We start from the raw sequence: 115,343 nt of genomic DNA, 5'->3' as shown, positions 1-115,343 counted from the left end.
CGGTCGAGAGACGCTGCGGAAGATACCTGTGACCACGTGTTCGAGCCCTTGATCGGACAGCCGCGACAACGCGTAGGCGTACTCCGGGTCGTCGGCGTAGGCGTCGTGCACCACGATATCGGACTCCGCGACGCTGTCGGCCCGGGCCACCGCGAGCCCGAAACCCCGTCGTATCACCGCGAATTCGCCCTCGGTGCCGAATCGGATCGGCTCGCCGTGCCGCAGCGGGACGAGATGGTCGGCGGCGTTGTCCCGGCGCAGCGCGTCGAACGAGCCGTCGTTGAAGATCGGGCAGTCCTGCAGGATCTCCACGAACGACGTGCCCCGGTGGTCGGCGGCGGCGCGCAGCACCTCGGTGAGTCCCGCACGATCGGAGTCGAGCGCGCGGGCGGCGAAGGTCGCTTCCGCGCCCAGCGCCACCGACAGGGTGTTGAACGGGTGGTCCACCGAGCCCATCGGGGTCGACTTGGTGATCTTGCCCTGTTCCGAGGTCGGCGAGTACTGGCCCTTCGTCAAGCCGTAGATCCGGTTGTTGAACAGCAGGATCGTCATGTTCACGTTGCGGCGCAGCGCGTGGATGAGGTGGTTGCCTCCGATGGACAGCGCGTCGCCGTCACCGGTCACCACCCAGACCGACAGATCGGGCCTGCTGACCGCCAATCCGGTCGCGATCGCGGGCGCGCGACCGTGGATGGAATGGATGCCGTAGGCCTCCAAGTAATACGGGAAGCGGCTGGAGCAGCCGATCCCGGACACGAACATCATGTTCTCCCGGCGCAATCCGAGTTCCGCCAGGAAGCCGCGCACCGTCGCCAGGATCACGTAGTCGCCGCAGCCGGGGCACCAGCGCACTTCCTGATCGGAGGTGAAGTCCTTCACCTTCTGCGGTCCGTCCGCGGACGGCACTCCGGATACACCGGTGAGTCCCAGATCGGTGCCGACCAGTGAGGTTTCCACGATGGTCATGCGATACCCCCAGACATCCGATATGTGGCTGCCTCGCCTGCGCTGGGCTGTGGACGGCCTTCGTCCGGCAGTGTTCTATAGGTGGCCCGCGCCCGTGCGGCGAAGACCTTGTTCTGTTCCAGCTCCTCGATCGACCCGTCCAGCGCCGCGTCGATGACCCCGACCAGCTCCTGGGCGGAGAACGCGGTGCCCGCGATCTTCGTCCACGGTCGCACGTCGACCAGGTACTTCGCCCGCAGCAGCGTGGCGAGCTGGCCGCCGTTCATCTCGGGCGCGACCACGACGCGATAACGGCGCAGTACGTCACCGAGGTTGGCGGGCAACGGATTCAGATGCCGTAGATGCGCCTGAGCGACCGGCACACCGCGCCGCCGCGCGCGACGGCACGCCTCGCCGATCGGGCCGTAGGAACTGCCCCAGCCGATCAGCAACAGCTCGGCGGTGCCGTCCGGATCGTCCACCACGAGATCGGGCACCTCGATGCCGTCGATCTTGGCTTGACGCAGGCGAACCATGAGTTCGTGATTGGCCGGGTCGTAGGAGATGTTGCCGCTGCCGTCCGCCTTCTCGAGGCCACCGATGCGGTGGGCGCGGCCCTTCGTGCCAGGGACGGCGAGCGGCCGGGCGAGCGTGTCGGGATCGCGTGCGTACGGCTGGAACGGGTCGGTGTCGTCGCCTTCCGGTTCGAACGCCGGGTCGATCGGCTCCAGCTCCGTCACCTGCGGGATGGACCACGGTTCGGAGCCGTTCGCGATCGCACCATCGGACAGCAGCAGCACCGGAGTGCGGTAGGTGAGGGCGATTCGCGCGGCTTCCACCGCGGTGGCGAAGCAGTCGGCGGGGGAGCGCGGCGCGAGCACCGCCACCGGTGATTCGCCGTTGCGTCCGTAGAGCGCCTGCAACAGATCGGCCTGTTCGGTCTTGGTCGGCAGTCCGGTCGACGGTCCGCCGCGCTGCACATCGATCACCACCAGCGGCAGCTCCGTCATCACTGCCAGGCCGATGGTCTCGCTCTTGAGCGCCAGCCCGGGGCCGGATGTGCTGGTGACGCCGAGCGCACCGCCGATCCCGGCGCCGAGCGCCGCGCCGATCCCGGCGATCTCGTCCTCGGCCTGGAAGGTGGTGACGCCGAAATTCTTGTGCTTGCTCAGCTCGTGCAGGATGTCCGAGGCCGGAGTGATGGGATAGGTGCCGAGGAAGACGGGCAGCCCGGCGAGCTGACCGGCGGTGATCAGGCCATAGGCGAGCGCGGTGTTGCCGGTGATCTGGCGGTAGGTGCCCGGCGGGAGTTCGGCGGGCGCGATCTCGTAGGTGGTGGCGAAGCTCTCGGTGGTCTCGCCGTAGTTCCAGCCCGCCCGGAACGCCAGGATGTTGGCCTCGGCGATATCGGGCTTGGTCGCGAACTTCTCCCGCATGAACTGCTCGGTGCCGCCGATCGGGCGCCCGTACATCCAGGACAGCAGGCCGAGGGCGAACATGTTCTTCGCGCGCTGGGCGTCCTTCTTGCCGACTCCGGTCGATTCGGTGGCGCGGAGGGTGAGCGAGGTCATCGGGACGCGGTGGACCACGAAGTCCGACAGTGTCTCGTCGGCCAGCGGATCGGCGGCGTAACCCACCTTGGCGAGGGTCCGCTTGGTGAACTCGTCGGTGTTGACGATGACGGTGGCGCCGCGCGGGAGATCCTCCAGATTCGCCTTGAGCGCGGCCGGGTTCATCGCGACCAGCACGTCGGGCTGGTCACCCGCGGTGAGAATGTCGTAGTCGGCGATCTGGATCTGGAAGGACGAGACGCCGGGCAGCGTGCCCTGGGGCGCGCGGATCTCGGCGGGGAAGTTGGGCTGGGTGGCCAGGTCGTTGCCGAAGGCGGCGGCCTCGTGGGTGAAGCGATCGCCGGTCAGCTGCATTCCGTCGCCGGAGTCCCCGGCGAACCGAATGACGACCTTTTCCAATTTAGCTGTGCCGACATCGTTTTGGTGTGAAACCATATGCCTGCTTCACTTCCTCGTCGCTGAGAGGTGCCATCGCCAAACTACTCCGTCGAACGCGGTGCGCGCCCGTGAAGCGCGCGGACCGGCGAGATTCGGCGGTGCGGGCGTCAGGCGAACAATGCCAGCTGCGCGTCGCTCGCGTGCGCGGTTTCGGCTCGTGTCTCGGGTTCGGGCCGTCCGCGCGCCGTCAAACCGTGCTCCGCCAGCAGCGGAGCGACCCGCGCGCGCAGCCACGCGGAATACTCCGGCGTGACGTAGGCGCCGCGCCGATACAGCTGGCGGTACCGGCGCAGCAGCGCCGGATGGTGCTCGGCCAGCCAGGACAGGAACCAGCCCCTGGTACTGCCGCGCAGGTGCATGGGGAACGCGACCGCCGATTGAGCCCCGGCCTCGGCGATCGCGCCGAAGACCGCGTCGAGGTGGGCGCGTCCGTCGGTGAGGCAGGGGATGACCGGTGCGACCAGCACGTTGACGGCGAAGCCCGCGTCGGCGAGCGCGCGAACCAGGTCCAGGCGGGCTCGTGGTGACGGTGTGCCCGGCTCCAGGCTGTGGTGCAGATCCTCGTCCAGTATCGCGATGGACATCGCGATACTCACGGGCACCTCGCGGGCGGCCGAGGTGAGCAACGGCAGGTCCCGTCGCAGCAGGGTGCCTTTGGTGAGGATGGAGAAAGGGGTGCCGGATTCGGTCAGCGCGCGAATGATGCCGGGCATCAGGCGATAGCGTCCCTCGGCGCGCTGATAGGGATCGGTGTTGGTGCCCAGCGCGACCGGCTCGCGGCGCCAGGACCGCCTGCCGAGTTCCTTGCGCAGCACCGCGGCGACATTCGTCTTCACCACGATCTGCGAATCGAAGTCCCGGCCCGCGTCCAGATCCAGATATTCGTGCGTGCCGCGCGCGAAACAGTAGCGGCAGGCGTGCGAACAACCCCGCATGGGATTGACGGTCCATCGGAACGGCACGTTCGCGCCCTCGGGCACCCGGTTCAGGGCGCTCTTGCACAACACCTCGTGGAATGTGATGCCCTCGAACTCCGGCGTCCGTACGGTGCGCACCAGACCGGCCCGGGACAGCCCGGGCAAGGCGCCGTCCTCGGCGTCCAGGGTCTGGCTTTGCCACCGCACCCTCTCAGTCGAACATGTGTTCTAGCAGCTGTCAAGCGATCTGCTTGGTGCCGGGCGGTGTCAGCGCGGCCGGGTCGGCGAAGAAGGTGACCAGGTCTCGCACCGTGTCGTCGAGCGGGCGCGGCCGGTAGCCGAGCTCGCGCTCGGCCTTACCGTGGTCGACCACCGGCGCGGAGATCAGCGCGCCCAGCGCCGCCTTGGAGACGATGTCGGAGTTGAACAGCTTGCCGATCGGCGCGAGCACCGGGATGACGCCGGACACGAGCTTGGGGGAGATGGCGAACCTCGGGCCGCGCTTGCCGCCATGGGTCGCGGCGACGCGGCACAGTTCGAGCATCGAGATCATCGATCCGCCGAGCAGGTAGTTCTCGCCCGTGCGGCCTTTCTCGCCCGCCAGTACCAGGCCCGCGGCGACGTCGCGCACGTCCACCAGGTCGAATCCGCCGCCGATCATGGCGGGCACGCGCCCGAGGGCCGCGTCCTTGAGCGTCCGGTTGATGCGCGAGAGCGGCTTGCTGTGGTCCAGTGGGCCGAAGACGCCGGTGGGATTGCACAGCACCGCGTCGAGTCCCTGGTCGATCACCTTGCGCAGCGCCACCTCGCCCGCCCATTTCGAGCGGTCGTAGACCGGCAGCGCCGGGTCGGTCGACCGCGGCGCGTTCTCATCGATCCGGCCGCCGCAGCTGTACTGGTCGAACGCGTGGATCGAGCTGGCGTGCACCATCCGGCGCGCGCCGACCGCCAGCGCCGCCTCGGCGACCACGCGCACGCCCTCGGTGTTCACCCGCCAGGCGAGATCGTTCTTCTCGGCCAGGGTGATCACCGCGACCAGGTGGTAGACCACCTCGGCGCCGTCCAGCGCGGCGCGCATCGACGCCGGGTCGAGCACGTCGCCACGCAGCCAGGTGACGCCGGGTGCCGCCGGCTCGGCGGGAACGGCCCGATCGATGGCCGTGACCTGGTGACCGCGCTCGGTGAGGAGGCGGAGCAGATTCGTGCCAAGGTAGCCGGCTGCGCCGGTCACTGCGACCTTCATGGGACAGAGAATATAGAACTTGTTCTAATTTGCAACACGTTCCAATTCTGCCGGGTTTGCCCGGTGTGCGGCGCGTTCGGGCTCGAAACATGCCGGTCCGGTCCGCTATATTGAGCGCAACCGTAGCGGCCCTTGCCGATTCGGCAGGGAGCAGGCGGATCACCACAACTGCATGACGCTGATCTGTACGACGATTTGGGGGGCATCTCGATGAGTGATCTCTCGGTAGAGACCGAAGCGGTCCGGGCGTTCGCCGCCACGAACGCCGGTATCGCCGGTGATCTCGCGGGGGCGGGCAATTTCGACGCGGTGAAGAACGTTTCGGCGCTCGTCCCGGTGTTCGGCTTGATCGGGGCCGATTACCTGGCGATGTTCGCCGCGGCGCAAGTGTTGCAGGCCAAGGACATCAACGATCTGTCCGCCAAGTACGCCAAGCTCTCGGACTCGGCGTTCAGCGCGGCCGCGGCCTACGACGCGGTCGATTGGTCCAACGCGGGCGCGCTCGGGTCGATCGCGGGCCAGATCGGGGGCGCGGTATGAGACCGCTGGACAGCGGCGTCATCGCGCCGGAAGATCACGCCGTCGCGCACGCGGCCGAACAGAACGTCGCCATCGGCCAGCAGACCGTGCTGGACGCATTGCAGCAGACACCGGCACAGGCGGTGCTCGACCTGCCGCTGCCGCAGTTGCCCGAAGATCTGCCGCCCATCGAGCCGCCCGCATTCGTGCTGTCCCGCAAGATCTCCGAGGATCAGCAGTCGGCCGCCACCGTGCCCGCCGGTCTGCCCGGACTGGGTGGTACACCGAGCGCCGAGGACGGGCACGGGATCGCGCACGATACGTCCGCGCTGCTCGGGGACACGAACGCCGCGGTCGGCCAGATCGGTGCGCCCGCGGTCGAAGCCGCGCTCGATCAGGCGAACGGCGTGCTGAACGGTGCGCTCGCCGCCGCGCCGAGCGCGATCAGCGGCGCGGTGAACCAGGCGGCGGCCGCGGCCGGATCGCTACCTGCCTTGCCCGCCGATCCGGTGGCCGCCCTGCTCCAGGGTGTCGCGGTGCCCGCGCTGCCCGGCGTCGACGTCTTGATGAAGCCGATCCTGGACCTGCTGAGCAGCTTCGGCACCGGCGTCATCGGCGCGTTCGATCCGACCGCGATCCTCAGCCAGTCCTCCAAGGTCATCGAGATGGCCATGCAGGTCGGCAAGGGCAGCATGAGCACGGTCGAGCAGCTGTGGCAGAGCCAGGCCGCGCGCAACGCACAGGCCACGAGCCAGCAGGCGAACGTGCAGGGACAGGAGACCAGCCAGCGAGGCATCGACATCTCCGAGCTCACGCAGCGTGCTGCCACGGTGGTGCAGCAGGGCAACGCGCAACTGCTCGGCATCGCGTCGTCGTTCGCCACCCAGGCGACCGCGCTCGCGCCGGTGATCCTCACTCCGCCCGCCCAGGCGACGCTGATGGCCTCGGCCACCGAACACCTCGGTCAAGCCGTCGGCGTGGTCAACGCCACCCGCGGCGACCTGGCCGGTAAGACCGCCGAGCTCAGCGGCATGGTGCAGCAGCTGGTCGCGCCGGGCGGCGGGCCCGCGCCGCAGGAGGTCGCGCAGGCGCTGGCGGAGAACGTCGGTCAGCCGATCCTGGAGCAGGCGCAGTCGACCGCGTCGGACACCGCGACCAAGGCGGCAGGCCTTGATTCCGCCACGCCGTCGACATCGACGCCCTCGACCACGCCGTCGTCGGTGCACAGCACCTCGCACAGCCCGACCACCAGCCACGGCACGCCGAGCAGCCTGCTCGGCAGCAGCCCCGGCCGTCCCGGGAGCCCGAGCGTGTCGTCGGTGCCCAAAGTCACCGGCCTGCCCGGCGCCACGGTCGCACCGATCCGGCCGGTCGCCGGCGTCCCGGGCACTTCGCTCGGTACCGGCACGCCCGCGAGCACCACACCGGCCGGATCGAGCAGCTTCATGGGCGGCCCCGGCGCCGCGGCGGGGCAGCGCGGCAACGACGAGGAACACTCGCGGACGGTGCAGCCCTACCTGAGCCCCATCGGCAACGACGACCTCACCGGCCCGCTGGGCGAGTCGACGCCGGACGTCATCGGTGCGACGCATTCGGACGAGATCATCAGCTCGGACTACGAGCAGGACCAGTTCTGACGGACACCGGGTAGGCGACGCGCCGCACCCGGCCCGAGCGGATCAGCGCCGGGCCGGGTGACGTGCAGAGTCTCAGTTGTCCTGTGTGAACGAGTCGATCAGTTTCCGGTAGAGGTCGGCGAAGCGTTTACGCGCGGCCTGCTGCTCGGCGCCGAGCCCCTCGGTGGTGTCCGGCGAGTACACCACCAGATGCACGTCGTCCGACGGCGACTGCGGCATGAAGTCGATGATCCGGCTGCTCTGGTCGGTGGCTTTCGGCACGCCGAGGTCCACCGTGGCGAGCGCTTTGGTCTCCGCCAGCGCCGCGTTCAACACATCGGGCGGGATATGGCCGTCGATCCGCTTCGGCGGGGTCTCGGGACGGCGCTCGGCGGCCACCGCATCGGGGCTGCTCACCGCACGGCCGTCGGCGAAGATCTCCAGCTGCGGGCGCAGATCCGTCCGGGCCTGCCAACCGTCCGGAATGGTGGTCAGCGTGAACAGCGCCAGCGGCGCGGCGATCGGCGGTAGCGCACTGGGTCGATCCAGTGCCGGGTCGGCCGTGGCGGCGCCCGAGCCCACCGCGACGATCAGCGTCACAACCAGCAGAACGGCTTTCGTTACTCGCATCGATCCCATCTTCCGGTGCTGTCCGTGTCCGTCTGCGGCACAGACGAACTGCGGTAGATCATGACAGCGCGCCGACCCCTGGCGGGAGTCGGCGCGCTGTATCGATCGGATCCGGCGCTACCGCAGGCCGGACGGGTTGTTCAGGTCCGGAGCCGAGTACGTGTCGCAAGCCCTCACCTGACCGGTCTTGTAGCCGGTGAGGAACCACTTCTGCCGCTGCTCGGACGAACCGTGCGTCCACGCTTCGGGATTCACCCGGCCCTGGGCGGCACGCTGGATGCGGTCGTCGCCTACCGCGGCGGCCGCCGACAGCGCGTCGTTGACATCCTTGTCCGACAACGGTTTCAGGAACGGCTGGTTGCTGCCGGGCGCGGGCTGCTTGTCCGCGAAATGCGCCCAGATGCCCGCGTAGCAGTCGGCCTGCAATTCGGTGCGCACCGCGTCGGAGTCCGCGCCGCGTGGATCGCGCTGGGCGCGGCCGATGTCACCGAGCAGGTTCTGGATGTGATGGCCGATCTCGTGCGCCACGACGTATTCCTGCGCCAGCGGGCCGCCGCTGGAACCGAATCGATCCACCAGTTCCTGGAAGAAACTGGTGTCGAAGTACGCGGTCCGGTCGGCCGGGCAGTAGAACGGTCCCACCGCGCTGGTGGCGTTGCCGCATCCGGTCGAGGTGGCTCCGGAGAAGAGCACGACCTTCGGCTGCTGGTAGCGCTTTCCGGCCTGCTTCGGCAGTTCGGCCGACCACACCGCGTCCAGGCTCTGCGCGGTGAGCGCCACCCGGCAGTCGACGTATTTGTTGGCATCCGCCCCGGTCTTGCAATGGCTCGGCGTGCCGGCCGTGCCCGGCTGCGTCTGGCTCTGGTCCTGCGAGCCGGTGAAGTTGCCGAGGATGGATCCGGGGTCGCCGCCCAGTAGCAGCGCCAGCACCAGCACTATGAGCCCGCCCGCGCCGCCGCCGAGCGCGAGCTTGCCGCCCATGCCGGGACCGCCGGACGAAACCCGGTCGGGGTCGATCTGCATGCCCTCGTTGAAGGTCATCGTCGTCGCTTTCTCGCTCGTCCCCGGGGTCACCCAACCCTCGGTCGTCGGCGACCCCGGTTCACACTCCCTCGAATACAGCTTGGCACGGGCGCGTCGATATCGGTTTCCACTCACCGAATGTGTCTCACTACGATGGACTCGCACTTGGTCACACCGCGCCGGTGCCAGAGTCGTCGAAAGGAACCCCGTGCTGCGCACCCACTTGGCTGGTTCGCTGCGAAGCGAGCATGCCGGTCAGACCGTCACTCTCACCGGCTGGGTGGCGCGCCGGCGTGACCACGGTGGGGTGATCTTCATCGATCTGCGCGACGCGTCCGGTGTGGCCCAAGCCGTTTTCCGCGAGGGCGAACCCGCCGAGCAGGCACATCGGCTGCGTGCGGAGTACTGCGTGCGCGTCACCGGCACCGTGGAACCGCGGCCGAGCGGCAACGAGAACCCGGAACTGCCGACCGGCGCCATCGAGGTGAACGTCACCGAGCTCGAGGTGCTGAACGAGAGCGCCCCGCTGCCCTTCCAGCTGGACGAGCAGCCGGGTGAGGAAGCGCGCCTGAAGCACCGCTACCTCGATCTGCGCCGCGAGGGCCCAGCACACGCCATCCGGCTGCGGTCCAAAGTCAACGCGGCCGCCCGCGAGGTGCTCGGCCGCCACGAGTTCGTCGAGGTGGAGACCCCGACGCTGACCCGGTCGACGCCAGAGGGCGCGCGCGACTTCGTGGTGCCAGCCCGCCTGCAGCCGGGCAACTTCTATGCCCTTCCGCAGAGCCCGCAGCTGTTCAAGCAGCTGCTCATGGTCGGCGGCATCGAACGCTACTTCCAGATCGCACGGTGCTACCGCGACGAGGACTTCCGCGCCGATCGTCAGCCGGAGTTCACCCAGCTCGACATCGAGATGAGCTTCGTGCGCCAGGAGGACGTGATCCTGCTGGCCGAGGAGATCCTGGTCGCGCTGTGGAAGCTGGTCGGCTACGAGATCCAGACCCCGATCCCGCACATGACCTACGCCGAGGCCATGCGCCGGTTCGGTAGCGACAAGCCCGACCTGCGTTTCGGCGTGGAGATCACCGAGTGCACCGACTACTTCAAGGACACCCCGTTCCGGGTGTTCCAGGCGCCTTATGTCGGCGCGGTGGTCATGCCGGGCGGTGCGAGCCAGCCGCGACGCCAGCTCGACGCCTGGCAGGAATGGGCCAAGCAGCGCGGCGCCAAGGGTCTGGCGTACGTGCTGGTGAACGAGGACGGCACACTGGGCGGCCCGGTCGCGAAGAACCTCACCGAGGCCGAGCGCGACGGTTTGGCCAAGCACGTCGGCGCGGTTCCGGGTGACTGCGTGTTCTTCGCCGCGGGCGCAGCGAAGGCGCAGCGCGCGCTGCTCGGCGCGGCGCGGGTGGAGATCGCCCGCAAGGTCGGTCTCATCGATGCGGACGCCTGGTCGTTCGTGTGGATCGTGGACGCGCCGCTGTTCGAGCCGACCGTCGAGGCGACCGCTAGCGGTGACGTGGCGGTGGGCCACTCCGCCTGGACCGCGGTGCACCACGCCTTCACCTCGCCGAAGCCGGAGTCGCTGGACACCTTCGACACCGACCCGGGCTCGGCGCTGGCCTACGCCTACGACATCGTCTGCAACGGCAACGAGATCGGCGGCGGCTCGATTCGTATCCACCGTCGTGACGTGCAGGAACGGGTCTTCGACGTGATGGGCATCAGCCCGGAGGAGGCGCAGGAGCAGTTCGGCTTCCTGCTGGACGCCTTCGCCTTCGGCGCGCCGCCGCACGGCGGCATCGCCTTCGGCTGGGACCGGGTCACCGCACTGCTGGCGGGGGAGGACTCGATCCGCGAGGTCATCGCGTTCCCGAAGACCGGCGGCGGTGTCGACCCGCTGACCGACGCGCCCGCGCCGATCAGCGAGCTGCAGCGCAAAGAGGCGGGTCTGGACGTCAAGCCGGAGCAGAAGAAGGGCGAGCGCGCCGAGACCGCCTCGTAGCGGGCGCTCGCGCGAACGGTACCTTCTGGGCAGTTACGCCTGCCCGACCGCGAGGAAACCCGTTGCTGCACTTGCGCCTGATCAGCCCGCCGGATCTCACCGACGAGGTGCTCGCGGTACTCGCCGCCGATCCCGGGGTCACGCACGTGACCCTGGCCCGCGGTGCCGCGCTGGAGCCGAAGGGCGATCTCGTCCAGGCGGACGTGGCTCGTGAGGCCGCCAACGACGTGCTCGACGACTTGACCGCGCTGGGCGTCTGCCGGTCCGGCGGGATGACGCTCACGCCGGTCGAGACGGTCCTGTCGGAGGCGGGCGAGCGCGCGGTACACGAGGCGCCCGGTGATCCGAGCGACGCGGTGGTGTGGGAGGAACTGCTCGCGCAGACGCATGAGGAGTCGAGCCTCAACGCGACTTTTCTCGCGTTCCTGACGATCGCCTGCCTGCTCGCGGCCGTGGGCGTCGCGACCGATTCGCCGGTGACGATCGTCGGCGCGATGGTCGTCGGCCCGGAGTTCGGTCCGCTCGCCGCTTTCGCGGTCGCGTTGGTGCGCAGGGACTTCGGCCTCGCCCGCCGCTCGGCCCTCGCGCTCGCGGTGGGGTTTCCGGTGGCGATGGTGGTCACGTTGGTGGCCACGGTGGTGTGGGAACAGGTCGGCTGGATCACCATGGACGGGGTGAGCGGCGTCGAGCAGGTCGACTTCATCTATCAGGTGGGCCCGTTCTCCCTGGTCGTCGCGCTATTGGCGGGCGCGGCCGGCATGCTCTCGCTCGTGACGGCGAAGTCGGCCGCGCTGGTCGGCGTGTTCATCTCGGTGACCACCGTGCCCGCGGCCGGATTCGCCGTGATCGCGGCGACCTTGGGGGAGTGGCGGGTGGCGTTCCTGTCCGCTGGCCAGCTGGCGGTGAACATGGCGGGCATCATCGTGGCCGGGATCATCGTGCTCCAGCTCCGGCCGCGCGCGGGCAGCGAGGCCGGTCCGGTGGAGCGGTTGAAGCGCTGGATCGGCATGCGCGCACCGGCCGAGAAGTGAGCGGGCCTCACGCCGCGGCGACGGTGCCTCCGGTGAGCACTCGGTAGGCATAGGTCACCGCGATCACGGAGACCGGGCCCGCGATCAGCAGGCCGAGACCGCACAGCAGCGTGCCCAGGAACGTGATCACCAGCACGGCCAGCGCGAGCAGCAGCACCTGCACGGCGTTGGCGACCACCAGCGTGAAACTGGACTTCAGCGCCTCGAATGGACCCTGGTCCTGATCGACGACGAAGTGCAACGAGAACATGCACAGCCATCCGGCGATCAGTCCGGGAAGCAAGCAGAGCGCCGCGCCGAGGAAGGTCAGCGTGAATGCCAGCAACGCGGTGAGCAACACGTTGCCCGCGTTCACGAATCGAAAGTATGCGCCGAAAGGCGGTGGGGTGCCGTCGGTTTCGTACAGTGCGCCGCGCACCATCGCCGCCTGCAGCAGCCACACGCCTGCCATGACCGCCAAGAAGATCAGCAGCAGCGGCAGCATCGACGTCGGGTCGGTGAGCTGAACGACGACCACGAACGCCAAGTAGATGACGAGGCCCACCGCGGTCACCCCGAACCACGGCCCCGGATTGGCCCAGAGTCGCGCCCAGCCGTAACTGAGCGCCCGGCCCACGTCCAGTCTGCCGGGACCGGTGGAGACCTGCTGGTAGCCGTAGATCGGCTCCTGCGCGGGCGCGGGGCCGGACGGCGCCCAGCCCGGCCCGGTGCCTTGCGGTCCGTAGCTGGGGTGCCCAGCGCCCACAGGCGGCGGCGGCTCCAGCGGTTCGTTTCCGTAGTGCGCCGCGCCGGGGCCTTCGAACTGCGGATATCCGGCCGGACCCGCCATCTCGTGGCGGGCGTGGCCGGTCCCGGGGCCGGGAGCCTGCGGATTCGGGCTCTCGTGCTGCCCGGGCCTGGCCGCGAAGCGTTCGTCATCGTTCGGCAAGGGAGCGCCGCCACCTGATTGTTTGGGTGCGGAGGGCGGGATCTCGGTCATGCGTAGACCTTTCCACTCAACTGGTTTGCGGTGTGGCGCAGGGCAGTTGACGATGAGAAAACCCGACGGGTGCGGAGGTGTCAAGCGACCTGCGGCCGCCGTCCGGCCATGCCGGAGACACGCCGAGCGACGCGGAAAGGTTGTGTAACCGCTCGCTAGAAGTGACCCCATGCGAGTACTTTGAGAGGCGATGACCGCACTATTGGCCGAACGCGCCGCCGAAGTCGTGTCCGCAGCGCAACAGTTGCTCACAAAGCGAATGGGTGCTCCGGTAAAGCTGAGCGATCCGATCGAACTCAGCGGTAGTGGTAGGACGACGGTCCTACGCGTGCGTGTAGCGGAGAACGCCTTTTCATTGCCGCGAACCCTGATCATCAAGCAGGTCCGCGGCGCGGCGCAGGATCGCCGGACCGGCGGCTTGGCGCCCGGGGTGGCCAGCGTCGATTCCGCGTTCCTCCGCGAGACGGTGTCCTATCAGTTCACCACCGCGTTGAGCCGGGAGCACCGGCCGGGCGCGTACCTGGTCGCGCACAGCCTTCCCGACCGTCTGCTGATCCTCAGTGACCTGGGTGAGAACTCCCTGCTCACCGCCGTGCTCCGCTCCGGGGCCGAGCCTGCGGGCCGCAACGCCCTGATGGCGTTCGCTCAGGCGCTGGGCCGGATGCATGCCGCCACCGTCGGGCGCGAGGCGGACTTCGTCGCGCTGCTGCGCCGAGTGGACGTGGTGCACCGGGTGGACGGCATCGCCCAGCAGGCCGAGTCGGCGATCGCCGAGGTGCCCGGTCTGCTCCAGCGCGAACTGGGTATCGAGGTGCCGGGCGAGATCGCCGAGCGCATCGTGCGCGGCAACCGGCTGTACTCCGCGGGCCGTTTCCGCGCGTTCAGCCCGTCGGACCTCTGCCCGGACAATGTGATCTTGAACGAGGAGGGTGCTCGCTTCCTCGACTACGAGTGGGGCGGGTTCCGCGACGCCACCTTGGACATCGCCTACGCGCTGGTGTCCTTCCCCGGCTGCCTGTGCGATGTCGAGCTCTCGCGTGAGCGCGCGCGGCAGATGGTCGAGGCCTGGCGCGCGGAGGTCGTGGGCGTGTGGCCCGCGCTGGCCGATGACGACCAGCTGGCCGAACGCATCCTGGAAGCTCGGCTGATCTGGGTCTGGCTGTCCACTTACTGGTTCCTGCCCGCCGATCACACCCGTATCGCGGCTGCCAGGGAGCACGGGCTGTCGGTGCCGCGCTCGGCGGCGCTGATCAACCGCTGGGCCGCGCTCGCCGAAGACGCGCGGTGCACGGGTGACGACATCGTGGGAGATTTCGCCGAGGACGTATCGGCGATGCTGGAAGAACGCTGGGGCGAGTAGGCCGCGCACCCGGGGGCTGCTGCCTCCGGAGACGGCGCGCGGCCGCCCCGCGCTAGCCGAGCGGGACCTGCCGCGGCTCGATCCGTCCCCCGCTGCGCACCGCGAACGAAGCGCCGTAGCGTACATCGGAATTCGGGTCCGCCACATCCAGCAGGTAGTACCAGTCCATCTGCGCGTGGTCGGGGGTGATCTCCAGCACGCCGTAGCCGTGCGAGTCCAACTCCACATAACGCAGATGGCGGTTGACCGTCTTGATCGCTTCGGCGATCGGAGCGGAATTCGTGTGGACCATGTCGCCGATGCTGGTCGAGGTCACCGACGGCACCACGAACTCGGCGCCCGCCGTCACGCCGCCCGGGTAGCTCGCCACGTCCACGGGGAGATCGGCGGCCCACGAGGAGTGGATGTCCCCGGTCAGGAACAGCACGTCGGAAATTTGCTGATCGATGATGGCGCGGAACAGCCTGGTGCGGTCGGCGGTGTAGCCGTCCCACTGGTCGCCGTTCAGCGACGGACCGGACTGCGGGACGCCCATGGTGCTGGTGATCGCCGCCGTGGTGGCGGGCTCGAGCGGCGGGAAGACCAGCGGGGCGATCATGACCGAGTTGCCGACCAGCTTCCACCGCACCGGCGCGGAGGCCAACCCCGCGGTCAGCCATTCCATCTGCGCCTTGCCGGTGATGGTGCGCGCCGGGTCGTCGGCCTCGCGCCAGTTCGCGCCCGGCTTCGCCTCCTGGTCGCGGTAGCTGCGCAGATCGAGCATGGTGAGCTCGGCCAGGGTGCCGAAGCGCAGCCTGCGGTAGATCCGCACGTCGGCGCCGGAGCCGGACGCCCGGACCGGCATCCACTCCAGATAGGCCTGCGCGGAGGCGGCGCGCCGGTCGGCCCAGCTGCCCTCGGTGGCGGGATCGTGATTGTTCGCGCCGCCGGACCAGGAGTTGTCCGCGGATTCGTGGTCGTCCCAGGTGCAGATGAACGGCAAGGTGGCGTGCAGGCCGAGCAGATCCGGGTCGGTCTTGTACTGGGCGTGGCGGATGCGGTAGTCCGTCAAGCTGACGGTCTCGTTGGCCGGATCGTGCGGGCGTACGGCGCCGTTGCGGCCTCCGTACTTGCCGCGGCCGTACTCGTAGATGTAGTCGCCCAAGTGCACGATCGCGTCCAGGTCGGTGCGGGCGGTCAGGTGACGGTAGGCGCCGAAGTAGCCTGCCTCCCAGTTCGAGCACGACACCACGCCGAACCGAAGGCGATCCGGTGTGTCCGCCGTGGCGGGCGCGGTCTTGGTGCGGCCCACCGGAGAGGTCTGGCCCAGGGCGGTGAATCGATAGAAGTACTCGACACCGGGAGCCAGGCCGGAAACGTCGACCTTGACCGTATGGTCGGAGTCAGCCGAGGTCGTCACGGTGCCGGACGCGGCGACCGAGGCGAACCGCTCGTCCGCCGCGATCTCCCACCGCACGGTCGCCGGGTCGCCCAGGCCCGAGCCGGGCGTCGCGTCGTCGGAGACGGTCACGCGGGTCCAGACGATCACGCCGTCGGCAAGCGGGTCCCCCGAGGCCACGCCGTGCCGGAACACCGGTGTCGCGGCTTCCGCGTCACCGCCGCCCAGCACCGCGGTGGCGGTGGCGGCGGCCGCGCTGCCCTTGAAAAGAGTGCGCCGAGCGAAGCGCGCGGTGGACGAGGGATCTGAAACGGATACGTTTTCAGGCACGGGTACCGATCCCATCCGAAGTACCGGCGACACGCAACTCCGTCTGTCGCCGCGCCGGTCGAGACCGCGCGGCCGCACCGGAGACGCATCCGGGAACGGCATGTCGTGCTGTCGGTGCGCCTCGGTAACGTTCTTGTCGTGAGCGATGGTTTGTTCGACGTGCCCGGAGCCGCGGTGCCTCCGGAGCATTCGATCGACACCGTGGTGCGCCGGGACGCGGGTGCGCCGCTGGCCGTGCGCATGCGCCCGGCCACGCTGGAGGAAGTGGTCGGACAGCAACATCTGCTCGGTCCCGGTTCGCCGCTGCGCAGGCTGATCGAGGGTTCGGGCGCCGCGTCGGTATTGCTGTACGGCCCGCCCGGCACCGGCAAGACCACGCTCGCCTCGCTCCTGTCCCAGGCCACCGGCCGCCGGTTCGAAGCGTTGTCGGCGCTCTCGGCCGGGGTCAAAGAGGTGCGCGCGGTCATCGATGTGGCGCGGCGCAGGTTGGCTACGGGCGAGCAGACCGTGCTGTTCATCGACGAGGTTCACCGCTTCTCCAAGACCCAGCAGGACGCCCTGCTCGCCGCGGTGGAGAACCGCATCGTCCTGCTCGTCGGCGCGACGACCGAGAACCCGTCGTTCTCGGTGGTGTCGCCGCTGCTGTCGCGCTCACTGGTGCTGCAACTGCGGTCGCTCACGGAAACCGACATCCGCGAGGTGCTCGCCCGCGCGATCACCGATCCACGCGGGCTCGACGGCGCGTATACGGTGACCGAGGCCGCGCTCGACCACATCGTCCGGATCGCGGGCGGTGACGCCCGCCGCGCGTTGACCGCTCTGGAAGCGTCGGCGGAGTCCTCGCTCGACGGCACCGTCGACGTGGACCTGGTCGAAGCCAGCGTGGACAAGGCCGCCGTCCGGTACGACCGCGCCGGCGACCAGCACTACGACGTGATCAGCGCGTTCATCAAGTCCATCCGCGGTTCGGACGTCGACGCCGCGCTGCACTACCTGGCGCGCATGCTGAGCGCGGGGGAGGACCCGCGCTTCATCGCCCGGCGGCTGATGATCCACGCGAGCGAGGACATCGGCATGGCCGACCCGATGGCGTTGCAGACGGCGACCGCCGCCGCGCAGGTCGTGCAGCTGGTCGGTCTGCCAGAAGGACGCCTCGCGCTCGCCCAAGCCACCATCCACCTGGCCACGGCCCCGAAGTCCGGCGCCGTCGTGGCCGCGATCGGCGCCGCCATGGCCGACGTCGCGGCGGGCAAGGCGGGCCCGGTTCCGCCCCACCTGCGCGACGGTCACTACCCCGGCGCGGCGGCGCTCGGCAACGCGCAGGGCTACAAGTACCCGCACGACGACAAGGACGGCGTGCTCGGCCAGCAGTACCCGCCCGACGAGCTGGTCGGCGTCGACTACTACCACCCCACCGACCACGGCCACGAACGCGAGATCGGCCCCAGGGTCGACAAGCTGCGCCGCATCGTCCGAAGCTGACCGCCGCCGGGACGCACCAGGCTCCCGAGTCGATGAATATTCGCGTGCGCGGCACCGGTAGGCTGGGTATTCGTGCAGACCCACGAGATTCGACGGCGTTTCCTGGACCATTTCCTCCGTGCCGGCCATACCGAGGTGCCGAGTGCCTCGCTGATCCTGGCCGACCCGAACCTGCTGTTCGTCAACGCGGGCATGGTCCAGTTCAAGCCGTACTTCCTGGGTCAGGAGGCGCCGCCCTACCCGCGGGCGACCAGCGTGCAGAAATGCGTGCGAACCGGCGATATCGAAGAGGTCGGCGTCACCACGCGGCACAACACCTTCTTCCAGATGGCGGGCAACTTCTCCTTCGGTGATTACTTCAAGGAGGGGGCGATCACCCTCGCCTGGGAGCTGATCTCCAAGCCGCAGGACGACGGCGGTTACGGGTTCGATCCCGAGCGGATCTGGGTGACCGTGTACCAGGACGACCCGGAGGCCGCCGAGATCTGGAAGCGGGTCGCGGGGATCCCCGAGGAGCGCATCCAGTTCCGCGACGGCAAGGACAACTACTGGGACATGGGCGTGCCCGGCCCCGGCGGACCCTGCTCGGAGATCTACTACGACCGCGGCCCCGAGTACGGCCGCGACGGCGGGCCGGTCGCCGACGAGGACCGCTACCTCGAGATCTGGAACCTCGTGTTCATGCAGGACATCCGCGGTGAGTTGAGCCCCAAACTCGGGCACTCGCCGGTCGGGTCGCTGCCGAAGAAGAACATCGACACCGGCATGGGGGTCGAGCGCATCGCGCTGCTGCTGCAGGGCGTGGACAACGTCTACGAGACCGACCTGCTGCGCCCGATCATCGACAAGGCCGAGGAACTGACCGGACGCTCCTACGGCGTCCAGCACGAGGACGACGTCCGCTTCCGCGTGATCGCCGACCATGCTCGCACCGCCGCCATGCTGATCGCCGACGGCGTGAACCCGGGCAACGACGGCCGCGGGTACGTGCTGCGCCGCCTGCTGCGCCGCATCGTGCGCTCGGCCCGCCTGCTCGGCGCCGAGAAGCCGGTGATGAGCGAGTTCATGAAGGTCGTCAGCGACCTGATGGCCCCGTCCTACCCGGAGCTGGCCACCGACTTCCGCCGCATCGAGACCGTCGCGGTCGGCGAGGAGACGGCGTTCCTGAAGACGCTGAACACGGGCTCCACCCTGTTCGACAACACCGCCGCCGCGGTGAAGGCCCACGGCGGCAGCACGATCGCCGGGTCCGACGCGTTCACCCTGCACGACACCTACGGCTTCCCGATCGATCTGACGCTGGAGATGGCCGCGGAGGCCGGGCTGTCGGTCGACGAAGAGGGCTTCCGCTCGCTCATGTCCGAGCAGCGTCAGCGGGCCAAGGAGGACGCGCAGGCGCGCAAGCACGCCCACGCCGACCTCACGATCTACAAGGAACTGGTCGACCGCGGCGCCACCGAGTTCACCGGCTTCGACGAGCTCACCTCCGAGGCCACCGTGCTCGCCCTGATCGCCGACGGCGTGCGGGTGCCGACGGCGACCGTGGGGCAGGACGTCGAGGTCATCCTGGACCGCAGCCCGCTCTACGCCGAGGCGGGCGGCCAGATCGCCGACCGCGGCTCCATCACCGCCTCGTCGGGATTGAAGCTGCGCGTGAACGACGTGCAGAAGATCGCCAAGAAGCTGTGGGTGCACAAGACCACGGTGGAGCACGGCCAGATCACCGAGGGCGACGTCGTGCTGGCGCAGGCCGACCCGTCCTGGCGGCGGGGTGCCACGCAGGGCCATTCCGGTACGCACATGGTGCATGCCGCCCTCCGGCAGGTGCTCGGCCCGAACGCCGTGCAGGCCGGTTCGCTGAACAAGCCGGGCTACCTGCGTTTCGACTTCAACTGGCAGGGCCAGCTGTCCGAGCAGCAGAAAGCCGACATCGAGGCCGTCTCCAACGACGCGGTCGGCGCCGACTTCCCGGTGAACACCTTCGTCACCGATCTGCCGAAGGCCAAGCAGATGGGCGCGCTGGCCTTGTTCGGCGAGAACTACGGCAACGAAGTGCGCGTGGTGGAGATCGGCGGCCCGTTCTCGATGGAGCTGTGCGGTGGCACGCACGTACAGCATTCCTCGCAGATCGGCCCGATCACGGTGCTCGGCGAGTCGTCGGTCGGCTCCGGCGTGCGTCGCGTGGAGGCGTTCGTCGGCTTGGATTCCTACGCGTACCTGGCCAAGGAGCGCGCGCTGCTGGCCGGTGTCGCCTCCGCGCTCAAGGTGCCCTCCGACGAGGTGCCCGCTCGCGTCGAGCAGCTGGTGGAGCGGCTCAAGGTGGCCGAGAAGGAGCTCGAGCGCACGAAGATGGCCGCCGTGCTGTCCTCGGCGGGCGAGTTCGTCGAGAAGGCCGAGCGGATCGGCCGGCTGCTGCTGGTCGCCGTGGCCGCGCCGGAGGGCGTGTCCGCGGGCGATCTGCGCACGCTGGCCACCGACATCCGCGGCCGGTTCGGCAGCGAGCCCGCCGTGGTGGTACTGCTCGGCAACGCCGACGGCAAGGTGCCGTTCGTGGTCGCGGTGAACAAGCCCGCTCAGGAGCTCGGCATCAAGGCGGGCGATCTGGTCGGTAGCTTCGGCCCGAGTATCGCGGGACGAGGCGGCGGCAAGCCGGAGATGGCGCAGGGCGCGGGCTCGGACCCGTCCGGCATTCCGGCCGGCCTGACCGCGGTCCGCGCGCGGGTGGCCGAACTCGCCGGGTGATGGGCGGCCCAGCGGAACCGGAGCGGTCGGCGCCCCGCGGCGCCGACCGGCCGCATCCGGCCACCGACCCCGGTCGGGGCAGGCGGATCGGGGTCGACGTCGGCAGTGTCCGGATCGGGGTCGCCGCGAGCGATCCCGACGGCATCCTCGCCACCCCGGTGGAGACCGTGCCGCGCGCGAAACCGTCCCGGCGATCGGCTGCCGCACCCGATATCGAAAGAATTGCCGAAATTGTGCGGGAGTACGAGGCAGTCGAGGTAATCGTCGGATTGCCGCGAACATTACGCGGGGAGAAAGGCACTGCGGCTACGCTGGCCAGCGCATTCGCTGAGCGATTGCGGGCTGCTGTCGGGCCGGTGCCGGTCCGGCTTTCCGACGAACGTTTGACTACGGTGTCAGCTGCACGTGCATTGCGGGACAGTGGAGTTCGCGCGCGTGGCCAGCGGCAGATGATCGATCAGGCGGCGGCCGTGTCGATCCTGCAAGGATGGTTGGACGAACGGAGTGCGGTGTTGAGGTCGGTGGAAGCGGGACGTCCTGCGTCGTCCGGGGACGATGCATGACGGATCGGTGGGCGCGGGCCGAGGAACTGTTCCGACAGCGCGAAGCTGATCGGCGTTACCGGAGAGACGACCGGGCCTGGGGCGAGTACGACGGCGACCGGTACGACGACTACGACGACGACACGACCGTCATCCCCCGCTACGTCGACGACGAGGAAGAGCCGGAGCCCGCGCCGCCGCCACCGGCCCCACGGCGTGGCGGACAGCGCCCCAGGACGACGCGTGTCGAGGAGCCGCGCCGCTCGAAGCGCGCGGAGTCGAAACGTGCCCGGCCCGAGCGCTCCGGCCGCTCGCAGCGCGGCAAGCGATCCAGGGTCGCCTCTCGCAAAGCCGCCGAGCGCAAGAAGCGCCGCCGCAACCTATGGTTCGTCGCGGGTGTCTTCATCCTTCTCTTCGCCGGCGCCGTGATCTTCGCCGGGATGAAGCTGGTCGCCAGTATGGCTCCGCCGAAAGACTTCGCGGGACCAGGGGGACCGCTGGTGGTGGTGCAGGTGCATCCGGGCGACACCTCCCAGCAGATCGCGTCGACGATGGTCGAGCGCGGCGTCGTGGCGAGCTCGGGCGCGTTCTTCCAAGCGGCCGTGCGCAATTCGAACATGAACACGGTGCAGCCCGGCTTCTACGCGATCCCCAGCCAGAGCCCCGCCGCCGAGGCGGTGTCGGCGCTGGTGAGCAAGTCCTCGCGGGTCGGCAATCTGGTCGTCTCCGAGGGACGGCTGCTGCACGACCAACACGACATGAGCACCGGCGGGCGGTACGACGGCATCTACCGCAAGATCGCGGAGGCCAGCTGCATCGGCACGGGCACCAATCAGAAGTGCGTGAGCTACGAACAGCTCGATGCCGCGGGCGCGAGCCTGGACCTGGCCGCGCTCGGAGTGCCGGCATGGGCGATCCAGGGTGTCAAGGACTGCCCGGACCGGACACGGCAGCTGGAGGGCCTGATCGCCGCGGGCACATGGGATTTCGATCCGAGCGGGACGCCTGCGGAGATCCTGCGGCAATTGGTGACCGCGAGTGCCAAGAGCTATGAGTCCACCGGACTGCTGCAGTCCGGCGCCGACACGAAACTGACGCCGTACCAGACGCTGGTCGCCGCCTCGCTGGTGGAACGCGAGGCGAAGCCCCAGGACATGGGCAAGGTGGCACGGGTGATCGTGAACCGGCTGCGGGTCGATCAGATGCTGCAGTTCGACTCGACGGTGAACTACACCCTGGATCGCACCGAGGTGGCGACCACCGACGCCGACCGCGCCCAGGAAACCGCCTGGAACACCTATGCGATGCGTGGCCTGCCCAAGACTCCGATCGCCGCGCCGTCGTTGAACGCTCTGCGTGCCATGGAGAATCCGGAGCAGGGGCCGTGGCTGTACTTCGTCACCGTCGACAAGCAGGGCACCACCCTGTTCACCGACGACTATCAGGAGCATCTGCGCCTGATCGCACGGGCGCAGCGCAGCGGCATCCTCGACAGTTCCAAGGACAGCGGTGGCCGGTAATCGCAAGGCGGCGGTGCTCGGGACGCCGATCGCGCACTCGCGATCGCCACAGCTGCACTTGGCCGCGTACCGCGCGCTCGGATTGGATTGGAGCTACGAGCGCATCGAATGCTCGGCGGAGCAGCTGCCCGGGCTGGTCGACGGGCTCGGGCCGGAATGGGTCGGGCTTTCGGTGACCATGCCCGGCAAGGAAGCGGCACTGGCCTACGCCGATGAGCGCACCGACCGGGCCGTGTTGGTCGGATCGGCCAACACCTTGGTCCGCCGCGACGCGGGCTGGCTGGCCGACTGCACCGACGTGGACGGTGTGCTCGGAGCGCTCCGCGGCGGTGGTGTCACCGACCTGACCGAGGGCGTGGTGCTGGGGGCGGGCGGCACCGCGCGGCCCGCCCTGCTGGCGTTGTCGGAGCTGGGCGCGAAGTCGGTGACCGTGGTCGCCCGGGACGCCGGGCGGGCGCGCGGCGCGCTGGAACTCGCCGAGCGGCTGGGGATGATCGCGTCGCTGGCCGGTTTCGATGCCGGGGCGCTGCGTACGATCTGCGCGGCCGCGGGAGCCGTGGTGAGCACCATTCCCGCCACGGCGGCGGCGGTGGTCGCCCCCGCGGTAGCCGAGGCGCCGGTGGTGCTCGACGCGATCTACAACCCCTGGCCCACCCCGCTGGCCGAGGCGGTGGCCCGGTCCGGGCACACGGTGGTCAGTGGTCTGCAGATGCTGCTGAACCAGGCGTATGGGCAGGTCGAGCTGTTCACCGGGCAGGCAGCGCCGCGCGCGGAGATGGCGGCGGCGCTGGACGAGGGGCGTCGATAGCCTTCTCACCAGCGGTGCGTCTCTGCTCTTTCCGCTGTCGTGATCGCCGGTTATGCTGTCCTCCAACGCGTTTCAACGGGAGGGGTAGCGTTGTGTTGATTCGACTCGGAGTCACCGTCGCGATGGGGATCGCGGCATCCGCGTTCGTCTTCGCCGGACAGTCGGCGGCGAAAGCCGATGGCTGCGCATCGGCGCAGCCGACTTGGGGGTTCCAGTGCGTGGCCGCGGCGTCGAACGTCGCGCTGGCGAACTGCATGAAAGAGGCGCCGCTGTGGCACAAAGACGGGAAGTGCATTCAGCGGAACGACGGTAGCGGTAGGTACGACCTCTGGATTCCATCCAACTGAGACACGCAGGGCCGTAGTCGCTGCCGAGAAACACGGCTATGGTGTTTCGCATGAATGCTTGGTTGTTGCGGGCCGTCGTGCTCGGCGCGCTGGTGGTGGCGTTGCGTGCCGGGCTCGGGTTCGCGATGGTGTACTGGCCGACACACGGGGCACTGATGCGCATCCTGTGCCTGGTCGTGCTGGTCGCGGCCATCGCGGCCTGGGGTGTGCTGGACGGTCGCAGGGACCGCGTCGAGAGCGGGGACGCCGAACGCGGCGCCGATCTGACCATGATGTGGCTGAAGGCCGCCGTTGTGGGTGGTGTCGGCAGCGGCCTGGCGTCCTGGATCCTGGACTGGGCTCCCCGGTTCGATCTCGGTGACAACGGCCTGCTGTTCGAACTCACGGCGGGCGCGGCGTTCATCATCCTGCTGATCTTCGTGCCCGCGCTGATCGGTGTCGGCGTCGGCCGGATGCTGGCCGAGCGGCAGAACGGCAAGGGGCGCTCCACCCCGCCGTCGCTGTACTCCGCCGCGGGCAGCGCGATCTGATTCCACGAGAAAACGGCGCGCCCGCAGCGGGCGCGCCGTTTTCGTCTCTCGCGGCCGCCGCGGGCTAGAGCAGCACCGCGCCGCCGCTCGGACTGTCCTCCCGCGCGATCGCCGAGTAAGCGGCGGCCAGCAGGGCGGGATCGGGTCCTTCCAAGCGTCCGGGTTTGGCCAGGCCGTCGAGCACGACGAAGCGCAGCACGCCGGAGCGGGTCTTCTTGTCCGTCTGCATGGCGTCCAGCAGCTGAGGCAGCGCGTCGGCGTCGTAGCTGGTCGGCAGGCCGACGGCGGACAGGATCGCGCGATGACGGTCGGCGGTGGCGTCATCGAGACGACCCGCGAGACGACCGAGCTCGGCGGCGAACACCAGTCCGACGGAGACCGCGGCGCCGTGCCGCCACCGGTAACGCTCCCGCCGTTCGATCGCGTGCCCCAGGGTGTGACCGTAGTTCAGGATCTCGCGGAGGCTGGATTCCTTCAGATCGGCGGCGACGACGTCGGCTTTCACCTGGATCGCGCGACGGATCAGCTCTGGCAGCACCTCGCCGGACGGGTCGAGGGCGGCCTCCGGGTCGCGCTCCACCAGCTCCAGGATCACCGGGTCGGCGATGAAACCGGCTTTGATGATCTCCGCCATGCCCGCGACGATCTCGTTGCGCGGCACCGTCTCCAGGGTGGCCAGGTCGACCAGCACGGCGGCCGGCTCGTGGAAGCAGCCGACGAGATTCTTGCCCGCCTCGGTGTTGATGCCGGTCTTGCCGCCGACCGCCGCATCGACCATCGCCAGCAGCGTGGTCGGCACGTGCACGATCCGCACCCCGCGCATCCAGGTGGCGGCGACGAAACCGGCCAGATCGGTCGCCGCGCCGCCGCCGAGGCTGACCACGACGTCGTTGCGGGTCAGGCCGATACGCCCCAGCACCTCCCAGCAGAAGCCGGCGACCGCGAGTTCCTTGCCCGCCTCGGCGTCCGGGATCTCGATCCGGTGCGCGTCGATACCGGTGTCGGCCAGCGCCTTTCGCACCACTTCGGCGGTCTCGGTGAGCGGCGGCTGATGGAAGACGGCCACGGTGCGCACACCTTTGGTCGCGCTGTGGACGGACTCGACGAGTTCGCCGAGCAACCCGCGGCCGATGATCACCTGGTACGGGTCGGCGGTCCGGACTTCGAGACGACTCGGCTCTGTCACGTGGCTTGCTCCGATTCTGTTGTTGCTGTTGTCGACTGCTGCCGCGCCCGGGAGCGGGCGCGGCGTGCGCGGGCGCGCCGGGATCGGCTGCCCGCCGCCGTCTCCCCGTTGCCCGCCCCGCCCTCGGCGTCGGGTTCGCTCGTGACGCTCCTGCGGCTGCGCCGGGAGCGCACCGTGGCGGTAACCGCCGCTTCCGCCGCGGCGCCGGTCGCGGTGTCGGTGGTCTCGGACTGATCGGCGGTCTTGCGCCGCGCCGCCGCTCTTGCTCTCGCACGTCGGCGGGCCCGGGATCGGCTGCTGCCCTGCGGGATTCCGCTCGGCGGTGGCCGGAGATCCGTTTCGGCCGGTTCGACCGGCTCCATACCGAGCTTGGTCATGATCATCCGCACCACGCGGCCGGGACTGCGGCCGTCGGTACGAACCCGGACGGTCGCCACTTCCCGGTACAGCGGCCGACGGGTACGCATCAGTTCCCGGTACTTCGCGCCGGGGTCGGCGCCGTTGAGCAGCGGCCGCTGCGTGCTCGCGCCGGTGCGCCGAAGACCCTCCGCGATACTGATCTCCAGGTAGACGACGGTGCGGCCGCGCAGGAGTGCCCTGGTGTGCTCGGACAGCACGGCACCGCCGCCGAGCGAGACCACACCGCGTTCGGCGAGGACGGCGCGGCGCACCACCCGCTCCTCGATCCTGCGGAATTCGGGCTCACCGTCTTCGGCGAATATCTCCGGGATCGTGCGACCGGTCTCCCGCTCGATGCCGGCATCGGTGTCGTACAGCTCGACGCCGAGTTCCCTGGCGAGCTTGCGGCCGATCGTGGATTTCCCCGCCCCCGGCGGTCCGACCAGCACCACGCGCGGGGCGCGCGGATCGGTCTGCACGATCATTGCGACCGACTGTCCGCGGGCACGTGCGGGCGAGTGCTGATGCGCTTGACGTAGCTGGTGATGTTCTCGACGGTCTCGGTGAGCGAGTCGCCGCCGAACTTCTCCAGCGCGGCCTGCGCGACGACCAGCGCCACCATGGATTCGGCGACCACGCCCGCGGCGGGCACGGCGCAGACGTCCGAGCGCTGATGGATGGCGACGGCCTCGTCGCCGGTGGTCATGTCGACGGTGGACAGCGCGCGCGGCACCGTGGAGATCGGCTTCATGGCCGCGCGCACGCGCAGCGCCTCGCCGTTGGTCATGCCGCCTTCCAGTCCGCCGGCGCGGTTGGTGGAACGCAGCACGCCGTCGGGGCCGGGGCGCATCTCGTCGTGCGCCTGGCTGCCGCGGCGGCGCGCGGTCTCGAAACCGTCGCCGACCTCGACGCCCTTGATGGCCTGGATGCCCATCAGCGCGGCGGCGAGCCGCGCGTCCAGCCGGTTCTCGCCGCTGGTGAACGAGCCGAGGCCGACCGGAAGTCCCGCCACGACCACCTCGACAACGCCACCGAGGGTGTCGCCGTCCTTCTTGGCGGCCTCGATCTCCGCGATCATCGCGGCTTCGGCGTCCTTGTCGAAGGCACGCACCGGGCTCTCGTCCACCGCGGCGAGATCGGCGGCGCTCGGCACGAGGCCGGAAGTGTTCTGCGCCGCGCCGATCGACACGACGTGCGAGACGACCTCCGCGCCGAACGCCTGGCGCAGGAAATTGCGCGCGACGGTGCCCGCCGCGACGCGCGCGGCGGTCTCCCTGGCGCTGGCGCGCTCGAGCACGTTACGGGCGTCGTCGAAGTTGTACTTGAGCATGCCGGAGTAGTCGGCGTGCCCGGGCCTGGGCCTGGTCAAGGGTGCGTTGCGGGCCAGGTCGGCGAGTTCGGCCGGATCGACCGGATCGGCGGACATCACCGTGGTCCACTTCGGCCACTCGGAGTTGGCCACCTCGATGGCCACCGGGCCGCCCATGGTGCGCCCGTGCCGCACGCCGCCGATGACGGTGACCTTGTCGGCCTCGAACTTCATCCGGGCGCCGCGACCGTAGCCGAGCCTGCGACGGGCCAGCTGCGCGGAGATCTCGTCCGACGTGACCTCGACGCCTGCCACCATCCCCTCCAGGAGGGCGACGAGAGCGGGACCATGGGATTCTCCGGCAGTTATCCAACGCAGCACATTGTTCATCTTCCCATGTCGACGCCGGTGCTCCGGAACGTGGCCCGCCGTGACGAACCGCACGCCGGGGAGCCCGGGTACCGCGGGCCGAGGCGCTCAGCGGGCTATGACAATGGGGCGGTCCACCGAGCGGAGGAGCGCGTCACCGACCGAGCCGAACAGCAGTCGCCGCAAAGTTCCTCGGCCGCGGTTGCCCACCACCAGCAGCTGTCCGTCGCGGGAGCGTTCGAGCAACCCTCGCTCCGGACGGTCGCGGACGACCTCGCGCCGGATGGTCAGCTCCGGGTACTGCTCCTGCCAGCCGGCCAAGCTGGTCGCGAGCAACGCCTCTTCGGTCCGGCGCAGGGCGGCCCAGTCGGTGCCGATCGCGGCCAGCGGCTCGACCTCACCCCAGGTGTGCACGGCCACCAGTTCGACCCCGCGGAGCGACGCCTCGGTCGCGGCGACCCCGATGGCGGCCTGCTCGGCGGTGGAGCCGTCCACGCCGACGATCACCGGGTTGGTGGTCGCCCGGTCCCACAGCGGCGTCTCGGCGGGCACCACCGCCACGGGGCATTCGGCGTCCCTGGAGACGGCGGTGCTGACCGAGCCGAGGAGGACACGTTGGACGCGGCCGATCCCGCGGGTGCCGACCACGAGCATCGCCGCGCTCCGGGAGCGTTCGATGAGGGCGGTGGCGATGTGCGCCGTGCGGATCTCGGTGCCGATGGTGATGTCGCGCACGGTGTGCGCGGCCGCCACGGCGGCGTCCGCCGCGCGCTCGATCGCCTCGTCCGCCTCGCGCACCCGCAGCAGCGCCGCCGGACGCGGGGGATCGTCGTCGTCGGAGCCGAGCGAGGACTCCACGACGAGCGAGATGTGCAGCGGAGCGTCGTGCAGCGCGGCGGTCTGCGCCGCCCAGCGGACCGCGACGATCGATTGCTCCGAACCGTCGGTTCCCACGACGATCGGTCCCCGCGACGGATGCCTCGGATTCACTGGGCGGCTCCTTCTCGACGCTGCTTCCGCGGTACTGGCGCACTCGAGGGGCGACTTCTCCAAGGCGCCGCATCTCGAGCGCTGACGTGGCGGCGGGTCGGAAAGTCGTTGCCCGCGATTGATGCTACCGATGAATTGCTATTGATTTGCTGGCTTTGTGTGGCGTCCAGCGCGGTCCGGCGGCATTCTGGTGGCGTCGGGCGGAGCGGACTCAGGTCGAGTCGAAGACCGGCGACAGTAGGGCCAGCAATGTCGCCAGGCACATCGCAGGGCCGTGCGGCACGGTGAGCGCGCTGTCGCCCGGGTCGGCGGGGCGGGAGCCGAATGCGCGTCGGCAGACCAGTGCTCCGAGCGCGACGCATGCGGTGAGCGCCGGTGCTCCGAGTGCCGCCCAAACCCACGGACGGGCGCCGCCAAGGGCGGTCGCCCCGCCCAGCATCACCGCGAGCTTGACGTCGCCCGCGCCCAGCGCGGCGGGCGCGGCGAGGTGCACCAGCAGGTACGGCGCCGAAAGCAACAGCGCGCCCAGCAGAGCGGCGGTGAAATGCTTTGTGTGCAGGGCATATCCGAGCACGACCAGCGCTCCGGAGCCGGTCAGCCGGTTCGGGAGGCGTCCTTCACGCAGGTCGAACGTCGTCAGTGCCGCGCACCAGACGGTGAGCGCGGCGCACGCGAGTGGAGTCATGGCTCCACCTTCGCCCGGTTCCGGCGCGGGTCATCCGCTCCGGCCCGGAATGTGCACAACCGGTTCGGGTGTGAACAGGCTATGGGTCAGTAGTCCTCCGACTGTCGAGAAATGCTGGGCCGCAATGTTTTCGGGCGAAAATCGATGATTCGACAGCCGCGGACGGCCATGCCGATCACGCGTTGGCTGTCGGTGTGCGGTGTGTCGGCGGTAGTTTTGAGACATGTGTGCTGATCACCAGGGTCATGTGCCGGATTACGCGGCGCGGCGTGGCGCGCTGCGCAGCCTGCTGGTGGAGAACGGGGTGGACGCCCTGCTGGTCACCGATCTGGTAAATATCAGATATCTGACCGGGTTCACCGGCTCCAACGCGGCGTTGCTGGTGCATTCCTGGGACACGCGCACCGCCGAGGACCGGACCGTGATCGGCACCGACGGCCGGTATCGGACCCAGGTCGCCGAGCAGGTTCCCGATCTGCGGGCCGAGATCGCGCGCGCCGCCGCCCGGCGGATCGTGCAGCTGGCCGGTGAGTGGCAGGTCGGCCGGGTGGGTTTCGAAAGCCATGTGGTCACCGTCGACCAGCATCGCGGTTTCCTCGAACAGCGCACCGGCCTGGAGTTCGTCGCCTCGCCCGGGCTGGTGGAGCAGTTGCGCATGGTCAAGGACGCCTACGAAGTGGATCAGTTGCGGGCGGCCTGCGCGGCGGGCGATGCCGGTCTGGCCGCGCTGCTGGAGCGGGGCGGACTGCGTCCGGGCCGCACCGAGCGTCAGGTGGCCAGGGAACTGGAATGGGCCATGTTCGAACACGGCGCCGAAGCGGTTTCGTTCGAGACCATCGTGGCGACCGGCGTGAACTCGGCTGTCCCCCATCACCGCCCGACCGACGCCGTGCTGGCCGCGGGTGATTTCGTCAAACTGGACTTCGGCGCGGTGGTGGGCGGTTACCACTCCGACATGACCCGCACCTTCGTGCTCGGCGCGCCGACCGACTGGCAGCGCGAGGTGTACGCGCTGGTCGCCGAGGCGCAGCGGGCCGGGCGGGAGGCACTGCGCCCGGGGGTCCCGGTATCCGACGTGGACGCCGCGTCGCGGGCGGTGATCGAGGCGGCAGGGCACGGCAAGTTGTTCGTGCACGGCCTCGGCCACGGGGTCGGTCTGCAGATCCACGAAGCGCCCGGAATCGCGAAAACCGGAACCGGTACACTTCTGACTGGCGTGGCGGTGACCGTCGAACCAGGTGTGTACTTTCCCGGCCGCGGCGGGGTCCGGATCGAGGACACGCTCGTGGTGCGCGAAGGGGGCCCGGAGCTGCTCACCCACACCAGCAAAGACCTGACCGTCGTCGACTGACGCCGGTCTGCCCGAGACCAAGCGGTAGAACGAGGAGATCCGAAGACAGTGGCGGACACCAGCGACTTCAAGAACGGCCTTGTGCTGAAGATCGACGGTCAGCTCCAGCAGATCACCGAATTCCAGCACGTCAAGCCGGGCAAGGGCCCCGCGTTCGTGCGGACCAAGCTGAAGAACGTCGTGTCCGGCAAGGTGGTCGACAAGACCTTCAACGCCGGTGTGAAGGTGGAGACCGCGAACGTCGACCGCCGCGACATGACGTACCTGTACCACGACGGCACCGACTACGTCTTCATGGACGGCGAGACCTTCGACCAGATCTCGATCGCCGAGGAGACCATCGGCGACGGCGCCCGCTTCCTGCTGGAGAACATGACCGTGCAGGTCGCCACGCACGAGGGCGCGCCGCTGTACGTCGAGCTCCCGGTCTCGATCGAACTCGTGGTCCAGCACACCGACATCGGCCTGCAGGGTGACCGCTCCACCGGCGGCACGAAGCCCGCCACCCTGGAGACCGGCGCCGAGGTACAGGTCCCGCTGTTCATCAACACCGGCGACAAGCTGCGCATCGACTCGCGCGACGGCAGCTACCTCGGCCGGGTCAACGCCTGAGCCGCGGGCCGGCCGATCCCGGAATGATGTGACCGTGGCTGACCAGCCCGTGGACAAGAAGTCCACGTACAAGAAGCTCGGCGCGCGGCACAAGGCCCGCCGCCGTGCGGTCGACCTGCTGTTCGAGGCGGAGGCCAGGGACGTCGACGCCGCCGACCTGCTCGACGAGCGCGCCGAGCTCGCCGCCCGCGACCAGTCGGTCGCGCCGGTGCACGCCTACACCCGGACATTGGTCGAGGGTGTGGCCGACGATCTCGACCGGGTGGACGGAACGATCGAGTCGTACTTGCAGGACTGGACCTTGTCGCGGCTCCCGGCCGTGGATCGCGCGATCCTGCGCATCGCGGTCTGGGAGCTGTTCCACGCGAGCGACGTGCCTCCGGTCGTCGCCGTGGACGAGGCGGTGGAGCTGGCCAAGGAGCTGTCCACCGACGACTCCCCGTCCTTCCTGAACGGCGTGCTGGGGCAGGTCGTCCTGGTGGCGCCGCAGGTGCGCGCCGCCGCTGCCGCGACGAGGGCCCCCCGCCCGGAGTCCGAGGCGTGAACAAGTACCTCGTCCTGGCGATGCGCACACCGCGCTTCGATAACGCCGTGATCGAGCCGCACCGGCAGTTCCTGCAGTCGCTGCAGGAACTGGGGCAATTGCAGGAGAGCGGCCGCTTCACCGACGGCACCGGGGGCGCGTACATCATCTACGCCGAAAGCCTCGACGCCGCAAGGGAAATCGTGTTCACCGATCCGGTGCACACCACCGGGTCCTCGGAACTCACGATCTACGAGTGGGAAGTCACGGCGCCGAGCTGACTTCGACTGCGCGTCGGAGCCTGCGCGGGCTTCCCGGCTCGGTTCGCGTTCCTGCGCGGCGGCGTGAGGCGGGGCAACGCGACGTCCGTGCAACTCCTACCGGAGACCGCGCATGGCTCCCGCTGGTGGGTGTACGGATGCCCAGCGGGAGCACCGGAACTCGGGTTCCGCGCGCGGAGACCGAACCCGGACGTGCGCCTCGATCCGGCCTCGACAGTATCCTCGTACCTCGACCGCACTCGAGGTCAAGCGAGGCGCTGACTGGCGGGTGTCTCGGCGGCTAACTCGTCATCAGCAGCGCTGTGACCGCGCCTGCGGTGGCGACCGTCGCGAGCGCGGCACCGGTCAGGACGAAACGTCGCATGGGTACCCGTACGCCGTGCATGCGGCAGAACTCCAGGCACAGCAGTGTGGCGAGCGAGCCCCACGGCGTGACGATCGGGCCGACATTGGTGCCGATCAGCAACGCGAGGAGTTGATCGCTGTTCTGCGCGGGGATCACCGCCTCGCCCGCGGTGTAGGCGGGCAAATTGTTCGCGACATTGGACAGACCCGCACCCGCCGCGGCGGCTCGGAAAGCGCCGGACGCACCCGAGTCGGTGCCGATCAGAGCATGCATCGAGTCGCCGAGGCCGAATCGGCTCAGGGTGGGCACCACCAGGAACAATCCGACCACGAACACGAGCAGCTGCCACGGGATGAGCGAAAGCCGCAACGCGCCGCGATCGAACACGGCGAACGCCGCCAACGCGATGAGCGCCGCGACCGTCGCCGCGACGCCGATCCGGTCGCCGACGACGGGGATCGCGACGATGAACAACAGACAGGCCCCGGCTGTCGTGTAGAACAACGAGCGCTCCCGGAAGTTCACGGGCCGGATCGGCTCGGGCGGCACGTAGCGGTCGGTTTCCCGGCGTCCGCGCCGCCAATACCACACCCACAGGCACACCGTCGTCGCGGTGATCGAGACCATCTGCGGCGCCAGCATTCTGCTCGCGAATCCGGTCGCGGTCAGTGCCACCCGGTCGGCGGCGAGCAAATTCGTGAGATTGGAGACCGGTAGCAGCAGGCTCGCGGTGTTCGCCAGCCACAGGGTGGTCATGGCCAGCGGCAGTGGCGGGATCCGAGCGGGCGCGGCGAGTGCCAGCATGACCGGGGCGATGAGCACGGCTGTGGTGTCGAGGTTCAGCAGCACCGTGGTCGCGGAGGCGAACAGCACGCAGAGGCCGAACAGCGCCGGGTAATGGCCGCGACCGAGGATCGCGAGGCGATGGGCGATGGCGTCGAAGACCTTCGCCTGCCGGGTGAGCTCGGCCAGCACGATCACGCTTGCGAGAAACAGCAGTAACGGGCCGATGCGGCGCATGTTCGCGGCGGCCTCGTCGCGGGGCAGGAGCCCGGTGAGCACGCACAGCAGGCCGGCCGCGAGCAGGGCGAGCCGGACCCGGTCCAGGACGCTGAGCCGCCGCTCGGAGGTGGTCGCGGGCGGGTTCCGTGTGGAGGAATCGACCAGTTCGGGCACGAGTGCCATCATGGCAGCCCTTCGTTCGCGTTCCTTCCCGGCCGAGACGGGCCACGGCAGTCCTCGCTTACCCATTGAACGTACCGTTATTCGATGGTACGTTATGCGGGTCACACAGGTCGGACGTCGGTTCCGGCACAACCGGTCCCATTTTTCGGGTGGAAAACGTTGTGTCCGACGCAATCTCGGTGTTCGTCCGCCGTCGAGCCAAGGATGTATTGCCCATGAGCCTCGTCATCGGACTGGTATTTCTGTTCATCCTGGTCGGAGGCAGCCTACGGTCGGCCGAAGCCGGCTGTCAGAACACGTTGATGAACCACATGAAGAACATGTGGCTCTGCGCGGTGATTTCGTATGCCGTTGCGCTGACCGGCTTTTCGATCTTCCTGGCGCTCTCGTCGAAGACGCCGTGGCCGACGCTCGACGACGTTCGGAACATGCCGTGGTGGGCGCCGTTCGGCGGCCTGCTGGGCGGCGCGGCGGTGATGGGGATGATCGCGGTCGCCCGGCATGTCGGCGTGGCGACCTTCAGCGCGCTGGTGATCGTCGGCGAGATGGTGGTCGCCGTGATCATGGATCACTTCGGACTCATGGGATTCGAAGAACGATCCGCCAGCGTTCCGCGTCTGGTGGCCTGCGGGCTGATCACGCTCGCGATCTACCTGATGGCCGATGAGCCCGCGGGCGACGAGCCCAGGGTCAGCGTCACCTGACAGCAGTACGCCCACCGCTGCCGGTTTCAGCCATCCCACTTTTCGCACCCTCCCGAGGATTCTCGATGACGGTTCAGACCGCCGAAAAACCCCGTGCCGCGCTGCCCCGCGTCACGATGGCACTCATCTTCGCGTTCATCCTGGTCGGCGGCGCGCTGCGCTCCGTGGAAGCGGGTTGCCAGAACTCGCTGAAGCTCGCATTGAAGAACGTCTGGCTGTGTGGCGTGATCTCCTACGCCGTCGCATTCACCGGCTTCGCGATCTTCCTCACAGTGGCGCTGCTGGTTTCCAGGAACCGGCCGTGGCCGACGAAGGCCGACATCCGGAGTATGCCCCGCTGGGCGCCCTTCGGTGGCCTGCTCGGCGGGGCCGCGATCCTGGCGATGATCTCCGTGGCCTCCGATGTGGGCGCGGGTACGTTCAACGCCCTCATCATCGCGGGACAGATGTTCGGTGCGCTCACGATCGACCACTTCGGGCTGATGGGATTCCCGCGGCGCACGGTGAGCTCGAAACGCGTCGTCGCCTGCGTCATGATCATCGCCGGGATCTATCTCATGGCGACCTACTGAACATCCGTGCGGACCTGGTCGACAGCGGCGTTCTGAGAGACAGATAGGGTAGCTATCGCAACGTTGCCTCGCTGAGGGAAGTGGGAGACATGGCCGCGAACGAGCTGACCGTGACGGACATCCGTACCGCACAGGAGGCGTGGGCGCTGTTCGACCGACTCCCCGCGGCGCGGGTCGAGGACGTCACGACCGGGCGCTGGCGAGGCGAAGAACTGGACACCGGTCATCCGATGGACGGTGTGCTGGTGGCTTCGGGCTGGTACGGCAAGCAGTTCGACGGCCCCGACAGCGTGCATCCGCTGTTGTTCACCTCGGGCGGCGCGGTGTTCGCCGTCGATCCGCGCCGCGTCCCGGTCGCGTTGGCCGGGCGGGTACCGCTGCCCGGTGTGCGGGCCCTGCGCAAGTTGCTGCCGGTCCTGCGTCCCGCGCTGCGCACGCGCAAGCACACCGCGCGTCTGCGTGAGGTCGAATACCGCGGTGTGACAAGTGCCGCGATGGTCTACGACCACCTGCCGATCATCGATCATTTCCGGCGCGCCGACGAGCACACCCTGCTCGGCGTGATGGATTTGCGTGGTATGGCCGAACCGTATTTCTTCGTGCTGCATCGGGATATCGGCTGAGCCGGTCGGCCGTCGCCGATCCGGGTCCGGCGCCGCGCCCGCCACACTAGGATTTGCGCGAACAGGCGACACCTTGCGGCGATGTGGTGACCGAGGGAGACACAGTCGATGGAGCGCACGACCTGCCTGGTGGTTGGTGGGGGACCGGCCGGAATGATCCTCGGGCTGCTGCTCGCCAGGGCCGGGGTCGAGGTCACGGTGCTGGAGAAGCACAAGGACTTCCTCCGTGACTTCCGCGGCGACACCGTGCATCCCACCACCCTCGATCTGCTCGACGAACTGGGTCTCGGCGCGGAGTTCGCGAAACTGCCCGCGCGCAAGGTGGATCGAGTGCAACTGCCGATCTCGGGCGGCCTGCAGACGCTCGCCACGCTGACGCATCTGCCGGGCAGGCACAAGTACATCGCCATGGTGCCGCAGTGGGATCTGCTGGATCTGCTCGCGCGTGCCGCGGCCGACGAACCCACCTTCCGGCTGCGGCTGAACACCGAGGCCACCGACCTGGTTTGGATCGACGGCCGGGTAGGTGGCGTCGCCTACCGGACCGTCGACGGCGCCACCGGCGCGATCGAAGCCGATCTCACGGTGGCCTGCGACGGCCGCGGCTCACTGCTGCGGTCGGCCGCGGGACTGCCGATCCGCACGTGGTCGACACCCATGGACGTCTGGTGGTTCCGCCTGCCGCGCACCGAGATCGATCCCGCGGGCGCGCTGCCGATCGTCAGCGCCCGGCGGGTGGCGGTGCTGCTCGATCGCGGCGACTACTGGCAGTGCGCGACGTTGATCGCCAAGGGCGCCGACGAATCCGCCCGCCGCGGGCCGGTGCGGGACGTCATGCGGAGTCTGGCCGAGGCCGCTCCCTGGCTCTACGACCGGATCGACGCCTTGACCAGCTGGGACGAGGTGAAGTTGCTGGAGGTGAAACTCGATCGGCTGACCAAGTGGTACACCAACGGCCTGTTGTGTCTGGGCGACGCCGCCCATGCCATGTCCCCGGCCGGCGGCGTCGGCATCAACCTGGCCGTGCAGGACGCCGTAGCCGCGGCCAGGATCCTTGCTCCGCCGCTGCTCTCGGGGACGCTCGGCACCAGGGAGTTGGCGAAGGTGCAGCGACGGCGCCGATTCCCGACCGTGGTGACACAGGGAATGCAGCGACTCCTGCACACCGTCGCGGTTGCGCCCGCCCTCGACGGACGAGTCGACATCGCGAGTTCCCCGCGCGCACCGCTGCCGGTCCGCATTCTGCGGCGCATCCCCGTGATTCGCAGCGTGCCGACCTTCTTGATCGCTCGCGGTGTCTTGCCCGAGCACGCCCCGCACTTCGCGCGGCGGTAGCGCTCAGGCCGGCACGTCGGGGGAGGACGTAGGCGCGGTGGCGATCCAACCCGCGACGACCGCCAGACCCGTCGGGCGGTGCACGGCGAGGAAACCGAAGGGCCGGTCGAAGACCACCGAGACGACAGGCGCGTAGTCGTGCCGCAGGACGGCCGCTGCCGCGCGCAACGCGAAGGCCGTCACGGCGGCCGCCTCGAAACCTTCGTGGCCGAACCGGGCGAGCACTTCCTGCGCTCCCTGGCCGACGCACAGTGGGTCCGGGGAGATCGCCGGGAAGTGGCCGTGAGTGCAGTCGGTCGCGGCGGTCAGGCCGAACAAGCCCGGCGCGGTGAGCAGATCGTGGGTGGAGCGGACCTCGAAAGGCGGTAGCTGGACGCGCAGTCGGCCAGTGTTGGGTACCACCGGCTCGGTACGCACGTTCAGGCCCGGTCCCTTCGTGCCGACCGGCAGGTCGGAGCGGATCGGCACACTGCCCGACAGCGCGGCCAGGCCCGTTTCGAGCACGGCGCCGGGTGCCCCGGTGCCGAGCAGAAGGTGGACGTCGAGGTCTGCGACGCCTTCGACGACCACGCGGGTGACCGGTTCCGATGCGTCCAGGATCGCGGCGTTCGACAGGTCGCGGCTCGTGCGGGACAACCCGGGTCCGCGATGTCCCCGCCACGGGCCGTCCTCGGGTGCCAGCGTCCCGACATCGAAGGGCGCCTGCCACTTCGTCTTCGCGACCAGCGCGGTGGCGAGTACCAGCAGCGTCTCGGGATCGACCGTGAGGGGAAAGCGTTCGATGAGCCCATCGGTGTGCCGGGCCGCCCAGCTGTCGAGCTCGGACTGCCCGGCCAGCCGCGCGAGCACGCTCTCGGGAAGCGACTGCGACCACGGCTCGTGCAACGGAAGGTCGCGGCGCACCCACACTCCGAGTGCGGCCGACACCGCCTCCGCGCGCTCGAGGTCGTCCAGCAGCCGGAGCGCCGCGGCTTGCCCGTCCGCCGCGGGCAAGCCGGTCGCGGTCGTCAGTTCGTCCCGAGCCGGACCGTCCGCCGCGGAAGCGAGCAGGGCGAGCAGCGGCCATACCCCGGCGCCGGACACCACGAAGTCTCGTTCGCCCGCCGCCGCGCACCACCGTGCAGTGAGCGCGTTGGCGGCGCCGACATGGGATTCCACAGAAGTCCGCACCAGCCCACCCTAGCTACGCCGGGGGCCGCGCGGCGTTATCCGGACACGGCGGAGCCCGGGCGCAGCACGATCTTGCCCAGTACCGTCCTTTCCTCCAACAGGCGATGCGCGCGGCTCGCCTGGTCCAGCGGCAGCACGGCCTCGACCAGCGGGTCGAGGCCGCCCGCCGCCGCGCGGGCCAGAACGGCGGTGCGCGCTTGAGCTACTCGGTTCAGCCAGTCCGGTCCTGCGCAACCGACGAAGGTGAGCCCGCGCATGAGCAGGTCGCTCGCCGACACCTGCGCGGGTGCTCCGGACAACCATCCGTAGCCCAGCATCCGGCCGCGCAGGGGTGTCAGGAGATCGAGCAGGCCGACGGCACTCGCGCCGCCGATCGAATCGAACACCACGTCCACCGTCGCGCCGTCGAGTGTTTCGCGCAGCCGGGTGGTCCAGTCCGGATCGTTGTGGTCGATCACCTCGTCGGCTCCCAGTTTGCGCGCGTGGGCGACCTTGTCGGGACCACCTGCGGTCCCGATGACGCGAGCCGCCCCGAATTCTCTCGCCAATTGGGTCAGCGCGCTGCCGATGCCCGTGGCGGCGGCTTCGATCAGGACGGTTTCGATGCCGGTGAGCGCGGCGGTCTCCAGCAGTGGAATCGCCACCGATCCGTTCATCAGCACCGCCGCGGCGTCCACGAAGGACAGGCCGTCCGGAATGGAAACCACGGAATCCGCGTTGGCGGCGACGAATTCGGCGTAAGCGCCGGAACCCTGGGTCGACACGACGACCCGGCGTCCGATCAGCGCCGGATCGACCTGCGCGCCGACCTCGGTGACGACCCCTGCGGCTTGGAAACCGAAAACCAGCGGCAGTGGCGCGCCGAGCGGGAACTCGCCGGAGCGCAGCTTGGTCTCGGGGAACAGCACCGGGATCGCCTCGGCGCGGATCACCACCTCGTCCGCGTCTGCCCGTGGCGCCGGGACGTCCGCGGTGACCAGCACGTCCGGGCTGCCCGGCGCCGTCATTACGATTGCCTGCATATGAACTCCATAAGTTGACTGACGGTCCAATTGACTCACCGATGATATGGACCGTCGGTCAACTTGTCTAGAAAGTGGGTGCGATGGGCGACGGACGGCCGAAGGAACGGGCCGACGCGGCGCGCAACCGGCGGGCGATAGTGGACGCCACCTTCGCCCTGTTGGCCGAGCACGGCGCCGAAGCGATCACCATGGACCGCGTCGCGGCCGCCGCCGGAGTGGGCAAGGGCACGATCTTCCATCGCTTCGGCAGCCGGGCGGGACTGTTGCACGAGATGGTCGCGCAAAGCGCGGTCGCGCTCATGGACGCGGTCACCAGCGGCCCGCCACCCCTCGGCCCCGGTGCGCCCGCCGATGCCCGGCTGGTCGCCTACTTCGACGCCATGGCACGGTTGGTGATCAACAATTCCGAGCTGATGGTCGCCTATCGCACCGAGCCGCCACATCCGCGAACCGCCGAATTCCACGCGTTCTGGGACCACCACATCACCACGTTGCTGCGCGAGGCGCGTCCGGACCTGGACGCCGAAGTGGTCGGGCGGCTACTGCTCGGCGCGCTGAGCGCCGAACTGGTGCCTGCCATGGTCCGCGCGGGCGAGACGGAACGGTTGCTGGCCGCAGTCCGCGAGCTGGTCGAATCGGTGCTACGCGCGCCCTGACGCTCGTGCGGCATCGCGACCGGCGCGTCGGTCCGTCTACGGCTCGACCGTTTGTGTGCGGCACGCGGTTTCGATCCGCTCACACCTCGCGCGGCGATCAGTCCCGCGACAGAATGGCCTCGAACCGTTCGTCGGCTCGGTCGAGCTGATCGAGGATGTGCTGCCGGACGTGCTCGGCCAGCGGCGTGTCCGGCCGGGTGACCAGATCGCGGTACACGTCGGTGAGCGGGCGGTACTTGGCGGCGAGTCTCGCCATCGCGGGGCCGGTGGCGTAGAGGATGCCCACACCGTTGTCGGTGAAGTCGGAGAGCTTGATGACGCGGGCCCACGGGTCCCGGTCCAGATTCGTCGCGACATGCTCGCGGTACTGCGCCTGCCGGTCCCGAGCCGGATCCGGCTCGGGATTGGTCACCGCGGCCACGAGATCGGCCACTCGCGCACCGAACCGATCGGTGAGCGCGCCCAGTGCGGCGTCGACGGTGGGTCCGGGACGATCGGCGGCCAGCTCGGCGGCGTGGTCCTCGACCGCGTCGTGCAACAGCCCCGCCGCGACCACGTCCGGATCACGAACCTCGTAATGGCTGATGATCCGAATCGACACGCGCAGAAGATGACTGAGATAGGGCTCGCGGCCGTACCGATCGTCGCGATGCAGATCGGCCGCGAGATCGAGCGCCGCGGCCAGGCGTTGCGTGTCCGGCAACTCGGCGATTTCCAGCAGTAATCGTTCGCGCAGCCCGGCCTCGCCGTAGACCTCGCTGATCGTGTGCAGCGGCATCACGGCCAAGACCCCCGCCCCTGGATTGCTCATAATGCCAGGCTAACCGGAGCGAGGGACACGTGGCGGACGACGATCACTTCCGACCTCGACGATGGTTCAGCTCGAAACGGTGCGTGGGAGCAGGGTCAGCGGACGCCGCGCGGACGGTACTGGATGCTGATCCGCGGACCGGTGGGCCTGCGCGTCTTGGGCACGGCGTGCTCCCAGGTGCGCTGGCAAGAGCCGCCCATGACCAGCAGGTCGCCATGTCCGACAACGTATTTGATGCTCGGCCCACCGCCGCGCGGCCGGAGTAGCAGCGCCCTTGGCGCCCCGATCGACACGATCGCGACCATGGTGTCGTGGGTGGCGCCGCGGCCGATGGTGTCGCCGTGCCAGGCGACGCTGTCGTGCCCGTCCCGGTAGTAGCACAGGCCCGCGGTGCGGAACGGTTCGCCGAGTTCGCGCCGATAGTGCTCGCTCAGTGCTGTGCGCGCGTCGGCGAGTGCCGGATCCGGCAGCGGTTCGTGCTCCGCGTAGAACCGCAGCAGCCGGGGCACGTCTACCACGCGGTCGTACATCGGCCTGCGTTCGGCTTTCCATGGCACGCCGTCGACCAGTCGGTCGAACAGCGCGTCCGCGCCCGAAAGCCAACCGGGCAGCAGATCCACCCAGGCGCCGTGGTCGAGCACCGTACGGCGCGCGTCGCGCAGCGGCCCGAGTTCGGTCTCACCGAACCCGTCGAGCAGCGATCCCTGTAGCGGTGTGGACATGCGGCCGAGCGTACCGCTGATCGAACATATGTGCTAGCGGTTTTCGGTCATGGGCCGGTATTGGAGGCGGCCGACGCCCGTCCCCTCTGCGCGAGACATGTCGTGGCGGCCGATCTGCGCGGCGACTGGGTGGCCGCGCTGCGCGTCGAGGGGTTTCGCGCCGACGTCCCGACCCACTGGGTCGACGAAGGGGTGCTCGGATATCTACGGCGTGCCGACGCCCTCCGGGTGGTGACCACGCTGACGGAGCTGTCCGCGCCGGAAAGTCGCTTCGGCGTCGGCAAGTTCGACACCGATCAGCACAGCGACCGGTACACCGAGCTGCGGTGGTTGGTCCGGGCCGGGGGAGACGGGCCGAGGGAGCCCAGTGGGCTGGGACCCGGCGCCGAACAATGGCTCGCCGAGCACGGATGGCGGACCGAGTTCCGGGCCTGGGACGACTTGGTGGCGCCGCTGGAGCGTCACGTGCTCCTGGGCAGCCGCGATCTCGGTGTATTTCTCGCCGTGCGCCGACAGCGGTCGCTGCCCCGCGCTCAGTGGCCCCGCTCACAGCGCGATATGCCTGGTGAAACCGGGGGTCGGGGCGCTGCTACGCTGCTTGCCGTAAGACATCCTTTAACGGACCGTCCGGTGAGGCGGGGAAGGAGGTCGGCATGGCCGTGCCCGAAGAACGGGCCGCCAAGTCCGGCGCTGCCGAGACATCGCAGCGACATACCCCGGAATGGGTGGCGGCGGGACGAGAGCTGTTGTCGGCTTCGGATGTCGGGCGGACCGTCGCGCGCATCGCGCACCAGATCATCGAGAAGACCGCGCTGGACGCGGGTGAGCCGGGCGCGCCACGCGTGGTGCTGATCGGCATCCCCACCCGGGGCACCACCCTGGCCGCGCGGCTCACCGGCAAGATCGAGGAATTCTCCGGCGTCCGCCCGGCTCTGGGCTCGCTCGACATCACCCTCTACCGGGACGATCTGCGCAGCCGCCCGCACCGGCCGCTGGAGCGCACCTCCGTTCCGGAAGGCGGTATCGAGGACGCGCTCGTGGTGCTGGTCGACGACGTCCTGTTCTCCGGCCGCACCGTCCGCTCCGCGCTCGACGGTCTGCGCGACCTCGGCCGCCCGCGCGCGGTGCAGCTGGCGGTGCTCATCGACCGCGGTCACCGGGAACTGCCGATCCGTGCCGATTACGTCGGCAAGAACGTGCCGACCAACCGCTCCGAGGACATCTCGGTGCTGCTGACCGAACACGACGGCCGGGACGGCGTCTACCTGCACCAGGAGGAGGCGTGATGAAGCTGCCACACGCCGGCTCGCGGCAGGAGGCAGGCGCGTGAGGCATCTGCTTTCGGTCGCCGCGCTCGATCGCGCCGCCGCGAACGAGCTGCTCGACGAGGCCGAGCGGTTCGAACAGGCGCTGCTCGGCCGCGAGGTGCACAAACTGCCCACGCTGCGCGGGCGCACCGTGATGACGGTCTTCTACGAGAACTCGACCCGGACCCGGGTCTCGTTCGAGGTCGCGGGCAAGTGGATGAGCGCGGACGTGATCAACGTGAGCGCGAGCAGCTCCTCGGTCGCCAAGGGCGAGTCGCTGCGCGACACCGCGCTCACCCTGCACGCCGCGGGAGCCGACGCGCTGATCGTCCGGCATCCGGCCTCCGGCGCCGCGCACCAGATCGCGCGCTGGATGGACGAGTGGGCGGTCTCCACGGGGCGCGGCTCCGGCCCGGCGGTCGTCAACGCGGGCGACGGAACGCACGAGCACCCGACCCAGGCGTTGCTGGACGCGCTGACCCTCCGGCAGCGGCTCGGCGACATCGAGGGCAAGCGGGTGGTCATCGTCGGTGACATCCTGCACAGCCGGGTCGCGCGATCGAACGTCTTCCTGCTGGCCACACTCGGCGCGGAGGTCGTGCTGGTCGCTCCGCGCACGCTGCTTCCGGTCGGCGTGGAGAGCTGGCCCGCCCGCGTCTCACACCACTTGGACGCCGAGCTGATCGGCGCCGACGCCGTGCTGATGTTGCGGGTGCAGGCCGAGCGGATGAACGGCGGGTTCTTCCCGTCGGCCCGCGAGTACTCGATCACCTACGGACTCTCCGAACGCAGGCTGGCCCTGCTGGAAGACCACGCGGTCGTGCTGCACCCCGGCCCGATGCTGCGCGGCATGGAAATCGCGTCCTCCGTCGCGGACTCGCCGAAAGCCGCTGTGCTGCAACAGGTCACCAACGGGGTGCACGTGCGGATGGCGGTGCTGTTCCGCCTGCTCGTCGGAACCCAGGAGGCAGTGGCATGAGTGGAAGGAACGACGCCATCGTTCTGATCAAGGGCGCGCTGCTGTACGGCGAAGGCGAACCGGTCGACGTGCTCGTCGCCGACGGGGAGATCCGTCAGATCGGCACCGATCTGGGCGTGGTCGACGCCGAAATCATCGACGCGCAGGGCCAGATCCTGCTGCCCGGCTTCGTCGACCTGCACACCCACCTGCGTGAGCCGGGCCGCGAGGACACCGAGACCATCGAGACGGGTTCCGCCGCCGCCGCGCTCGGCGGCTACACCGCGGTGTTCGCGATGGCCAACACCAACCCGGTCGCCGACTCGGTGGTCGTCACCGACCATGTGTGGCGGCGGGGACGGGAGGTCGGCCTGGTAGACGTGTATCCGGTCGGCGCGGTCACCGTGGGCCTGGAGGGCAAGCAGCTCGCCGAGATGGGGACCATGGCCGCGGGCGTCGGGGCGGTGCGCATGTTCTCCGACGACGGTCACTGCGTCTACGACCCGCTGATCATGCGCAGGGCCCTGGAGTACGCGAACTCGCTCGGGGTGCTGATCGCGCAGCACGCGGAGGAGCCCAGGCTGACCAAGGGCGCCGTCGCGCACGAGGGGCCGACCGCGGCCCGGCTGGGGCTGGCCGGCTGGCCGCGCGCGGCCGAGGAGTCGATCGTGGCCCGCGACGCCTTGCTGGCGCGCGACGCGGGCGCCCGCGTGCACATCTGCCACGCCTCCACCGAGGGCACCGTGGAACTGGTGAGTTGGGCCAAGTCCCAGGGGATTTCGATCACCGCCGAAGTGACCCCGCACCACCTGCTGCTGGACGACTCCCGGTTGGAGACCTACGACGCCGTCAACAAGGTCAACCCGCCGCTGCGCGAGGCGTCCGACGCCGCCGCGCTGCGGCAGGCGCTGGCCGAGGGCATCATCGATTGCGTCGCCACCGACCACGCGCCGCACGCCGAGCAGGACAAGTGCTGCGAGTTCGCCGCGGCGCGGCCCGGCATGCTCGGCTTGGAGACGGCGCTGTCGATCATCGTGCGGACCATGGTCGAGCCGGGGCTGCTGGACTGGCGCGGCGTCGCCCGCGTGATGAGCGAGCGACCGGCCGCGATCGTCGGCTTGGACGAGCACGGCAGACCGCTCGAGGTCGGCGAGCCGGCCAACTTGACGCTGGTCGACCCGGAGGCGAGCTGGACGGTGCGTGGAAAGGACCTGGCCAGCATCTCGAACAACACGCCGTTCGAGGCGATGACCTTCCCGGCCCGGGTGACGGCGACGTTGCTGCGCGGCCGGGTCACCGCCAGGGACGGCAAGGCGCTGGTCGACGGGGCGGAGGCGTAGATGAGCAACCGAGGCGCAGCCGTTCGAGGAGGTTCGTAGTGGAGAGAACACTCTGGGTGGTCGGGCTGCTGATCCTGTTCGCGGCCTGCCTGTGGCTGATGTACCGGGGCTGGCGCAACCGCGCGGCGCGCCAAGCCGAGCGCGTCGGCACGCTGCCCACCGTGCCTGCGGAACTGGGTGCGCAGGTATTGGAGCCGACCACCGGCCTGTACTTGGGCAGCACCATCGCGCCGAGCTGGCAGGACCGGATCACCGTCGGCGATCTGGGTTTCCGGGCCACCGCGGAACTCACGCGGTTCGAAAAGGGGATTCTGCTCGAACGCGACGGCGCGACGGTGATCTGGATTCCGGACGAATCCATCACCGCGGTGCGCACCGAACGCGGGCACGCGGGCAAAGTGATGACGGAAGATGGTGTGCTGGTCATTCGCTGGAAGCTGCCGACGGGAACCGAGATCGATACGGGTTTCCGCGGCGACGACAAGTCGGTCTACCCGGCTTGGCGCAGGCTTCCCGCGGCGGATCAGAGCGGGACGATGACGGGAGATGACGAGGGATGACAGGAGAAGCAGCACTCGTGCTGGAGGACGGCCGGGTGTTCCGCGGCCAGGCCTACGGCGCCGTGGGCCAGACGCTCGGTGAGGCGGTGTTCTGCACCGCGATGACCGGGTACCAGGAGACCCTCACCGACCCGTCCTACCACCGCCAGATCGTGGTGGCCGCCGCGCCGCAGATCGGCAACACCGGCTGGAACGACGAGGACGACGAGTCCACGAAGATCTGGGTCGCCGGGTACGCGGTGCGCGACCCGGCGCGGCGCGCCTCCAACTGGCGCGCCACCAGGACGCTGCCGGACGAGCTGGAACGTCAGCGGATCGTCGGCATCGCGGGCATCGACACCCGCGCGCTGGTACGTCATCTGCGTACCCGCGGTTCGATGAAGGCGGGCATCTTCTCCGGCGACGCGCTCGCCGCCGCGGACGAGCTGGTGGACCGAGTGAACGGTCAGCCGTCCATGCTGGGCGCCGACCTCGCCGGCGAGGTGACCACCGACGCGCTCTACACGATCGAGCCGGAGGGCGACCATCGCCGCACGGTCGTCGCGGTCGATCTCGGGATCAAGACCAATACCCCGCGCATGTTCGCGCAGCGCGGCATGCGGGTGCACGTGGTGTCCTCGAACACCACGCTGGACCAGATCCTCGAACTGAAGCCCGACGGGGTCTTCCTGTCCAACGGTCCAGGCGACCCGGCCACCGCCGACGCGGCGGTCGAGTTGACCCGCGGCGTGCTGGGCGAGGGCCTGCCGCTGTTCGGTATCTGCTTCGGCAACCAGATCCTCGGCCGCGCGCTCGGCCGGGGCACCTACAAGATGAAGTTCGGCCACCGCGGCATCAACATCCCGGTGGTGGAGCACGAGACCGGCCGGATCTCGATCACCGCGCAGAACCACGGTTTCGCGCTGGAAGGCGAGCGGGGCGAGCGGTTCGACACCCCCTTCGGCACGGCCGAGGTGAGTCACGTCTGCGCCAACGACGGCACGGTCGAGGGCGTCCGGCTGGTCGACGGTCGCGCCTTCTCCGTGCAGTACCACCCGGAAGCCGCCGCCGGACCCCACGACGCCGCGTACCTGTTCGACCGTTTCGCCGGTCTCATGGAAGGAGCCTGATGCCTCGCCGCGAGGATCTCGAGCACATCCTGGTGATCGGTTCTGGCCCGATCGTCATCGGCCAGGCGTGCGAATTCGACTACTCCGGCACGCAGGCGTGCCGGGTGCTGCGGGCCGAGGGCCTGCGGGTGTCGCTGGTCAACTCGAACCCGGCGACGATCATGACCGATCCGGAGTTCGCCGACTCCACCTACGTGGAGCCGATCACGCCGGAGTTCGTGGAGAAGGTGATCGAGAAGGAGCGTCCGGACGCCATCCTGGCCACCCTCGGTGGCCAGACCGCGCTGAACACCGCGGTCGCGCTGCACGAGCGCGGAGTGCTGGCGAAGTACGGCGTGGAACTCATCGGCGCCGACTTCGACGCCATCCAGCGCGGTGAGGACCGGCAGAAGTTCAAGGACATCGTGGCCAAGGTGGGCGGCGAGAGCGCCCGCTCCCGGGTCTGCTTCACCATGGACGAGGTCCGCGATACGGTCGCCGAACTCGGCTACCCCGTGGTGGTGCGCCCGTCGTTCACCATGGGCGGCCTCGGTTCCGGCATGGCCTACAACGAGGAAGACCTCGATCGCATCGCCGGCGGCGGCCTGGCCGCCTCGCCCACCGCGAACGTCCTGATCGAGGAGTCCATCCTCGGCTGGAAGGAATACGAACTCGAGCTGATGCGGGACGGCCGCGACAACGTCGTGGTGGTCTGCTCGATCGAGAACGTCGACCCGATGGGCGTGCACACCGGCGACTCGATGACCGTCGCCCCGGCGATGACGCTCACCGACCGCGAGTACCAGAAGTTGCGTGATCTCGGCATCGCCATCCTGCGCGAGGTCGGCGTCGACACCGGCGGCTGCAACATCCAGTTCGCGGTGGACCCGCGCGACGGCCGCCTGATCGTCATCGAGATGAATCCGCGCGTGTCGCGTTCGTCCGCGCTGGCGTCGAAGGCGACCGGCTTCCCGATCGCGAAGATCGCCGCCAAGCTGGCCATCGGCTACACGCTCGACGAGATCGTCAACGACATCACCAAGGAAACCCCGGCCTGCTTCGAGCCGACCCTCGACTACGTGGTCGTCAAGGCCCCGCGGTTCGCGTTCGAGAAGTTCCCCGGCGCCGACGGCACGCTGACCACCACCATGAAGTCCGTCGGCGAGGCCATGTCCCTCGGCCGCAACTTCTCCGAGGCGCTCGGCAAGGTGCTGCGTTCGCTGGAGACCAAGGCCGCGGGCTTCTGGACCCAGGACGACGGCGCGTGGACCGACGTCGAAGCGATCCTCGAAGACCTGCGCACGCCCACCGAAGGGCGCATCTACCAGGTGGAGCGGGCGCTGCGGCTGGGCGCGAGCATCGAGGACGTCGCCGCCGCCTCCGGCATCGATCCGTGGTTCGTCGCGGAGGTGGCCGGTCTGGTCGAGTTGCGCCAGGAGATCCTCGACGCGCCCGTGCTGGACGAACCGCTGTTGCGGCGGGCCAAGCACTACGGCCTGTCCGATCGTCAGCTGGCCGCGCTGCGACCCGAACTGGCAGGGGAGAGCGGTGTGCGCGCCCTGCGCCACCGGCTCGGGGTCCGCCCGGTCTTCAAGACGGTCGACACCTGCGCCGCCGAGTTCGAGGCCAAGACCCCGTACCACTACTCGGCCTACGAACTCGATCCCGCGGCCGAGTCCGAGGTGGCGCCGCAGCCCGACCGCGAGAAGGTGATCATTCTCGGGTCCGGGCCCAACCGCATCGGCCAGGGCATCGAGTTCGACTACTCGTGTGTGCACGCGGCGCAGACGCTGTCGAAGGCCGGATACGAGACGGTGATGGTCAACTGCAACCCGGAGACCGTCTCCACCGACTACGACACCGCCGATCGCCTCTACTTCGAGCCGCTGACTTTCGAAGACGTGCTCGAGGTCTACCACTCCGAGTGCGAGTCCGGCACCGTCGCCGGTGTCATCGTGCAGCTGGGCGGGCAGACCCCGCTCGGCCTCGCGCAGCGGCTCACAGCGGCGGGCGTGCCGGTGGTCGGTACCAGCGCGGCCGCCATCGACCTGGCCGAGGACCGAGGCGAATTCGGTGACGTGCTGGTCGCGGCCGGTCTGCCCGCGCCGAAGTACGGCACCGCGACCACCTTCGCGCAGGCGCGCAAGATCGCCACCGACATCGGCTACCCGGTGCTGGTGCGCCCCTCCTACGTGCTCGGCGGCCGGGGTATGGAGATCGTCTACGACGAGAACTCCTTGGAGGGCTACATCTCCCGGGCGACCGAGCTGAGCCCGGAGCACCCGGTGCTGGTCGACCGGTTCCTGGAAGACGCGATCGAGATCGACGTCGACGCGCTGTGCGACGGCGAGGAGGTCTACCTCGGCGGCGTGATGGAGCACATCGAGGAGGCGGGCATCCACTCCGGTGACTCCGCCTGCGCGCTGCCCCCGATCACCTTGGGCCGCAGCGATATCGAGTCGGTGCGCCGCTCCACCGTCGCGCTCGCCAAGGGTATCGGCGTCCGCGGCCTGCTCAACGTGCAGTACGCGCTCAAGGACGACGTGCTCTACGTTCTGGAGGCCAATCCGCGCGCGAGCCGGACGGTTCCGTTCGTGTCGAAGGCCACCGCGGTGCCGCTGGCCAAGGCCGCCGCGCGGATCATGCTGGGCGCCACCATCGCCGAACTCCGCAAGGAGGGCATGCTGCCGAGCGAGGGCGACGGCGGGCACGTCGCGCTGGACGCTCCGGTCGCGGTCAAGGAGGCCGTGCTGCCGTTCCACCGCTTCCGGCGCGCCGACGGCAGCGGCGTGGATTCGCTGCTCTCGCCGGAGATGAAGTCGACCGGCGAGGTGATGGGCATCGACGCCGATTTCGGCACCGCCTTCGCCAAGAGTCAGACCGCCGCCTACGGCTCGCTGCCCACCGAGGGCACCGTTTTCGTCTCGATCGCCAACCGGGACAAGCGCGCGATGGTCTTCCCGGTGAAGCGCCTGCACGACCTCGGCTTCCGCATCCTCGCCACCGAGGGCACGGCGGAAATGCTGCGCCGCAACGGGATTCCGTGCGAGCAGGTGCGCAAGCACTCCGAGGTGGGGCCGGACGACGAGCCGACGATCGTGGAGCAGATCCGCGACGGCGAGGTCGACATGGTGTTCAACACGCCTTACGGCAACTCCGGCCCTCGCGTGGACGGCTATGAGATCCGCAGCGCGGCGGTCGGGGTGAACATCCCGTGCATCACCACCGTGCAGGGTGCGGCGGCCGCGGTGCAGGGCATCGAGGCCAGCATCAACGGTGGCATCGGCGTGCGGTCGCTGCAGGAACTGCACTCGGTGCTGCGTGGGTGAGCCGCGACCGGACGGAACGGGTGCGATGAAGACCTTCGGCGACCGCCTGCGGCACGCGATGCGGCAACTGGGGCCGGTGTGCGTCGGCATCGACCCGCACCCGGAACTGCTGCGGTCCTGGGGACTGACCGAAGACGTCGAGGGACTCGAGCGGTTCGCCGAGATCTGCGTGGAGGCGTTCGACGGCCTCGTCGCACTGGTCAAGCCGCAGGTCGCGTTCTTCGAAGCCCACGGCTCCGGGGGCATCGCGGTCCTGGAGCGCACCATCGAGGTGCTGCGGGCCTCGGGAACCTTGGTGCTCGCCGACGCCAAACGCGGCGATATCGGGTCCACCATGGACGCCTACGCGCGGACCTGGCTGGCCGACGGCCCGCTCGGGTCCGACGCGGTCACGGTCTCGCCGTATCTGGGCTTCGGTTCGCTGGCACCGGCGCTGACGCTCGCCGAGGCAGGCCACCGCGGCGTCTTCGTGCTCGCGGCGACCTCGAACCCCGAGGGAGCGCAGGTGCAGCGGGCGGTCGCGGCGGACGGCCGCACGGTCGCGCAGACCATGGTCGACGAGGCGGCGGCGCGCAACGCGGGCGGGGAGTTCGGTTCGGTCGGCGTTGTGGTCGGCGCCACGCTCAGCGAGGCGCCCGATCTCTCCGCGCTCAACGGCCCGATCCTCATGCCCGGGGTGGGCGCCCAGGGCGGCGGCCCGGAAACCATCAGGGAGCTGGTCCCGAAGGCGATGCTCCCGGCCGTCGTGCCGAACGTCTCGCGGGAGGTGCTGAGGGACGGGCCCACCGTTCCGGCACTGCGTGCCAGAGTGCACGGCTTCCAGGACGCGTTCGCGTTCCTCCAGAAATGACCGCGAAAGGCCGGCGCATCCGCGCCGGCCTTCGTCGTTTCCGTCCCGCGAGCGTGCAGGTGTTCGCACACACGTGCCCCTTAGCGGGGCCTGTGCGCGCTCCTGCGCTGATTTCGGGGCCGATCGGTGCACGGATGGGCGCAACGCTCCTGGACCGACGTACAGGGCCGGTATCCGGCACCGGATGCCGATCATGGCGGCTGAAACGGCTCGGATGTGACGCCCGACACGCGCAAAAAACTCGCGACACGCGGAGAATTTCCAGAAAGTTCCTGGTAGGGCGCGTGAGGGGTTGCTGGAGAGATGCGCTGCCGTCTCGCAACCCTTCCGCAAACCATTCGGTTTGTCGAAAAAGCCCTGCTGGCGGCACATTTCGCTGATTCGGCATCGCGATGCGCTCGATGGCGCGGGCGGCACCGGCGCCGGGCCGCCGTGGTGCGGTCCATATCCGGAATCATGCGCTGACCTGGGGGGTGGGTTCGCAATCGGCGGACGTCGTGGGTACGGTCGCTGAGACTGCCGGGTTACCGGCAGGAGTTGAATGCAATGAACGATGAGACGGAGGAACCGTGGCCCTTCCCCAGCTGACTGACGAGCAGCGCGCCGCTGCTTTGGAGAAGGCGGCTGCCGCTCGCCGCGCTCGGGCGGAGCTCAAGGAGCGCTTGAAGCGTGGCGGCACCAACCTGAAGCAGGTGCTCACCGACGCCGAGACCGACGAGATCCTCGGCAAGATGAAGGTGTCGGCGCTGCTGGAGGCCCTGCCGAAGGTGGGCAAGGTCAAGGCGGCGGAGATCATGAGCGAGCTGGAGATCGCCCCCACCCGGCGGCTGCGCGGACTCGGCGACCGGCAGCGTAAGGCGCTGCTGGCCCGGTTCGACTTCGACGCCTGACAACGAGGGTGATCGAACACACGCGGAAGGGTCGACTGGTCGTACTGGTCGGCCCCTCGGCCGTGGGCAAGTCCACCGTGGTCCGCTGTGTCCGCGAACGACTGCCCTACCTGGTCTTCAGCGTGTCGGCAACGACCCGGGCCCCGCGGCCCGGGGAGGTCGACGGCCTCGACTACCACTTCGTCTCCCGTGCGGAGTTCGACGCGATGATCGAGGCGGATGAACTGCTCGAGTGGGCGGACATCCACGGCGGGTTGCAGCGTTCGGGCACCCCCGCCGGGCCGGTGCGCGCCGCACTGGCGGAGGGCCTTCCGGTACTGGTCGAAGTGGATCTCGAGGGCGCGCGATCGGTGCGCCGGGCGATCCCCGAGGCGATTCTGGTTTTCCTTGCCCCGCCGAGCTGGGACGAGTTGGTGGCGCGACTGACCTCGCGCGGCACCGAGTCGCCCGAGGTGATCGAGCGCCGCTTGGAGACGGCCAGGATCGAGCTGGCGGCCTGTGACGAGTTCGACATTGTTATCGTCAACGACGAGGTGACCAGCGCCTGTGAGCAGTTGGTATCGTTGTTCGTTAGCACAAATTCGAGTTCGTGACCCCCACCTGCGCATGAGCGATCAGGCCCGGAGGAGGTAGCCTGCGTATTCACGTAGGGCCTTCGCGCATGCGCAATCCACTCCGGCATGAGTGACCAGGCCCGGAGGCGGCACGCCGCCGCACTCGCAGGGCCCCTCGTTCATCCGACCGACCACAGCAGGAGTCTTCCTAGTGACGGACACCAAGACCGCGCCCGCTTACGACACGCCGGTCGGCCTCACCAACCCGCCGATCGACGAGTTGCTGGAGCGGACGTCGTCCAAGTACGCCCTGGTCATCTACGCGGCCAAGCGGGCCAGGCAGATCAACGATTACTACAACCAGCTCGGCGACGGCATCCTCGAGTACGTCGGCCCGCTGGTCGAGCCGGGTCTGCAGGAGAAGCCGCTGTCGGTCGCCCTGCGCGAGATCCACTCCGACCTGCTTGAGCACTCCGAAGGCGAGTGAGGCGAACCCCGGTTCGCCGTGACCACTACTAGGCCGGAGGCGTAGTGACCACAAGGATCGTCGTCGGTGTAGCCGGAGGCATCGCCGCCTACAAGGCGTGCTCTCTGGTCCGGCGATTCACCGAGACCGGACATGACGTCCGGGTGATCCCCACCACCTCGGCGCTGGAGTTCGTCGGCAAGGCGACCTTCGAGGCACTGTCCGGGAACCCGGTGCACACCGGCGTGTTCTCCGACGTGCCCGAGGTGCCGCATGTTCGGCTGGGCCAGGAGGCGGACCTCGTGGTCATCGCCCCGGCGACCGCCGACCTCATGGCCCGCGCCGCGTCCGGCCGCGCCGACGACCTGCTCACCGCCACGCTGCTGACGGCCCGATGTCCGATCTTGTTCGCGCCCGCGATGCACACCGAGATGTGGGAGCATCCGGCGACCGTCGCCAATGTCGCGACCTTGCGCGCCCGCGGTGCGACCGTCATGGAGCCCGCGGCGGGCCGGCTCACCGGCGCCGACACCGGCCCTGGACGGCTGCCCGAGCCCGAGGAGATCTTCGGCCTCGCGTCGCTGCTCATGGAGCGTGCCGACGCGATCCCGCGGGATCTGGCGGGCCGCCGGGTCGTCATCACGGCGGGCGGCACCAGGGAGCCGCTGGATCCGGTGCGTTTCCTGGGCAACCGTAGCTCCGGCAAGCAGGGCTACGCGCTCGCGCGGGTCGCGGCCCAGCGCGGCGCCCACGTGACGTTGATCGCGGGCAACACGATCGAGATGGCGGCGCCCGCCGCCGTCGACCTGGTGCACATCACCACCGCCGAACAGCTGAAGACCGCCGTCGACAAGCACGCCGTCGGCGCCGACGCGGTGATCATGGCCGCGGCGGTCGCCGATTTCCGGCCGACCAACGTCGCCGCCGCCAAGATCAAGAAGGGCGCAGGCGAGCCCGACGTCATTCCGCTGACCAAGACCGACGACATCCTCGCCGGCCTGGTGCAGGCGCGCCGCGACGGGCAGTTGCCCGGCACCGCGATCGTCGGTTTCGCCGCCGAGACCGGTGACGAGCACGGCGACGTCCTCACCCACGCGCGGGCCAAGCTCGCGCGCAAGGGGTGCGACCTGCTCGTGGTCAACGCGGTCGGCGAGGGCAAGGCGTTCGAGGTGGACACCAACGACGGCTGGCTGCTGGGCGCGGACGGCACCGAACAGGCGCTCGATCACGGCTCCAAGGCGTTGCTGGCCAGCCGTGTGCTCGACGCGCTGAGCGTGTTGCTGCGCTGAGCCGGGCCGCGTCCCTGCCAGGATTGCGATCCGGTCCGTCGTTCGCGACGCCGTCATCAATTCGGCACCGGCACGACACCGGGAGTTCAGCTGTCCGGGATGGCCGCGGCGTTGAGGTCCGCCCTGTCGGTGATTTGGAATAGGCTGAGATATAAGGGTTGCGCAGTCGCGACATCGCGTTACTGTCGCAAGCCGATACGAGTAACCCGTTGAGGGAGAGGGAAGAACTGTGCGCACGTCCGGGAGCCGGCTTTTCACCAGTGAGTCCGTGACCGAAGGTCATCCGGACAAAATCTGTGATGCCATCAGCGATTCCATTCTCGACGCGTTGCTCGCGGAGGATCCGCGCAGCCGGGTCGCGGTGGAAACCCTCGTGACGACCGGCCAGGTCCACGTCGCGGGTGAGGTCACCACGTCGGCGTACGCCGATATTCCCCGAATTGTCCGGGAAAAGGTCCTGGAAATCGGATATGACTCGTCGGCAAAGGGATTCGACGGAAATTCCTGCGGTGTGAATATCGCGATCGGCGCGCAGTCGCCGGATATCGCGCAGGGTGTGGACACCTCGCACGAGGCGCGCATCGGCGGCTCCGACGACGAGATCGAGCGGCAGGGTGCGGGCGATCAGGGCCTGATGTTCGGTTACGCCACCAAGGACACCCCCGAGCTGATGCCGCTGCCGATCGCGCTCGCGCACCGGTTGTCGCGCCGCTTGACCGAGGTGCGCAAGACCGGCGTGTTGCCCTACCTGCGTCCGGACGGGAAGACCCAGGTCACCATCGAGTACGACGGTGATCGCCCGGTCCGCTTGGACACGGTGGTCGTCTCCACCCAGCACGCCGCCGATATCGACCTGGACAACCTGCTCGCGCCCGACATCCGCGAGAAGGTCCTCGACGCGGTGCTCGCCGACCTCGAGCTGCCCAGCCTGGACATCTCGGATATTCGCCTGCTGGTCAACCCCACCGGCAAGTTCGTGCTGGGCGGCCCGATGGGCGACGCGGGCCTGACCGGCCGCAAGATCATCGTCGACACCTACGGCGGCATGGCCCGCCACGGCGGCGGCGCTTTCTCGGGCAAGGACCCGTCGAAGGTGGACCGCTCCGCCGCCTACGCCATGCGCTGGGTCGCGAAGAACGTCGTCGCGGCCGATCTGGCCGACCGCGTCGAGGTCCAGGTGGCCTACGCGATCGGCAAGGCGGCTCCGGTCGGTTTGTTCGTCGAGACCTTCGGCACCGAGAAGATCGACCCGGCACGCATCAGCACCGCGATCACCGAGGTCTTCGACCTGCGTCCCGGCGCCATCATCCGCGACCTGGACCTGCTGCGTCCGATCTACGGGCCGACCGCCGCGTACGGCCACTTCGGCCGCACCGACGTGGACCTGCCGTGGGAGCACACCGACCGCGCCGACAAGTTGCGCGCCGCCGTCGGACTCTGACCTCGATCAGGTCCGAGTGAACGAACCCGCGGCGGACACCCCCGCCACCGAGGCGGACCGTCCGGCCGCGGGTCCCGCGGGCGTGGAGTTGCCGATCGCCCGGGTGCTTCCGCTGCTCTCGCCCGCGCATCTCGACCGCGACTTCGACTACTTGGTGCCTCCCGAGCTGGACGAACTCGCCCAGCCGGGGGTCCGGGTGCGGGTCCGTTTCGCCGGTCGGCTGGTCGACGGCTATCTCCTGGCTCGATCGCGGCACAGTGACCACGGCGGAAAGCTGGTCAAGCTGGAACGCGTCGTCTCCGGCGAACGCGTGTTGACTCCCGAAATCCTGGAGCTGGCCGGCAAGGTCGCGGCCCGATATGCGGGGACGCGTGCCGATGTCCTGCGTCTGGCGATACCACCGCGTCACGCCCGCACCGAGACCGGTGGCGGGAAGAAGTCCGCTGCGGCCCGAGCCGATTCCGCGAACGAGAACCCCGCCACCGCAATTGGTCCCGTGCGGTCGGACGTGGCGAGTTCCGTGTCTGCCGGAGAGTTGCCCGTTGCATCGCCGGAATCCTCTGACCTGCAAGCCGATTCGGCCGGTGTGAGCAGCGCGGCTCCGAAAAGTGGTGCTGCGGCGGAACCGGATTCGAAGCGCGATAGCCCTGGCGCCGGCCGATATGTGCCCGCGCCGGAGAGCGACGAGAAGCTCGATGCCGAGCCGTCCGCACGTGCGCATCCGAAGCTCGGGCCAACCGGCGCGGGGGACTCGGGCGGTGCGGGGGAGACGAGCGGCGACGCCGAAGACCGAACCGCCTTCGTCGATTCGGAGTTTCCGGCCATAGATCTCGCGCCTTGGGAACGGTACGTCCACGGGGCGGCGTTCGTCGCCGCCCTCGGCCAGCGGAAAGGGGCACGCGCGGCCTGGCAGGCACTGCCCGGTGAGGACTGGCCACGACGGCTGGCGGAGCTCGCCGCCGTGGTGGCGCGGCAGGGGCGCAGCGCGATCCTCATGGTCCCCGACCAACGCGACCTCGACCGTGTCCTGGCGGAATGCGTTGGGCTGGTGGGGGACTCGGCAGTCGGGTTGTCCGCCGGTCTCGGTCCAGCGGCTCGGTACCGGCGGTGGCTCGCGGTGCTGCGCGGTTCGGCGCGAGTGGTGGTGGGCACGCGCAGCGCCGTGTTCGCACCGGCGTTGGACCTCGGGCTGATCGCGATGTGGGACGACGGTGACGACACCTACGCCGAACCGCGTGCGCCGTATCCGCACGCGCGTGAGGTGGCGATGTTGCGGGCGCACGAAACCGGTGCGGCCTTCGTCGCGGCGGGTTTCGCGCGCACCGCGGAGATCCAAGCGGTGGTCGATTCGGGTTGGGCGCACGATCTGGTCGCCGATCGTGCCGTGCTGCGCAAGGCCGCGCCGCGCATCAGCGCCCCCGGCGACAGCGATATCGCGCTGGAACGCGATCCGGTCGCCCGTGCTGTCCGAATTCCCGGCGTCGCCTTCGCGGCTGCCCGCGCCGCGCTGAAGGAAGGCGCGCCGGTGCTGGTACAGGTGCCGCGTCGTGGGTACATTCCCGCCCTGGCCTGCGGGAAATGCCGTACTCCTGCTCGATGCCGACACTGCAGCGGACCGCTCGCGCTGCCGGAAGCTCGGGGACCGCGCGGATCGGCCGCCGACCCCGGCGCGGCCGCGCAGAGTCCCGCTTGCCGTTGGTGCGGGATCACCGAGACCGCGTTTCGTTGCACCACCTGCGGGTCGCGCGCACTGCGCGCCGTGGTGATCGGGGCGGCGCGCACGGCGGAGGAGCTCGGCCGTGCGTTTCCCGGCGTACCGATCCGTGCTTCCGGCGGCGGCACCGTGCTCGACACTGTGGAGCCGGGCCCGCAAGTGGTCGTCGCTACGGTCGGCGCCGAGTCGGTGGTTCCCGGCGGCTACGGCGTCGCGTTGTTGCTCGACGGCTGGGCGCTGCTCGGCCGAGCCGACCTGCGTGCCGCCGAGGACGCGCTGCGCCGCTGGATGGCCGCCGCGGCGCTGGTCCGCGCGCACGGCCAGGTCATCGTCGTGGCCGAGCCGTCCATCCCCACCGTGCAGGCGTTGGTCCGATGGGATCCGGTGGGCGCCGCGCGCGCGGAGGTCGCGGCGCGGGCCGAGGTCGGCTTCCCGCCTGCCGTCCGTCTCGCCGCGATCGACGGCACCGCCGACACGATCGCCGAACTGCTCTCGGCGGCGGACCTGCCGGATACGGTCGACCGCCTTGGACCAGTGCCGCTGCCGGACGGCGCCCGCAAACCGTTCTCCTCCGGCGATGCGCCCGCCGAAGTCGAACGCCTGCTGCTGCGGGTCGAGCGGCGCTCCGGAGCGGCGCTCGCGCGTGCCCTGCGCGCGGCTCAGGCGGTTCGCAGCACGCACCGCTCGGACGCCCCCCTGCGCGTGCAAATCGACCCGGTCGACATCGGCTGACGGCTACCGGAGTGCGTCCACCGCTGCCTCGTCGGCATGGGGCCGCGATAGTGCCGCCGGGCGCCCGGGCTGTGTCGCGAGGAGGTCGGCGTACTCGGACCGAGGGAAGGAGGGGGACCGCTCGGTGCACCTGATGTCGTCCGCTCGTCACTCGGCATATCGCGGCGAACCGGCCGCAACGGACCCGCGAGCGGATCGCGTCGCTTCATGGCCGACTGGGCAAGCCCGTCGCGCGCCGGGGCTGTCTATGCCGCCCGTTGCCGGAGGCTTCGCTACCCGGGTGGACTGCCCTCGTTCTTGCCCAACCCGGGTGAGCGTGATCGCCTCGGCGTTTCCGGCCAGTGAAACGCCGAAGCCTGCGATCATCTCGCGACAGCGCAGCGCTCGGCCGAGCTTCAGGCGAAGGCCGCTCGATTGCGAGCCGCCCAGTCGGCGTATTTCGTGGCCGGGCGCCCGAGCACACGCGGCACGTCGGGGCTGATCCGCTGCTCGGCGGGTGTCGGCTCGCCGAGGATGGTCAGCGTGTGGTCGGCCACCGGCTCGGGCATGAAGTCGAGCATCGCCGAACGGGCCTGTGCCCGAGTCAATTCCACGAATCGGAGCGGCTCGCCGACTGCCGCGCCGAGTGCTTCGGCCTGGGCGCGCGGGGTAGCGAGCTCGGGCCCGGTCAGGGTGTAGACCTGTCCGTCGTGCCGGTCGTCGCGCAATGCCGTCGCTGCGACCGCGGCGATGTCGGCCGGATCGATCGAGGGAAGACCGACGTCGCCGAACGGCGCTGCGACCAGGCGCTGCGTGCGCACCGCGTCCGCCCACGCGTAGGTGTTGGAGAAGAATCCGGTGGGCCGAAGGAAGGTCCAGGCCAACCCGGAGTCCCTGATCGCCTGTTCGTAGGCGATGAGCCGGGCGTATCCCGCCGCGTCCGGTCGAGTGGCAACGCCCTGCGAGGACACGAAGACCACGCGCCGCACGCCTCCCGAGGCGGCGATTTTCAGCACCTGCTCTGGTTCCGGACCCGCCACCAACTGCTCGCCGGTGATCAGAAGAAACAGGGTGTCGGCTCCCGCGAAGGCGGGGGAGAGGCTTTCCGGCTCGCCCAGATCGGCCCGAACCGAGCGGACTCCGTCGGGCAGCGAAAGATCCGCATGCCGCGCGACGGCTGTCACCTCCTCGCCAGCGTCCGCCAGCGCCCGCACGAGGGGCGCGCCGATATTCCCGGTTGCTCCGGTGACCACGATCATTGTGACTCCTTAGTTAGTTGGCTGACTAAAAAAACGTTAGCCGGTCATCGCCGCGCTGTCTACAGTTAGTTGTGTGACTGACTCACAGGCGAAGGCCGGATCGGGCAAGCGGGAGCGGCTGGTCGAAGCCGCGGTGCGGGTGTTCTATCAGCAGGGCGTGGAGAAGACGACGATCGCCGACATCGCGCGTGCCGCGGACGTTCCGGTCGGCAACGTCTACTACTACTTCAAGACGAAAGACCAGCTCATCGAGGCGGCGATCGGCTCGCACGCGCGCATTCTCGATGCCGTGATCGCCGCGAGCGACCGGCACGAGACGCCTTCGGGGCGGCTGAAGGCCCTGATCGCGGGATGGGTCGCCGATCGTGAGCAGACCGTGCGTTACGGCTGCCCGTTCGGCACTTTGTCCTCGGAATTGGACAAGCGCGGCGACGGGCTCGATACCGCGGCCGCCGAGGTGATGCGCGTGCTGGTGGATTGGGCTGAACGGCAGTTCGCCGCGATGGGACGCGCGGACGCGAAGGAGCTCGCGATCGCCTATGTCGCGGCGTATCAAGGAATTTCCCTGCTCACCAACACTTTTCGGGATCCCGGACTGATGGTCGCCGAAGGGGCGCGGCTGTCGCGCTGGATCGATTCGCTGGTGAGCTGACCTCCAGCTGGGCGCGGATGCCGAAACCGATCCTTGCATTCGATGCATTGCCGATATATCGTCGATAGCATGATTCGAACACGAGAGCCTTGGGAGGCTGACATGGAACACCGAGAACATCGAGAATTCGGCCGGCGTGGCCGCGGGCCGGTGCCCGGTCACGAGGGCTTCGAGCACGGGCGGCGCTTTCGCCGCGGCGGACGTCACGGCTTCGGCCCGGAGTTCGGGCCTGGCTTCGGTCCCGGCTTCGGGCCAGGCTTCGGCCCGCATTTCGGACGCGGACGCGGACGCGGCGGCCGGGGTAGGCGTGGTGACGTACGCGCCGCCGTGTTGTTGCTGCTCGCCGAGCAGCCCATGCACGGTTACGAACTGATCCAGCAGATCCGTGGGCGCAGCAACGACATCTGGCGGCCGAGCCCCGGATCGATCTACCCCGCGCTGGCGCAACTGGAGGACGAGGGCCTGGTCCTCATCGAGAAGGTCGCCGGGCGCAAGACCGCGAAGCTCACCGAGTCCGGCACCGAGTACGTCGCCGCGCACCGGGACGAGCTGGGCGATCCGTGGGCGGACGTGCAACAGGACGTCGGCGCACAGGCGATGGACCTGCGCGCACTCGTCGGACAGCTGATGGGGGCGGTGGCCCAGGTCGCGGCGGCAGGCACCCCGCAACAGGCGGCGCGGGCGGCGGAGCTGCTCACCGAGACCCGCAAGTCCCTTTACCGCATCCTCGCCGAGGACGAGACCCCCGAGAAGTAGGGGAGGCGAAACACCCCTATACCGCGCGCATTTCGAGCCGATCAGAGGGATCATTGTGAGATGCGACAGTCGAGCCGAGCGGGAACTTGGGGCGTTTCACACTTGCGTGGTGCCGTGCTGGCCTTCGTGGTGGCCGGTGTGGCCGCGCTCGGCCCGGGCGTGGCGTCGGCCGAGCCGCTCGGCTTCCGCCCGCCCGACGTGCCGACGTACGCCGCTCCACCGCAATCGGACCACCTGGCCGCCGCGTGGTATCAGAAGAGTCATCCGAACGCGGTCCCCAGCGGTACCAACGATTTCGGCTGCGTGCCCAGCGCCCGGCATCCCCGTCCGGTGGTACTCGCGCACGGGACCGACTCCACAGCCTATTCCGACTGGTCGGGGATCGCGCCGCAGTTGACCGCGGCCGGATTCTGCGTGTTCGCGCTGAACTACGGCGGCAAGCCCGGCGCGCACAGCTACGGCACCGAGGATCTGGTGCTCAGTGCCTACCAGGTCGGTGCGTTCGTCGATCGAGTGCTCGCGGCGACCCACGCGGACAAGATCGATCTGGTCGGGTTCTCGCAGGGCGCGAACGTGACTCGTTACTACGTCAACAAACTGGGCGGTGCGCCGAAGGTCGAGCAATGGGTCGGCCTCGCATCGCCCAGCTACGGCGGTGTGATGTACGGGCTGGTGCCGGTCGCCGAGGCGATCCCGGGCGCTCTGCAGGCGTTCGCTCAGGTGACTTCGCTCGCCGCCGTCCAGCAGGTCGAGGGGTCGCCGCTCATGCTCGATCTCAACGCGGGTGGCGACACGGTGCCCGGGGTGCGGTACGTGACCGTCGGCAGCCACGTCGACGAGATGATCCAGCCGTTCGAGAACATCGCGCTGCGCGGGCCCGGCGCGCGGAACATCGCCCTGCAAGACCTGTGTCCCGCCGACCTCACGGGGCACTTCCACATGGTGTACGACCCGTTCGTGCAGGAGTTGCTGCTCACCCTGCTGGATCCGGGCAGCCCGGCGCCGGTGTGCAGGCCGGTCCCACTCGGCACCGGTATCCCGGAGGTCATCATCGCGGGTCATTCCTGACCGCAACCGCCCGCGGCGCCTGGTTCGCGGCTGTGGGGCGCCAGAGCGCAATGATCGGACTCGGATCCGGTACCTCGATACAGGCACGCCGAGGCAGCGGACCGCCTACCGGAGGCGTGCGCCGTGCCCACCGCCGAGTGGCCGGGCCGTGTCGCCGAGTCCGCCCTGTGTTCGCCCGTGTGCATTCGGCACGCGTACCGGCCGACGCCGAAGCGGCTGAATCCGGTCCGCTGACCGCGACGCGGCCGGTGTGAATACCAGACGCTGCGCTACACGGGCGGCGGTGCTGCTCGCACTGCTCCCGGGTATCGGCGTATTCGGAGACGATCATGTGCCACGGCTGATCCGAGGGCCGCCCAGCGGCTTGAATTAAGTGCGGACAAAAGCGCCGGACCGCTTGCCGCGACCTGGCTCGACCGACGCCGTGCCGACGCACGTCTGCCGCGTGCGAGGTCGACGCGAAGCTCATCGACTCGGCCCGCCGTGCGTAACACCTTCGCGCTGTGCTCGCGGCCGGGTGTGACGACCTGGTGACGTGCAGTGAAACCCTGCGTTCTATCGGCTTTCGTCCACCACTTCTGGCATCCAGGGCGCAGCTCGGCGCGGTATCGGAGCTTGCGTGAACAAGTTTCAATCAATGATTGAATCAACGATGGAAACGTGCTTGACTTGGCGCATGCCGAAACCGGTCTCCGAAGCCGCGACCACCCGCGATCGTCTGCTGACGGCCGCCGAGCGACTGCTGCTGGAAGGCCGATACGACGAGGTGTCCGTGCGGGGTATCTGCGCGCAGGCAGGAGCGAACCCGGCGGCGGTGCACTACCACTTCGGGTCGAAGGACGCCCTTGTCGCCGCGTTGCTCGAGGAGCGTTTGGGTCCGGTGTGGGCGGACCGGTTGGCCGCTGTCACCGGTGGGCACGGGTCGATCGCCGAGGTGGTCGATGCGGTGATCGAGCCGTTCGTCGAGTTGGCCGCCGATCCGGTGGGCCGGTTGCACCTGAGGCTGCTGGCGCAATTCGTCCTCGGCAGGCAGGTGACCGAGTGGCGGCAGCCGTGGTTCCGGATCGATGCGTGGGTGAGCCTGTTGCCGGGCCTGAGCGAGCGCGAGAGCAGGCGCCGGTGGATGTTGGCGTTCGACCTCCTCATCATGCGATTCGGCAGTGCGGAGCACCGAGAGATGTCGCAGGAGGCGGTGGCCACCCTCCGGGAATTCGTGGTGGCCGGATTGACCGCTCCGACAGGAGAGAAACAATGAACGACGTATTCGCACCCGCCCAGCTCGGGCCGATCACCCTGCGCAATCGGGTGATCAAGGCCGCGACCTTCGAGGGCCGCACGCCGGACGCGCTGGTGACCGACGACTTGATCGAGTTCCATCGCGAGGTCGCCGCCGGTGGCGTCGGGATGACGACCGTGGCCTATTGCGCGGTCGCTCCCGGCGGACGGACCGACCGGCATCAGATTTGGCTACGCCCGGAAGCGGTGCCGGGGCTGCGGAGGCTCACCGAAGCCGTGCACGGTGAGGGTGCCGCGGTGAGCGCGCAGATCGGCCATGCCGGACCGGTGGCGAACGCGGCCTCCAACCGAGTTCCGGCGCTGGCGCCGAGCCGGATGTTCAGCCCGCTGTCGATGCGGATGATGCGAAGCCCGGACGAGAACGGGATCCGCGAGCTCGTGGCCGCTCATGCCGGCGCGGCGAAGCTGGCCGAGGAGGCGGGTTTCGATGCGGTGGAGATCCATTTCGGGCACAACTATCTGGTCAGCTCGTTCCTGAGCCCCAAACTGAACCGCCGCGCGGACCGGTACGGCGGCAGCTTGGCGAACCGGGCGCGGCTGGCGCGTGAGATCGCCGCCGCGGTAAGGGAAGCCGTGGGCGGCAGGCTCGCGGTGACCGCGAAGCTGAACATGGAAGACGGAGTGCGGGGCGGGCTCACCGTGCCCGAGTCGATCCAGGTCGCCGCGTGGCTGGAAGCCGACGGCAGCCTGGACGCGCTGGAACTGACGGCGGGCAGTTCGCTGCTCAACCCGATGCTGCTGTTCCACGGTGACGCCCCGCGGAAATCTTTCGGCGACGTTCTTCCGGTGCCCGCGCGATGGGGATTCCGTATGGTCGGCAAGGCATTCCTGAAGGAGTATCCGTACCGGGAGGCGTATCTGCTCGAGCGCGCACGGCACTTCCGCAGGGAATTGTCGATGCCGCTGATCCTGTTGGGTGGCATCACGAATCTGGACACCATGCGGCTCGCGCGGGCAGAAGGCTTCGAGTTCGTCGCCATGGGCCGTGCGCTGCTGCGGGAACCGAATCTGTTGCGACGCATCCAATCGGATGCGTCGACGCGGTCGGCGTGCGTGCACTGCAACGAGTGCATGCCCACGATCTACACCTGTACTCGCTGCGTATTCCGTCCCGGTCAGCCGCGCGAACCCGTCGAACTGACGCTGTCGGGCATCGGCGGCGTCGGCACGCAGCAATAGGCGGTCGCTGATCGACCGGCACCGTCTCGGCGAGGGGCAGTCGAACGCGGGCCGTTTGACCGGATGGCATCGCCGTGCCAGAAGGGGCTGAAGAAGCGTGTACGTGAGCGAAACGCGAATTGCGCGTGGGCAGTGGGGAGGAACCCCACTTCCTTGCGGCGATCAGTCGTGGAACGCGTAGAGGATCGCGCCGTCGCGGGAGAGGACGGCGCGGATCGCCGCGTAATCGGCGGGCGTCAAGGAGGCACGGCGCTGTTTCCAGAAGGACAAACTCGCCGCCAATCCGGGATCGGCTGTGCCGTGACGGCGGCAGTACTCGGCGAGCGCCACCCGCAAGCGCGGCGATGTCGCGGGGTGCGCGGCGAGGTCGATCAGGCTGGTCAGCGTCGCGCAGGCGGACACGTACTCGCGGGCCGCGGCGGTCGGGCTCTTCGTATGCTGGTTCATCGTCCTCTGGTGTCGTGACCGTCGGGGCTCGCTACAGTGCGGTTGTTGCCGAAAGCGCTTGCGGCGGAGGAGATTCGCGTGGGCATCAGGTCGGGCCGCGCGCCCACGTTGGCACGCGCGGGGTCGCCCGTGCCAGCCGGGAACCGCTGGATCGAGCGTGCGATCGGATCTTTCTATCGGCGATCCGCGTTGAGCGCGATCTCGAGGTCGACTTCGATGATGCCCTCGCCGGACTCGTCGGCGACCACGGTCGGCGCGATCGCGCCGGTGACGCGGTAGGTGCGGTGGCGGATCAGCCGTCGCAGCCCCAGCCGCACCCGTCTGGACCCGTGGCCGGGCCGTAGCGCCAGTTCGAGGGCACTGCCGTCGGTCACCGCCTTGGCGACCAGGACATCCGTATGAGGCGCGATGCCGAGAATCGGTCCGGTCCGCCACTCGGGCGGCACCGTTGCGCGAATGAGATCGCGCAGGCCGTCGGGCCGGTTGAATCGGGTGAGCGTGTGGTGGGCGTTGGTCACTGTCGAGACTCCCGCGAGCGCCGGGCGCCGTTGCGCTCGTCGACTCGGTACCGGGTCGGGCATGGACCAGGGCGTCGGCGAGGTCGGATTCGCGCATCTCGGCGGCGGCGGTGGCGACAAAGATTTTCGTCATCCCGTCACCGTTGATCACGTTGTAGTTGCCGAGGTCGACGCGGGCGCGTGAGCTGCCGCGCAGGCGCGCATCCCGCCCGTCGAAGTCGATGAAACGATCGCGCAGCGTGGTCCAGGTGTCGCGCGCGAGGTCGGGCATCATCGCGTTGAGCCAGGCCACCACGCCCGCGTCGTAGCCGAGCACGGGCCTGCTGATGGCGATCCCGTTGCCGATTCCGGAGTACAACGACCGGGAGCAGCGGCTCACGATGACGCGGTATCGGCAAGGACCGGGCGCGAGCACCCCGCTGCGCTGACCCGTCCTGCCTGCGGGAGAGCGTGACGCGCGAACCGAACTTCGTCGCTCCGGATTCGAGGCCCGTCTCCCGGGTATGCGCCAGATGTCAGCTTGTTCCGATATTCCAGGAGGTTGTTGTGGCTGAACATGGAAGCGGTGCTCGCGAGGGCGTCGAGGGCGTCGTCGAAGACGCCAAGGGCAAGGTGAAGGAAGCGGCCGGTACCGTCACCGGTCATCAGGACCTGAAGGACGAAGGTCGCGCGCAGCAGGACAAGGCGGAATCGCAGCGCGAGGCGGCCGGGAAGGAAGCCGCGGCCGAGAAGGCGCGAGCCGAAGCCGACGTCGACGAGGCCCGTCAGTCCGCCCATCAGCACGGGCGGTAATCACGCGCGGTTCGTCCCATCGGAGGTATCCGCCGCCGTCAGCAGAGCTGGCGGCGGCGGACCGGCGTCATGGGCCCGCTTCGCTCAGTCGCGGTGAACGATGACCGTCACGGACCGATCGGGATGCGGGGTGCCCGGGCCGCCCCGCACGGCGAACACGTCAGCGGGCTTCCTGGACCTCGGTAGCTTGGCCAAGGGAGTGAACTGGTCATCGAGTGCGGTGCGCATCGCGTCGACCAGAGCGCGGTCCAAACGAAGCGTGCGCAGCGAGGCGTAGACGTCCACCCAGGTCGGCAGCGCGAACGAAGCATCGATCCAACTGTGCTGGTCGGGCAGGTAGACGGTGAGAATCGGCGGATCGTTGTACCCGAGCCCGGGCCAGGAGTCCACCGACTGACCGGCCACTTGCATGACGAAAGTCAATGCCTCGGAACGTAATTGCAGCATGCCCCGTTTGACGGCATGGCGGGGGTCATCGCTCCATCCGCTGACATCGAACCGCCTGCAATCGATCACGGTGCGGCGGGAACCCCAGTGCTCGGAGAACCACCGGCGGATCTCGCGATTCCATTCGAGAGCGGCCAGTATGTCGACGCCTCCCGCCTGTGCCTGCGTCAGATCGGGAACCTGTTCGGCGATTTCCGTCATATCCAACGCGGCCTCGGACTTCGGGTAGCGCCGCGCCAGCCGTACCGGCGATTTGTGTCGTCGGCTGTGTCGGCCGAGCCCTGCGAAGGCGGCGTAGTGGATATCCCAGCCCTGCGGATGGTTGGTCGGCGGCGGTAGGTCGACGGGGAGGCCCGCGACCAGTTCGTCGGCGATCCGATTGGCCACTCCGGCGTCGCCGTAGTGGGTGCGCAGCAGCCGCAATGTGCACACCGCGGCGAGTACATCGATGATCAACGGCGGGTAGCTCGGTACGTCCAAGACGAGAGTGGACGGGGGAAACAACGGCTGGTTCGGTTCGGGACGATCCGGTAGCAGATTGCGCGACGACATCGCTCGGTCGACCGAGATTGTCTGCTGCACAGAGATGTCCGCCACGACACGTCCGCGAAGGAAATCGGAGCGGTCCAGCAGATATTGGGTCAACTCGACCTCGCGTCGACACCACAGGCTGGCGGTGTAGGTCTCGGACCGCACCCTGGCGATCGCCGGTGTGGCGGCGAACAGACGCCACACCATGCCCGTGTTGGACTCGCCGGTGGGGACTGTCATCGCGTCGATGGCGACGTCAGGGGCGCGCCACAGACCGAGTTTCATCAGTTCCGGCTTCGTGTCGCCGGACCGATGGCTGAGCGCCAGGGAAGGCCGTGGCCACCACGGGGCGATGGCGGCGAACGCGAAGGTCGCCACGTCGGCGAGCCGGACATCCCGCCACGGATGAGTGGCGGCGGCTTCTAGCCAGGCCAGAGTCCGCAGTCCCAGGGCATAGCGGCGCAGGACGCACAATCCCAGCGCGCTGACCGGGCGATCCCTGCTGATCAGATAGCCGATGGCGTCCATGATCGGCGGACAGACCAGCAACCTCGCGACGATGCCGACGGCTTCCCGCAGCCGCTCCGGCTCCAGCCCGCGCGACAACCAGAACCAGTGGTCTCGCCACTCGAGTGATTGTCCTTGTTGCGTGGGTACCTTGATCGGCAGCCCGTCGGGCCACGTCGCGCAGTAGAAGGTCTCGATCGCTTCGGCGAGATCCATTCGCAAGTGGTGTGTCTGCTCGAAAGCACCCATCGCTTGGTCGACCCGGCGGATCGTCACGTGATACAGCAGATCCGCATCCGTGGAGGGCGCGCGGAACATGCTCGAAAAGGTGTTTCCGACGATAGAGCTGAGCCACGCGCGGATGAACTGCGATTGCAGGCGGGCTTGTGACGCTTCCTCCGTACTCGTTCGCTGTAGCTCATCCGACAACGAAATCAGCTGGGCAAGACTGTATTCGCGATCGTATTCGAGTGGGCCCGCCTGCGCGAGGACGTCATCGAGCGCGGCCGAGCTGGTCGAACGGCTCACACTGGGTGGAAACAGGTCCCATTCCGTCGCCCCGAAAAGCGGCCAGTCGTCGAGCGCGCCGCGGTGGGACCAGGTCTGGTAGGCGAGCGGGAGCGGTACCCCCTCGATGGCGTGCCGCACCCCGTGGGCGACCCAGTAGTCGTGAGGCCACGGCTCGGTCCACAGAATCGTCGTGTCGTCGCCGAATTTCCGATCCAGCCACTGCCACCACGACTCCCACAATTCGGGATCGATTGGCCGGACCGCCGTCCGGAACCACGCGTAGGCTCCGGCCGCCACCGCCGATGCCTCGGATCGCGACATGTCCGCCTCGAATACGGTTGTCGTGCAGATCGATTCATCCGAGAATACGGTGCCGCGCCCGAATGCGGCAGCCGATGAGACCGTCGGTAGCGCGGTCGCGGCCGGTGCGGGGTCGGCGGCAAACCTGTGGCATCGAGGGCGGGCTCGGATCGATAATCGGGGTGCGCGGCAGCCCGGCGAGCCGGCGCCTAGGCGTACGGCTCGACGGTGAGCACGTACTCGAGCCTCGTGAGTCGCTCGGCTGTCTCCAGCGACGATGTGATGACCAATCGGTTGGCGCCGCCGTCCTCGACGACTTCCGCGCCGGATCTCCGCAGCCAGTCGAAGAACTCCGAACGGATTGCCGTGAGAACGGTGTCGTCGCCGAGGTCACCCGGAGTCAGGAGGACGAGGTATCGGCGGTCTTGCGCTGGCATGCGGCTCTCCTTCGATCATCCCGGGGACTCGATCGGATCAGGGCGGCGGACCCTTTCACCGGCGAACTGCCGCCCTCGGATGCCTCGGCGGAGTCACGAAGTCCGCATGTTACGCGGATACTCGCTCGCCGGATCGCACGCGCGGCCGATCGACCCGGCAGCGCTCGGAACCGATTCCGTCCGGCGAGCCGGAAGTGCCGCACGTCGGGGACGAACGACCTGTCCGGCGTAGATCCGCGCAGTAGATCAGCGCGAAGACCCGTCGGCCACCGCCCGGCGGGCCGCGCTGACCGCACGCTTGGCAATGGCCCAGCGGTGCACTTCCGAAGGCCCGTCGTAGATGCGGAAGGGCCGTACTTCGCGGGAGAGGCGCGCCAGCGGGAGGTCGTCGGAAACACCGAGCCCGCCGCACAACTGAATGCCGCGGTCGACGATGCGGAAGATCGCCTCGGCGGCGAAGGTCTTCGCGATCGAGGTGGCGTTGCCCGCGTGCTCTCCGTTGTCGAGTTCCCAGCAGGCGCGTACCAGCAGTGCGCGGGTCGCGGCGATGTCGATCTCGTTGTCGGCGATCATCTTCTGCGCCATGCCCAGATCGCCGATCCGGGAACCGAAGCCTTCACGCTGGGCGACCCGCTCGACGGCGATGTCGTGGCCTCTGCGCGCCGCTCCCAGCCAGCGCATCACGTGCGTCATGCGAGCCGGACCCAATCGCACCTGGGCGTATTCGAAGCCGCGGTCGACAGCGCCGAGCACCGCCTCGTCGGGGACGAACATGTCCTCGAAGAAGACTTCGCAGTGTCCGCCGATCATGGCGCGGTCCAGCGTGGTGATATGCCTGCCCACGCGCAGGCCCGGGGTGTCGGCGGGCGCCAGGAACATCGTGGCCCCGCCCCGCTGTCCCGGTTCGCCGGACGTGCGGGCCATCACGATGAAGAAGCCGGCCCCGTCGGCGCCGGTGATGAAGTGCTTGTGGCCGTTGATCCGCCAGCCGCCGTCGACGGGGACGGCCCTGGTGACCAGCGCCGCCGGGTCGGAACCGGCTCCGGGCGCAGGCTCGGTCATCGCGAAGGCCGAGCGCACCTCGCCGCGGGCGAGCGGTTCCAGGTAGCGCGACTTCTGCTCCGGGTCGGCGATGTGGGCGAGCATGTGGACGTTGCCCTCGTCCGGCGCCGCGATGTTGAGCGCCGTCGGGCCGAACAGCGAGTAGCCCGCCTCCTCGAACACCGGCGCGCGATCCGACATCGACAGGCCGTGGCCGCCGTACTCGACGGGCGCGTGCGGCGCGAAGACCCCGGCCTCGCGCGCGAGCTTGTTCAGCGTGACGCGCAGTCCGTCGCCGCCCGCGGCGGTGATGTCGCCGAGGTGCTCGTCTTCGATCGGCAGCACCGTCTCCCGCACGAACGCCCGGGTGCGGTCGATCAACGCCCGAACTTCGTCGGAATAGGTCAGTTCGATCGGCATCGCGCATTCCTCCTCGACATCCAGCGCCTCGTCCGCGGACCGAACGATCGCTCTGTCTGAACACTGTTCCACTGGGCAGGTGCGGTGTCAAAGAGCGCGATTCATGCGAGTTTCCGGCGCGGGTGGTTGATGTCTTTTGTTCAGCTATTCTGAACAACATGCGAAACGAGGCTGTGGCGCCGCACGAGGCGATCCGGCACGCGCGCCGCGCCGCGGGTCTGTCGCTACGCGAAGTGGCCCGCCGTCTCGAGGTGAGTCCGGCGACGCTCAGCGCCGTGGAGACGGGAAAGACCGGAATCTCGATCGCCCGGCTCACTCGCTTGTCCGATGTGCTGGGCGTGCCGGTCGCTCATCTGCTCGGCGGCACCTCTCCCGCGGCGCGCCCGAGCTCCGTCGATTCCGAGCGGGATGAGCAGGGTGACTGGCGCGAGTTCGCCCCGCTGGACGTCGACCCGGTGCTGGCCGCCGCCCTCGCGTCGTTCGTAGAGATCGGCTACCACGGCACGACCGTGCGCGCCATCGCCCGGCGGGCTGGTACCAGCGTTCCCGGCCTCTACCACCATTATCGCGACAAGCACGACCTGCTGGTCCGCATCCTCGATCTGACCATGGACGAACTGCACTGGCGAGTGCGCGCCGCCCGCGCCGAAGGCCGCGACAGCATCCACCGGGTGCGTCTGATCGTCGAAGCGCTGGCCTTGTTCCACACCCACCGCCGCGACCTCGGTTTCATCGGCGCCAGCGAGATGCGCAGCCTTTCTCCGGGGGAACGCGCGCGCATCGCCCGCTCCCGCCGCGATATCCAAGCCCTCCTGGACGACGCGATCGCCGAGGCTCATGCCGAGGGCCGCATCGCCAATTCCCAGGTTCGGGCGGCAGGTCGTGCCATAGCCACCATGTGTACGGCCATCCCCCAGTGGTTTCGCGAGTCGGGCCCGGCGACGCCGGAGGAAGTGGCCGCGCAATACGGGGATTTCGCCCTGGGTGTGCTCGGGGTCGATCCGGTGCGTTAGCCGCATATCCGCGGCTTCGCCCCGCCCTTCGCCGGTGGCCGAACAACACCCTGGCGAACAGTCCCACCTTGGTGGTGATCGGCATACCCCTTGGGGATCGGAGCCCAGCACTCGGGGGCCTGATGACGGCGGCGCATACGGCGGAAAGTAGGACGAGTACCGCCAGTGAACCGGAGCAGCCCATGTCGACTCTCAGCACGATCGCCGCCACGGAGGAACGGCGTGCCACGGTGTGGACCGAGGACGGCGCGGCGCTCGCGGTTCGCGAATACGGCCCGAGAGACGCGGACCTCACCGTCGTCCTGCTGCACGGACATTGCCTGCGCAGCGAGTCCTGGACCTACGTCCGCGACGAGCTGCTGCGCCGCTACGCAGGCGCTCGGATCGTCTGCTATGACCACCGCGGCCACGGCGAGTCCGCCGCCGCGCCCCGGCGGACCTACAACATCGACCAGCTCGGCCGGGACCTGCGCGAAGTTCTCGATGTCGTCGCCCCGACCGGGCCGGTCGTCCTCGTCGGCCACTCGATGGGTGGTATGACCGCGCTGACCTACGCCGGTCAGAATCCGCACGAGATCGGCACCCGCGTCGTCGGAGTCGCCCTTCTCGCGACCGCCTCGGGCGGTCTCACCGACGCTGGGTTCGGCCGTCTGCTGCGCAGCCCGGTCGTCTCCGCGTTCCAGGCGGCCGTCCGACTCGCGCCGGGGGCGATGCACCACGCGAAGCTGCTGGCCTGTCAGCTGTTCGCCCCGCTCGTCCGTACCGCGGAATTCGGTGATCGCAAGGTGAGCCCGCGGGTGCTCGCCCTCGCCAACGCGATGCGCAACGAGACGCCGATCGTCACGATGGCGAGCTTCTTGAGCGACCTCATGGTCTACGACCGGACCGAGGCTCTCGGGCTTCTGTCCCGGATTCCGACGCTGGTGCTGTGCGGTGGCGCCGACTTGATGACGCCCCCGTCGCATTCCGTCGCGATGGCCGCCGCGGTCGAGTACTCGGACTTCGTGATCGTGGAGAGCGCCGGACACTCGGTGATCCTGGAGCAGCCCGGGCTGGTAGCGGAGGCCGTCGCGCGCCTGATGACGCGCGCGGGCGAGGCCGCCGACCTCACCTACGTCGCGTAGCGGCCGGAAACCTCACAGGTATCGCTGGCGGAGTTTGCCCTTGACCAGCTTCCCGGTGGGGGTCCTGGGCAGATCGTCGGCGAAGTCGAAACTGCGCGGCACCTTGTAGTGGGCGATGCGGTCGCGCAGATAATCGCGCAGCTCCGTGGCCAAGGCGGGGCCGGGCTCGGCGCCGGGGGCCGGTTGGACTACGGCCTTGACCGATTCACCCATCTCCTGGTCGGGCACGCCGATCACCGCCACGTCGAACACCTTCGGGTGCAGGGCGAGGGCGTCCTCGACCTCCTGCGGGTAGATGTTCACGCCGCCGGAGATGATCATGAAAGCCTTGCGGTCGGTGAGGAACAGGTAGCCCTCCTCATCGACGTAGCCGATGTCGCCGGTGGTGGTCCAGGTCGGGTGGTCCGGGTGGACCGCTTCGGCGGTCTTAGCTGGGTCGTTGTGATAGGCGAAGGGGGCCTCATCGCGTTCGAAGTAGACGGTGCCGATCGCGCCGGTGGGCAGCTCCGCGCCGTCGTCGCCGCACACCCGGATGGTGCCGAGACCGGCCGTGCCGACCGAGCCGGGCTTGCGCAACCACTGCTCGCTGTCGATGAAGGTAGCGCCGTTTGCCTCCGTCGAGGCGTAGTACTCGTGCAGGATCGGGCCCCACCAGTCGATCATCGCCCGCTTCACGTCGACGGGACACGGAGCGGCCGCGTGCACGGCGACCCGCAGGCTGGACACGTCGTAGCGGGCGCGGACGGCCTCGTCGAGCTTCAGCATCCGGACGAACATGGTCGGCACCCATTGGCTGTGGGTCACGCGGTAGCGCTCGATGGCCGCCAATGCCTGCTCGGCGTCGAACTTCTCCATGATCACCAGCGTTCCGCCGAGCGCGTGGACCACGCCGCCGAAACGCAGCGGCGCCGCGTGATAGAGCGGGGCCGGGGAGAGGTAGACGGTCTCGGTGTCGAATCCGTAGAGGGGGCCGAAGATCGCGGTGTAGGTGTCACCGGGCGCGTCACCGACCTGCCGTTCGGGCAAGGGTTGTTTGATGCCCTTGGGTCGTCCGGTGGTGCCCGAGGAATACAGCATGTCCGCGCCGCGCGGCTGGTCCGGGAGTGGCTCGGGCGTCGCCGCGGCCTTCGCCTCCTCGTAGGACTTGTATCCCGGCACCGGGCCACCGAAGGCGAGGCGGAGCTCGACCGCGGGAGTCTCCGGGACGATCTGCTCGGCGGCGTCGGCGAGACCGGCCGATACGATCAGCGCCCTGGCTCCGCAGTCGTTGACGATGTAGCTGGTCTCGCTGGGCGACAGATGCCGGTTGACCGCGGTGATGTAAAGCCCGGTTCGCAATGCCGCCCAATACACCTCGTAGATCTTCGGGTCGTTGCCGGACAGCAGCGCGACGTGATCGCCCTTGCGCAGCCCCGCGTCGTACAGGTGCCGGGCCAGTCGAACCGAGTTCTCCTCGAGCTCCCGATAAGTCAGCGCTTCACCGGTCTCGGCGACGACAACAGCCGGTTTTTCTGGGAATCGGTCGACGTGTGCGCCGGGGTACATGCGGCTCCTCGGTGGAACGGAGCGGTCGGTGTCCGACCGCCCGGGCCTGCGCGGGACGTCCGGATTCACGGCCGTGCCGGCATCCCTGGCGTCCCGCAGAGCGGTTGCTCTGCCACCGACGATAGCTGAAAGTAAACGGTGGTTCTGGTCTATTCATCGGAATTCGCCCGGGCGCGCTCAGCGCCGGTCGCCGCGGGTGCGATGGGCTGCCGCCCGGCCGGACACGCTCGCTCGCGGGAGGGACACCGGGGCAGCCGCCTGCCCGTCGATCAGGACATGTGCCACGCTCACCCGCGTGCCTCGCTCGAGCCGCACGCCGGCGCGGCTGCGCGGGCGAACTCGGCTCCACCCGAGGAACCCGCGCCGGGATCGAGCAGACGACGTGCCGATGCACCCTGAAGGGTGCGGTTCTCGGGATCCGCGATCGCGGCATGGACGAGGATTCCCCTGGACGTTACTGGTAGTTCACCGTTTCCGCCGTCGGCTGCGTTTACGATCGCGTCATCGAGGGGAAGGTGGCGAATTGCCGTATCGCCGCACATCAGTGCTTGCCGTAATAATTTTCACGCTCTGTGGTCTGCTGTCGGGTTGCGGGGAGGATCGCAAGTCCGGACCTGTCCGTGCGTACAACGCCGATGCGAGGGTGCTGAACATCGTGGCGGGCTCCGAGCACGACGCGGTATTCGAGCAGGTCGTGCAGCCGTGGTGCCGGGACCAGAAGCTGACCTGCACCATGACCCGCCTGGGATCGGTGGATCAAGCTCGGCTGCTGGAGTCCGGCGACGCGCCATACGACGGATTCTGGTTCGCCAGCAGCGTTTTCCAGCAATTGGGTGATACCGCACACCGCCTGCGGCAAGTGCAACCCATGTTCAGCACGCCACTGGTATTCGCAGGTCCGCGTAGCGAGTTGGACGCGCTGGGATTCACCGGGCGGGAGGTGGGCGTCGAGGAGATCCTGGCGGCGGTCGAGGCGAAGAAGACCACGACGTGGATGACGAATCCGACCCAGTCCAATTCCGGCGCGACCGTGCTGCTGGGCTTCCTCAACTACTTCGCAGGCAACGATCCCGGTGTGCCGCTGACCCGGCCGCAACTCGATTCGGAGCAGGTTCGTGCCGGGATAACGCGTCTGACAAGGGCTTTCGGGAAGACGCCACCGTCCACCGGGCTGCTCATGGACGAATGCCTGGCCGCACCGCAACAGTGCAAAACGATGTTCACGTACGAGGATCTGGTGATCGAGCGCAACCAGCAATTGGTGCGGGCGGGTAAGGAACCCCTGTACGCCATCTACCCCAAGGGCGCACTCGCGATCTCGGACGCGCCGCTGGGATTCCTGCCGCACGGCGACAATCCGGAGAAGCTCGCGAATTTCCGCGAACTACAAGACTTCTTGCTTTCGGCGGATACCCAGCAGCGGCTGGTGCAGTTGGGGCGGCGGCCGATCACCAGCATCGGGCTGTCGCTGCCGGGCGCACCGCGTGCGGTCTTCGATCCAGCCTGGGGCATCCGCGCGACGATCACCGAACAGCCGATCACGTATCCGGCCGCTCCGGTCATCGACGCCGCGCTGGAGAACTACCAGACCGTCTACCGCACTCCCACCGACCTGGTCTACTGCATCGATGCCTCCGGCAGCATGGCCGACAACGGCGGCTGGGACGGGGTGCAGCGGGCCGTGGACCTGCTGTTCGATCCGGTGCAATCGAAGAAGTACCTGCTCCAGATCGGTCCGCACGACCGCACGGCGGTGCTGCTGTTCAACCAGACCACGGCCCCCGCGCGATGGACCAGCGGCAATGCGGCGCCGGACCTGCGGAGCCTGCGCGACGCCGTTCGCGCCCGCAAGCCGGGCGGCAACACCGGCATCTACCGCTGCCTCGACGCCGCCGCCGACCAGTTCACCGGTGCGGCCGATCCGGAACGAAAACGTCTCGTCATCCTCATGACCGACGGCGCCGACACCGAAGGCGGCCGAGGCCTCGACGACATCGCCCGCACCGGAGTCCCGGTGGTGGTCATCGGATTCGGCTCCGCGGTGCAACAGGACACGCTCCGGACGATCGCCGAGCGCACCGGCGGGTCGTATATCACCACCGATGACATGGTCGCGGCGTTGCGCCAGGCCACCGGTTACCGGTAGGAGGGGCCGGTGCCGAGTAATGCCGCCGTGATCGCGGCGCTGGTCGTGCTCGTTCCCACTTTCCTCGGTCTGTACGCCGTGCTCGGATCGCCGGTCGGCGCGGCGCTGGTCGCGGTCGGCGTGGCCGTGCTCACCGGCCTCGCCGGGCAATCGGTCGCTGTCGTCACTCGGCGCGGTCGGCTGAGACGGCGCGTATCGGAGACCAACCGCCGGGTGGCGACACTGGCCGCGCGCGTCACGGATGCCGACACACGCGTTGCCCTGCTGCGAGCCTGTGGCACCATCCCACGCCTGCTCGATCGCACCGAGACCGTCGATCCGGCAAGCCTTTCCATGACCTCGCGCAAGCTGCTGGACTACCTGGTCAGTGTGGAATCGGCGCTGCGGCGGTACGTCGAGATCCAGGACCACAGGTCGGCCTATCGTGATGCCGAGGCGCTGCTGATCCGCAGCCGACGCACACTCGCCGGTTTCGAGGCTTTCGCCGCGCACAGCGCCGAACAAATCGGCGAGGCCGATCTGGCGTCCTTCTTCCGGGACCTGGCCCACCTGGAACTCATGAATCCTTTGCAGCTTCCCCCGAGTGAGGAGCGATGAACAGATCCCGCCTCCCCGTCCTCATCGCGATCGTGGTCGCCGTGACCGCCATCGCCGTTGGCGTCGTGGTGATCCGCGACTCGAACGACACTCCGGCCGCAGTCCAGCAGCTCACCTGCTCGGGCGGATCGGAGAAATCGTCGCTCATGGCCGACGGCGAAGTCCGTGCCGTCCTGCGCGACCGGTACGGACTCGAGGTGCGCTTCGACAAACGCGGTTCCTATGACCTGGCGCAGATACCCACCGAGCAGCTGCGCAATCAGAAGATCGACTGCCTGTGGCCGTCTTCGGCGAGTGCGCGCAGCGTCTTCGAGACATCGCACGACACCGCCACCTTCCCGGACTACCGCGCCGAATCGGTGCTCGAGACGCCGGAAGTGATCTACGCGGGCGCGGCCGCGACCGACGCGCTGGTTCGCGCGGGCATCGTGGCGCGGCGCGACAACACCTACTACATCGTCGATTTCAAGCGCTTGCTGCTCGACTTCGTATTGCCCAAGCAGAGGTGGACCGCGCTCGGCGCGCCCGACCTCGCCGGTCCCATCCGGATCGCCAGCACGGATCCGAAGTCCTCGAATTCCGGATTCACGCTGCTGCAACTGGAACTGACGGTCATCGCCTCGGGCGATGTGTTCCAGCCGCCGACAGTCAGCGAGGCCAGGTCGGGACTGCCCGCCGTGCGCGGCCTCTACGACGCGCAGGGTCTGCAGTCCGACAGTTCCGACGGCGGTTTCCGGGAATGGCTCATCCAAGGAGCGGCCTCGTTGTACGCCGGATACGAGAACCAGATCCTGCAACAGCTGGTCGGCTACCGCGACAACGGCCCCGCCACCGAGGCGCTGCTGGCGAACGCCAGGCTGCTGTATCCGGACCCGACGATCTTCAACAGCAATCCGATCCTCGCCCTCACCGCTCCGGCGCATCGGTTGATCACGGCGCTCCAGGATCCGAAGATCCAGTCGATCGCCTGGCAGCGTTACGGTTTCCGCTCCGCCACCCAGCTCGGCGCCGCGCACGCCGCCGACTTCGCGCAGATCCCGTTGGCCACCCAGCCGCGCTCCACGACGCCCCCGCGGGCCGACATCACTCAGCTCCTGCTCGCCTGCGTCCGCGACAGCCAGTGCTCTTGAGAAAGGTTATTCCACCCGAAGTGGGCAATACGGTCCATGGAGAGGTGAGAACCATGAGTTTGTTCCGAAATGCTGACAGATACCGATGGCGCCGCACCGGCGGAGTGCGGCGCAGCCGGTGGCGGACCGGGTACGGAAGCGGATGGCGCAACCGGTATGGCGACCGGTGGCGGCGGCGCGAGCGTCGGGGGACGGGCAGGTATGCGAGATCCGGCAGATTGCGTGGGGCCGCGCGCTTCGGCTTCATCGCACGCGGGATCGCCTACATCGTCATCGGCATTCTCGCCTTCATGCTGGCCGTCGGCACCGCGCAGCACGAGCCGACCGCGGGCGGTGCGCTGGCGGCGCTCGCCGGTAAGCCGCTGGGCTATCTGCTGCTGTGGATTCTGGTTTTCGGATTCGCGGCTCTGGCCGCCTGGCGGCTGGCGCAGGCCGCCGCCGCGCCCGCGACGAGTTCGAACGGGCCCCGGCTGCGCGCCTTGGGCCTCGGAATCCTTTATGCCATAGCGTTCTTCGTCGTTCTCAGGTTCGTCGTGGCCGGCCGGACACCGCAGCCGAGTGATGCATTCGCACGCGATGTGACCGCCCGGATACTCGGCTGGAGCGGCGGCCAAGTGGTCGTCTTGCTCCTCGGCTTGGCCATCCTGGCCGGGGGCGTCCTGATAACCTTGCGCGGGATTCGGCTGGGCTTCCTCGACGATCTGCGAATGGGCTGGATGACCCGCGCTTCGCGGGAGGCCGTGATATGGCTGGGCCGGATCGGCTATCTGGCGCGGGGCGTCATCGTCATCGGCATCGGACTCGCCGCGGTGGTGGCGGCCGCGAACTACGAACCGGCGAACGCCAAAGGGGTCGACGCCGTTCTGCATGATTTCGCCGACAGCGCCTTGGGCCCTTGGCTGCTCATCGCTGTGGCCCTCGGGCTGATGGCGTTCGGGATACTGTCGTTCCTCCAAGCGCGATACCGGCGCACCTATGGCGGTGTTCCGGTCTGAGTCCGATCACGGCCGGGCCGACCACCTGTTGTCGCGCTCGTCGGCGTCCGACGGCCCGAATGCGGGATGCGGTTCGCAGAGCCGCCGATACCGGCCGTCGGTCAGCCTCGTGTGTCCGCCGTCGGCTCGGACCGGTCGGACGGCCCCTTGATCTCGATGATCGGTAACCGGAGCGCGGCCGGAGCGTCGGCCGGGACCACGGGGTTGCGCGGCGGCACGGGGGCGATGCGCCGGTAGGGCGCGCCCGGCTCGGGACGCGGATCCGGCTCGCCCTTGTTCGGCCAGAGGGCGGTGGCGCGCTCGGCCTGCGCGGTGATCGTGAGCGAAGGGTTCACCCCGAGATTGGCCGAGATGGTCGAACCGTCGATGACATGCAGTCCCCGGTACCCGTGCATCCGGTGGTAGGGATCGACCACCCCGGCGTCCGAGGAGTCGCCGATGACGCAGCCGCCGATGAAATGCCCGGTCATCGGGATGTCGAACAGAGCGCTCCAACCGGCGCCCGGGATGCCGTCGATCTTGTCGGCGACCCGGTGGGCCACCTCGTGCCCCGCCGGAAGCCAGGCCGGATTCGGTTCGCCCACACCTTGTCTGGTGGTCATCTTGCGACCGAACAGACCGCGTTTGGTGTAGGTGGTGATGGAGTTGTCGACCGACTGCATCACCAGCAGCCCGATCATCTGTTCCGACCAGCCGCGCGGATTCTGGATGTGGAAGGCGTCGCGTCCGAGCTTGCGCATGGTTCGCGCCCACAGGCGTAGCTTCGATGTCCGCCCATCGGGGTCGATCATGGCGGTGCCGATGAGGCCGATGGCGTTACTGCCCTTGCCGTAGCGCACCGGCTCGATGTGGGTGTCTTCGTCCGGGTGGATCGAGGAGGTGATCGCCACCCCCTTGGTGAAGTCGGAGTCCTTGCGGCGGCTGCGTATCGAGAGCAGCTCCTCGGAGTTCGTGCGGGAGAGTTCACCCAGACGCGGGGAGATGTCCGGCAGAGATCCGCGGTCGCGGAGCCGGTGCAGCAGTCTCTGGGTGCCCAGCGCGGCCGCGGCGAAGACGACCTGCTCGGCGGTGAACCTGCGGCGAGCCCTGCGGACCCAGCGTCCGGTGCGGACGGTGGAGATTTCGTAGCCGCCGCCGGGCAGCGGACGCACATCGGTCACCGTGGTGAGCGGATGGACCGTCGCACCGGCCAGCTCCGCGAGGTAGAGATAGTTCTTGACCAGGGTGTTCTTGGCGTTGTGGCGGCAGCCGGTCATGCACTCGCCGCAGTGCGTGCAGGTGTTGCGGGCGGGGCCCGCGCCGCCGAAGAACGGGTCGGGCACATCCTGACCGGGCCGCGCGCCGTTGCCGCCGAACAGGACGCCGACGGGGGTGCTGCGGTAGGTCGAGCCGACGCCCATCTCCTCGGCGATCTCGGCCAGCACGCGGTCCGACGGCGTGGTCGCGGGGTTGGTCGTCACGCCCAGCATCCGCTTGGCCTGGTCGTAGTGCGGAGCGAGTTCGTCCTTCCAGTCGGTGATGTGGGCCCACTGGCGGTCGCGGTAGAACTTGTCCGGCGGTTCGTAGAGGGTGTTCGCGTACACCAGCGAGCCGCCGCCGACGCCCGCGCCCGCCATGATGAAGGTGTCCTTCAGCAGCGTCAGCCGCTGGATGCCGAAGCAACCAAGGGCCGGGGCCCACAGGTACTTCTTCGCGTCCCAGGAGGTCGTGGCGAACTCGTCGTCGGCGAAACGCCGTCCCGCCTCGAGCACGCCGACCCGGTAGCCCTTCTCGGTGAGCCGCAGCGCGGTCACACTGCCGCCGAACCCGGAACCGACGACCACCACGTCGTAGTCGAACGTCATCTTATCTCCACCACTTGTCGAAAGTTGTTGCCGCAGAGAGGGTCGCGTCAAGAGACGCGCCTCGGGTCGTAGTCGGCGAAGTCGACCTTGCGCGTATGCCACCGATAGCTGGTGACGGTGCCCGGCCAGTTGTTGGTGATTCGCCCGGCCGCGTTGCGATACCAGCTCGAGCAGAAGTTCCACGGTGTGCGGTCGAGCCGCTGCTGCAGCCTGCGATCGAACCGGGCCTCGACATCGGGGCGCACTTCGAGCACGTGGCCGGGCCGCTCGGCGAGACGCTGGACGGCCTGGCGGATATAGCGGGCCTGGGATTCGATCATGTAGACGATCGAACCGACGCCGAGGTTGGTGTTGGGGCCGTAGACGAGGAACAGGTTCGGGTAACCGGGAACCGTGATGCCTCGGTAGGCCCGGGCCCCCTGCGACCACTCGTCGGCCAGCTTGCGGCCGCCCCGGCCGGAGATCCGCATCGGCCAAAGGAATTCGGTGCCCTTGAAGCCCGTGCCGTAGACCACCGCGTCCACCTCGTGCAGCGCGCCGTCGGCGGTGCGCACGCCCTCCGGGGTGATCTCGGCGATCGCGGTGGTCTCCACCGTCACGTTGGAGCGGGTGAGCGCGGGCAGGTAGTCGTTGGAGAACAGCGCTCGCTTGCAGCCGGCCGGATAGTCGGGGGTCAGCGCGGCCCGCAGGTCCGGGTCCGCCACCTGGCGCTTCAGCTGCCGCAGGCCGATCCGCGTCACCAGCTTGCGGATGACCGGCACGTCGACGATGCCCAGCGCGAGGAACTCGCAGAACAGCCAGAACGCGAACCGCTCGGTCAGGCGGGTGATCGGCAGCAGCCGGAAGGCGCGATGATGCCAGGCTTTGTACTCGACGTCCGGTTTCGGCATGATCCACGCGGCCGAACGCTGGAACAGCGTCAACTGCGCCACCGAGGGCGCGATCGCGGGCACGAACTGGACCGCGCTCGCGCCGGTGCCGATGACCGCCACCCGCTTGCCGGTCAGGTCGGCTTCGTGATCCCACTCGGCGGAGTGGAAGGCCGTGCCGCGGAAGGTCTCCACGCCGGGGATGTTCGGCAGCGCGGGCCGCGAGAGTTGCCCGACCGCGGAGATCAGCACATCGCAGGTCAGCTCGACCCCGTCGGCGGTGCGCACGGTCCACCGTCCGGTCGCGTCGTCGAACTCGGCCTCGGTGACCTCGGCGCGGAAGCGGATCTTGGGCAGCAGATCGTGCTCGCGAGCGATCCCGCGCAGGTAGGCGAGGATGTCCGGCTGCCGGGAGAACCGCTTCGGCCAGTCGGTGCGCGGCGCGTAGGAGTAGGAATACAGCGGCGAGGGGATGTCGCAGCCCGCGCCGGGGTAGGTGTTCTCCCGCCAGACGCCGCCGACGTCCTCGGCCCGCTCCAGGATCTGGAAATCGTGCAGGCCCGCACGCTGGAGTTCCATCGCCATGCCGAGCCCCCCGAAACCGGTGCCGATGATGACGATCGAAGGTGTGCTCATGACGACAACGCTATGACCTGGACAAAGACCGATGCCAAACACCTGAGGTCAGAAAATCCATACTTTCGGCCAAATATCGCAGCGCCTTCATCGCCCCGCCTGATCGCCCCGCCTATTGGAAGGAGCTCACGTTGTTCACCTGGTTCGCCTGCGTGTACCCGCTCAGCACGTACTCGCAGCTGAAACCGCCGGAACTGTCCCAGGTGATCGGGGTCGACTCGGTGCCGACATCGGTGATCCACAGGATGTAGATCTCGTGCCCCGCCTCGTACTCGGAGCTGGTCTGTCCGGGGGCGAGAATGAACAGCGATTTGGGCTGGTCCCATTCCTGCCGGTAGACCGAAACGTACACGTCCGTGTCGTTGTACAGCTTGTACCAGCCGGGCGAACTCTTCTGGGCGGGCGGCTGCTCGGTAGGTGCGGACAAAGACACGATCTTCCGCTTGGCTCCCATGCCGGTATCGGTCATCGGTCGTCTCCCTTCAGGTCGTGCGCTCGACAGCAATCGATGGCGCGAACCTCGTTCGCCCGGTGCAGCATATGAATTCGCGGCCGCGCGTTCCCTCACCTCTTTCGGATGAATTACTCCCGCATCGAGGAGCGGAGACGGCGATCTGGATACAGCTGCGGGAATCCGCTCCGATGTGGAGCCGTTTCTGCTGTACTTGCTGTCTGCGATTCGCCTTGGACGACGACTACGAGATCAGCGCAGCGTCACGGGCGGTGTCGAGCCCGGTAGCGGTGCGCTCACACAGTGAGGACGAGACCATGGCCGAAAAGACTGCCACGACTTACCAGATCATCAACTACGAGACGGGCCAAGCACTCGCGGTCGACGGCACCGCGGACAGCGTGACCATGCGCCAGCGTGCCGCCGACGACGACGCGCAGCTGTGGACCTGTCCGGCCAACCCCGAAGAGGGCGATTTCGACATCGTCAACAAGAAAACGGGCGGCCATCTCGCGGCGATCCGTGCGAATGGGCACCTGGTGTGCAGCGAGGAGCATTACGGCTGGGACCTGCCGGATTTCCCGGAGATTTCTCCGATCGCGACCAGCGACGACGAATTCGTCATCGGGGTGATCGTGAACAATCGACCGCAGCTGTTGATCAACCGGGAAAGCGACCGGGAGAAGTGGATTTTCCGGAAGGTGTGAGCGTTCGCGGATCGGCTGCCGCCTGCTACTTCGATGCGAGACCGAACCGTTCGGCGAATTCCGACATCTTGTCGTGCTGTTCTTCGGCGCTCGCCGTGGTCAGGTTGACCACGATCCGGGTCACGCCGTGTTCTTCGAGTTGCCCGACCTGCTCGGCCGACAGATCGGCCGAGCCCCAGCGCGTGTACTCCAAGGCGGCCGGGTCACGGCCCGCTTCCGCGGCCGCCTTGCGCGCCACCTCGATCTGCAGATCGCGCTCGGCCTCCTCCAGCATTCCGCCCGCGAAGTAGCCGTTGCCGCGCAGTCCGGCGCGGCGGGCGGCAGCCCGGCTCGATCCGCCCACGTGGATCGGAAGTCCGGCCACCTCGAGCGGCTTCGGGTAACTGCAGAGAGCGTCGAAGTCGAAGAACTCGCCGTGATAGCCGACGCCGTCGGGACCGCCCGACCACAGCAGGCGCAGCACGTCGATCGCCTCGTCGGCGCGGCGGCCGCGGGTGTGGAAGTCCACCCCCACCGCCTGCGCCTCGCCGGGCAGGGCCCCGATTCCGACGGTGAGCAGCCGCATGCGGCCCTTGGACAAGACATCGATGGTGGCCAGGCGCTTGGCGAGCACCACGGGGTGGCGATACGGCAGCAACAGGACACCGGTGCCCAGCAGCAGTCGTCGCGTGGCCGCGGCGACGAAACCCAGACAGTCGAGTGGATCGAAGTAGGGCAGTGTCGCGGGCAGTTCTCCAGCGCCGTAGGACGCGCCGGGGTACAACGCGATGTGATCCTGCACGTACAGGGCCTCGAAACCACATTCCTCGGCATGCTGGGCAAACCTGATGAGCCGATCGGGGTCGGTCCCGTTGAACGGCGTGCTGTAGCTGATCGCGAATTTCACAGACATCCCTTCGTATGCGCGTCGGCGCGAATCCAGCGGCGGAGCATCTCGGATGGAGAGCGGAGCCGGTGTGAGCCCGCATCGCCGTACTCGCGATCTCCGCACCACACCGGCGTCGTCACGGTAAACCTTGCCGTCGATGTCAAGGCAAGTCGAGCATGGCGGGATCAAACCAGGTGCCGGTCGGCTACCTTCGCGATCTCGTCGAGGGCGTGCAGTGTTTCCGATTCCGGAAGGGTCGGCAGGCCGAAGAGCAACCGCTGCACTCCGGCCTCGGCATAGCCCTCGATCAGGGCAGGATCCGTCGCGACGAATGCGACCGTGACCGGCAGGTCGTGCCCGTGGAGCCGGGACAGCTGAGCGGGGATTTCGGCGGGATCGGTCACAGCGGCAGGGATCCAGCCGACACCGTGGCGGATCGCGCGTTCGGCCGCTGCCTCCGCGCCGCCGAGGAAGATCGGCGGATGCGGCTGCTGCACGGGTTTCGGCCAGGCGTACATCGGCTCGAAATCCAGGAACCGGCCGTGGAATTCGGCGAGTTCGTCGGTCCAGATCGCCCGGATGGCGGCGAGTTGCTCGTCCAGCAGTGCGCCGCGGGTGCGTGGATCGGTGCCGTGATCGGCCATCTCCTCGCGATTCCAGCCCGTGCCGACGCCGAAGACGAAGCGTCCGCCGGAGATCAGGTCGAGCGTCGCGACCTCCTTGGCGGTGTGGATGACGTCGCGCTGGATCAGCAGGGTCACGCCGGTTCCGAGGATCAGCCGCTCGGTGACGGCCGCGACGGCGGCGAGCGCGACGAACGGATCCACCGCGCGGTAGTACGGCCGCGGCAGCTCGCCGCCGCCCGGGGCGGGGGACCTGCGGCTCGCGGGGATATGGGAGTGCTCGGCCAAGAACATCGACTCGAACCCCCGCTCCTCCAGTGCCACACCGAGTTTCGGACCGCTGATGCCTTCGTCGGTGACGAAGGTGGTGATGCCTATCTTCATGAGCCCTATGCTCGAACCTTCACATCTATGTGATGGTCAACCCGGGTCGGTATGAGGTGGAACACATATGCGTATCGGAGAATTGTCCGAGCGAACCGGCACGTCTCGGCGATTGCTGCGCTACTACGAAGAGCAGGGCTTGATCGCGGCGCAGCGCTGTGGCAACGGTTATCGCACCTACGACGAGCGTTTGGTGGACCGCGTTCGCCAGATCCGGGGACTGCTCGACGCCGGCCTGCCCACCCGCATCATCAAACAGATCCTGCCCTGCCTCGACCAGCCTTGCTCCATCATGTTCGACGAGGCGACGCCGGAAATGCTCACCCTGCTCGAGGACGAACTGACCCGCATGTCCCGGCGCATCGACTGCCTCACCCGCAACCGGGAGGCCATCGCCGAATACCTCGACGCCGTGCGTACCCATACGAGTCGCCAACAGCGGCGGCGGGATCTGCATCTGACCGAATCCTGAGTCGCCGAGGCGTATTCGGACCACTTATGCGGGCCGGACGCATGGCGACGGAGGCGCCCGCCACGGCGCCGCATTGCTCCGCTCGACTCGTCCGCCGCAGCCCGTCCGCCGCAACCCGTCGTCCAGCAGCATCGGTCCTCGAAAGTCATGCAGCGTCAGGCGGTCGCGCAACGTCGCCATCCGGGCCTGCCGTGCGGAACTGATCCACTGCGGTAGCCGGTCCTGCTACTGAGTGTCGATCCGCGGCAGGCGGATTGCGTCCGGGTCAGCGGGCGGCGGCGAGCGCCGCGAGGGTTTCGGCCGATGTGTACGCCGGTTTCCAGCCGAGATGCTGCTTCGCGCGGTTGGTGTCCATGACGACGGGGGTGCGCACGATGTGCAACCACTCGAGGGTGGCGGGCACGAAGGGGAGATAGGTGAGGGCCGTCGAGGTCGCCGTGGCGGCGAAGGCGGGGACGCGCACCGGTCTGCCGCCCAGCGCGGTCACCACGTCGGACAGGCTGAGGGTGCCGTCGCCCGCGATGTTGTACGCGCCGGGCGGAGCGTCCGCGGTGGCGGCCAGTGCGATGGCGGTGGCCACGTCGTCGTGGTGGACGAGTTGCAGGGGGTGTCCAGGGTCGGGAACGATCGGCTTGAACAGCGGATTCGCGCGGGCCAGAGCGCGCAGCGGGCCGGGAAGTTTCGCCCACGGCAGGTCGTGCAGGGCCGGTGCCTTCGGACCCGCCACGATGCACGGCCGCAGCACGAACACCTCGAGGTCGGAGCCCGCCGTGATCTCGGTGAGCGCGGCTTCGCAGGCGGCCTTCTGCTGGGAGTAGTAGTGCTCGGTCGAGCCCTCGGGCGGCACGTCCTCGGTGAGGGGCGAAGGATTGTCCAGGTGGTAGCCGTAGGCGGCGACCGAGGAGGTGTAGACGAGGCGGCGGGCTCGTTCGGCGGCCACCGTCGCCTCGAAGACGTTGCGGGTGCCCTCGAGATTGACGCGTGCGCTGTCCTGCCGCGAGCCCATGATCACGAATGCCAGATGGATCACCACCTCGGCGTCGGCGACCAAGGCGTCCACGGCGGCCCGGTCGAGGATGTCGCCGCGCCGGTACTCGGTCTTCGTCCAGCCGTGCGCGGCGGGGTCGAAGGGGCGGCGGGCCATGCCGAGGATCCGGCCCACCGCCGGGTCGCGTTCGAGTGTGGTGACAGCGGAGATGCCGATCTCGCCGGTCGGTCCGGTGACGGCGACGGTAATACCCATGGAGCATGAATTCCCCTGCCACCATGGGCGAAACGGTGCTCAGTCGGGCGGCTCCACCGCGCCCGCCTCCTCGTTGCGGTCTTCGTCCCGCGGGGTTTCGTAGGTTTCGAGGTCCAGGTCGTCGGGGTGGGAGGTATCGGTCTGGTCGCCCAGTTCGGGTGCCTTCTTGTTTCCGGGTTCGGTCACGTCCGTGGCCTACCCACCGATGTCGTCTTCACGCGCGGTGCGGTATCGGAATCCGACCGAAAGCTTCGGGTCGCCGTACGGCCGGCGCCGAGGAAGCGCATCCTCTCCGCACACCACCAGCGCGGTGCCGTCGATCCCGAGCAAGCATCGCGCGCGGCCCGAGGTGTCACAGGGTGAGTAGGACCTTCGTGGCGCGGCGCTGGTCCATCGCGCGGTAGCCTTCGGCGGCTTCGTCGAGGGGCAGGGTGCGGTCGAAGACCTCGCCGGGATGGATGTCGCCGCGGAGGATGAGGTCGATCAATTCGGGCAGGAAGCGGCGCACAGGCGCGGGTCCGCCGTGCAGGTGCACACCGGAGAAGAACAGTTCCATGCCGTCGAGCGCGACATCGTGGCTCACCCCGACATAACCGACGTGTCCGCCGGGGCGCGTCGACCGGATGGCCTGTTCCATCGATTCCTGGGTCCCGACGGCTTCGACGACCGAGTGCGCGCCCAGGCCGCCGGTGAGTTCCTTGATCCGGGCCACACCGGCGTCACCGCGCTCGGCGACGATATCGGTGGCGCCGAACTTGCGGGCCAAAGCCTGGCGGTCGGCGTGGCGGCTCATGACGACGACGCGGTCCGCGCCCAGCTGCCCGGCGGCCAGCACGGCCAGCAACCCGACCGCGCCGTCCCCGACGACCGCGACGGTCTTGCCGGGACCCGCCTCGGCGGCCACGGCGGCGAACCACCCGGTGCCGAGCACGTCGGACGCCGCGAGCAGGTGCGGGATCTGCTCGGGCGTGGGGGTGGCGGGGACCACGACGAGGGTGCCGTCGGCCAGCGGGATCCGGGCTTGCTCGGCCTGGGTGCCGATCATGCCGATCGGTACGTTGTGCACGCAGCGGCTCTGATAGCCGGCGCGGCAGATCTCGCAGGTGTTGTCGGAGGCGAAGAAGGAACCGACGACGAAGTCGCCGACTTTCAGGGTGCTCACTTCCGGCCCGATCTCAGTGACCACGCCGATGTATTCGTGGCCCATCGGGGTGGGTCCCCTCAGCTTCTCGATGCCGCGGTAGGGCCACAGGTCCGACCCGCAGATACAGGTCGCGGCGATGCGGATGACCGCGTCGGTGGGCTCCACGATCCTCGGGTCCTCCCGCTGCTCGACGCGCACGTCACCGGGGGCGTGCATGACGACTCCGCGCATGATTCGGTCCTCCTTCACAAACGATGTCCGTTGTCGATCGGCTCGGCGCCGGGATACCGCTGACGGCTCGGCTCACACCTCGGCGACCAGATGCCGTTGTCGAAGTGGGAATGCCCGGTCGACCCCCGATCGGGCCGGTCTCCCGCCGGGCCGAACGTCGTGTCCCCGGACTGCGCCGCTCCGAAGTGGCCGCGCCGGCCGGGGCGACCTCGCCCGGCGCCGCCGATGCCGTCCCGACCTCCAGCCGGCCCGCGGGTCGAGCCCACTTGCCCCGGCGTGCTCGGTCCTCCTGACCGTTCGGGGCCCACTGCCGGTGTCACGATCTCGTCCGGCCGGTCCGTCGATGTCCGCCCATCGTCGCGGTCGTGCGCATGCGCCGCCGGGAGCCGAAGATAGATAGGCCTCAGCCTGATCGGCGCGATTATCGCCGGATCACCGGCGCGATCCGCATACTCAGCGCTCGCAGATGATTTCGCCGACCGCTGTTCGGGTGCGTGCGTAAGTGACGACTTCGTCCGCGTAGGCCGAGGCGTCCGGTCCCGTGGTGCACTGTTGGAAGCGGCGTATGGCCTCGTCGAGGCGCGGTCCTGGTCCGCGGTCGGCGAGGAGGACGACGATCGCTTCCCAGGTCCGGATGCCCGGATCGGGTTGGGACGACAACTCGTCGAGGTAGTGATCGGCTTCCAGCAGCCGTAGCGCTCTGCGGGCGTAGGCGTGCACGCGGCGGGGAAGTTGGCCGCGGATGGCGTCGATGTCGGATTGCAACGCCTGCTGGCCCGTCTGCGCTGGGTCGAGCCGCAGGATCCACGGCGTGGTCAGTTCATCGGACAGCGAGCGAGTGTCGATCAGGTTGGGGCCGCTGGCCGATTCCAGCGGTACATGGGGCAGGCCCAGTCGTGTGTTGCGCCAGTTGCAGTACTCCCACCACGGGGTGGGGGTGGCCTTCAAGGTCAGCCCGAAGCCGAGGACCTGTTGTCCGTCGGTCCATGTGCGGGTCACGCGGGTACGGCCGACGGACGCGACGCCGCGCGCCTCGACTCGTGTCCAGGTGGGCTCGACGCCATGGAACCCGTACGGCTGTAGCAGTTTTCCTGTTTCGCGCAGAAGGCGGCGCAGTGCCGTATCGGGATTGACCATGCCCGGCAGATTAATCGCGACATCCGACACGACGGCAGCCCACCGGGACTGCCCTCGGTATGAACCGCCCTAGAGGGCGCGTGAGCCGATTGTGGTCGGTCACAGCATTTACGCATACTACCGGCTGGTAATGAGAGGCGTCACACGCCGGTGGCGGTCCAGGAGTTAGCTGGTCTCCAGATGGGTGAAACGCGTTGGCGGGCAGCGTAAAAACGTCGTTACGTGACTGCGTGTTCCGGCCGCGATGCGGTAAGGGGAGTTCGCGTGTTAAATACCGATAGGTTGGTATTTATTCCCGTTTGTCCAGTGGATGAATGCCACATGAACTGCACAGTTTCCAAAAGCGGGCACTTTATTGTGTCGAGCGGTGACAGGTGACGTAAATCCACCGCACTCGCCTGCTGTCAAATCGTCTGGGACAGTGCGTTTCCCGGCCTGGTTCCCGTGGTGCGTGGCTTTGTTTCCGGAAACATAGTCGGGGAAGTTGTCTGAAAAATTGCCTTCCGGCGAAACATGCTTTTCTGCAACGGGTTCCGGATTGCAGCCCGCATAGTGCGGGTGTACAGATTGTGAGAACGCGGGACGGTGTCGTGGCACGCCGCACGGGTAAGACGAGCGGCGAGAATCGGCAGTCCCGTTCGCGGATATCGGAGGGCAAGTGGGCGCGGAATCTGCGGGTGCGAAAACCCGCGATGAACTGTGTATATCCGGTTTCGAACGGCCCGAGGGCCGTCGATCGGCACAGATGTTCCGCGCCGGTGGAAAGGTCTGGCGCGCGATGAAGGAGGCGCTGAATGAATGAATTCGATGCCCTGACCGAACGAGTTCTCACGATGTTCTCGCGTGGTCTGCACGTGGTCGAAATAGCACCGGACACGCCGTTGCTGGATTATGGCTTGGACTCGGTTCGGTCGGTGGAGTTGGTGATCGAGCTGGAGCGGGAGTTCGGCATCGCGATCTCCGACGAGGAGGCGGCCATGCTGCATACCGCGCGCGATGTGATCGCGTGCGTTGCGGCGAAGACGACTCGTACGCGGCACACCCGGGCCGAGGCGCGCGCGTGACCACGGGCGCGGGGTGGCAGGAACAATTGCCGCGCACCGGATCCGACTCGTTCGGCGATTTCGCCGACTACAACCGACCCGGCCTGGCCGGATTGCTGCGAGCCTGCCACCTGGACGTGATGTACACCGCCGCGGAGGGCGACCATCTCGTCCGCGCGGACGGGACCCGGGTGCTGGATCTCGTCGGCGGTTTCGGCGCGGCACTGTTCGGTCACAACCATCCGGCGCTGGTACGTGCCGCGACCGCGACATTGAACCAGCAGGTGCCATTCGTGGCGCAGGGCAGTGTCCGGCCCGGCGCCGCGCGGTTGGCGCGGCGGCTGTCCGAGTCGGTCGGTGCGTCCACCGGCCGGGAGTACGTGGTGACATTGGGTTCCACCGGAGCCGACGCGGTCGAGGCGGCGATCCGGCACGCCGCGGTCGCGCACGCGCGCGCCCTGAGCGAACTGGACGCCGAGCTACGGCGGACGCTGCGCCGGCTGCGCCGCGACCGCCTGCACGATGTGCGCCCATCCGCGCCCGCCGGGGACGCCGAGCCGCGGACCGCCGCGGTCGTGCTCACCGAATCGCTGGGCCGGATCGCGCGGCTGCGTGAGCGCGGACCGGTGTTCGTCTCGCTCGCGGGCGCGTTCCACGGAAAGAGCGCCGGCGCCTTCGCGCTGACCGAACAGGCCGATACCCCGGCCGACCTGGTGGTGCCCGGCCCGCCGCGGTGGCGGCTCGACACCTGGGCGCCGGACGAGGTGGCGGACGCGTTCGCCGACGAGCTGTGCACCGTGGGTGTCATCGGCTTCGGCGCCGACGGCGCGCCCGTGCGGACGTGGCGGCGGTTGTCGCCCGTCGCGGCGGTGTTCGCCGAGCCCGTCCAAGGCGAAGGCGGTGTGCGGGAGGTTCCCGCCGAGACCCTGCGCGCCTTGCGGGAACTCGCGGATCGGCACGCCGCGGCGCTGGTCTTCGACGAGATCCAGTGCGGCATGGGCCGGACCGGCACGTTCCTGGCGTCGGCTCCCTCGGGTGTGCGCGCGGACTACTACCTGATGTCGAAATCGCTCGGCGGCGGACTGGTGAAGATCGCCGCGCTGCTGGTGGACCGCGCGCATGCCGTGTCCGACTTCGGTCGCTACCACACCTCCACCTTCGCCGACGACGAGCTGTCGGCGACGGTCGCCGACGCGGCACTGGACCTGTTGCGCGACAACCAACTCCGGATCAGCGATGCGGGAGCGCGATTGCGGTCGCAGTTGGACGAGGTGGCCCGCCGCTGGCCGCGAGAGATCGTGGCGGTGCGTGGGCGCGGGCTCCTGCAGGGCGTGCAGCTGCGGGCGCCGGAGCCGGAATCGGCGCTGCTGCGCGAGATCTGCGCGCCCGACATGTTCGGCTACGTGGTCGCCGGATACCTCCTGCACCGGCACGCGATCCGCATGCTGCCCACCCTCTCGGCACCGACCACCCTGCGCGTCCAGCCCTCGGCGTTCGTCACCCAAGGCGACATGACGCGGCTGGCGGCGGCGCTGGACGACGTCGCGGCGCTGCTGCACCGTGGGCGATACGACGTGCTGCTGGCGCACTTGGCCACTCCTGTCACCACGAAGCCCACGGTGACGGAGCGGGCTCCGTTGCCACGGCGCGCCGATATGCCGCCGGCGCGCGACCCGCACGCGCCGACCAAGGTGGCGTTCCTGGCGAACCTGCCCGAGACGGCCGACCTGCGCAGGCTCGCCCCCGAGCTGGAATGCTGGAGCGACTCGGAATTCGCCGCCTTGCTCGAACGTCTGCGCCCCGTCGCCGATCCCTTCGAACTGACCAGGCGGACGATCTCCTCGCCCACCGGCGCCGAGGCCGAGATGATGGTGTTCGCGCTGCCGCTGACCGCCGAACAGATCGTGGCGCATCAGCGTGCCGGCGAGCGGACCCACGTGCGCGAACTGGTGTGGCACGCGGTAGAGCAGGCGATCGCGGCCGGAGCCACGGTGATCGGGCTCGGCGGCTACACCTCGATCGTCACCGATGCCGCACGCGAGGTGACGGAGGACACCGTTACGGTCACCTCCGGCAATTCGCTCACCGCGGCCTGCGCCTACGAGGTGCTCAGCGCCGAACTGGCCGCGCTGCCGTCGGGGCAGCGGCGGGTCGGCATCCTCGGCGCACTCGGCAACATCGGCTCGGTCATGGCCGAACTGCTCGCTCCGCTGGCCGATTCGCTGGTCCTGGTGGGCAGGCCGGGCGCGGGGACGCGCTTGCGCCGGGTGGCCGCCGGACTGCCCGGCGAGGTGGTCGTGAGCGAGGACCTGGCCGCACTGCGTGACTGCCGGGTAGTCGTGACCGCCACCAACTCGGCGCAGCCGCTGATCACCGCGCGACATCTCGCCGCGCACCACCCGGTGCTCGTCTGCGATCTGGCCGTACCTGGCGACGTGGACCCGGCGGTCGCCGAGCATCCGCATCTCACCCTGGTCGACGGCGGCCGCATGGCGCTGCCGCTCGGCCAGACCCCGTCCCTACCCGAAACCGGGTTGCCCGCCGGAATCGTCTACGCGTGCATGGCCGAGACGCTGCTGCTCGGCTTCGAGCCGCGCACCGCGAGCCCGTCCTACGGCGCGCTCACCGTGGCCGGTGTCCGCGCGGCACGAAGTCTGGCCGCGCGCCACGACCTGCGCCCGGTTCTGCTGCCGACAGGAGCCACCACCGTGATCACTCCGACTACCGCGTCCGCCCCGATGTTCCTGGGGGCGGCCGACTTCGCCCCCGCTCGGGCGGGCGGCAAGGCCGCCACTCTGCACGAGTTGCTGACCGACGGATTCGCCGTCCCAGCCGGTTTCGTCGTGCCCGCTGATCTGGACCTCGACGGCGTCGGCGACGACGATCTGTCCGGCTGGGTGCGGGCCATCGGCGGGTTCCCGGTGGCCGTGCGCTCCAGTGGCGTCCTCGAGGATCTCGACGACGCCAGCTTCGCGGGCCAGTACGAGTCCTATCTGGACGTCGCGGACGCGGACGCGCTGCGGACGCACATCGAACGGTGCCGCGCCTCGGTACGCAACGAGCGGGTGCGGGCGTATCTGTCCCGCCGCGGCATGGCCGACGCCGAGGCGACGGTGGCCGTCCTGGTGCAGCGCATGGTCGAGGCACGTTGCGCCGGAGTCGGTTTCAGCATCGATGTGCTCACCGGCATCGAGGAGCACGCGGTGCTGGAGGCCTGTCACGGCGTGGGCGAGCGATTGGTCTCCGGGCATGTCACCCCCACCCGCTACACACTGCGGCTGTCCGACGGCGGCGTGGTCGCGCGCGAGGCTGGCGAGGAGGACGTCCGTCTCGACGGCGCCGACACCGAAGCACTGGCGGCGCTATTGCTGGCGGTGCAGGCCCGCAGGCATCGGCCGCAGGACATCGAATGGGCGATCGATGGCGACGGCGCACTGTGGCTGCTGCAGTCGCGAGCGGTCACCGCGATCAGCTGGCGCACCGACATCGACCAGTTCTCCGATGCGGACCTGCGCGACGGCGGCGTCTCGGCCCGGGTGTGCACACCCATGATGTTCTCGCTGTACGACAACGCCTTCCAGTACTCGATGCAGCGGTTCTTCGAGGGGCTGGGCCTGGCCGCGGCGGGCGAAGAGCCGGACTGGATGGCGATGTACTACGGCCGGGCCTACTGGAACGTGAGCGCGGTGAAGCAGTGCTTCCAGCGCATACCCGGCTTCGACGAACAGCACTTCGACGACGACCTGGGCGTCCTCAACGAGTACGGCCCCGAGGGGCCGATCCGCACGCCGAACACGCCGCTGACCATCGCCCGCGCGCTGCCCGTCGCGCTGGCGGTGCAGCGCAGCTATCGCGAACAGCTCGCCGCCGTCGACGCGTTCGCCGCGGGCTGGCCCGCCAAGTACGCGGCGTGGCGCGAGCGGGTGCGCGCGCTGCCCCGGACCGATCAGGCGACCTTCGCCGCCGACCTCGCCGACTGCCTGCTCACCTTGCACGCGACGACCGAGCGCACCTACTTCACGACGATCTATCACAACTCGAGCGTGCAGACCGACTTCAAACAGCTGCTGGACAAGGTCGACGCGGCCACCGGCGCGACCAGCTCCGCCATCGACCTGATGGGTGGTCTCGCCGAGATCAGCCACATGGCGCTGCAACGCGGAATCGTCGAATTACACCGTGTCGCACAAGAATTCGGCATGGACAGCCCGGAGTGGGAGGTGGCGCTCGCGGCCTTCCTCGCCGAGCAGGGCTTCCACGCCGACGCCGAACTCGACCTCACCTGCCCGCGCTGGTCGGAGGACCCGCAGCGGGTGCGATCAATGATCGCGGTGATGCTCGAACACGGCACCGCGCCTGCCGACCCGGCGGCCACGCTGGTGGAGCAGCGCAAGCGCTACGAGTCCGAATCGGCGGCGGTCCGAGCCCGGGTTCGGGCTCGTCCGACGACACGGGTGCGCTACGCCAAGGCGCTGGACAAGCAGATCGAGCGGATGCGCCGCTACCTCGTGGCCAGGGAACGGATGCGGGAATTCTCGTCGCAGTGCTACGCCGTCGTGCGCGCCTACGTGGTGGAGGCCGGCACGCGCTTGACCGCCGCCGGCGCGCTCGAGCACGCCGACGACGCGTTCCAGCTGACCATCCACGAGCTCACCGACTTGGTCGCGGGCCGCGCGGACGCGGCGGACCTCGCGCCCGTGATCGCCTACCGCCGTGCGATGTACGCGGCCTATCGCGATCTCACACCGCCGCACGAACTCGGTGGCGGGGTGACCGTGGCCGCGGTGCGCGCCGTCGCCGACGGCGACCTCTCGGGCCTCGGATGCAGTCCCGGTGTCGCCGAGGGCACGGCGCGGGTGATCACCGCGCTCACCGACCTCGACCAATTGCGCGACGGCGACATCCTCGTCACGAGATTCACCGACCCGGGTTGGACTCCCGCGCTGGGCTTGGTGGCGGGTGTGGTGACCGAGGTGGGGGGCATGCTGTCGCACGCCGCCGTGATCGGACGCGAGTACGGCATCCCCGCCGTACTGAACGTGGCGGGCGCGACGAGTGTCGTGCGATCGGGTCAGCGGATCCGAATCGACGGCAGCGCGGGAGTGGTGCGGATCCTGGACGCGGACTCCGTCACGGCCACCGTGGGCGGCGCACCGTCCGCGGATCACCGGCGAGCGGACGTCGCCGCTCGCGCGCGACCGGAGGAAGACTCGCCGCCGCCCCCCGCGCTCCCCGAAACCGCCACGCAGGTGGCAGATCCTGTCGCATCACCTCGCGTGACGCGCGGCTCCGGAAAGGACACGACACTGACCGCACGTAAACGCCTGATCTGTCTCGCGGGCGGCGACGGCTCGGGCAAGACCACCCAGGTGGCGAGGATCGCCGCGGAATTCGAGGCGCAGGGCCACAGTGTCGCGGCGGTGACGATCTGGGACGCCTTCCTCGACCCGAAGGTCTCCTCGAAACTCCCTTGGGGGAGTCCCGCGGAGATCTACGGCTACCTCCAGATGCTCACCCCGCTCAGCCGCGCGCACTTCCTGTTCCACGCCATGCAGCTGGCACTGGACCTGGCCGCCGAGCGTGGCGCGGACATCGTGCTCGCGAACGCGTATTGGTACAAGTACTACGCCACCGAAGTCGCCCACGGCGGTGACCCGGCCGTCCTGCGCAGCCTGGCGGCGGGGTTCCCGGAACCCGATCGCACCTTCTACCTCGCGGTGCGGCCGCAGGACGCGCTGAGCCGCAAACGGTTGCGCAGCGACTACGAGAGCGGCTACGGCGACGAGGAGTCGTTCCTGGCCTTCCAGCAGCGCAGCCACGAGGCGCTCGACGCGCTGTCGGACGAGTTGGGCTGGATCCGGCTCGACGGCACTGCGGCGCAGGCCGAGATCACCAGCGCGGTGCTGACCCAATTGCGCGAGGACGACCGATGAGCGGCTCGTACACCCGCCGGGTGGCCCTGGTCGGCATCGACGGCGCGGGCAAGTCCTCGGTGCTGGCCGCGCTCCGCGCGCTGGCGGTGCGGACCGACGCCGGTGGGTTCGCGTCGATGACCTGCCCCGATTTCCACGACACCCGCGACGTTCCGCTCGCCGATCTGTCCCGGCAGCTGCGGGCCTTCAGCGTCGGCTGTGACGAGATCGGCGACGTCGCGATGAAGGCCACCGCGATGTACCTGCAGATGACCCTGTTCGGGCCGGTGGAACAGCACTTCCTGCGCACCTGGGAACCGGATGTGCTGGTCTGCGAACGGCATCCGCTGATCGAACTGCTCGTCTACGGTCCGCTGTACGTGGCGCTGGCGGGCACGGACGGGCGCTGCCGCGCGCGACAGGACGAGATCGCGGCGGTGCTCGAACGGCATCGACCGGGCACGTTCGCCGACATCCTCGCATGGCAGCACGCCCAGGCCGAACGGCTGGGCAGCTCGCCGGACCCGTGGCTGCTGCTGTCGGAGATCGCGGAATTGGTCGGTCGCGACATCGCCGGCGCGGTATCCGGCTTCGGCGAACGGTTTCGCACCACGCTGCCGGACGCGGTGCTGTGGCTCGACGCACCGCCCGGGCAGGCCGCGGCCCGCTGTGCGCGGCGGTCGGCACACGGGCCCGTCGAGGCCCATGAGACCGCCGAGCGGCTGACCACCCTGCGCTCGGGATACGAGCGGGTGCGCGAGACCCTCGCGACCGCGTTCCCGGAAGTGGCGTTTCACCGCATCGACACCGCCGACGACGTCGACCTCGAGGAATCGGTGCGCGCCTGCGTGACGGAAGGGAAGTTGCTCGGATGAGTGCACGTGACGACATCGGCTCGGCGGACCTGGAGGCGCGGGTCCGCGCGATCGTCGGCGAGGTGCTGTGGGTGCCCGCGACCGATCTGGATCCGGCGGCACCGCTGATCGACTACGGACTCGATTCGCCGACCGCCATCGAACTGACCATTCAGCTCGAACAGGAGTTCTCCGTGAGCATTCCGGAAGACGTCGCCGTCCGGCTGACCACGGTCGCGACGATCGTGCGCTACGTCGAGGACCAGCCATGACCGCGTCATCAGGGACACTGCGCCCGCAACACCCGAGCATCGTGCACGCGCTGCTGTCCGGCGGCGACCGAGGTACGGCGGCGGCGTCGACGGTGATCCTGGCCGAGCGCGCCGCTGCCCGGCACGACGACGAAATCCGCTGGCGCCACGATGATCTGGTGAGCGCTGCGGCCCGCGCCGCGGCGGGCCTGGCCGCCGACGGCGTGCGCAGGGGCGACCGCGTGTTGCTGTGCCTGCCCACCTCGGCGGAGTTCGTCACGGCCTTCTTCGGCGCACTGTCGCTCGGCGCGGTGCCCACCGCCATCGCCACGCCGGGTGGCTTCGGGGCCGCCGAAATCTTCCTGGACCGGTTCACCCGGCTGCTTGCCTATCTGGAACCGGCGGCCGTGGTGAGCACTCCGGCGGTGCTCACCACGTTGCCCGTGCCCGCGTCGGTGGCGACGATCGACGCCTCGGCACTGCATGCGCTGGCAGGCACACCGGGCGCTCCCGCGCTCGCGCCCCACTTGCCCGCACCGGAGGATCTGGCGTTCATCCAAGCCACCTCCGGCTCGACCGGCACGCCCAAGGGGGTTCAGGTCACCCACGCGAATCTGGCCGCCAACTGCGAGCAGATCGCCCGCGCCGCCGCGATCGGACCCGGCGACACCTGGGTGGGCTGGCTGCCGCTGCACCACGACATGGGCCTGATCGGCGGGTTTCTCACACCGCTGTTCCGTGGCATCGACGCGGTGCTGATCCCGCCCAACCGGTTTCTGCGCCACCCGGCCGATTGGCTGCGCGCGGTGCACCGGCATCACGGAACTCACACCGCCGCACCGAATTTCGCCTACGGCTACGCCGCCGCGCGCATCGCCGACGGTGAACTCGACGGAGTGGATCTGTCCGCATGGCGGTTCCTGTTCTGCGGCGCCGAACCGATCCATCCGCCCACGGTGCGGCGGTTCGTCGACCGGTTCGGCGGCTGGGGGCTGCCTTCCGACGCGCTCGTACCGTGCTACGGCTTGGCCGAGGCGTCGCTCGCGGTGACGGTGTCCGATCCGCGGGCGCCGATCGCGTTCGACTCGGTCTCCCGGCGCGGACTGGCCGAAGACGGCGTCGCGGTGGATGTCCCGGCCGGTGACGGCGACGCGCTCGACATCGTCGACTGCGGAGCGCCCGTGGCGGGCACCGAAGTCCGCGTGGTGGACGAGAACGGAACGCCGTGCGGCGCGAATCTGCTCGGCCGGGTGCAATTCCGTGGGCCGTCCACCACGCCGGGCTATTTCCGGCTGCCCGAAGTCACCGCCGCCACCCGGACGCAGGGCTGGTGGGACACCGGGGACATCGGCTACCTGCGCGACGGGCGGTTGCGGATCACCGGGCGACGCAAAGACCTGATCATCATTCGCGGCGCGAACTACCTGCCCACCGACTTCGAGATCGCCGCCGAGCAGGTGCCGGGAGTGCGGCCGGGCGGCGCGGTCGCGCTGGGACGAACCGATGCCGACGCCGGATCGGAAGAGTTGCACCTGATCGTCGAATCCGCCGTGGCGCGGACGGAGCACGACGCGCTGGCCCGTGCGGTACGCGCCGCGGTGAGCAAACGCACCGGCGTGCTGGCGGCCGGTGTGCGGATCGTCGCGCCGCGCAGCATCCCGAAGACCACCAGCGGCAAAGTCCAGCGTGCCGCGGCGCGGCGCCTGCTGGACGGCGACGCGGACGAACTGGTCGGCGCCGTGCGCGGGGGAGACGTGGCGCGGTGACACCGACGACCGGGACCGGCGAGCGTCGCCTCGACGGCCCGTCCACCAGGCATCCCTTGGGCGTCTACGCCCGGTACCGGACCGACCCGCTCGGTCTGTTCTACGAGTCCGCGCTCCACTACGGCAGTGTCCGGCTGCGCCTGGCGCACCAGCACGTGCACCTGCTGGTCGAACCCGAGCACATCGAGCAGGTGTTGGTCACCCGTGCGGGGCGCTACGAGAAGGGGATCAGCTACCGAAGCCTGAACCATTTGCTCGGTCCCGGCTTGCTGACCAGCGGCGGCGAGCTGTGGAAACGTCAGCGCGCCCTGATCAAACCGGCTTTCACGCGCCGTCATGTGGAGTCCGAGATCCCGCTGATGGTCGAGTGCGGACAGCGGATGCGCACCCGCTTGGACGCCCGCGCCGCCGACGGCGCGGCCTTCGACCTGGTGCCCGAGCTGATGGGATTCGCCGCCGACGTGGTGTGCCGCGCGGTACTCGGCGCGGACCTCGACGGCGTGCTTCCGCAGATCGAAGACGATGTGCGCCAGGGCGTTTCGTGGGTCATGCAGCATATGGCCGCGCCGATCCAGCTGCCGCCGCGGCTCCCGACTCCGGGTAACCGGCGGCTGTGGGAAGTGCGACGCCGGTTGCACCACGTGGTCGACGAGGTGATCGGCAGGCACCGGCGAACCGACGACGACGCCGGGTCACTGCTCGCCCGGCTGCTCACCGCCCGCGACGACGCGGGACACGCGATGGACGACGCGCAGCTGCGGCACGAGGTGCTGACCTTCTTGCTCGCCGGTCACGAAACCACCGGAGCGGCGCTGGCCTGGACGATCTATGAACTGGGCCGCAACCCCGCCGTGCTCGACCGGGTGCGCGCCGAGATCGACGCGCTGCCGGACGCGCCGGACGACCCGGACGCCGTGCGGGCCGCGCTGCCCCGGCTGGAGTACACCGGCCGCGTGATCGATGAGGCGATGCGCCTGCATCCGCCGGCTTGGGCGTTCAGCCGTACCGCGCTCGAGCCGGACCATTTCGACCGGTTCGACCTGCGACCCGGTGCGATCGTCGTGATCAGCCCGTTCGTCAACCATCGCCTGCCCCGGTTCTGGGACGCGCCGCTGACCTTCGATCCCGACCGGTTCACCAAGGAGCGGAACCGGGCGCGTCCGCCGTTCCGGTACTTCCCCTTCGGCTGGGGCGCGCATCTGTGCGTCGGCCAGCAGATGGCGCTGATCGAGATCCGGGTGGGTCTGGCGATGGTGCTGTCGCGCTACGACATCGAATTGGTGAACGGGATGCGGGTGCGCGAGCACCCGGAGATCTCCAACACCCCCGACCCGGTCCTGGTGCGGTTGACCCGGCGCGAGCGCGCCGTCCCGGCGACCCGGACCAGACAGGAGGCCGCACGATGACCAGTGCCACCACCGGCGCGATACTGCGCGCCGAAACCCTCGCGGCGGACCCGGCGGCCGCGGCGCACGCCGGAGCCAAGGCCGCCAACCTCGCCAGACTGCAGGCCGCCGGATATCGCGTGCCCCCGTTCGCCGTCCTGGGCACCGATACGTGCGCGCGGCTGCTGGCTCCGTCCGCCGACGCCATCGCGGGACTGCTCGCCGAACTCGATCCGGACGACCCGGCCGCCTTGCGGTCGGTGTCGTCCCGGATCCGCGCTCTCGTCGAGGGATGCCCCCTGCCCGGCGATATCGCCGCCGAACTCGACACCGTGGTCGCCGAACTGGCCGCCGGTCCGGCCGCCGCGGGCGAGGTGCGCTTCGCCGTGCGATCGTCGGTGCGCGGGGAGGATTCGGCGACCGACTCCTTCGCCGGACAGCTCGACACCGTGCTGAACGTCGGGGCCGCTGATCTGCCCGCCGCGATCGGGACGGTACTCGCCTCCGCGTGGTCGGAGCGCACGCTGTTCTACCGGGCGCGCCGCGGTCTCGACAATGCGCCGGTCGCCTGCGCCGTGGTGGTGCAAGTACTGCTCGACAGCGCCGTCTCAGGGGTGGTGTTCAGCTGCAATCCGCGCAGCGGTGATCCCTCCGAAGCCGTGGTCGCGGCCGCGCTCGGGCTGGGCGAAGGCGTGGTGGCGGGCACGGTGGACTGCGATACCTACTTCGTCGACCGCGGCACCGGCGCCATCACCTCACGGGTGGTCGCCGACAAGCGCAGCCGGGTCGCACCCTCGCCGCACGGCGCGGGGACCACGGTCGAAGAACTCGCCGACCCGCTGACCGCGGCTGCGCTGTCGGACACGGAGATCCAGGAGTTGGCCGAGGTGGCGGGCGCACTCGCGGACCGCTTCGGCGCACCGCAGGATGTCGAGTTCGCCTACACGCCGGACGGGCGGTTGCACCTGCTGCAGGCGAGACCGGTCACGGCGACCGGCGCACGCGAGACGGTCTTCGACAACGTCAATGTCGCGGAGTCGTATCCGGGACTGTCGAGTCCGCTGACGTTCTCGGTGCTGCGTACCGCCTATGAGCGGGTCTTCCGCACGTGTCACCGCGATTTCGGCGCCACCGCGCGGATCGTCGAGCGCAACGCCGCCGATCTGTATCCGTACCTGGTCGGCACCGCGCGCGGCCGGATCTACTACAACATCAGCAACTGGTACCGCCTGTTCCTCGAGATCCCCGGCATGGAATTCGCCATCGAAGGCTGGGAGGCCGCGCTCAATATCGAGAACCGATACCAGCGACCGCCTGCGCCTGCCCGTGGTATCGCCCGGCTGCGCGCGATCGCGCTGCGCCTGCGTGTGTTCGCGATCATCCTGCTCGGCTGGCTGCGACTGCCGCGGCGACTGCGCGCGTTCTTCAAGGCGCTGGCGGCGGCAACCACAGACCTCGAACGCAGGCTGGACGAGGATCGGCCGGAGCGCGACCGCGACGCACACGCGTTGCTGGCGTGGACCGAACGCTTCTTCGACGAACTCGTGCCCGCCTACTCGGTGCAGATCTTCAACGATTTCCTCGCCCAGCAGATGTTCCATGTGGTCGGACTGCAGTTGCGCCGAGCCGGCCTCGCCGAGGAAGCGGCGCTCACCCTGCGCAACGAATTGTTCTGCGGCGAGGACGGTGTCGACAGCGTCGATCCGGTGCGGTCGGCACTGGCACTGGCCGCGCGGGTGCGCGCCGACTCGGCGCTGCGTGCGCTGTTCGACGGTCCTTCCACCGCGCAGCAAGTGTGGGCGTCCCTGTCGGAAGACCGGTTCGCGACCTTCCGCGCGGCGTGCCTGCGCCACATCGCCGAGTTCGGCGACCGCACGGTGGACGAACTCAAGCTGGAGACCGATCCGCTCGGCGAGCACCCCGAACGACTGGTGCCCATGCTGCGGAATTACCTGCGTGGCGGGCAGAACGCCGATGACATGATCGCGCGTGAGCGGGCGATCCGGCGTGCGGCCGAGCGGACGGCGGCCGAGCTGTTCGCAGGTGAAGGCGTGCGGCGGTGGGTTTTCCGGCTCGCGCTTCGGCTCGCCCGCGAACACGTGAAGCAGCGCGAGAACATGCGGCTGGGCCGCAGCCGCGCCTTCGGTCTGCTCAAGCGGGTGTTCCGGGAGTACGGCAGGCGACTGCACGCCGACGGCCTGGTGGGCGATCCGCGCGACGTCTTCTGGCTCACCTACGAGGAGATCGCGGCCCTCACCCGCGGAACGGCGGTGGACACCGACATCACGCGTACCGTCGCCCTCCGCAAGGCGGATTACGACCGCTGGCAGGCTCAGCGCCTGCCCTCCCGCATCGTCACGACCGGGATCGCCGCGTCGGGGATCAGCGATCCGGCACTGGAGCAACCGGGCCCGGACGCTGCCGAGGGAGCGCGCGTGCTGCACGGAATCGGTTGCGCCCCAGGTCGCGTCGAGGCTCCCGCGCTGGTCCTGGACACCCCGGATCCGGACGTCGCGATCGATGGGCAGATCCTCGTCGCCGCGACCACCGACCCGGGCTGGGTGTTCCTCATGGTCGCCGCGGGCGGCCTGGTCAGCGAACGAGGCAGCCTGCTCTCCCACACCGCCATCATCGGACGCGAACTCGGCATCCCCACGGTCGTCGGCGTGCCCGGAGTCACCCGCCTGATCGGAAACGGTGACGTCCTGGTGCTGGACGGCCGCGCGGGAACCGTGACCCTCGGGCAGGAGCGACGACCATGACCGCACCCGATCTGGCCCACGGCGAGAATTTCAGCCTGGAGCACTATCTCGACCCAGCCGCGCACACGTTCGACCAGCGCTTCGCGGAATTCCGGCCCTACGCGCAGCACGCTCGCGGCAGCGGGTTCGTGTTGCGAGAAGTGGCCGGGCCGTCCGGCGCGGTCGTCCCGGTGCGCGATCCGGCGACCGGCGCGACCGACGAGCTGATCATGCTCGGGTCCAACAACTACCTCGGCCTGGGCAACGAGCCGAGCATCGTCGAGGCCGCCATCGCCGCCATTCGCGAATATGGCGTGGGACACGGCGGCCCGCCCTTGCTCAACGGCACCACCACTTTGCATCGGCGGCTCGAGGAACGGCTGGCCGAACTGAAGGGCTGCGAGTCGGCCATGGTCTTCTCCTCGGGCTACGCGGCCAATGTCGGCTGGGTGACCGGTCTGCTGCGCAGAGGCGACGTGCTGCTCTACGACGAACAGAACCATGCCAGCCTGTACGACGGCATCCAGCTCGGCCGGGTGCGCTCGATGGCCTTCGCGCACAACGATGTACGCCAGCTGCGCCACCGGCTGATGCAGATCCGCTGGCGCAATCCAGGGGCGAACGTGGTGGTGGCCGTCGAGGGCGTGTACTCGATGGACGGCGACATCGCACCGCTGCCGGAGATCCGCGCGCTGTGCGACGCCTTCGGCGCGTGGCTGGCGGTGGACGACGCGCACGGCACCGGAGTACTCGGCGCGCGCGGGCACGGCACCGCCGAGCATTTCGGGCTCGGTCCGGGATCGGTGGAGCTGACCATGGGCACGTTCTCGAAGGTCTTCGCGGGCACCGGCGGCTTCGTCACCGGGTCGCGAGACCTGGTGGACACGCTGCGCTTCTTCGCCCGCTCCTACATGTTCTCCGCCGCGCTCGCCCCCTCGGTGGTCGCGGCGGTGCTCGCCGGAATCGACTTCCTGGCCGCGCATCCCGAACGCGTGGCGCGACTGCACGACAACGTCGGCTACTTCGTGCGCGGGCTGCGCGCGATGGGTTTCGCCGTCGACCCGCAGACCGCGATCATCCCGCTGCTCGTACCACAGCGTCTCGCCGTCGCCGACGTGGTCACCGCTCTGCATCGGGAGGGTGTGTTCGTCAACGGCGTCGAATTCCCGGCCGTGCCCCGCGACCAGCAGCGCCTGCGGATCAGCATGATGGCCACCCTCACCCGCGACCACCTCGACCGCGCACTGGACCGCATCGACACCGTCGCCCGCCGCTTCGGCTTCCATCCCGAACAGGAAGGGATCGCTTGACATGACCGACACCGTGATCGCCGCGGCCGGGACCGACGCCGAACGGCTGCTGGTACACGCCGCGCTGGCCGCACCCAGCGGCGAAGAACGCGCGGAACTGGTCGAGCTGGCCCACCGGGTCACCGATTGGGCGGCCTTCTTCGAGTTGGCACAGCTCAACGCGACCGTCCCGCTGGCGCGGCGCTCGCTGATCGCCGCCGAGGTGTACGAGCTGGTGCCGCCCCTGGTCCGGGTGCGGTTCGACGCCGTCACCGAGCAAATCGCGACCGCCAACGACCGCCGCCTGGCCGGGGCGGTGGAGCTGGTGCGGCGGCTCGACGAACGCGGTGTGCGCTGCGTGGTGCTCAAGGGCATGCTCTTCGCCACCGAGATCTACCGCGACCCGCGCTACAAGCGCATGAACGACCTGGACATCCTGCTGGAACCGGACCAGGTCGACACGGCCGTCGAGGTCTACCGTGAACTCGGCCTGTTCGCGACCTCCGAGCTGCTCGGCAAGCCGCCCAAGGCGCGGGCCGAGCGATCCCACCACCTGCCGTCGTTCGTCTCGCGCGACGGCGCGCTCGTGGTGGGCACGCACTGGGGCCTGATCACGCCGCTGGCGCCCTACACGGTGGACTACACCGCGATATGGAAACGTGTGCGTCCCATCGACTTCCACGGCGTACCCGCGTGGGCGATGGCGCACGAGGACAACCTGCACCATCTGGGCATCCACCTGCCCTACTACAAAACCGGCGTACGCGAACTCGGCGACATCTGGAACCTGGCCCGATACGCGGGCACGGACCTCGACTACGACCTGCTTTCCGGTCAGATCGCGGCGGCGGGCAGCGAGGGCCTGATGTACCACGCTCTCGCCCTCGCGCACCGGCTGGTGCCGAACCCCGACTTCGCGGCGCTGCTGGACCGGATCGCGCCCCGCGTGGGTCGATTCACCCGCGCCGACACCGCGCGCAAGGTCGCCGACGTGCACACGTTGCTGCGCAGCCGTTCCACCCACACCTCCCGGATCGAGAAGGCCTACACCGAATTCAATATGACCGCTGACGCGCGGGAGAAGCTGGACGGCTTCGCGCGGCTGTGGTCCGGGCTGCTCCTGGTCCCCGGCGCCGAGGCGGCCAGGATGAGTTCGCTGCGCGATCCGGGCGCGGTGGCCGCCGTCGGGGCCCGCTTGGTCGCGCCCTACCGTCTGACCAGGGTGTTCCAGCGTGACCTCGGCCGGTGGCTGTTCCCCGCCGCGCTGGCCAAGACGGTCTACGACCTCGGCGCGGCATACGCTGGGGAACTCCGGTCCCGCACCGGGCTCGGCGGTGCGCGGCCGCCCGGCATCGACGACTACGCCGCCCGCCTCGGGCTGACCAGAGCGGACCTGCGAGCAGTACTGGACAGCCAGGAATGAGCCCACGGCCGACCGTGCTGTGGGATCTGGACGGCACGTTGATCGGGCAGCGGCGGCGCACCTTCGCGACGCTGATGCCCGCGGGCGCGGCTTGGGTGTTCCGCGATCTCGTCCCACCGCACCGCTTCCTGCCCCTGCTGCGCCGCACGCTGGGTGACGTGCGCGCCAACGACAGCGACCACACCAACACGGAGCTGATGGTGCTGCTGCTCGCCCAGCGTCTCGGCACCGGCCGTGACGTGGTCGCGGACCGCCTCACCCGGTTGGCCGAGGTCGAATTCGCGAGGCTGCGAGCGTGTTTCCCGCCGCGCCCGGCGGCGGTGGCGACGGTGCGCGGGCTGGCGGAGGCGGGTGCGCGGCAAGTGGTCGCGACCAACCCGTTGTGGCCGCGCAGCACCGTCGAGGCCAGGATCCGTTGGGGCGGAATTGATCTCGCTTCGTTCGCCTTCGTCACCAGCGGTGACACCATGCACCGCGCCAAGCCGCGGCTCGAGTTCTATCGCGAACTGCTCGACCAGTTGGGCGCGGCCGCGGGTGACTGCGTCATGGTCGGCAACGACCCGGCTCACGACGGTCCCGCCGCGCAACTGGGCATCCCGGTCTTCCTGGTCGGCCCGCCCACCACCGGCATACCGCCGGCCGTGGCCCGGACCGGACTGGTCACGGTGGGCGATCACCACGCACTACGCCGATGGCTCGGCATCGAGGAGGATTCGTGCTCGTCGTCCTGAACCCGCGAGCGAACGCGGGTACCGCACTGCGGCGCTGGGAGCCGGTGGAATCCGCCCTGCGCGACCGTCACCCGCACCTGTCGGTCGAACTGCCCGCCGACGCCGGGCACGCCACCGACCTCGTGCGCGCGGCCGTCACCCGGCCCGATCCGCCTCCGGTGCTGGTCGCCGCGGGCGGCGACGGCATGGTCAACCTGGTGCTGAACGCGCTCATGGACCCGGCAACCGACCACCCGCGCGCTCCCGGCTGCGCACTGGGCGCGGTGGGGCTGGGCAGTTCGAACGACTTCCACAAACCGGTGCCCGGCACCGGACGTATCGGCACCGTTCCGGTGCGGGTCGACGCCGCGCGCGCCGAATTCGTCGACGTGGGCAAGGCGTGCGTGCTGCTGGCCGACGGCACGCGTGCGGTGCGCTACTTCCTGCTCAACGCCAGCATGGGGCTGGTCGCCGCGGGCAATCATTCCTTCAACCACGCCACCGGGGTGGTCGGCTGGCTCAAGTCGCGCAGCGTGGAGGCCGCCATCATCGCCACCGCACTCGCCACCCTTGCCACCCATCGGCCGCTGACCGTCGCCGTTCGTGGCGGCGACTGGAGCCACGCGGCCCCGATCACCAACATCGGCGTGCTCAAGAGCGTGCACTTCGCCGGCGGCATGCGCTACGACACGGCGGTCACCCGCGCCGACGGCCGGTTCGATGTGAACATCTGGGCCGAGGCGGGGAAGCTCAGGACGCTCGGCTTGGTCGCGGGACTGTACGCGGGCCGATTCCGGCGGTCGCCGCTGGCGGTATGCCATCGCGATTCGGTCGTGGAGCTGCGGCCGGATCGTCCGGCGCCGCTGGAGTTGGACGGCGAGGTCACGATGGTGGAGTCGGCGCGGCTGGAGGTTCTGCCGCGGGTACTGAAGGTGTGTGCCGCGTGACGGTGGTGCTCGTCACCGGAGCGGCCAACGGCATGGGCGCGGCCACCATGGAACGCCTTGCGGCGCTGGGGTACACGGTCGAGGGATGCGACCGGGTCGCCGCGTCCGGAATCGCCCGGGTCGACGTGCGCGACGAAGAAGCGGTGAACCGCTGGGTTCGCGACGTGCACGCCAGGCACGGCAGCATCCATGCGGTCGTCACCTTCGCGGCGTACGGCGTCGTCGGCGCGGTCGAGGAGACCACGCCCGCAGAGGCCGCGGCGCTCTATGACACCAACGTCCTCGGCACGCACCGCGTACTGCGCGCGGTGCTGCCGTTGCTGCGCGCCCGAGGCGCAGGGCGCGTGATCGTCGTCAGTTCGGGAGCGGGCGCCGTCGCCGAGCCATACGGCGGTTGGTACTCGGCTACGAAGGCCGCCGTCGAGCGGATCGGCGAAGCCGCGCGCATCGAGGCCGCCGGGTCGGGCGTCCAGGTGTCGGTACTCATCCCGGGATGGACCGTCACCCCGATCATCGACACGGCGCGACACGTGTCGAGCCCGATCTCCGCCTACGACCACGACCGTGCCGCCGTGCTGGACCTCGTACGCGGCTACTTGGCCGCGGGACAGCCCGCCGCCGCGGTGGCCGACAAGGTCGCGATGATCCTGGCCTCGGACCGGCCACGGCAGACCTACCTGTGCGGCCGCGACGTCCGCTTGTCCTTCTGGACCCGCAGGCTGCTCCCGAGCCGGGTATACGAGCGAATGGTGCGCCGATACTACGGTTTCCGGCCGGAGCCTGCCCGCCCGCTGCCGAACGCCTTGCTCGGCGAGCTGCGGGCCACCACTGGTCCGCGGTCACCGGCGGACGGCTGACCAGGGCTTTTCCGGGCGGCCGGGCGGAGGGATCGACACCCCGCCCGGACCGCATAGGAGTTGTACCAGCTTCCGGCTGGCGAATCGGGGATTTCCGGTCGTCTCACTAGAATGGGGCGACCGTATTCGTCGCTTCCGGGAGCCAGCCGTGACCATCCAGCCCGTTCGCCTGTTCGGCGATCCCATCTTGCGTGCCCGCGCCGCGGAGGTCACCGCGTTCGATCGTGATCTGCGTCAGCTGGTGACCGACCTGACCGAGACGATGCACGACGACGGCGGTGTCGGGATGGCCGCGCCGCAGATCGGGGTCGGGCTGCGCGTGTTCGTCTACGACACGGGCGACGCCGCGGGGCATCTGGTCAACCCGCGGTGGGAGGTCGTCGGCGACGAGGAGCAGGTGGGGCCGGAAGGCTGCCTGTCGATTCCCGGCGTGCGCTACGACACGCGCAGGGCCCTGCGGGTGCGGGCAACCGGTGTGGACGTCGACGGCGCACCGGTCACGTTCGAAGCCGAAGGGTTGCTGGCGCGGTGCGTGCAGCACGAGACCGATCATCTCGACGGCGTGCTGTTCATCGACCGTCTCGACCCGGCCCAGCGCAAGGAGGCGATGCGGGTGATCCGCGAATCCGATTGGTTCGCGGCGGGCTCGACGGTGCGCCCGGCCCGTTCGATGAGCGGTGCGGGTCGGCCCAACCCGTTCGGAGCGGGCCGCTGATGCGCGTCGTCTTCGCGGGCACCCCGGAACCGGCGGTTCCGTCGCTGCGGCGTCTGCTGGAATCGGGGCGCCACGAGGTCGTCGCCGTGGTGACGCGGCCGGACGCGGTCGCGGGGCGCGGCCGGAAGGTGACCAGGTCGCCGGTCGGCCTGCTGGCCGACGAACACGGCATCCCGGTGTTCACCCCGCGGCGGCCGTCGGTGCCGGAATTCGTCGCGCGGCTCACCGAATTGGCGCCGGACTGCTGTCCCGTCGTCGCCTACGGCGCGCTGCTACCCCAGCAGGTGCTCGACATCCCGCGCTTCGGCTGGATCAACCTGCATTTCTCGCTGCTGCCCGCGTGGCGCGGCGCGGCGCCGGTGCAGGCCGCGATCGATGCGGGCGACGAGATCACCGGCGCCTCCACCTTCCAGATCGAGGCCGGACTGGACACCGGCCCGGTCTTCGGCATGGTGACCGAGAAGATCACCGTCACCGACACCGCGGGCACTCTCCTGGAGCGGCTGGCCGACAGCGGCTCGCGCCTGCTGGAAGCGACGCTCGACGGAGTGGAGGACGGGAGCTTGCAAGCGGTCCCGCAGTCCACCGACGGTGTCTCGTACGCGCCAAAGGTCGGCGTCGAGGTCGGGCACGTGCGCTGGGATCTGCCCGCGCTGGCCATCAGCAGGCGGATCCGCGCGGTCACTCCCGCGCCGGGGGCGTGGACCGAGGTCGGCGGCACCCGGTTGAAGCTGGGGCCGGTCGAGTTGGTCGAGGAGGAATTGCCGGAGCGGGTGATCGAGGTCCGCAAGTCCGGTGTGTTTGTCGGCACCGCGACAACCGCGGTGCGGCTCGACCAGGTGCAGCCGCAGGGCAAGCGCATGATGGCCGCGCTCGACTGGGCGCGCGGCGCCCGCCTGCAGCCGGGCGCGGTGGTCGAATGACGCGCGGCAATCGGCCCGGCGACGGCAACGCACGCGACCGGCGGCGCGACGAACGAGAGGCCGCGCCGAATCGTTCCGGCGAGGCAGGCCGGGCACGCGCGCAGGGCGGCGGGAAGCAGCAGGATCGCGACGCGGCGGACAGGTCGCGGGCGACCGGTCGGCGTTCCGGCGGTGGGCGCGCCGAGGCGGGCGGCCGTGATCGCGACGAACGGCGCGGCTCCACCGGACGACGCTCGGCGGCGGGCCGATCGGACCGTTCCACCGGCGGGCGCCCGGCTTCGCAAACCGCGCCGCGCCAAGGGGCCAAAGCCGCCGGACGGCCAAGGGAATCCGCCGACCCGCCGCGGTCGGTCGCCAGGGATGTGCTGCGGGCGGTCCGTGAGCGCGATGCCTACGCAAATCTCGTTCTGCCCGCGCTGCTGCGAGAACGGGGATTGTCGGGTCGGGATGCCGCACTGGCCACCGAACTCGCCTACGGCGCGTGCCGGTCGCTGGGACTACTGGACGCGGTGATCGCCGAAGGCGCGGGCAGGCCGATCGAGGAGATCGACGGACCCTTGCTGGACGTGCTCCGGCTCGGCGTCTACCAGTTGCTGCGCACCCGGATCGGCGCGCACGCCGCCGTGGACACCTCCGTCGCGTTGACGCGCGCCGAATTCGGTGCGGGCAAAGCCGGTTTCGTCAATGCGGTGCTCCGGCGCGCGGGGGAGAAGACCCCCGAGCAATGGGTCGACGCGCTCGCGCCCGCCGACCCCCTCGGCCGGTTGGCGTTCGAGTATGCCCATCCGGTCTGGATCGCGCAGGCGTTCGCCGACGCGCTGGGCGCGCGAGCGGCGGAACTGCGCGACGTGCTCGCCGCCGACGACGCCCGCCCGCTGGTGCACCTGGTGGCCCGCCCCGGCGACATCACCGCGGAGGAACTCGCGCTGGTCACCGGCGGCGAGGAGGGCCGCTGGTCGCCGTACGCGGTCTATCTGGACGGCGGCGATCCCGGCAAGCTGGAGCCGGTCCGCGAGGGCATGGCGGCGGTGCAGGACGAAGGCAGCCAGCTGGTGGCGCTGGCGTTGACCAGGGCCGCGCTCGACGGCCCGGACACCGGTCGCTGGCTCGACCTGTGCGCAGGGCCGGGCGGCAAGGCCGCGCTGCTGGGGGCGATCGCCGCGATCGACGGTTTCCGGGTGGACGCGGTCGAGCCCGCCGCGCACCGCGCCGAGCTGGTCCGCAAAGCCGTGCACGACCTGCCGGTGGACGTGCACGTCGCCGACGGCCGCGCCAGCGGACTGACCCCGGGCTACGACCGCATCCTGGTCGACGCCCCCTGCACCGGCCTCGGAGCGCTGCGCCGTAGACCTGAGGCGCGCTGGCGGCGCACCCCGGCGGACGTCCGGGAACTGGTGGTGTTGCAGCGCGAATTGCTCACCGCCGCATGGGATCTGCTGCGCCCCGGCGGGGTCGTGGTGTACTCGACATGCTCGCCGCATCTGCCGGAGACGGTGTCCATCGTCGCCGATGCCGTGCGCCGCCTCGGCGCCGAGCAGCTCGACACCCGCGAACTGCTGCCCGGCGTCACCGATGTCGGCGACGGGCCGGGGGCACAGTTGTGGCCGCACCGGCACGGTACCGACGCCATGTTCGTGGCGGCGCTGCGCAAGCCGCGCTGAGCGGGGTCATTCCCGGCTGGATTGCTCCCGCAAGCGGGCTAGGGTCTTGGCGAGGATGCGCGAGACGTGCATCTGGGAGATGCCCATCTGCTGCGCGATCTGCGTCTGGGTCATCGATTCGAAGAACCGCATGGTGAGGATGCGTCGTTCCCGCTCCGGCAACCCGGCCAGCAGCGGACGGATCGCGACGTACTCCTCGACCCGATCGAACTGGGACTCCTCCTCGCCGAGGGTGTCCAGGAGCGAGGCGTCGGTGTCGCGGCCGAGCGTGGCCGCGTCGATCGAACTCGGCTGGTAGGCGTTGCCCGCGATGACCGCCTGGGTCACCTCGTCCGGGTCGACGTCCAGCTCGGCGGCGATCTCCTTCGCCGTCGGCGAGCGGCCGAGAGTCTGGGAGAGACTGTCGATCGCCGCGCCGATGCGTAGGTGAGTCTCCTTGACACGCCGCGGCACTCGCATCGCCCAGGTGTTGTCGCGGAAATACCGGCGGACCTCACCCATGATGGTCGGCACCGCGAAAGACAGGAAGTTGGAGCCGCGCTCGACGTCGAAACGGTCCACCGCGTGCACCAACCCCACCCGCGCGACCTGGGTCAGGTCGTCGAACGGCTCACCACGCCCGCTGAACTTCCTGGCGATGTGGTCGGCGAGCGGAATGCAGCGGCTGATCAGTTCCGCGCGCAGCGCGCTGTGCCGCGCGGTCCCCGCCTCACTGGAGGCGAGCTGCTCGAAGAGCAATCCGACATCGTCGTAACCGGGAACCGCGCCCGCCGCCTCCAGGGTCTCCTCGGCATCGGTCTCGTCCTCGGTGGTCAGCGTGTCGGCGTCGTCGTCGCGCTGGGAGTCGTACACGGTGTCTTCGTCCGCCACTACGCCTTCCCCCGGACCCGACGGAACTCGACCGTCGTCGGATATCCGGAGACCGTCGCGTCGAACGAATCCTGGGTCGCCTCCACCGAGTCGGTGAGGGTGCGCAGCACGTGCCAGCCGAAGCTGCGCTGATCGGGCAGCCCCGGCTTCTCCGCCAGGCCGTCGACCCGGACGAGCAACACGGTGTCGCCGACGGTGAAACGGCAGTTCAGGCTCGATTCCGGGGCGGCGACCGCGATCAGGGTCGAGCAGACCTCGTCGACGGCCAGCCGGATATCGGCCACCTCGTCCAGTGTGAAATCGCTGAGTAGGACGAGTGTTTCGGCGAGCCCACGCACGATGGGCAGTTGTGTCACCGACGCCGCCACCCGAATCTCCACCGGGGTGCTGTAGAGCCCCTGTTCCGCCGAAATATTGATCACCCTATGCAGGCTACCCACTCCCGCGCTGGACAACCCTGGGTACCGTTAGACTCCGGCGTTGTGTCCAACCCGATTCACCCGCGTCCGGCCGCTCCGATGATCGCCCCCTCCATCCTGTCCGCAGACTTCGCGCACCTCGCGGACGAAGCGGCGGCCGTCGCAGGCGCCGACTGGCTGCACGTGGACGTGATGGACGCGCACTTCGTGCCGAATCTCACGCTCGGCCTCCCGGTGGTGGAGAGCCTGCTGAAGGCGACCGAGATCCCCCTCGACTGCCACCTGATGATCGAGAATCCGGGCCGCTGGGCGCCGCCGTACGCCGAGGCGGGCGCGCACAACGTGACCTTCCACGCGGAGGCGACCGACGATCCGATCGCGGTGGCCCGCGACATCCGCGCCGCGGGCGCCAAGGCGGGGCTCTCGGTGAAGCCGGGCACGCCGATCGAGCCGTACCTGGAGATCCTGCGCGAATTCGACACGCTGCTGGTGATGAGCGTGGAACCCGGCTTCGGCGGGCAGTCGTTCATTCCGGAGGTGCTGCAGAAGGCGCGCGTCGTGCGGAACCTGGTCGATGCCGGTGAGCTGCGGCTGCTGGTCGAGATCGACGGCGGGATCAACGCCGACACCATCGAGGCGGCGGCGGAGGCGGGTGTGGACTGCTTCGTCGCCGGTTCCGCGGTCTACAGCACCGCCGACCCCGCGGCCACCGTGGAGAAGCTGCGCGGCCAGGCGGCCTCGGCGTGGGCCCGCTGAACGGTGCTAGCCGGTCCGCGTTCCACGCGCGGCGACCGCGCGGATCGTCTCGATCACCGCGCTGATCGGCGGGCGGCGGGCGCCGGCCTCCGGTGACCGGATCCACACGCGATACCCGGTGCGCTCGTCGTCCGGTGAGGGCAGCACCACTTGGCTGCCCGTGCAGGCCACCGCGGCGTAGAGGCGGAACAATTCGGCCGAGACCGCCGGGCTGACGGCGTCCGGCCCGGCGGGGCCGGTGAGGAACGTCCAATGCTTGGCTCGCGGATGGTCGACCACCGGCCCGGCGATTCCGTCTTGGGCGAGTCGCCGTAGCACCTGCTCGCCGAGTTCGGCGGGCATGGTGACGGCGCCGTAGTCGACACCGATGTGCAGGAGAATGCGGTGCGAACCGGGATCCATCGATGCGGGCAGCTGGAATTCGCGCCGATACCGTGAGCAGCGAACTTCCGGCGTCGAATCGAGAAATGTGGTCACACTGCGCCCCCAGCTGCGTTCGACCCAATTTGTCCCACTGTGTTCTCCGGCTTTCTCGAGGAGTGAACATCGTGTGGCAGGCTTCCCGCTTGTCGGGCATGTTCCCTGGTAGAGCGTGTCATCGGACTGCATGGTCGGGAAAGTTGAACGCGAGAAGTCAGCCGCGTAACGATATCGCCTCCCGCGCCGTCCGAGCGCGGAATCTGCGTTATAACCGTGTTTCGTTCGAGTATCGAGAATGAATCCGCAAACTCTCTGCGGGGTAAATTAATTCGTGCGGTACGCCAAATGCCGCAGAATAATCATGGATATGTCGTCCGTCCGGGTGATCACGGCGGGTGTGGACATATTTCGTTCCATTTTCGATGGGACCGGCCGGTTCCGCCCGCCTCGGCCCGCCCTGCGGTCGGTTCCGGCGCGGGTCCCGGTCCGCCCTCGGCGGGCACGGAACGCGGCTGTCTACGGCGACCCCGCGTCACTAGGCTGAGGAGGGGCGGGAATAGCGGCAGGGTCCCGCGCTGTTCCGCAACCGGAAGACAACGACGCGACAGGAGTCACAGCACATGTTCACAGGCATCGTCGAGGAACTCGGCGAGATCGTCGCCAGCGAGCGGCTGACCGACGCCGCGCGGCTGACGATCAAGGGCAAGCTGGTGACCTCCGATGCCGGGCACGGTGATTCGATCGCCGTGAACGGAGTGTGCCTGACCGTCGTGGAGGTGGTCGGCGGCGACTCGTTCACCGTCGACGTCATGGCGGAGACGCTCAATCGCTCCAGCATCGGCAAGCTGGACGTCGGCGCCAAGGTGAATCTCGAGCGCGCCGCCGCTCTGAACAGCAGGCTCGGCGGCCACTTGGTCCAAGGCCATGTCGATGGCACCGGCACCGTGCTCTCGCGCACTCCGTCGGACAACTGGGACGTGGTGCGGATCTCGCTGCCCGAGAACATCGCCCGCTACGTCGTGGAGAAGGGGTCGATCACCGTGGACGGCATCTCGCTCACCGTCTCCGGCCTCGGCGTCTCCGACGAGCCCGCCGAGACCGGCAGCAGCGACTGGTTCGAGGTCTCCCTCATCCCCACCACGCTCTCCCTGACCAACCTCGGCTTCGCCACCGTCGGCACCACCGTCAACCTGGAAGTCGACGTGATCGCCAAGTACGTCGAACGCCTCCAGCAGCGCGGCTGACAGTGGCCGCCTCGCTCGTCCCCGCCCGCCCACGAGGCTGCGCGGCGGAGATCGCGTTCCTGACAGAGCTGCCGCGACGCCGTCATACGAGCTGCCACCCCCACGCGGAGTCACGGTGACCGCCGACCGCGCGAGTTCGGTGAGCATCGTCTCGACCGGTCGGATCGGTATCACTCCGGCAGGCCAGCGAATCGGCATCACTACGGGCTCCGAGCGAGGCGAGACAGATCAGGCCCAGCCTGCGCCCGAGCGAGCATCCGAGCCACCCTCCCATCTGCCAACCGGCAGGCGCGGATGGCCGCTACGAGCTCAGATCTCGAGACGCCGTGGCAGCCGACGGTTTTCATGCCGGGCGGCGGGCCGCGGCGAACATACGGGTCGGTTGATCCCAGCACCGAGCGCCCAGCGCACCTCGACCACGACTTTCGAGCGAAGCGAGACCGAGCATGCGCCGTTCGCGGCCCGGCTCGCGTCCCCTTTCCCGAATCGCCTTGGCGGACCGGCGCGGCCAGATGTAGTCGTTGCCGATGACGG

General features: G+C 69.2%; 104 protein-coding genes and 1 pseudogene (1 of these 105 running past the window's edge). 67 read left to right on the top strand and 38 right to left on the bottom strand.

The features are described 5' to 3' along the window. The 4 genes from AB0L97_RS06580 to AB0L97_RS06565 form a co-directional block, all read right to left on the bottom strand. On the bottom strand, positions 1 to 966 hold the 5' portion of the coding sequence (locus AB0L97_RS06580; RefSeq protein WP_364425867.1) for a 2-oxoacid:ferredoxin oxidoreductase subunit beta. The gene continues 114 nt to the left of window position 1, outside the view; the window shows 966 of its 1,080 coding nt (coding positions 1-966); its start codon is at positions 964 to 966; its stop codon lies off the left edge, out of view. Then, positions 963 to 2,951 carry a 2-oxoacid:acceptor oxidoreductase subunit alpha gene (locus tag AB0L97_RS06575; protein ID WP_364425865.1) on the bottom strand — a complete coding sequence of 663 codons (1,989 nt, stop codon included), beginning with the start codon at positions 2,949 to 2,951 and terminating at the stop codon, positions 963 to 965. The genes AB0L97_RS06580 and AB0L97_RS06575 overlap by 4 nt, the downstream gene beginning before the upstream one ends. Before the next feature lie 110 nt (positions 2,952 to 3,061). Continuing rightward, positions 3,062 to 4,078, bottom strand: coding sequence for an Rv2578c family radical SAM protein (locus tag AB0L97_RS06570; RefSeq protein WP_364425863.1), 1,017 nt, complete (start codon positions 4,076 to 4,078; stop codon positions 3,062 to 3,064). Between the two features lie 31 nt (positions 4,079 to 4,109). Beyond that, entirely contained in the window at positions 4,110 to 5,114 is a 1,005-nt protein-coding gene (locus AB0L97_RS06565; protein ID WP_355070549.1) for an NAD-dependent epimerase/dehydratase family protein, read from the bottom strand. A 210-nt stretch (positions 5,115 to 5,324) separates the two neighbouring features. Here AB0L97_RS06565 and AB0L97_RS06560 point away from each other — a divergent pair, with 210 nt between their 5' ends. Next, on the top strand, positions 5,325 to 5,654 hold the full coding sequence (locus AB0L97_RS06560) for a type VII secretion target (RefSeq protein WP_040867626.1): 330 nt from the start codon (positions 5,325 to 5,327) through the stop codon (positions 5,652 to 5,654). Then, positions 5,651 to 7,270, top strand: coding sequence for a hypothetical protein (locus AB0L97_RS06555; protein ID WP_364425860.1), 1,620 nt, complete (start codon positions 5,651 to 5,653; stop codon positions 7,268 to 7,270). The genes AB0L97_RS06560 and AB0L97_RS06555 overlap by 4 nt, the downstream gene beginning before the upstream one ends. 72 nt (positions 7,271 to 7,342) lie before the next feature. Here the strand turns inward: AB0L97_RS06555 and AB0L97_RS06550 are convergent, their stop codons facing one another. Beyond that, positions 7,343 to 7,879 carry a hypothetical protein gene (locus AB0L97_RS06550; RefSeq protein WP_355070554.1) on the bottom strand — a complete coding sequence of 179 codons (537 nt, stop codon included), beginning with the start codon at positions 7,877 to 7,879 and terminating at the stop codon, positions 7,343 to 7,345. Positions 7,880 to 7,996: 117 nt separating this feature from the next. Beyond that, complete coding sequence (locus tag AB0L97_RS06545) at positions 7,997 to 8,920, bottom strand: neutral zinc metallopeptidase (RefSeq protein WP_355070556.1); 924 nt, start codon at positions 8,918 to 8,920, stop codon at positions 7,997 to 7,999. 190 nt (positions 8,921 to 9,110) lie between these two features. On the opposite strand from AB0L97_RS06545, the gene aspS reads away from it, so the two are divergent. Together aspS and AB0L97_RS06535 are read left to right on the top strand one after the other, a co-directional pair. Next, positions 9,111 to 10,904: an aspartate--tRNA ligase gene (gene aspS / locus AB0L97_RS06540; RefSeq protein ID WP_364425857.1), complete on the top strand. Its 1,794-nt coding sequence runs from the start codon at positions 9,111 to 9,113 to the stop codon at positions 10,902 to 10,904. Positions 10,905 to 10,966: 62 nt separating this feature from the next. Next, positions 10,967 to 11,935 carry a DUF389 domain-containing protein gene (locus AB0L97_RS06535; RefSeq protein ID WP_364425855.1) on the top strand — a complete coding sequence of 323 codons (969 nt, stop codon included), beginning with the start codon at positions 10,967 to 10,969 and terminating at the stop codon, positions 11,933 to 11,935. A 7-nt stretch (positions 11,936 to 11,942) separates the two neighbouring features. On the opposite strand, the gene AB0L97_RS06530 is transcribed toward AB0L97_RS06535, so the two are convergent. Next, positions 11,943 to 12,914: a hypothetical protein gene (locus AB0L97_RS06530; protein ID WP_364425853.1), complete on the bottom strand. Its 972-nt coding sequence runs from the start codon at positions 12,912 to 12,914 to the stop codon at positions 11,943 to 11,945. A gap of 190 nt (positions 12,915 to 13,104) precedes the next feature. Here AB0L97_RS06530 and AB0L97_RS06525 point away from each other — a divergent pair, with 190 nt between their 5' ends. Then, complete coding sequence (locus AB0L97_RS06525; protein ID WP_355070564.1) at positions 13,105 to 14,274, top strand: kinase; 1,170 nt, start codon at positions 13,105 to 13,107, stop codon at positions 14,272 to 14,274. Positions 14,275 to 14,326: 52 nt separating this feature from the next. On the opposite strand, the gene AB0L97_RS06520 is transcribed toward AB0L97_RS06525, so the two are convergent. Further along, complete coding sequence (locus AB0L97_RS06520) at positions 14,327 to 15,997, bottom strand: alkaline phosphatase D family protein (RefSeq protein ID WP_364425852.1); 1,671 nt, start codon at positions 15,995 to 15,997, stop codon at positions 14,327 to 14,329. A gap of 123 nt (positions 15,998 to 16,120) precedes the next feature. Here AB0L97_RS06520 and AB0L97_RS06515 point away from each other — a divergent pair, with 123 nt between their 5' ends. The 7 genes from AB0L97_RS06515 to AB0L97_RS06485 all read left to right on the top strand — a co-directional run bounded on the left by AB0L97_RS06515 (position 16,121) and on the right by AB0L97_RS06485 (position 23,953). Next, complete coding sequence (locus tag AB0L97_RS06515; protein WP_364425851.1) at positions 16,121 to 17,464, top strand: replication-associated recombination protein A; 1,344 nt, start codon at positions 16,121 to 16,123, stop codon at positions 17,462 to 17,464. Positions 17,465 to 17,536: 72 nt separating this feature from the next. Continuing rightward, positions 17,537 to 20,206, top strand: a complete 2,670-nt coding sequence (gene alaS / locus AB0L97_RS06510; RefSeq protein WP_364425850.1) for an alanine--tRNA ligase — start codon at positions 17,537 to 17,539, stop codon at positions 20,204 to 20,206. Beyond that, positions 20,206 to 20,769, top strand: coding sequence for a Holliday junction resolvase RuvX (gene ruvX / locus AB0L97_RS06505; RefSeq protein WP_364425848.1), 564 nt, complete (start codon positions 20,206 to 20,208; stop codon positions 20,767 to 20,769). The genes alaS and ruvX overlap by 1 nt, the downstream gene beginning before the upstream one ends. Beyond that, positions 20,766 to 22,268: an endolytic transglycosylase MltG gene (mltG, locus tag AB0L97_RS06500; protein WP_356961687.1), complete on the top strand. Its 1,503-nt coding sequence runs from the start codon at positions 20,766 to 20,768 to the stop codon at positions 22,266 to 22,268. Before ruvX ends, mltG begins: the two co-directional genes overlap by 4 nt. Beyond that, positions 22,258 to 23,076: a shikimate dehydrogenase gene (locus AB0L97_RS06495; protein ID WP_364425845.1), complete on the top strand. Its 819-nt coding sequence runs from the start codon at positions 22,258 to 22,260 to the stop codon at positions 23,074 to 23,076. The genes mltG and AB0L97_RS06495 overlap by 11 nt, the downstream gene beginning before the upstream one ends. Before the next feature lie 122 nt (positions 23,077 to 23,198). Continuing rightward, positions 23,199 to 23,423 carry a hypothetical protein gene (locus AB0L97_RS06490; protein WP_355070580.1) on the top strand — a complete coding sequence of 75 codons (225 nt, stop codon included), beginning with the start codon at positions 23,199 to 23,201 and terminating at the stop codon, positions 23,421 to 23,423. A 50-nt stretch (positions 23,424 to 23,473) separates the two neighbouring features. Further along, positions 23,474 to 23,953 carry a B-4DMT family transporter gene (locus AB0L97_RS06485; protein ID WP_355070582.1) on the top strand — a complete coding sequence of 160 codons (480 nt, stop codon included), beginning with the start codon at positions 23,474 to 23,476 and terminating at the stop codon, positions 23,951 to 23,953. Positions 23,954 to 24,017: 64 nt separating this feature from the next. Here AB0L97_RS06485 and aroB read toward each other — a convergent pair whose 3' ends face one another. The 5 genes and pseudogenes from aroB to AB0L97_RS06460 form a co-directional block, all read right to left on the bottom strand. Further along, positions 24,018 to 25,139, bottom strand: a complete 1,122-nt coding sequence (gene aroB, locus AB0L97_RS06480) for a 3-dehydroquinate synthase (protein WP_355070584.1) — start codon at positions 25,137 to 25,139, stop codon at positions 24,018 to 24,020. Positions 25,140 to 25,402: 263 nt separating this feature from the next. Further along, positions 25,403 to 26,023 (bottom strand): annotated as a pseudogene (locus AB0L97_RS06475) (shikimate kinase); the annotation flags it as partial. Continuing rightward, the gene (gene aroC, locus AB0L97_RS06470) at positions 26,020 to 27,228 is read right to left on the bottom strand and encodes a chorismate synthase (RefSeq protein WP_355071043.1); all 1,209 of its coding nucleotides are present in this window, start codon (positions 27,226 to 27,228) and stop codon (positions 26,020 to 26,022) included. The gene aroC and the pseudogene AB0L97_RS06475, both read right to left, overlap by 4 nt. A 96-nt stretch (positions 27,229 to 27,324) precedes the next feature. Further along, positions 27,325 to 28,206, bottom strand: a complete 882-nt coding sequence (locus AB0L97_RS06465) for a universal stress protein (protein WP_364425842.1) — start codon at positions 28,204 to 28,206, stop codon at positions 27,325 to 27,327. Positions 28,207 to 28,417: 211 nt separating this feature from the next. Next, positions 28,418 to 28,891: a prepilin peptidase gene (locus tag AB0L97_RS06460; RefSeq protein WP_364425840.1), complete on the bottom strand. Its 474-nt coding sequence runs from the start codon at positions 28,889 to 28,891 to the stop codon at positions 28,418 to 28,420. Between the two features lie 223 nt (positions 28,892 to 29,114). Here AB0L97_RS06460 and AB0L97_RS06455 point away from each other — a divergent pair, with 223 nt between their 5' ends. From AB0L97_RS06455 to AB0L97_RS06440, 4 genes are read left to right on the top strand one after another with little or no spacing between them, the layout of a single operon-like run. Then, the gene (locus AB0L97_RS06455) at positions 29,115 to 30,242 is read left to right on the top strand and encodes a Xaa-Pro peptidase family protein (protein ID WP_364425838.1); all 1,128 of its coding nucleotides are present in this window, start codon (positions 29,115 to 29,117) and stop codon (positions 30,240 to 30,242) included. Between the two features lie 48 nt (positions 30,243 to 30,290). Beyond that, positions 30,291 to 30,854, top strand: coding sequence for an elongation factor P (gene efp, locus AB0L97_RS06450; protein ID WP_355070592.1), 564 nt, complete (start codon positions 30,291 to 30,293; stop codon positions 30,852 to 30,854). A gap of 34 nt (positions 30,855 to 30,888) precedes the next feature. Further along, positions 30,889 to 31,398, top strand: a complete 510-nt coding sequence (gene nusB / locus AB0L97_RS06445; protein WP_364425835.1) for a transcription antitermination factor NusB — start codon at positions 30,889 to 30,891, stop codon at positions 31,396 to 31,398. Then, entirely contained in the window at positions 31,395 to 31,658 is a 264-nt protein-coding gene (locus AB0L97_RS06440) for a YciI family protein (RefSeq protein WP_364425833.1), read from the top strand. The genes nusB and AB0L97_RS06440 overlap by 4 nt, the downstream gene beginning before the upstream one ends. A 280-nt stretch (positions 31,659 to 31,938) precedes the next feature. On the opposite strand, the gene AB0L97_RS06435 is transcribed toward AB0L97_RS06440, so the two are convergent. Beyond that, positions 31,939 to 33,255, bottom strand: coding sequence for an SLC13 family permease (locus AB0L97_RS06435; RefSeq protein WP_364425831.1), 1,317 nt, complete (start codon positions 33,253 to 33,255; stop codon positions 31,939 to 31,941). 149 nt (positions 33,256 to 33,404) lie between these two features. Here AB0L97_RS06435 and AB0L97_RS06430 point away from each other — a divergent pair, with 149 nt between their 5' ends. The 4 genes from AB0L97_RS06430 (at position 33,405) to AB0L97_RS06415 (ending at position 36,423) form a co-directional block, all read left to right on the top strand. Beyond that, complete coding sequence (locus AB0L97_RS06430; RefSeq protein WP_355070600.1) at positions 33,405 to 33,893, top strand: DMT family transporter; 489 nt, start codon at positions 33,405 to 33,407, stop codon at positions 33,891 to 33,893. A 65-nt stretch (positions 33,894 to 33,958) separates the two neighbouring features. Further along, positions 33,959 to 34,465, top strand: coding sequence for a DMT family transporter (locus tag AB0L97_RS06425; protein WP_356961700.1), 507 nt, complete (start codon positions 33,959 to 33,961; stop codon positions 34,463 to 34,465). 89 nt (positions 34,466 to 34,554) lie between these two features. After that, positions 34,555 to 35,088: a DUF4334 domain-containing protein gene (locus tag AB0L97_RS06420; RefSeq protein ID WP_355070604.1), complete on the top strand. Its 534-nt coding sequence runs from the start codon at positions 34,555 to 34,557 to the stop codon at positions 35,086 to 35,088. Positions 35,089 to 35,196: 108 nt separating this feature from the next. Then, positions 35,197 to 36,423, top strand: coding sequence for an FAD-dependent oxidoreductase (locus AB0L97_RS06415; protein WP_355070606.1), 1,227 nt, complete (start codon positions 35,197 to 35,199; stop codon positions 36,421 to 36,423). Positions 36,424 to 36,426: 3 nt separating this feature from the next. On the opposite strand, the gene AB0L97_RS06410 is transcribed toward AB0L97_RS06415, so the two are convergent. Both AB0L97_RS06410 and AB0L97_RS06405 read right to left on the bottom strand, forming a co-directional pair. After that, positions 36,427 to 37,593, bottom strand: a complete 1,167-nt coding sequence (locus AB0L97_RS06410; protein WP_364425827.1) for a serpin family protein — start codon at positions 37,591 to 37,593, stop codon at positions 36,427 to 36,429. Between the two features lie 35 nt (positions 37,594 to 37,628). Then, on the bottom strand, positions 37,629 to 38,615 hold the full coding sequence (locus tag AB0L97_RS06405; RefSeq protein ID WP_364425825.1) for a zinc-binding dehydrogenase: 987 nt from the start codon (positions 38,613 to 38,615) through the stop codon (positions 37,629 to 37,631). 83 nt (positions 38,616 to 38,698) lie between these two features. On the opposite strand from AB0L97_RS06405, the gene AB0L97_RS06400 reads away from it, so the two are divergent. Next, positions 38,699 to 39,274, top strand: a complete 576-nt coding sequence (locus AB0L97_RS06400; RefSeq protein WP_356961709.1) for a helix-turn-helix domain-containing protein — start codon at positions 38,699 to 38,701, stop codon at positions 39,272 to 39,274. Positions 39,275 to 39,371: 97 nt separating this feature from the next. Here the strand turns inward: AB0L97_RS06400 and AB0L97_RS06395 are convergent, their stop codons facing one another. After that, positions 39,372 to 40,085 carry an HD domain-containing protein gene (locus AB0L97_RS06395; RefSeq protein ID WP_355070613.1) on the bottom strand — a complete coding sequence of 238 codons (714 nt, stop codon included), beginning with the start codon at positions 40,083 to 40,085 and terminating at the stop codon, positions 39,372 to 39,374. A gap of 95 nt (positions 40,086 to 40,180) precedes the next feature. Then, positions 40,181 to 40,807 (bottom strand): alpha-ketoglutarate-dependent dioxygenase AlkB, encoded by a 627-nt coding sequence (locus AB0L97_RS06390; RefSeq protein WP_356961710.1) that lies wholly within the window; start codon positions 40,805 to 40,807, stop codon positions 40,181 to 40,183. Positions 40,808 to 40,837: 30 nt separating this feature from the next. Between AB0L97_RS06390 and AB0L97_RS06385 the strand changes: the two genes are divergently transcribed. The 14 genes from AB0L97_RS06385 to AB0L97_RS06320 all read left to right on the top strand — a co-directional run bounded on the left by AB0L97_RS06385 (position 40,838) and on the right by AB0L97_RS06320 (position 57,325). After that, entirely contained in the window at positions 40,838 to 41,659 is an 822-nt protein-coding gene (locus AB0L97_RS06385) for a class I SAM-dependent methyltransferase (protein ID WP_364425822.1), read from the top strand. Then, on the top strand, positions 41,554 to 42,093 hold the full coding sequence (gene pyrR, locus AB0L97_RS06380; protein ID WP_355070619.1) for a bifunctional pyr operon transcriptional regulator/uracil phosphoribosyltransferase PyrR: 540 nt from the start codon (positions 41,554 to 41,556) through the stop codon (positions 42,091 to 42,093). The genes AB0L97_RS06385 and pyrR overlap by 106 nt, the downstream gene beginning before the upstream one ends. Positions 42,094 to 42,133: 40 nt before the next feature. Beyond that, positions 42,134 to 43,093: an aspartate carbamoyltransferase catalytic subunit gene (locus AB0L97_RS06375; protein WP_355070621.1), complete on the top strand. Its 960-nt coding sequence runs from the start codon at positions 42,134 to 42,136 to the stop codon at positions 43,091 to 43,093. Continuing rightward, complete coding sequence (locus AB0L97_RS06370) at positions 43,090 to 44,412, top strand: dihydroorotase (protein WP_364425819.1); 1,323 nt, start codon at positions 43,090 to 43,092, stop codon at positions 44,410 to 44,412. Before AB0L97_RS06375 ends, AB0L97_RS06370 begins: the two co-directional genes overlap by 4 nt. 38 nt (positions 44,413 to 44,450) lie before the next feature. After that, a complete protein-coding gene (locus AB0L97_RS06365) occupies positions 44,451 to 44,972 on the top strand; it encodes a transporter (protein WP_356961716.1) in 522 nt (173 codons plus the stop codon). Continuing rightward, complete coding sequence (gene carA, locus AB0L97_RS06360; protein ID WP_355070627.1) at positions 44,969 to 46,081, top strand: glutamine-hydrolyzing carbamoyl-phosphate synthase small subunit; 1,113 nt, start codon at positions 44,969 to 44,971, stop codon at positions 46,079 to 46,081. Before AB0L97_RS06365 ends, carA begins: the two co-directional genes overlap by 4 nt. Continuing rightward, positions 46,081 to 49,389 carry a carbamoyl-phosphate synthase large subunit gene (gene carB, locus AB0L97_RS06355; protein WP_355070629.1) on the top strand — a complete coding sequence of 1,103 codons (3,309 nt, stop codon included), beginning with the start codon at positions 46,081 to 46,083 and terminating at the stop codon, positions 49,387 to 49,389. Before carA ends, carB begins: the two co-directional genes overlap by 1 nt. A gap of 25 nt (positions 49,390 to 49,414) precedes the next feature. Next, the gene (gene pyrF, locus AB0L97_RS06350; protein ID WP_364425815.1) at positions 49,415 to 50,239 is read left to right on the top strand and encodes an orotidine-5'-phosphate decarboxylase; all 825 of its coding nucleotides are present in this window, start codon (positions 49,415 to 49,417) and stop codon (positions 50,237 to 50,239) included. A 569-nt stretch (positions 50,240 to 50,808) separates the two neighbouring features. Beyond that, positions 50,809 to 51,129: an integration host factor, actinobacterial type gene (gene mihF, locus AB0L97_RS06345; RefSeq protein ID WP_028476708.1), complete on the top strand. Its 321-nt coding sequence runs from the start codon at positions 50,809 to 50,811 to the stop codon at positions 51,127 to 51,129. 8 nt (positions 51,130 to 51,137) lie between these two features. After that, a complete protein-coding gene (gmk, locus tag AB0L97_RS06340; RefSeq protein WP_355070634.1) occupies positions 51,138 to 51,722 on the top strand; it encodes a guanylate kinase in 585 nt (194 codons plus the stop codon). Between the two features lie 172 nt (positions 51,723 to 51,894). Next, positions 51,895 to 52,170: a DNA-directed RNA polymerase subunit omega gene (gene rpoZ, locus AB0L97_RS06335; protein ID WP_355070636.1), complete on the top strand. Its 276-nt coding sequence runs from the start codon at positions 51,895 to 51,897 to the stop codon at positions 52,168 to 52,170. A 44-nt stretch (positions 52,171 to 52,214) separates the two neighbouring features. Beyond that, positions 52,215 to 53,438 carry a bifunctional phosphopantothenoylcysteine decarboxylase/phosphopantothenate--cysteine ligase CoaBC gene (gene coaBC / locus AB0L97_RS06330; protein WP_364425812.1) on the top strand — a complete coding sequence of 408 codons (1,224 nt, stop codon included), beginning with the start codon at positions 52,215 to 52,217 and terminating at the stop codon, positions 53,436 to 53,438. A gap of 229 nt (positions 53,439 to 53,667) precedes the next feature. Beyond that, positions 53,668 to 54,879, top strand: a complete 1,212-nt coding sequence (gene metK, locus AB0L97_RS06325; protein WP_355070640.1) for a methionine adenosyltransferase — start codon at positions 53,668 to 53,670, stop codon at positions 54,877 to 54,879. An 82-nt stretch (positions 54,880 to 54,961) separates the two neighbouring features. Further along, positions 54,962 to 57,325, top strand: a complete 2,364-nt coding sequence (locus AB0L97_RS06320; protein ID WP_364426080.1) for a primosomal protein N' — start codon at positions 54,962 to 54,964, stop codon at positions 57,323 to 57,325. Positions 57,326 to 57,720: 395 nt separating this feature from the next. Here AB0L97_RS06320 and AB0L97_RS06315 read toward each other — a convergent pair whose 3' ends face one another. Continuing rightward, positions 57,721 to 58,563, bottom strand: a complete 843-nt coding sequence (locus tag AB0L97_RS06315; protein ID WP_364425809.1) for an NAD(P)H-binding protein — start codon at positions 58,561 to 58,563, stop codon at positions 57,721 to 57,723. A gap of 73 nt (positions 58,564 to 58,636) precedes the next feature. On the opposite strand from AB0L97_RS06315, the gene AB0L97_RS06310 reads away from it, so the two are divergent. The 5 genes from AB0L97_RS06310 (at position 58,637) to AB0L97_RS06290 (ending at position 63,514) form a co-directional block, all read left to right on the top strand. Continuing rightward, on the top strand, positions 58,637 to 59,215 hold the full coding sequence (locus AB0L97_RS06310; RefSeq protein WP_355070644.1) for a TetR/AcrR family transcriptional regulator: 579 nt from the start codon (positions 58,637 to 58,639) through the stop codon (positions 59,213 to 59,215). A gap of 102 nt (positions 59,216 to 59,317) precedes the next feature. Next, positions 59,318 to 59,971, top strand: a complete 654-nt coding sequence (locus AB0L97_RS06305; protein WP_355070646.1) for a PadR family transcriptional regulator — start codon at positions 59,318 to 59,320, stop codon at positions 59,969 to 59,971. 114 nt (positions 59,972 to 60,085) lie between these two features. Continuing rightward, positions 60,086 to 61,039: an alpha/beta fold hydrolase gene (locus AB0L97_RS06300; protein WP_356961727.1), complete on the top strand. Its 954-nt coding sequence runs from the start codon at positions 60,086 to 60,088 to the stop codon at positions 61,037 to 61,039. Positions 61,040 to 61,715: 676 nt separating this feature from the next. Next, complete coding sequence (locus AB0L97_RS06295; RefSeq protein ID WP_355070650.1) at positions 61,716 to 62,294, top strand: TetR/AcrR family transcriptional regulator; 579 nt, start codon at positions 61,716 to 61,718, stop codon at positions 62,292 to 62,294. Next, the gene (locus AB0L97_RS06290) at positions 62,291 to 63,514 is read left to right on the top strand and encodes an NADH:flavin oxidoreductase (RefSeq protein WP_364425805.1); all 1,224 of its coding nucleotides are present in this window, start codon (positions 62,291 to 62,293) and stop codon (positions 63,512 to 63,514) included. Before AB0L97_RS06295 ends, AB0L97_RS06290 begins: the two co-directional genes overlap by 4 nt. Positions 63,515 to 63,676: 162 nt before the next feature. Here the strand turns inward: AB0L97_RS06290 and AB0L97_RS06285 are convergent, their stop codons facing one another. Together AB0L97_RS06285 and AB0L97_RS06280 are read right to left on the bottom strand one after the other, a co-directional pair. Further along, positions 63,677 to 63,961 carry a hypothetical protein gene (locus tag AB0L97_RS06285; protein WP_364425803.1) on the bottom strand — a complete coding sequence of 95 codons (285 nt, stop codon included), beginning with the start codon at positions 63,959 to 63,961 and terminating at the stop codon, positions 63,677 to 63,679. A gap of 173 nt (positions 63,962 to 64,134) precedes the next feature. Then, complete coding sequence (locus tag AB0L97_RS06280) at positions 64,135 to 64,479, bottom strand: hypothetical protein (RefSeq protein ID WP_364425801.1); 345 nt, start codon at positions 64,477 to 64,479, stop codon at positions 64,135 to 64,137. A gap of 61 nt (positions 64,480 to 64,540) precedes the next feature. Between AB0L97_RS06280 and AB0L97_RS06275 the strand changes: the two genes are divergently transcribed. Beyond that, positions 64,541 to 64,663: a hypothetical protein gene (locus tag AB0L97_RS06275; RefSeq protein WP_364425799.1), complete on the top strand. Its 123-nt coding sequence runs from the start codon at positions 64,541 to 64,543 to the stop codon at positions 64,661 to 64,663. 362 nt (positions 64,664 to 65,025) lie between these two features. Next, positions 65,026 to 65,271, top strand: coding sequence for a CsbD family protein (locus tag AB0L97_RS06270; RefSeq protein ID WP_355070654.1), 246 nt, complete (start codon positions 65,026 to 65,028; stop codon positions 65,269 to 65,271). 84 nt (positions 65,272 to 65,355) lie between these two features. Here AB0L97_RS06270 and AB0L97_RS06265 read toward each other — a convergent pair whose 3' ends face one another. From AB0L97_RS06265 to AB0L97_RS06255, 3 genes are all read right to left on the bottom strand, one after another. Continuing rightward, positions 65,356 to 67,587: a hypothetical protein gene (locus tag AB0L97_RS06265; protein WP_364425797.1), complete on the bottom strand. Its 2,232-nt coding sequence runs from the start codon at positions 67,585 to 67,587 to the stop codon at positions 65,356 to 65,358. Positions 67,588 to 67,775: 188 nt separating this feature from the next. Beyond that, a complete protein-coding gene (locus AB0L97_RS06260) occupies positions 67,776 to 68,003 on the bottom strand; it encodes a hypothetical protein (protein ID WP_355070658.1) in 228 nt (75 codons plus the stop codon). A gap of 246 nt (positions 68,004 to 68,249) precedes the next feature. Then, positions 68,250 to 69,464, bottom strand: coding sequence for an acyl-CoA dehydrogenase family protein (locus tag AB0L97_RS06255; protein WP_364425794.1), 1,215 nt, complete (start codon positions 69,462 to 69,464; stop codon positions 68,250 to 68,252). A gap of 158 nt (positions 69,465 to 69,622) precedes the next feature. Between AB0L97_RS06255 and AB0L97_RS06250 the strand changes: the two genes are divergently transcribed. Beyond that, positions 69,623 to 70,477 (top strand): TetR family transcriptional regulator, encoded by an 855-nt coding sequence (locus AB0L97_RS06250; RefSeq protein WP_364425792.1) that lies wholly within the window; start codon positions 69,623 to 69,625, stop codon positions 70,475 to 70,477. A 182-nt stretch (positions 70,478 to 70,659) separates the two neighbouring features. After that, positions 70,660 to 71,601, top strand: a complete 942-nt coding sequence (locus AB0L97_RS06245; protein ID WP_355070664.1) for an alpha/beta hydrolase — start codon at positions 70,660 to 70,662, stop codon at positions 71,599 to 71,601. Between the two features lie 12 nt (positions 71,602 to 71,613). Here the strand turns inward: AB0L97_RS06245 and AB0L97_RS06240 are convergent, their stop codons facing one another. Continuing rightward, positions 71,614 to 73,146: an acyl-CoA synthetase gene (locus AB0L97_RS06240; RefSeq protein ID WP_364425789.1), complete on the bottom strand. Its 1,533-nt coding sequence runs from the start codon at positions 73,144 to 73,146 to the stop codon at positions 71,614 to 71,616. A 523-nt stretch (positions 73,147 to 73,669) separates the two neighbouring features. Here AB0L97_RS06240 and AB0L97_RS06235 point away from each other — a divergent pair. The 4 genes from AB0L97_RS06235 to AB0L97_RS06220 all read left to right on the top strand — a co-directional run bounded on the left by AB0L97_RS06235 (position 73,670) and on the right by AB0L97_RS06220 (position 78,014). Beyond that, entirely contained in the window at positions 73,670 to 75,292 is a 1,623-nt protein-coding gene (locus tag AB0L97_RS06235) for a VWA domain-containing protein (protein ID WP_364425787.1), read from the top strand. Positions 75,293 to 75,301: 9 nt separating this feature from the next. Further along, complete coding sequence (locus AB0L97_RS06230; RefSeq protein ID WP_364425785.1) at positions 75,302 to 75,889, top strand: hypothetical protein; 588 nt, start codon at positions 75,302 to 75,304, stop codon at positions 75,887 to 75,889. Further along, on the top strand, positions 75,886 to 77,019 hold the full coding sequence (locus AB0L97_RS06225) for a hypothetical protein (protein WP_364425783.1): 1,134 nt from the start codon (positions 75,886 to 75,888) through the stop codon (positions 77,017 to 77,019). The genes AB0L97_RS06230 and AB0L97_RS06225 overlap by 4 nt, the downstream gene beginning before the upstream one ends. A gap of 218 nt (positions 77,020 to 77,237) precedes the next feature. Next, positions 77,238 to 78,014, top strand: a complete 777-nt coding sequence (locus AB0L97_RS06220; RefSeq protein WP_364425781.1) for a DUF1206 domain-containing protein — start codon at positions 77,238 to 77,240, stop codon at positions 78,012 to 78,014. Positions 78,015 to 78,115: 101 nt separating this feature from the next. On the opposite strand, the gene AB0L97_RS06215 is transcribed toward AB0L97_RS06220, so the two are convergent. The 3 genes from AB0L97_RS06215 to AB0L97_RS06205 all read right to left on the bottom strand — a co-directional run bounded on the left by AB0L97_RS06215 (position 78,116) and on the right by AB0L97_RS06205 (position 81,832). Beyond that, positions 78,116 to 79,858: a GMC family oxidoreductase gene (locus AB0L97_RS06215; protein WP_364425779.1), complete on the bottom strand. Its 1,743-nt coding sequence runs from the start codon at positions 79,856 to 79,858 to the stop codon at positions 78,116 to 78,118. A 47-nt stretch (positions 79,859 to 79,905) separates the two neighbouring features. Beyond that, entirely contained in the window at positions 79,906 to 81,363 is a 1,458-nt protein-coding gene (locus tag AB0L97_RS06210; protein ID WP_355070676.1) for an NAD(P)/FAD-dependent oxidoreductase, read from the bottom strand. Positions 81,364 to 81,475: 112 nt separating this feature from the next. Then, positions 81,476 to 81,832: a hypothetical protein gene (locus AB0L97_RS06205; RefSeq protein WP_355070678.1), complete on the bottom strand. Its 357-nt coding sequence runs from the start codon at positions 81,830 to 81,832 to the stop codon at positions 81,476 to 81,478. A 299-nt stretch (positions 81,833 to 82,131) separates the two neighbouring features. On the opposite strand from AB0L97_RS06205, the gene AB0L97_RS06200 reads away from it, so the two are divergent. Next, positions 82,132 to 82,521: an RICIN domain-containing protein gene (locus AB0L97_RS06200; RefSeq protein ID WP_364425776.1), complete on the top strand. Its 390-nt coding sequence runs from the start codon at positions 82,132 to 82,134 to the stop codon at positions 82,519 to 82,521. Positions 82,522 to 82,546: 25 nt separating this feature from the next. On the opposite strand, the gene AB0L97_RS06195 is transcribed toward AB0L97_RS06200, so the two are convergent. Both AB0L97_RS06195 and AB0L97_RS06190 read right to left on the bottom strand, forming a co-directional pair. Then, positions 82,547 to 83,413, bottom strand: a complete 867-nt coding sequence (locus tag AB0L97_RS06195) for a TIGR03619 family F420-dependent LLM class oxidoreductase (RefSeq protein ID WP_364425774.1) — start codon at positions 83,411 to 83,413, stop codon at positions 82,547 to 82,549. Between the two features lie 161 nt (positions 83,414 to 83,574). Further along, entirely contained in the window at positions 83,575 to 84,396 is an 822-nt protein-coding gene (locus tag AB0L97_RS06190) for a TIGR03619 family F420-dependent LLM class oxidoreductase (protein WP_364425772.1), read from the bottom strand. 67 nt (positions 84,397 to 84,463) lie between these two features. On the opposite strand from AB0L97_RS06190, the gene AB0L97_RS06185 reads away from it, so the two are divergent. Next, positions 84,464 to 84,868: a MerR family transcriptional regulator gene (locus AB0L97_RS06185; protein WP_364425770.1), complete on the top strand. Its 405-nt coding sequence runs from the start codon at positions 84,464 to 84,466 to the stop codon at positions 84,866 to 84,868. 265 nt (positions 84,869 to 85,133) lie between these two features. On the opposite strand, the gene AB0L97_RS06180 is transcribed toward AB0L97_RS06185, so the two are convergent. The 4 genes from AB0L97_RS06180 to AB0L97_RS06165 all read right to left on the bottom strand — a co-directional run bounded on the left by AB0L97_RS06180 (position 85,134) and on the right by AB0L97_RS06165 (position 88,623). After that, positions 85,134 to 86,111 carry an NAD-dependent epimerase/dehydratase family protein gene (locus AB0L97_RS06180; protein WP_355070687.1) on the bottom strand — a complete coding sequence of 326 codons (978 nt, stop codon included), beginning with the start codon at positions 86,109 to 86,111 and terminating at the stop codon, positions 85,134 to 85,136. 39 nt (positions 86,112 to 86,150) lie between these two features. Beyond that, a complete protein-coding gene (locus AB0L97_RS06175) occupies positions 86,151 to 86,297 on the bottom strand; it encodes a hypothetical protein (protein WP_355070689.1) in 147 nt (48 codons plus the stop codon). 166 nt (positions 86,298 to 86,463) lie between these two features. After that, on the bottom strand, positions 86,464 to 87,486 hold the full coding sequence (locus tag AB0L97_RS06170) for a zinc-dependent alcohol dehydrogenase family protein (protein ID WP_364425767.1): 1,023 nt from the start codon (positions 87,484 to 87,486) through the stop codon (positions 86,464 to 86,466). Between the two features lie 453 nt (positions 87,487 to 87,939). After that, positions 87,940 to 88,623: a hypothetical protein gene (locus AB0L97_RS06165; protein ID WP_364425765.1), complete on the bottom strand. Its 684-nt coding sequence runs from the start codon at positions 88,621 to 88,623 to the stop codon at positions 87,940 to 87,942. A 794-nt stretch (positions 88,624 to 89,417) separates the two neighbouring features. Between AB0L97_RS06165 and AB0L97_RS06160 the strand changes: the two genes are divergently transcribed. The 15 genes from AB0L97_RS06160 to AB0L97_RS06090 all read left to right on the top strand — a co-directional run bounded on the left by AB0L97_RS06160 (position 89,418) and on the right by AB0L97_RS06090 (position 111,100). Further along, on the top strand, positions 89,418 to 89,687 hold the full coding sequence (locus AB0L97_RS06160) for an acyl carrier protein (RefSeq protein WP_355070694.1): 270 nt from the start codon (positions 89,418 to 89,420) through the stop codon (positions 89,685 to 89,687). Then, positions 89,684 to 95,599 carry an aminotransferase class III-fold pyridoxal phosphate-dependent enzyme gene (locus tag AB0L97_RS06155; protein ID WP_364425762.1) on the top strand — a complete coding sequence of 1,972 codons (5,916 nt, stop codon included), beginning with the start codon at positions 89,684 to 89,686 and terminating at the stop codon, positions 95,597 to 95,599. Before AB0L97_RS06160 ends, AB0L97_RS06155 begins: the two co-directional genes overlap by 4 nt. Then, positions 95,596 to 96,453, top strand: coding sequence for a hypothetical protein (locus AB0L97_RS06150; RefSeq protein WP_355070698.1), 858 nt, complete (start codon positions 95,596 to 95,598; stop codon positions 96,451 to 96,453). The genes AB0L97_RS06155 and AB0L97_RS06150 overlap by 4 nt, the downstream gene beginning before the upstream one ends. Further along, positions 96,450 to 96,704, top strand: a complete 255-nt coding sequence (locus tag AB0L97_RS06145; protein WP_355070700.1) for an acyl carrier protein — start codon at positions 96,450 to 96,452, stop codon at positions 96,702 to 96,704. The genes AB0L97_RS06150 and AB0L97_RS06145 overlap by 4 nt, the downstream gene beginning before the upstream one ends. Further along, positions 96,701 to 98,449, top strand: a complete 1,749-nt coding sequence (locus tag AB0L97_RS06140) for an AMP-binding protein (RefSeq protein WP_364425759.1) — start codon at positions 96,701 to 96,703, stop codon at positions 98,447 to 98,449. The genes AB0L97_RS06145 and AB0L97_RS06140 overlap by 4 nt, the downstream gene beginning before the upstream one ends. Further along, positions 98,446 to 99,855: a cytochrome P450 gene (locus tag AB0L97_RS06135; protein ID WP_364425757.1), complete on the top strand. Its 1,410-nt coding sequence runs from the start codon at positions 98,446 to 98,448 to the stop codon at positions 99,853 to 99,855. Before AB0L97_RS06140 ends, AB0L97_RS06135 begins: the two co-directional genes overlap by 4 nt. Then, a complete protein-coding gene (locus AB0L97_RS06130) occupies positions 99,852 to 102,596 on the top strand; it encodes a PEP/pyruvate-binding domain-containing protein (RefSeq protein ID WP_364425755.1) in 2,745 nt (914 codons plus the stop codon). Before AB0L97_RS06135 ends, AB0L97_RS06130 begins: the two co-directional genes overlap by 4 nt. Next, positions 102,593 to 103,885, top strand: a complete 1,293-nt coding sequence (locus AB0L97_RS06125) for a pyridoxal phosphate-dependent aminotransferase family protein (RefSeq protein ID WP_356961765.1) — start codon at positions 102,593 to 102,595, stop codon at positions 103,883 to 103,885. Before AB0L97_RS06130 ends, AB0L97_RS06125 begins: the two co-directional genes overlap by 4 nt. 1 nt (position 103,886) lies before the next feature. Continuing rightward, positions 103,887 to 105,287, top strand: a complete 1,401-nt coding sequence (locus AB0L97_RS06120) for a nucleotidyltransferase family protein (protein WP_364425752.1) — start codon at positions 103,887 to 103,889, stop codon at positions 105,285 to 105,287. Further along, complete coding sequence (locus AB0L97_RS06115) at positions 105,284 to 106,018, top strand: HAD family hydrolase (protein WP_364425750.1); 735 nt, start codon at positions 105,284 to 105,286, stop codon at positions 106,016 to 106,018. Before AB0L97_RS06120 ends, AB0L97_RS06115 begins: the two co-directional genes overlap by 4 nt. Then, on the top strand, positions 106,003 to 106,944 hold the full coding sequence (locus tag AB0L97_RS06110; RefSeq protein WP_364425748.1) for a diacylglycerol kinase family protein: 942 nt from the start codon (positions 106,003 to 106,005) through the stop codon (positions 106,942 to 106,944). Before AB0L97_RS06115 ends, AB0L97_RS06110 begins: the two co-directional genes overlap by 16 nt. Next, positions 106,941 to 107,801 (top strand): SDR family NAD(P)-dependent oxidoreductase, encoded by an 861-nt coding sequence (locus tag AB0L97_RS06105; RefSeq protein WP_364425746.1) that lies wholly within the window; start codon positions 106,941 to 106,943, stop codon positions 107,799 to 107,801. The genes AB0L97_RS06110 and AB0L97_RS06105 overlap by 4 nt, the downstream gene beginning before the upstream one ends. 148 nt (positions 107,802 to 107,949) lie before the next feature. Further along, positions 107,950 to 108,516: a peptide deformylase gene (gene def / locus AB0L97_RS06100; RefSeq protein WP_355070717.1), complete on the top strand. Its 567-nt coding sequence runs from the start codon at positions 107,950 to 107,952 to the stop codon at positions 108,514 to 108,516. Further along, positions 108,516 to 109,439 carry a methionyl-tRNA formyltransferase gene (gene fmt, locus AB0L97_RS06095; protein WP_364425743.1) on the top strand — a complete coding sequence of 308 codons (924 nt, stop codon included), beginning with the start codon at positions 108,516 to 108,518 and terminating at the stop codon, positions 109,437 to 109,439. The genes def and fmt overlap by 1 nt, the downstream gene beginning before the upstream one ends. Continuing rightward, positions 109,436 to 111,100 (top strand): transcription antitermination factor NusB, encoded by a 1,665-nt coding sequence (locus AB0L97_RS06090; protein ID WP_364425741.1) that lies wholly within the window; start codon positions 109,436 to 109,438, stop codon positions 111,098 to 111,100. Before fmt ends, AB0L97_RS06090 begins: the two co-directional genes overlap by 4 nt. 6 nt (positions 111,101 to 111,106) lie before the next feature. On the opposite strand, the gene AB0L97_RS06085 is transcribed toward AB0L97_RS06090, so the two are convergent. Together AB0L97_RS06085 and AB0L97_RS06080 are read right to left on the bottom strand one after the other, a co-directional pair. Then, entirely contained in the window at positions 111,107 to 111,970 is an 864-nt protein-coding gene (locus AB0L97_RS06085) for an RNA polymerase sigma factor SigF (protein ID WP_355070723.1), read from the bottom strand. Beyond that, on the bottom strand, positions 111,970 to 112,392 hold the full coding sequence (locus AB0L97_RS06080; RefSeq protein WP_355070725.1) for an anti-sigma factor: 423 nt from the start codon (positions 112,390 to 112,392) through the stop codon (positions 111,970 to 111,972). Before AB0L97_RS06080 ends, AB0L97_RS06085 begins: the two co-directional genes overlap by 1 nt. A 96-nt stretch (positions 112,393 to 112,488) precedes the next feature. Between AB0L97_RS06080 and rpe the strand changes: the two genes are divergently transcribed. Beyond that, the gene (gene rpe / locus AB0L97_RS06075) at positions 112,489 to 113,145 is read left to right on the top strand and encodes a ribulose-phosphate 3-epimerase (RefSeq protein WP_355071047.1); all 657 of its coding nucleotides are present in this window, start codon (positions 112,489 to 112,491) and stop codon (positions 113,143 to 113,145) included. A 6-nt stretch (positions 113,146 to 113,151) separates the two neighbouring features. Here rpe and AB0L97_RS06070 read toward each other — a convergent pair whose 3' ends face one another. Beyond that, complete coding sequence (locus AB0L97_RS06070; protein WP_364425738.1) at positions 113,152 to 113,622, bottom strand: hypothetical protein; 471 nt, start codon at positions 113,620 to 113,622, stop codon at positions 113,152 to 113,154. Between the two features lie 563 nt (positions 113,623 to 114,185). On the opposite strand from AB0L97_RS06070, the gene AB0L97_RS06065 reads away from it, so the two are divergent. Beyond that, positions 114,186 to 114,809: a riboflavin synthase gene (locus tag AB0L97_RS06065; protein WP_364425736.1), complete on the top strand. Its 624-nt coding sequence runs from the start codon at positions 114,186 to 114,188 to the stop codon at positions 114,807 to 114,809. A gap of 343 nt (positions 114,810 to 115,152) precedes the next feature. On the opposite strand, the gene AB0L97_RS06060 is transcribed toward AB0L97_RS06065, so the two are convergent. Further along, on the bottom strand, positions 115,153 to 115,343 hold a 191-nt coding region (locus AB0L97_RS06060; RefSeq protein ID WP_364425734.1), incomplete at its 5' end, for a hypothetical protein.

The sequence above is a fragment of the Nocardia sp. NPDC051911 genome, from assembly GCF_040681035.1.
Classification (GTDB): domain Bacteria; phylum Actinomycetota; class Actinomycetes; order Mycobacteriales; family Mycobacteriaceae; genus Nocardia; species Nocardia sichangensis.
Note: the sequence above shows the minus strand (reverse complement) of the source record. Positions and strands in the feature narration are given on the sequence as shown.

Coding starts and splice junctions, on each gene's coding strand:
- AB0L97_RS06575 (WP_364425865.1), bottom strand. CDS start 2,951: ATGGTTTCACACCAAAACGATGTCGGCACAGCTAAATTGGAAAAGGTC.
- AB0L97_RS06565 (WP_355070549.1), bottom strand. CDS start 5,114: ATGAAGGTCGCAGTGACCGGCGCAGCCGGCTACCTTGGCACGAATCTG.
- AB0L97_RS06560 (WP_040867626.1), top strand. CDS start 5,325: ATGAGTGATCTCTCGGTAGAGACCGAAGCGGTCCGGGCGTTCGCCGCC.
- AB0L97_RS06555 (WP_364425860.1), top strand. CDS start 5,651: ATGAGACCGCTGGACAGCGGCGTCATCGCGCCGGAAGATCACGCCGTC.
- AB0L97_RS06550 (WP_355070554.1), bottom strand. CDS start 7,879: ATGCGAGTAACGAAAGCCGTTCTGCTGGTTGTGACGCTGATCGTCGCG.
- AB0L97_RS06545 (WP_355070556.1), bottom strand. CDS start 8,920: ATGACCTTCAACGAGGGCATGCAGATCGACCCCGACCGGGTTTCGTCC.
- AB0L97_RS06530 (WP_364425853.1), bottom strand. CDS start 12,914: ATGACCGAGATCCCGCCCTCCGCACCCAAACAATCAGGTGGCGGCGCT.
- AB0L97_RS06525 (WP_355070564.1), top strand. CDS start 13,105: ATGACCGCACTATTGGCCGAACGCGCCGCCGAAGTCGTGTCCGCAGCG.
- AB0L97_RS06520 (WP_364425852.1), bottom strand. CDS start 15,997: ATGGGATCGGTACCCGTGCCTGAAAACGTATCCGTTTCAGATCCCTCG.
- ruvX (WP_364425848.1), top strand. CDS start 20,206: ATGGGCGGCCCAGCGGAACCGGAGCGGTCGGCGCCCCGCGGCGCCGAC.
- mltG (WP_356961687.1), top strand. CDS start 20,766: ATGACGGATCGGTGGGCGCGGGCCGAGGAACTGTTCCGACAGCGCGAA.
- AB0L97_RS06490 (WP_355070580.1), top strand. CDS start 23,199: ATGGGGATCGCGGCATCCGCGTTCGTCTTCGCCGGACAGTCGGCGGCG.
- AB0L97_RS06485 (WP_355070582.1), top strand. CDS start 23,474: ATGAATGCTTGGTTGTTGCGGGCCGTCGTGCTCGGCGCGCTGGTGGTG.
- AB0L97_RS06460 (WP_364425840.1), bottom strand. CDS start 28,891: ATGACTCCACTCGCGTGCGCCGCGCTCACCGTCTGGTGCGCGGCACTG.
- AB0L97_RS06455 (WP_364425838.1), top strand. CDS start 29,115: ATGTGTGCTGATCACCAGGGTCATGTGCCGGATTACGCGGCGCGGCGT.
- AB0L97_RS06435 (WP_364425831.1), bottom strand. CDS start 33,255: ATGGGTAAGCGAGGACTGCCGTGGCCCGTCTCGGCCGGGAAGGAACGC.
- AB0L97_RS06430 (WP_355070600.1), top strand. CDS start 33,405: ATGAGCCTCGTCATCGGACTGGTATTTCTGTTCATCCTGGTCGGAGGC.
- AB0L97_RS06425 (WP_356961700.1), top strand. CDS start 33,959: ATGACGGTTCAGACCGCCGAAAAACCCCGTGCCGCGCTGCCCCGCGTC.
- AB0L97_RS06420 (WP_355070604.1), top strand. CDS start 34,555: ATGGCCGCGAACGAGCTGACCGTGACGGACATCCGTACCGCACAGGAG.
- AB0L97_RS06415 (WP_355070606.1), top strand. CDS start 35,197: ATGGAGCGCACGACCTGCCTGGTGGTTGGTGGGGGACCGGCCGGAATG.
- AB0L97_RS06405 (WP_364425825.1), bottom strand. CDS start 38,615: ATGCAGGCAATCGTAATGACGGCGCCGGGCAGCCCGGACGTGCTGGTC.
- AB0L97_RS06400 (WP_356961709.1), top strand. CDS start 38,699: ATGGGCGACGGACGGCCGAAGGAACGGGCCGACGCGGCGCGCAACCGG.
- AB0L97_RS06395 (WP_355070613.1), bottom strand. CDS start 40,085: ATGAGCAATCCAGGGGCGGGGGTCTTGGCCGTGATGCCGCTGCACACG.
- AB0L97_RS06390 (WP_356961710.1), bottom strand. CDS start 40,807: ATGTCCACACCGCTACAGGGATCGCTGCTCGACGGGTTCGGTGAGACC.
- AB0L97_RS06370 (WP_364425819.1), top strand. CDS start 43,090: ATGAGTGGAAGGAACGACGCCATCGTTCTGATCAAGGGCGCGCTGCTG.
- carA (WP_355070627.1), top strand. CDS start 44,969: ATGACAGGAGAAGCAGCACTCGTGCTGGAGGACGGCCGGGTGTTCCGC.
- carB (WP_355070629.1), top strand. CDS start 46,081: ATGCCTCGCCGCGAGGATCTCGAGCACATCCTGGTGATCGGTTCTGGC.
- pyrF (WP_364425815.1), top strand. CDS start 49,415: ATGAAGACCTTCGGCGACCGCCTGCGGCACGCGATGCGGCAACTGGGG.
- AB0L97_RS06315 (WP_364425809.1), bottom strand. CDS start 58,563: ATGATCGTGGTCACCGGAGCAACCGGGAATATCGGCGCGCCCCTCGTG.
- AB0L97_RS06305 (WP_355070646.1), top strand. CDS start 59,318: ATGGAACACCGAGAACATCGAGAATTCGGCCGGCGTGGCCGCGGGCCG.
- AB0L97_RS06295 (WP_355070650.1), top strand. CDS start 61,716: ATGCCGAAACCGGTCTCCGAAGCCGCGACCACCCGCGATCGTCTGCTG.
- AB0L97_RS06290 (WP_364425805.1), top strand. CDS start 62,291: ATGAACGACGTATTCGCACCCGCCCAGCTCGGGCCGATCACCCTGCGC.
- AB0L97_RS06285 (WP_364425803.1), bottom strand. CDS start 63,961: ATGAACCAGCATACGAAGAGCCCGACCGCCGCGGCCCGCGAGTACGTG.
- AB0L97_RS06275 (WP_364425799.1), top strand. CDS start 64,541: ATGGACCAGGGCGTCGGCGAGGTCGGATTCGCGCATCTCGGCGGCGGC.
- AB0L97_RS06265 (WP_364425797.1), bottom strand. CDS start 67,587: ATGTCGCGATCCGAGGCATCGGCGGTGGCGGCCGGAGCCTACGCGTGG.
- AB0L97_RS06260 (WP_355070658.1), bottom strand. CDS start 68,003: ATGCCAGCGCAAGACCGCCGATACCTCGTCCTCCTGACTCCGGGTGAC.
- AB0L97_RS06255 (WP_364425794.1), bottom strand. CDS start 69,464: ATGCCGATCGAACTGACCTATTCCGACGAAGTTCGGGCGTTGATCGAC.
- AB0L97_RS06250 (WP_364425792.1), top strand. CDS start 69,623: ATGCGAAACGAGGCTGTGGCGCCGCACGAGGCGATCCGGCACGCGCGC.
- AB0L97_RS06245 (WP_355070664.1), top strand. CDS start 70,660: ATGTCGACTCTCAGCACGATCGCCGCCACGGAGGAACGGCGTGCCACG.
- AB0L97_RS06240 (WP_364425789.1), bottom strand. CDS start 73,146: ATGTACCCCGGCGCACACGTCGACCGATTCCCAGAAAAACCGGCTGTT.
- AB0L97_RS06225 (WP_364425783.1), top strand. CDS start 75,886: ATGAACAGATCCCGCCTCCCCGTCCTCATCGCGATCGTGGTCGCCGTG.
- AB0L97_RS06215 (WP_364425779.1), bottom strand. CDS start 79,858: ATGACGTTCGACTACGACGTGGTGGTCGTCGGTTCCGGGTTCGGCGGC.
- AB0L97_RS06210 (WP_355070676.1), bottom strand. CDS start 81,363: ATGAGCACACCTTCGATCGTCATCATCGGCACCGGTTTCGGGGGGCTC.
- AB0L97_RS06205 (WP_355070678.1), bottom strand. CDS start 81,832: ATGACCGATACCGGCATGGGAGCCAAGCGGAAGATCGTGTCTTTGTCC.
- AB0L97_RS06200 (WP_364425776.1), top strand. CDS start 82,132: ATGGCCGAAAAGACTGCCACGACTTACCAGATCATCAACTACGAGACG.
- AB0L97_RS06195 (WP_364425774.1), bottom strand. CDS start 83,413: ATGTCTGTGAAATTCGCGATCAGCTACAGCACGCCGTTCAACGGGACC.
- AB0L97_RS06190 (WP_364425772.1), bottom strand. CDS start 84,396: ATGAAGATAGGCATCACCACCTTCGTCACCGACGAAGGCATCAGCGGT.
- AB0L97_RS06185 (WP_364425770.1), top strand. CDS start 84,464: ATGCGTATCGGAGAATTGTCCGAGCGAACCGGCACGTCTCGGCGATTG.
- AB0L97_RS06180 (WP_355070687.1), bottom strand. CDS start 86,111: ATGGGTATTACCGTCGCCGTCACCGGACCGACCGGCGAGATCGGCATC.
- AB0L97_RS06170 (WP_364425767.1), bottom strand. CDS start 87,486: ATGCGCGGAGTCGTCATGCACGCCCCCGGTGACGTGCGCGTCGAGCAG.
- AB0L97_RS06165 (WP_364425765.1), bottom strand. CDS start 88,623: ATGGTCAATCCCGATACGGCACTGCGCCGCCTTCTGCGCGAAACAGGA.
- AB0L97_RS06160 (WP_355070694.1), top strand. CDS start 89,418: ATGAATGAATTCGATGCCCTGACCGAACGAGTTCTCACGATGTTCTCG.
- AB0L97_RS06150 (WP_355070698.1), top strand. CDS start 95,596: ATGAGCGGCTCGTACACCCGCCGGGTGGCCCTGGTCGGCATCGACGGC.
- AB0L97_RS06145 (WP_355070700.1), top strand. CDS start 96,450: ATGAGTGCACGTGACGACATCGGCTCGGCGGACCTGGAGGCGCGGGTC.
- AB0L97_RS06140 (WP_364425759.1), top strand. CDS start 96,701: ATGACCGCGTCATCAGGGACACTGCGCCCGCAACACCCGAGCATCGTG.
- AB0L97_RS06130 (WP_364425755.1), top strand. CDS start 99,852: ATGACCAGTGCCACCACCGGCGCGATACTGCGCGCCGAAACCCTCGCG.
- AB0L97_RS06125 (WP_356961765.1), top strand. CDS start 102,593: ATGACCGCACCCGATCTGGCCCACGGCGAGAATTTCAGCCTGGAGCAC.
- AB0L97_RS06120 (WP_364425752.1), top strand. CDS start 103,887: ATGACCGACACCGTGATCGCCGCGGCCGGGACCGACGCCGAACGGCTG.
- AB0L97_RS06115 (WP_364425750.1), top strand. CDS start 105,284: ATGAGCCCACGGCCGACCGTGCTGTGGGATCTGGACGGCACGTTGATC.
- fmt (WP_364425743.1), top strand. CDS start 108,516: ATGCGCGTCGTCTTCGCGGGCACCCCGGAACCGGCGGTTCCGTCGCTG.
- AB0L97_RS06090 (WP_364425741.1), top strand. CDS start 109,436: ATGACGCGCGGCAATCGGCCCGGCGACGGCAACGCACGCGACCGGCGG.
- rpe (WP_355071047.1), top strand. CDS start 112,489: ATGATCGCCCCCTCCATCCTGTCCGCAGACTTCGCGCACCTCGCGGAC.
- AB0L97_RS06065 (WP_364425736.1), top strand. CDS start 114,186: ATGTTCACAGGCATCGTCGAGGAACTCGGCGAGATCGTCGCCAGCGAG.